Source organism: Nostoc sp. (assembly GCF_036916985.1).
Lineage (GTDB): Bacteria > Cyanobacteriota > Cyanobacteriia > Cyanobacteriales > Nostocaceae > Nostoc.
Genome location: NZ_JBALFD010000076.1, coordinates 1 through 101,399, shown reverse-complemented (window position 1 = coordinate 101,399; position 101,399 = coordinate 1). Strand labels below are relative to the sequence as shown.

Below are 101,399 nucleotides of genomic sequence, written 5' to 3'. Positions count from 1 at the left end.
GCGCGTTGTCGATGCCTCCGTGATGCCAACCATTTTATCTGGAAATACGAACGCAGCCACCATCATGATTGGTGAAAAGGCAGCCGACTTAATTAGAGCCGCAGGCTACACATTTCAAAGCAAGAGTACCAAGGTGAATTAACGCTTTTGCAAGCCTTTTTACCATACTCAGTACTGAGTGCTGAGTGCTGAGTGCTGAGTAAAAATACTAGTTCCCAGTTCCCAGTCCCCAGTTCCCAGTCCCCAGTCATTCTTTCATTCAAGGCTGTGAAACTTGTTTGATCAGGACTGCCTTCTGCCTTCTTCAACTAAGTTTCCTGATTCCCCCAAAAAGAATTAACCAAACTACTACAACAACCCAGTGAATTAAAACTATTACAAACAAAGATCCTGTGAGGATATATGCAGCAGTACATATAATTCCCAAAAATGCAGCTAAAACCAGAAAAGCAGGATCATAAAATGTGGGAATTCCAGCTTTAAAGAAGATTTTAGCATTCAATGGATGATATAAAATAAATAATAATAAACTCACTATTACCCACAAACCCCATCGGAACCAATTGGTGATTTCGCTAGGATGAGGAAGCAAAAAAACGCGAAAAAAGAGTTCTTCAAGAATCGCAGGTAAAAATAAACAACGCAATATTAACAAGCATTTATCAATCCAACTTGCAGACCAAATTTGTATATTTAAAAATCCAAATTTCCAACCATAGGGTAGGGCAATAATACTGTAAATTATCAGCATCACAACTATAACTAACCAATCTTGTATTGTCGGAACTGCCAAGGACGCTAAAACGCGATTTAAAATAATTGAAAGTGGTGAAATATCGGTAAAAGGAATCTTAAGTTGTCCCAAAAGTATTGTTGGTGCAATGGGTGTAATATTAGGTTGCCAACCACCTACTTGATTGGTTCGCAGTACTTGCATAATCGCACCATGTTTTAAAAATATTGTGGCGAGATCGTCGTGTGCTTGTTTTGGCATGATTGTTCGCCATGTTGTCAAACCAGCCCAAATACTACGATCTTCAAATGGTTGCGTCGTTTTTCCTATGCCTGTACCTGCGAGTATACCTGCTTGACTGCGCCAATCAGCGCGAACTATACCCAAGGGTGCTAATTGTTGTTCTAAAGATTTACCTAATTCAACTAGCTGCTGAAAGCGTAATGTTTGTGGGTGATTGGGGTTAGCGCGTACCCAAGTTTGAATTTGAGGAGTTGTAGCAACTTGGTTTTTAATTGCCAGTATTGCCGCATAAAGTGCTTGGCTTGCGTCTTGGACACATGAGGTAGCAGGTGATACCATTGCGCCACCAGTTCCATCACCAACCCGATAACGTGCCATTGTTACCTGTAATTGTTGCTGAAATTCTTCTAAAGGCGAAAGTTTAATCCCATCAAAATCATAATCTTGCGTTACCGGGTCGAATTTGATGAGAATATCTGATACTGGACGTGTTGCCAGCCAACCACGTTGTAAATTACCCATATAATCAGCCCATGTATGCGTTCCGGCAATAATTCCATCAGGGTTATGGGCATAAATTTGGTGGTATTTAGTCTCGAAGCGTAATTCGTTAGTAAACTCGTCACGGATAACTTCTGCAATTCCAAAAGCAAAATGTCCGGTGATAGTATAAGGGACTTCCACTGGTTCAGCTTTACGTCCGCCAATTCCACCAAATAAGTGTAGGACAATAGCTTTATTGCCTTCTTGCCATTTTGATACAGATTGATTATGTGAATTTTGTGTTTCTACAGATTTTAATAATACAGTATTGAATTTACCTTTATTTTTCTCGGTATTTCGCCAATTTACTTCTTGGATGTAATTTAGCCCTAATTTCTCACCAGTAATAATTTGAAGGGGTTGAATTTGAAATAGAGAACGAGGTGCAAGGGCGCTGACTGTAAATACTCCCTTTGCATCAGCAGCGCCATAAATATACCATCCAGCCTCGCCCGCAGGTGATTGTTCGATTTGCTGCGAACTTGAAGGAGCAAAATTCCGCTTATCTATTACTTGTTGGGGAATACGAATAGTTTCTTCAAGACCATCAAACTTATTTGAATTCAGGTTATAATGCTTTACCAAAAAATAATTGCCATACTGCTTTTCTTTAGGAAATAAAATAGTTTTGGAGCTAGATTGTATCGGTTTAATTATTTTTACCAGCCCATAAAATCTACCAGTTGCTAAAATAGGTTCGCGTTCAATTTGCAAAATATATTTTTCTTGACTTGCATCAATGATTGTACCTGCATCTAAAGCAACGATTGTTTCATCAACAGGATTTGCACCAGCCAAAGAGCGTAAAATCCCTACCTGACGAACTCTATTTAGTCGAGAAGGATGAATGTTCCCTTGCTTTTGACTTTTAATCACTTCTGAAGTGAAATTTATATCTCGTGTTACCGCTCGATCCAAAGCAAGCAAAGTTTTATTCTTTTTCCACTCCAAACGTACAATTTTACCTACCAAATTTTGTGCTGTAGGTGGTGCATATTGCACTTCTATCCATACCCAATCTAAACTATCTTGTAATTGCTGTGTAGTTGGTAAAATTAACCTTCCTACCCAATCGCCAATAGGTTTATAAAGGTTTGCAGATGGAGTTTTGGTAATGGGATAAAAACCAGATTGATTAAAATTTTGTTGAATATGAATCGCGTAATTGCTTTCTTGCTGTACTAACTGGGGTTGTCTTGAGGAAAGTTGCCATATCACAATTACTGCGATGAACGCTAGCGGTAAGAATATCGTAAATAGTAGCTTTGCTTTTCGACTCAATCCACGAAAAATCATATATTATCAACAAGTTTTAGTTGCTGATAATCTTACTCTAAATATATTGTTTTGAGTCTATGCTGTAAAGGACTGACAAATAAAAAAGACTCAACTAATTCTTGTGGGGTGGGCGATACGAGAACCCAGTAACCAAACGTGAGTTCGACTGGTCATATCATGTCCACCCAAAAGACCTCTAAGAAGGTTTTACTACGCAAAACCTGTCCCTCTCCGAGTCGGAGAGGGACAGCCTTGAACTTTAGTTCAAGGCAGGGAGAGGTCTGTCGAACTCACGTTAACCAAAGGCACTCGTGTTGCCCACCCTACAAGATTGAATAATTTATTTCTTGGAAGTCTCTAATCCAGGACTATTTCATCCTAAATGTAGGCGATATATCAATACGCTTGGGTTTTCGAGACGCGATAAATCGCCGTCTCTACAAGTGTATTGGGCGATATGTGACAATACGCTTTAAGGGTTATTGGTGTAGAGAATTGGTCTTTGAAGACGCGATTTATCGCGTCTCTACATTCTTTTTCACCAAATGAATGACAAACAGAAAGTTCTGAGCGTCGGAAATCGGCGCTCAGAACTTTGGAGACAAACTTGGCGTGTGAACATGCAGTGTTTATTTGCCTAACAGCTTAAAAGCGATAGTTGCGATCGCGCACCCACATACTAACTGGTACTGCCTTACCTTGTGGATCGACTTTCGCCTTCACCACAATGGGCGGTACTTGTCCTCTGCGGACGCGTTGGGCTTGCAAGTCGTTCCGAATCTGCTGCCGTTGGTTTTCTGGGATGTAATATGTTTCCAAGCCGTAGTTAACAGAGCCATCCTGATAAACACCTTTTAAGGCTGCCTGGTTGGCTCTAAGAGTTGTGGGGCGATCGCTACTGACTCGTAACGGTCTCCAAGCTCTCGGAACACCACGACCAGTGGATAGTTGCTCTTGCAAAGTCACGTAGATGTTGGTTCCTTCAGGCAATCTTCTGCCACTTCCACGACCTTTGCTGACTAGTGTTTGCCAGCCAGGTAGTCTACTTAAAGTTGATGTCCGGGATATGTTGTAATCTAAGGCTAAGGTGTTACCTTCTAGCACATTGTTAGGGTCTACAGGTACGGTTTGCAAAATCACCGTTTTACCTGTCACATCTGTATAAACCGCTTGGGCTGGTACTGCCATAATTAACCCTGTTTGCAGCGCCAGGGGAGCTAGTAACCGCCAAAAAGGTAAGGGCTTATTCGATTTTTGTTCAGTTGCAATCAAGTAATCCCGAAAAGTCACCTTACTAGAAAATTCGGCTTCAGGAGACAAGGGTTTATTCTTAGATTCAGAAGAGGTATTAGTCATGAGCGTAGTCCTAAAAAGCAGAGGTCTTGAGGAGTTCAAAAGTAACGAGCTTAGGACTGACGCAGAGAAACTTTAAAAATTTTGACGCACAGAGATTTCAGAATTTTGGATTTTAGATTTTAGATTTTAGATTTTTATTCAATCCAAAATTTAAAATTCAAAATCTAAAATTTGCCCTACTTTTTACTTGTAGAGCTACCACCAGGTAGGCGGCGTTCAAACCAGAGTCCAGCGCTAATTAAAGCAGAACCGCACAGGACATAGACTAGCGACTTAAAAAGTAAGTCGGTGTCGTACTCCTGGACGCGACTGATAATTTGCAGTGTTACTAACAGCATACCGCCCCAAAAGGAACTTCTGTTGCTTAATTTCAATCCTTCTTGAATTAGTCCCCAGGCTAATGTTGCAAGAAGTACATTGAAAATAAAAATGCCAAGTTCATCAATCCGGCTGATAGTTTGATGCCAAAAAGGCACGATTGCAATAAAGACAAGAAATGTACTAATGACAGCAGTCGTGAAAATCACTTCGCGGCGCGGAGGGTTATTTCTTTGGCGCAGTAGAAACAACCATTGCAATACCGCCAAGCCGCTGAGAATCCCCAAATCGATAATCGGCAGAGACTCAAATAAGTTTGTCAAATTCGTTGGCTGATTATAACTATAATCAGGAGATTCCCAGACCCAACGAAAAGACAGAACGTAAAAGACGATGCCGAAGCTTACCAACGCTAAATTACGGGCTAGAGATTGAAACAATCTATAATTTATGGTTGGAAACAGTAAATCATCATAACTCCAGAATAATGCAGATGGGAGTGCAAAAGCAAAAGATGCCACCCAAGGGGCTATATCAGCATAATTTAGCAGTGGCAGAGGATTAAGGTTAGCTTGTAAGGAACTAGCAAAGACAAGGGCTGCTAGACCAAAAATCCAACGCGATCGACAGAAGTAGGCTAAGGGTACAAATACTAGCCATGCCAACAAAGGTAGATGCTGTACTACTAGCCGCGACCAAGTTAACTCACCAGAAGCGTACCATAAGTCTTCTAGTCCAGTCCAGTAGCCAATTTCTACGAGGACAATTGACAGAATTCCTAAAGAATTTAAGGACAGACTGAAGGCCATAACCACAACACCGAACCCCCAGGCGAGAAACAGTTGGGAAGCTGAACCAATGATGTTGAACATCTGGGCCATCAGCAGTAAATTTGCACCGAAGATGAAGGCGCTTAAAATTAGCAATCCCTCTCCCAGTAGGCGTTTACTTCGCTCTGGTTTCTTGCCTTCAGGTGGTCTCCAACTGTAAAATCCAGTAATTGCGATCGCAAAGAACAAACTCATCATCAAAATAAATTTGACTTCTCGCGATCCTCCCTGCCAGTTTCCTGATACAAAGGTAATTATGCCTAAGCATAATAGTATGCTGCCGATAGCAATTGCGATCGCTTTGTTGCGATCGCGTGCAGCAGCTTCCAGGTTTTTAAATTGATAACGTTCTGCTATCTGTTCATACTGCGAAGAACTAATTAATCCTTCATCCCTCCATAGTTGTGCTTGTTTGCGTAATTTTTCCTGAAAACTATCTAAGAACATGACCTTCTCCGGTGCAGTGGGTAGCTTGGCCATTGCGATCCCAATGGCGGTCATTATATTTTGAGTATGAAGCCAAAAGCCTTAATTACATTGTTCTTGTGTAACAGTTTGATTTTGATTCAGATACAACGTACTAATTCGTAATTCGTAATTCGTAATTTACATGGAAAAACCTTCTAATTTATTACTTAAAGTCTCGCGGCGTTTGTTCGCTAATCTCGATGAGCAAGAAAAATTTATCGAGGCTTTAATGAATCCTCAGCCTTTTTCACCTAGTATTCTTTGGTGTCAAGAAAAGCCAGATATTTCGCCTTTGGTAGTAGAAACACCAACCTCCTGGCAACCACAATTTATAGACCGCTTATCTCTGGGAGAAAAACCTGGTCAACATCCTCTCCATGAAAAAGGATATTTCTATTGTTTAGATTTTTCTTCGGTGTTTGCAGCTACTACTTTGTTAGCTATTTCTCAGTCAGTGTATGTAGTTTTTGATATGTGTGCCGCACCAGGAGGTAAAAGTATCTTTGCTTGGAGAGCTTTACAACCTGAATTACTCATCAGTAATGAAGTTATTGGCAAACGTCTGGGAATGCTAATTTCTAATTTGAAGCGTTGCCAAATTAATCCTAGTGCAGTGGTTAATAGAGATTCGAGTATATTTGCCCAAATGTTTCCCGGCTCTAGCAATTTAGTAATTGTAGATGCCCCTTGTACCGGACAATCTTTACTTGCTAAAGGCGAAAAAGCACCTGGGTGTTTTCACCCAACTGCTATTAACAAGAGTGCAAATCGACAAAAGCGGATTATAGCTAACTCTGCTAAACTGGTTTCACCACAAGGCTATCTTGCGTATATGACTTGTACATATTCTCCCGAAGAAAATGAGCAAGTTTGTGAATGGTTTTTAGAACGCTTCCCCAATTTTCAAGCGATAGAAATTAGCCTTTTAGATCAATATCAATCGCATTTAACTACGATGCCTTGTTATCGGATGTTTCCTCAAGATAGGTTAGGTGCTGGTGCATTTACAGTCTTGTTTAAAAATACTAATGAGAATGGGGACGAGCCGCAAAAAGCAGATTTAAATACAATATCTTCGCTGTATATTTACCAAAACATAAAGAAATAAAGTTATACCAATTTAATGTGAAGTTGCAGATATCTTGATCCCCCTAAATCCCCCTTAAAAAGGGGGACTTTGATAGACGTTTTTCTGGTTCCCCCCTTTTTAAGGGGGGCTAGGGGGAATCGAATTCTATGCAGCTTCATAAAGAATTGGTATTAGCTACAAAAATACGTGTCCCTCAACGCGCTCAGATACACACTCAAAATCTGCTACACTATCTTTCAGTTGGCGCTGTCGCAAAATCTCAACTCCCGCGACTGTCGCCACTCCAAAAATTCTCTTGATAAACCCAATAGCTAAAGTTGCGATCGCCTTTTCAACTTGATCATTCAACCCCAGAACCCAGTTAAGAGGCTGATAACTCTAAATTTTGTCGAAAAGAGACGATCGCTTCATTCAATGCAGCCATATCAATTAAAAATGCATCATGCCCGTGGGTTGACTTCAGCCACGCCAGTTGAGCATTAGGGATTAAATTTGCCAATTCTTCTTGTTCCACTGGAGGATAGAGGATGTCAGAATCAATGGCGACAACTAAAGTCGGTTGCTGGATGCTTTGCAGAACAGATTCATAATTTGATAAATTAGCAACTGTGCGATCGCGTGCGATATCGTGGCGATCCATTATGTTGGTGAGGGTAATGTAAGTATTGGCATCAAATCGTTCTGTGAGCTTTTGACCTTGATGCTGTAAATAACTGGCTATAGCAAACTGCTTAGATGCATCATACTCCCGTCCAAAGCGGCTTGTAAAACTATCCCAAGAACGGTAAGTAGACATCGCCATCATCCGCGCCACTGCTAATCCCTGATTTGGGGGCGCATCCAGGGTATAGTTCCCTCCTTGCCAGTTTGGATCGGCATAAATTGCCTGTCTTTGGGCTTCACTTAATCCAATACACCAAGCTGAATGCCTGCCAGAAACAGCAATAGGTGCGATCGCTTTCACCTTTTGGGGATATAATAATGCCCACTCTAATGCTTGCATTCCACCGAGAGAACCGCCAATTACAAACCGCAGAGATTGAACACCCAAGTATTCTAGTAGTACAGCTTGCAGGTGAACTATATCTCGGATTGTAATCTCAGGGAAGGATACACCATAAGGGTTTCCGGTTATGGGGTTGATAGTAGTTGGCCCAGTTGTACCGTAACAGCTTCCCAAGATATTGCTGCACACAATAAAGTCGCGTTCTGGATTAAAAGCTTTCCCTGAACCAAACAAAGATTCCCACCAATCATCAGCGTCAGCCGAACCAGTTAAAGCATGACAAATCAGTACTCCATTATCACCTTGAGCATTTAACTGTCCCCAAGTGCGATAAGCAACCTGAACCCCAGTTAATGTTTCGCCCCCTTCTAGTTGAAATGGCTCCGTCAACTGGTAAAACTGGGTTTGCGGTGAGATGAAGTCTGAGTAGATCATATCTATCGATGAGTGGGGAGAAATCAATTCAAAATTCAAAATTGAATAAAAAGACTGGGGGAGATGGGGGAGACAAGGGGGAAATAACCAATGCCCCATGCCCCATGCCCAATGCCCCATGTCCAATTTATTGAGAACTAAATCCTAACTTGTTGGAATGCCTGCTGAAAATCCTCTTTGATATCGTCGATATGTTCAATTCCTACTGATACTCGCACTAAATCGGGTGTCACTCCTGCTGAAAGCTGTTCGTCATCACTTAGCTGTTGATGGGTTGTTGAAGCAGGATGAATAACGAGAGTTTTCGCATCACCAACATTTGCTAAATGACTCGCCAGTTTTACATGATTAATAAAAGTTTTACCTGCCTCCAGTCCACCTTTGATGCCAAAATTTAAAACTCCCCCAAAGCCATGTCGGAGATATTTTTTCGCTCGTTCATGATACGGATGATTAGGAAGTCCGGGATAATTAACCCAAGAGACTTGCTCTTGTTGCTCTAACCACTGAGCCAATTCTAAAGCATTACTCACATGACGATCTACACGTAGGGAGAGAGTCTCTAATCCTTGCAGTAACAGAAAGGCGTTAAATGGACTCAAGGATGGGCCAAAATCTCGTAACCCTTCAACTCTGGCGCGAATAATAAAGGCAATGTTGCCAAATGTTCCATTAGGGCCAAACACTTCTTGGAAATTTAGCCCGTGATAGCCGGGTGCTGGCTCAGTAAATAGAGGGAATTTGCCGTTACCCCAGTCAAATTTACCCGAATCAACAATTACGCCACCAATGGAAGTACCATGCCCACCAATCCATTTAGTTGCAGATTCCACTACAATGTCTGCACCATATTCAATTGGTCGAGCTAAATACCCACCAGCACCAAAGGTATTATCCACAATTAAAGGTATGCCGTTTTCGTGGGCAATGTGAGCTAAAGCTGCAAAGTCGGGAATGTTGAATTGAGGATTGCCAATGGTTTCAACATATAACGCTTTCGTGCGATCGTCGATCGCCTGACGGAAGCTTTCTGGCTCATCTCCCTCAACAAACTTGACATTAATACCTAAACGTGGTAGAGCTACTTTAAACTGGTTATATGTTCCCCCATACAAGAAACTAGTGGAAACAATATTATCCCCAGCCTGGGCGATGGTAGTGATTGCCAAGAATTGTGCCGCCTGACCACTAGCGGTTGCTAATGCTGCTACACCCCCTTCTAAGGCAGCAATCCGCTTTTCAAATACATCCGTCGTCGGGTTCATGATTCGGGTGTAAATGTTACCAAATTCCTGGAGAGCAAATAACCGCGCTCCGTGGTTGGCGTCATTAAAAACGTAGGAAGTCGTTTGGTAAATCGGTACAGCACGAGCATTCGTTCCAGGAGCCGGCTCTTGTCCAGCATGAACTTGCAGAGTTTCAAAACGATATTGTTCAGACATAAGCAGTTATTTGAGTTTCCAATTATACAAACTAGTAATAATACTAATTGAGTGTTGTGTTGGATTAATCAACGGTAATTTACAAGGCTTACCGTATTTTAACTGGTCGCGTTTAGAATTTCCCATCTTTAACATAACAAGTTAGGGAATGGGAATTAAACTGGGCGCTCATGTTGCCCACCCCACAAGATTGGATAATTTATTTCTTGGAGTTCTCTAACTTCTCTAACTTGTCTATAAAATCTCAGTACACGTGACCGTAAAAAAGGTTCGGAAATATCGAGGGTTTATCATGGGTTTCACTATGTTCCACCCAACCTACGAATCATTAAATTCCATACTCTTTTTGTGGTGGGCTGTACTCAGTGGCTTTAGCCTTGAGAGTACAACTATTGACGTTGTCTTTGGATCTAAAACTTTTTGTTAAGGAGCAAATCTGGGCGATAACTTTATCTGGAAACAGAAAATATTGATCTCTGCTTCAGACGACATTTTCAGCTTTCAGCTAAGATTGATGGTTAGTTTTTCACTCTTACTATCTATGCCTCGAAACCACAACAGCAATTCCCGAAGATTGCCCAAAATTAAAACCACGCTTGTCTACATCTTTGGTATCATTACTGTTTTAGTCCTAGCCTTTCCTTGGCTGTACGAAATTAAAACCAAGGCTGGGATTGACATATCACCTGGACGCCACGCTGGAACCTTTTTTGAAAAACACACTTACGGACTTTTCAAGTGTGAGTGGCTTTATCCTTATCATTGCGATCGCCCCAAAGGTTAACTAAGGGAATTCAACTTTGCATACCAAGCAAGAGTATTAATTAATACTTCATAAGCATTATCTTAGCTTTCATTGATGTTTTGCTTCCGCAAGACTAGCCAAACCGAGAGGAGAGCGATCACTACACCAGCGCTAATAAAACAATAAATGTAGCCGAAGTTATCTACAATTCTACCGAATACTGCTGCACCGATTCCTTGTCCGACAAACAGGTTGAAGGCGAACAATGAAACAGCAGTACCTCGTGCTTCGGGGGCTAGCTCAGTGGCTTGGGTTTGGAGGGTGCTGTGCATCATATAAAAGCCCAATCCCATTAAAATACTCAAGGGGATAAAAAGTATCCAGTTCTGGAATAATGCGATCGCTAAGAAGCTGATACACATCAAACCTCCGCCCACGCCCATTAAACCAATTTCACCCAGTCGCCTGACTAACCATTTGACTGAGCGACTGTAAATTAGTCCACCTAATCCAAAACTACTGAGCATAAACCCGATCGTTACATAACTTAGAGTATAGCGATCGCGCAGAAATGCCCCAACGTAAGCAAATGCTCCAAATAAGCAAAAGCCTTCCACAAACACCCCCACAATCACAGTCTGGGCGATCGGTTGGGTCAATAGTTGGTAATAAGGTCTAAATGTTATCCTACCCTGACCTTGGGAACGTTGGCTATCAGCCAGATGGCGCGTCTCACGCCATAGAAGTCCAGCAATGACAAGGGAGACGATCCCAAATAGGAGAAAGATATCACGCCAGCCGATATATTCTCCAAAGATGCCGCCCAAACTACCACCAAGAATTTGACCTAGTACTAAGGCACTTAAATACTTGCCGATCGCAGCTTGACGTTCTTCATAAGGAAAATTGTCACCAATATAAGCTAGGGTGACGGGGATTACCCCAGCAGCAGCCATCCCTGTGAGAAACCGCAGCAAGGTAAGTAAGACGATATTTGACACAAAAGCACAAACAGCCGTACCTACAGCAAATGCCGCCAATGCGACTGTAATTACCTGAAGTTTGCCGATGCGATCGCCTAGTGGCCCATAAACTAATTGAAATAGCCCGTAGGGAATCGTATATGCCGAGATAATCACCGCAGCAACGCCAACACCGACTTTAAAATCGTCAGCAATGATGTGCAACAGGGGGTCAATTACCCGTGCATCGGCAATCACCATAAAGGCAGCAGCGCCCAACAATCCTAATGAGACAGGTGTTTTTCCTGCTATATCCTTTGCTGATCTGTCCACTTTCTATAAAAACTTTGTTTTAGGGATTCATTGTATGTCATTTGTGGTTGAAGACAAAATAAGATACAGCGATCGTTGTGACACAGCACACATACGGTTTTTATCCTTTTGATAATCATGTTCTATTTTCCAACCATAGAACTGTTATAGTACCTATTCCATAAGCGATGATATCTTTCCAATCAAATACACTTCCTAAGGCAACAGCCAAAATCTTATATTTTTGCAATCCTAAAGTATTTACAAAATTAAAATATTGAAGAATTTCTATAGTACAAGAAAATGTAAAAACTGATAAAGCAACGATGGATGAGTGTATATTTGAAAAGGTTCTGACAAAGCAATAAATTAGGATAACTACTAAAACATCACCAATAAAAGGACGGATAAAACTCTCATTTACAAAAACCGCAATACATACCTCTATCAAAAATAGTATAGCTGTGAAGTAGAAATATTTTTTATTGAAGATCAACATAGCAATCAATAGCTCTCAAAAAATACCTATTTGACTATAGCAATCCGATAGCGAAGCGGTAGCGAGTCAGACGCTCCTGCGTCGCTAACGCTGCGCTATCGAGATTGTGATCGTTAGAGAATGAGAATAACAAAAAAATAACGCCTACCTATAATTAGGGGGGCGCTATTTTTTAATTTAATTCACAGTTAAAAATAGTTAAATGAATTTGCTAAATCTTTGTTGCTGATTGTCCGCAATTTTATTTTTATACAGCACTGCGGTTGGTTAACAAGTTCCACAAGAAAACTGCGACAATTGCACCGAGAACTGCTACTGCGACACCTGGAATGCTAAAAGTAGGTGCTGCTAGAGCTAAGGTTCCCGTACTGAAGAATATCCCTAAACTACCACCAACAAAAGCACCAATGATTCCTAACAATATGGTTCCGAGAATTCCGCCGCCTTGATGACCAGGGTAGATAGCCTTTGCGATCGCACCAGCAATTAGACCTAAAACAATCCAAGCAAGAATATTCATTGTTATTAGTTGGGTAAACGTTTTTGACTTACAAACATATATTAACTATTTTCATTTTTTGCTCAATCTATCATCAGAATTAATTATGAATATCCATAAGGAATAGTTTAATTGCTATTGAGCTTTTTGATACATAACCCCATTGAGGTAGTCAATTAAAAAAAGCTCCTAGTAGGTCTTTAACTAGGGGCTTATCAAACTATTGCTTGGTAATTGCAGTATATGCATTTTTAATTAGCTCTCTCCTCTACTAGAAGAATTAAGCTGAGTTTTTAGAGACTGTCTCTAAAGTAATGTAAAGGAAGTGGGATAGGCGATCGAGACGAGGGGCAAGTTCATGTCTCGCTCTTAATTTTGATTGCTTATGCCATTATTACTACCAATGACTCGATAGCTGGCAAATGGCAACAGTCTGCGGTAAGACCAATGCATACTTAGAAAAATCAGACTTACCAAGGTTAGCAGTATGACGCCCAGAATCGTTGTATATGCCTTAGTGTGCCACCAAAATCTATTTGCACTTAGTTGCACAAGCTTCCACAGACTGGCTATATCAATGCTTTCGGTATCGTGAATGGTGATTGGTAAGGATGCTGCTGTGCTTTCTTGTGCAATTGTCATTTTAATTACTCCTTTAGACCCAAACGCTGAGATATTTAACTTTAAATACGGCAAGCCGATAGATTTACTGTTCTTTGTATCTAATATCTCATAGCTTGATGCAAGAAGCAAGTTTTAAGGGGATTGGGAATGGGGCATTGGGCATTGGGCATTAGTATTGAAAATTAGGTATTTACTAAAGTTACAACTATTCTCTAGTCCTTAATCCCCAATCCCTAATCCCCAATCCCCAATCCCCAATCCCTAATCCCCAATCCCCAGTCCCCAATCAAAATGCCTAATCAAATTTGGTTATCACAGTTGCAAAAACACCGAGCGATCGCAGTCATCCGCGCCCCTAAAATCGAAGTGGGAGAGCAAATGGCAATGGCTGTAGCATCTGGGGGAATGCAGCTAATTGAAATTACCTGGAATAGCGATCGCGCTGGGGAATTAATCAGTCAACTACGTTCGGAATTACCAACCTGTATCATTGGCACTGGTACACTATTCAATGTGCAGCAGCTACAAGATGCGATCGCATCTGGGGCGCAATTCCTTTTCACACCCCACGTTGATCCAGCAATGATTCAAGCAGCACAAGAAAAAAATGTGCCTATTATACCAGGAGCGTTAACACCTACAGAAATTTTTACCGCCTGGAGTCAGGGGGCTAGTTGTGTAAAAGTGTTTCCCGTGCAAGCAGTAGGAGGTGCTGACTATATCAAAAGTTTGCAAGGGCCACTAGGTCAGATTCCCTTAATTCCAACTGGCGGCGTGACTCTCGAAAATGCCAAAGAATTTTTGCAAGCTGGAGCGATCGCTGTTGGTTTGAGCGGTGAATTATTTCCCAAAAAGCTTGTCACAGAAGGAAATTGGCAAGCGATCGTAACTCAGGCAAAAAACCTCATGCAACAGTTAGGTTAACTTAGAATCAAATCATCAAAAATTCACGTCTATTAAAGTGATAGATATGGAAATAAACGTGAAACCTGATAAGTTTCTCAAGACCCCATAATTTGAGTGTGAGTGTATCTAAAATGAAAAGACTAATTTATCCTGACTGGGTGCGTCGCTTACAAATACTCCTAACTGGTACAGCACTGTCTTTAAGTGTTTTTACTACTACTGGGACGAGTGAAGTTTGGGCGAATACCAAAGATCAAGTGATTGCACAAACAATCCAGACATTACAACAATCAGATAAGCGCTGGATTCAAATTGATCTTTCAAAGCAACGATTAATAGCTTGGGAAGGTGACAGAGTAGTTTATGGAAGTGCTATTTCCTCTGGTAAAAAAGCTACTCCCACTCTTGTTGGCACTTTTAAGATTCAATCTAAGTTCAAAACTACGCGAATGCAGGGAGAAAACTATGATGTTCCCAACGTTCCTTATGCGATGTTTTACGAAGGTAATTATGCTATTCACGGAGCTTATTGGCATAAGAGATTTGGCACTCCAGTAAGCCACGGCTGTGTGAATATCGCACCCAAACATGCAAAATGGCTATTTCAGTGGGCATCAGTAGGGACACCGATAGTCATCCAGAAATAGTAGGTGAAGCAGTTAGAAGGCAATTTAGGTAAAATCATAAATAACAAAAAATCAACACAATTAAGTGATTCCCAGCAAGATTTTATGCTGGGAATCTTCGGAGTCGGAATTACTGAATTTGAAATAAAATACAGAAGAGGGTATTCAACGACTTACCCAAAAAAATAAGTGTAAATCCTGACAATTTCTCTGCGGAATTAAAAATGCAAATATGAATTAGGGAAAACTTTGCATTTAGGAATTTAAATGACAAATAAGAGATGAATTGCGTAAATCCTCCACAGAAAGCGAGTAATCACTCTGGAAATTTGTCATGTTCCAGAAAATTACTTCACTTCATGATTTTTGCGTAGTTTAGAAGATGAGACATAATGCAAACTTGGATTCGCAGTGCTGGGATTCGTTCTTCTGGAACTTTTTTTACAGGCGTGGCGCTGATAGTGGTGACTTTATTTTCTTGGTCATCACCGTTAACAGGTACACCAAACTCGACTACAGCAACAGCCACGTCAGTCGATCAAAACAGCACTAATAATATTAACCGCTGGATTGAAATTGACTTGTCAGAGCAACTTTTACGTGCATGGGAAGGTAATAAACTTGTTCATTCATACCGCATTTCTGGAGGTAAGCGATCGACTCCTACACCCATAGGTAGATTTCGGATTAATTCTAAGTATCGTACTCACCGGATGCGAGGCAGGGACTATAATATTCCTGATGTTCCTTACACAATGTATTTCTACAGAGGGTATGCCATCCACGGCGCTTACTGGCATAAGCGTTTTGGAACTCCAGTCAGCCACGGTTGCGTAAATTTACCTGTTAAGCAAGCTCGCGATCTTTACAACTGGGCTTCAACGGGAACTTTAGTAGTGGTGCGGAAATAATTCGTAATTCGTAATTCGTAATTAAGAATTTCAATTACGAATTATCGTGATGATGAATTGTTCGTTACTACAATAGACATCTCCGGAAAAGATTTAGAGACCACAAATTTGCACGCAGACTAACCCCCCTTCCCCCCTTCCCTACAAGGGAAGTGGGGTTTTAAAGCCTCTCTCCGTTTCGGGGAGAGGTTTGGAGAGGGGTCTTTTTTCTTTTCTGGAGATGTCTAATTTTTACCTGGATGTATGGACAGGTGCGTTTACCAAGTGTAACGCACCCTAAGATTGCTGTTCTGCGTGCGTCATATCTAGCTCAACTGTGCCACGAGTTGATTCTCCAAAAGAGTGTCATTCGTTAACAAGTCTTCAACGGTGATTCGCAAAAAGCGTTGTTCATCAACTTGAAAGAGAATTTTGATGCGATCGCTTCCAGGATATCCGGCTGGTGTGAGTTGGGCAATTGTCCTCGCACCTTCTTGATCGTTGAGGGGTTTGACGCTGGTTTCACTATTGTCCATACGGCGAGTAATTAAGCGATCGCCATCAAAATAAACTTCGGTATTACCTGTATCTGCTCCCAATTCTCCCATAATTAACTCAATGCTGGGCTGATTTTCCACAGAAGCGCCTAAGACTAATTCCACAGGCTGACTCATAGGATATGCCTGTCCAGCTTTAATTAAAGAATGCCATTTGTGACGCTGATTGCGGCGATCCCAGTAGCGGATACCATAACTATGATACAGAAAGTCTTTGATTTGTATCCCTTGAGCTAACTGTAATGCACCTTGAGCGATCGCTTCAAAGGGACGTTCGCAACGGATTTTTTCTGGCTCAAAATACTGTTTGATCCATGTCTGCACTGCTGGCAATTGCACTGTTCCGCCAACTAACAAAACGGCATTAATATCTGCAAGTTCTATCCCTTGGCGTTTTGCTTGCTGCAACAGTGTTGTCATCGACTCATCCAATAACTCAAAAAATCCGTGTTCTTTGAGGATATCTTCAAAAGTATCGCGGTTTAATTCCAGTTCATAGCTTTCAAATGTCTCATCATCAAAATAAACTTCACTCGCTTGGTTTTGGGTTGATAGCTGAATTTTTACCCGTTCTGCCAATCGTGTTGTCAAAGGACTTACCGCCAGTTCTTGAGTTTTGGCAAAGTAATCTACTAACCAGTTATCAATATCAGTACCACCCAGATTTTGCCCAGCTTTCGCCAAGACACGGGCAGTTTTAACTTTTTGTTTTGAATCTTCAGCCAGAGACTTATTACCCCACTTGAGGATAAATCCTAGCGGTTTGGTGGTTGCTTGGACACCTTGATCTAACCGCACAAGGGACAAATCTAACGTACCGCCACCAAAGTCAATCACCAAAAGAATTTCTTGATCTGCCAAGCCATAACCTAAGGCGGCGGCTGTGGGTTCATCCAGCATTCGCACTTGTTCGACGGGGAGAGCTTGACAAACTTTTCCCAACCAGTGACGATAAGCTTCAAAACTGTCTACGGGTACGGTTAACACGAGAGAATCTAACCCACCTTCCAGGGGTGCTAGTTGTTCAATTACTTTGGTGAGAAACCATTGCCCTACTTGTTCAAAGGTGACAATTTGCCCATCTAGTTCGGGTAAGAAACCTTGAATATTTGCACCAATACCGCGTTTGAAGCTGCGGAAAAATCGCGTTTCGCCTTTGAGATCAAGACCGCGATCGCGTACTTGTTGCCCGACTAAAACTTGATTTTGGGCTGCGTCTTCAACATAAACCAAGCTGGGAATCAGTGGCGGATTGAGACTTTGTTTAATTGATAAGCCTGGTAGAGTTAGGGTTTCTGGCTGTTGGGTTACGGGGTTCCAACGAGCAATGACTGTGTTGCTAGTACCAAAATCGATTGCGATCGCCATATTTTATATTTATTCTCTCGCACGAAGAGGCCAAAGCTGCTTTCTTTGTGATTATTCTCCATAACCCACCAAAAATGCAAATGCGCCCAGACCCTTGCTTCTTTGCATCCCAACCCAGATATCGATTCAGTCCGTTGCAGCAAAGTGTTAGCACAGTTAGACAATTGGCTTGTCAGAAAGCATGGAAATCATTGGCTGTAAATGTATAAAAGGAGCAATAAACTCAACAGCAGGCTTTATCATAGTTCCAGTCTTTTTCTTATTGGTATGAGGTGCTTAAAACTCACTTCACACGCAGATGCTGAAATGTCATAAATCGCCCCAATAAAAAGAGATCGCACCTCCGTTGGTGCAAGGTATTCTCTAGACCTGTAATGCTTGTTGGGTAGACGAGTTGGGGGTGGCAACCTCATTTATTCTTGCTGGTAGTGTCCGGTGTACGCGTCTTATTATGGACAGTCTACCGCGCTACGATCCCTATTCTCTCGTTAAAAGACAAGCCACTCAAGATTTATTGCAAATATTTCTCAATTGATAAATACGTCCATCTTGACTCAATGCCAAATAGTCAGTCTGCCATCGCGCTCTTTACGGGTTAATCTGGGGCTTGCGTTTGTTTCACATTTACCGACATTTTTATCAGATGTATGCATTTTGATACGCAAGCGTGATAGAGAACTAGGTTTTGGGAATACTACACCTAGCCCTTCTTTAGGATGGTGTACTTCATCATGAATATCCAGGATATACTCGGCGCATTCAACCCGCTTAACCAACTACTGCCGGAACAAGCAGAAAAAATCAAATCTTTTATTTCTGAAAAGTTTAATTATGAGCCAAAAATTGGCATTCTCGGTAAGACAGGTGTAGGGAAGTCAAGCCTTTGTAATGCTCTTTTTGGGAAAGATGTTGCACCTATCAGTCACACTGAGAGTTGTACACGAGAAGCTGATGAATATTCATTACGTTTAAGTTCAGGAAATATCAAACTAGTTGATTTACCTGGTGTAGGAGAAGGTAGAGAGCGAGATATACAATATAAGGCTTTATATTCTGAACAATTACCAGAATTAGACGTAGTTTTGTGGGTTATAAAAGCTGACGACAGAGCTTTTAGTTCTGATGAAGAGTTTTATTGCAATGTTCTTAAGCCTCACTTGGAACAAGGTAAGCCTTTTATTATTGTCCTTAACCAGGTTGATAAAGTTGACCCCTTAAGGGAATGGGATACGAAAAACTGTATTCCTGGGCATCAACAACAAGAAAATATTGATGCCAAGGTGAAGTTGGTTGCTCAAAACTTTGGTATTAACAGCAAAGCCGTTATTCCTGTATCTAGTGCTGAGAAATATAACTTAATAACACTTGTAGAAATAATTACCTATGCAATTCCCAAAGAGAAAAAGGTAAGCTTTGTGAATGCTGTAAAAGACGAAAATCGCTCAGAGAAATCAAAGGAGGAAGCAAAAAGAGGTTTTTTTGAAGCTTGGGGAGAAGGAATCGGAGAATTTTTGTTTGGAGAGGTAGGTAAAAATGGTGGAAGATTGGCAGGTTCTTTGTACGATGAAACTATTGTTGGTAAGGTAGTCAACTTTATTGCCAAAAAATATTTTCCCTGGTGGTGATGTATCACTGCTCATTTCACCCCATGATCTCTCGTCAATAAAACAACGGAAGTGACCAAAAAGCTGATTATTTCCTTCACCAATCCAGGCGATTAACCCAGACTTATGAATAAGACACATAGCAAACCTACTTGCATAGATTATATTGTTAAACTTCCTGAGCGATCGCTGGAGGAGTTTTGTCGCTGGGTGTATCGCTTCATGGGCAATGCTAAGTTCATCTACCCTCAACATTTAGCTGAACAACACCAGAAATTTGCTCGTGCATTAATAGATCGGTATTCTTCCAAAGCCACATAAATCAGAATGATTGACCGCGTACAGAAACTAATCTAACCCGAAACTCCAGGTTAGTGAATTCATACTCAATCTTCATTCCGTAACTGCCATACTGCACCGAAAGCAGCCCCAGCCCCAGCTAACAATCCAGTACTCATCCCTTGGATAGTTTTTTGGAATGGATCTTGGGTTAGGCACTCACTTGTAACCTTACTGTCTTCCAAGCAGAGACTACTTTCTGCCCAACCAGCAGTACCTCCTAAAATTACACCAGTGATACTACAAGAAACAATTAGCAGTAAAAGGCGTTGTGTTTTTCTAGCCATAGATGGATGTTTAACTCAATTTTGTATTTTAGACTTTAAATTGATCCAATATGTGAATACACTTAATCTAGATAAGGAATTTTAGATTTTTCCATACTTGAGCAACTGCTTAACCGGACTACTTCAGCAAAATTCCAAATCTGAAATTTGGTCAAAGGTTAGAAATAGTAGTTCACTGTCAACTACTTTACACATCTGGGCAGCAAATGTCAGCTGGTTTATGCCGCCTAATTGGATAAACCAAGGTTATTCAGGAGTGCTGAGTACCTCGGCTTAGAGTAACCCTATAGATAAATCTAGGGGATTGAAGTAAGGACGCATTAAATATGCGCTACGCATCTCGAAATAAATATGCATTTTTTTTTCCATACCGCATACTGGGGCTAGCCTTCGGGTTCCGCTTTGCGTTACAGATTTTTTTGCTGAGTGCGATTATTACTTTTTTTACTCAGTACTCATTACTCAGCACTCAGCACTGTTTCGGTGAGATAGTAAGCACTAGTACATAAATATTGCTGCTCTTTGAACTCTAGATGACTAAAGCTTATTTTCACAGGTAGATTCCGACCATCTTGAGTTCGGTGAATAGATTCAAAACTAGAAGACTCTTGGTATTTAAGTTCCTGCCATTGTGAGTGCCAAGTCTGCGCGGGAAAATTTGGATCGATATCGTGAACAGTCATACTCAGCAATTGTTCGCGAGAATAGCCTAAAATACAACAAGCGGCTTCATTTACATAAACAAACTGGGCATTTGAGTTAACAAAAAAAATTGAATCTTTAAACCTGTCTAAATAAAATTGGCTTAACCGCAATGCCGATTCTGCTTTTTTGCGATCGCAAATTTCTTGCTGCAAAAGTATATTTTGCTCAATGAGTTGTTTTTGTAGCCTGCGGATAGTCAAGTTATTTTCTACGCGAGCAAAAACCTCTTCTTCACTAAAGGGTTTGGTAATGTAATCTACCCCACCGACTGCAAAAGCTTTAACTTTGTCAAATACTTCATCCAAAGCACTGATAAAAATCACCGGAATGTCGCGGGTTCTCTCCGAAGCTTTCAAATGTTGACAGACTTCATAGCCATTCATTTCGGGCATCATGATATCAAGTAAAATTAAATCTGGCGGTGCAGCTTGTGCTGTTTTTAAAGCTGTTGAACCATTAATTACTCTCCGAATTTCATACCCCAACTGGGTTAGCATAGCGGATAGTAGTCGCAGGTTGTCGGGTATATCATCAACAACAAGAATATTTGCTTTTGGTAGCCGAACTTGATGGTTATCCATATTTATTTATAACTAATTTATAAAAGTAAATATTAGAAAATTATGGTTAACACAGCGAAACATTTCAGTACATGGCTGAAACCTTGTTTTTTCGTTGCATTCGATCCAAATCAGATTAAAATTAACTCAATAAAAACTTTTTACCGTTGTGTTAAATCAATAACCTTATCAATCCGAAAGTTATTAACCCAATCAGACAAAGTGTTTGCCAAAAGAGCAGATTCTTCAGGAATTTGCTCAAGCAGCCTAAAAATAAGCTTTTCATCGGTACACAGTGCCGCTTGGTGTAGCTGTTTCACCCACTCAGTAGGCATCTGATCCAAAATCTTTTCTAATGAGAAAAGTTTCAGGTCTGAATTGTCTGCAAATTGGTCTTTTTGAATGGGTTCTTGTTCATATACATAACGCACTCCCAAATATTTAGACATCATATTCAAGATTACTTCCTCTCGGAACGGCTTACGCACAAAATCGTTACAGCCTGACGATAAAACCACAAGCCGTTCCTCGTCAAAAGCACTAGCAGTTAGAGCAATAATGACAGTAGCCTGCCCCTTTAAATGCGCTTTAATCTGCTTAGTCGCTTCATATCCATCCATCACAGGCATCCGCATATCCATCCAAATCAGGTGTGGTTCCCAGGTTTCCCAAAGGGTTATTCCTTCTTGACCATTTGCAGCCTGATGTACCTCGAAGCCAAGGGATATTAGCATCTTGACTAGGAGTTGGCGATTTTCCCATTTATCTTCAACTACTAAAATTCGGTATTTTGGTTGATTAGGCTCTAGACCAATTACTCGTCTTTTTAACTGTCGAATCGGAGCTTCACCTACTTCTGCTAGGCTAACCTGAAGATCAAAAGAAAAAATCGTTCCTTGATCCAAAATACTGTTAACAGTAATACTTCCACCCATTAGATGCACAAATTGTTGACTAATGCTTAGACCCAAACCTGTTCCTTGCTGAGATTTCCGACCTGTTTCTGTTTGCACAAAGGGCTTAAATAACTGTTCAATTTCAGCAGATGCAATCCCTAATCCAGTATCTTCGACTTCAAAATTAAGCCAGAAAAATGAGGGATGAGAGATTTTTCTTGTTTCTTCCTCTTCTTGTTGCTGTAGTTTACTTTCTTCTTTTATCCTCACTCGCAAACTAACGCCGCCTTCTTGAGTAAATTTGACAGCATTACCAACGAGATTAATCAATATTTGACGCAATTTACTTTCATCGATATGCACATATTTAGGAACTTCTGGTCTCCGCTCAAATATCAGATGTAAACCTTTAGATTTTGCTTTGAGTTTAAACATCTCTTCAATTGAGTCTAGTAGTGTATACAAGTCAAAGCTATTGTTATTAAGTGTCGTTAAACCAGATTCAATTTTTGACATTGACAACACATTATTAATCAAGGTTAGTAAATGTTCTCCACTGCGATTAATAATTTCTAAATGTTCCAACTGAGAAGAATTGATAAAAGAATCACGAATCATTAACTGAGTAAAACCAAGGATGCTATTAAGAGGAGTACGAAGTTCGTGACTAATGTTTGCAAGAAATTCACTTTTGGCACGGTTGGCAGTTTCAGCTTCTTTGGCTTTTATCTCCAATCTCTGGCTATAATTCTCTAACTGTTCGCCAGAGATTTTTAACTGCCGCATTAGCCAAGACACTCCAATCAGTAGAAATCCCATTGATAAGAATCCCACTAACATAATCGTCCCTGCTAATCGGCGAGCCGGTGCAAAGGCTTCTTCCTGGCTCATTTCTACCATCAAGGCAAGGTCTTGGTCATTAAGCCAGCGATATACCCCAATTACTAGCACTCCGCTATAGTTTGCATAAAGTCCTTGGTCACTAATGCCACTCATTGCTGCATCAATACCTTGGCTTCTAACTCCTTTAGAAAATTCCAGTGTTTTATCTTTATTTTTAGAAATAAAAGCATTTTTGGTTACTAGAGAACCAACCAAATAAGTTTCGCCACTATTACCTAAGCCTGTACGTTCTCGCACAATCTGATCTATGCGGTCTAAATTTAAATCAGCTAAGAGAACACCTTGGCGTACCATCGTGGTATCACGTAGAGGTGTTGCAAAAGTAACTGATGGTTTGCGAGTGATCGATGAAACATAGAAAATGGGTGCAAAAGAATTTCCTGGTTGAATCTGTTCAATATAGGTGATATTAGCTAAAATTTCATATTGACCTTCACGCTGCTTATTAGTAGATAAAATAATCCGATTGCTACGGTCAATAAGAGAAATTTCTCCCAGACTTGGCTTGATTTTAGCCATATTTTTGAGATAATTCGAGAGAACTTTATAAGCATTCTGATGATCTTTGTCGGAGGCTTTAGAATTTAAAAGGATTTGAAAATTATTTTGTACATTTGGAAACTGAGTAACTAGGAGAAAGTCTCGTTGTTGGTCTTCAAACCAACGGCTAATTTCTTCTTCTTTAAGAGTGGCAGCAGCATTAAGTTTTTCAAAAGCAGCTTCCTTCAATGCATCCCTTGCATTGATGAAAGCAAATCCTCCCACTACGCCTACAGTTACTAAAGATAGGAATAAGAAGGAACTGGCAACTTTAGTAGTTAAGTGCTGATTCCAAAATTTCATATATTTCTAACTTTAAAGATATTTATAAGAAGAATTCAGAACTCAGGAGTCAGAATGAATTCTGTACGAATTGATGCAGACAGCTTACTCCTTTAGTTAATATAAATAATTATTGATTACCATTGAGCAAAAATTTGTTTTATCTGCTTAATTGCCTCATTAGTTGCTTGCTCTGGAGAAATTTTATCTACAATTATTCGATTAAGAGCTTTCCCCCAAATATTCTCCTCTAAAACTACACTGTATGCTGGGTTTTGCACATAAGAAAACAGCCGCGTTGAACCTTCTGTTAAAGTCTTAACCGCAGTTGAAACGTGTGGATCGGTTGGATCTTGCCAAAATGGGTCTTGCCAAAGTGTCTTTATGATTGGTAAATTACAGCCTCCAGCAGCTTTCAGATACTTACCTATCACCTGTGATTGCATAAGATATGCAAGAAAATTCAAAGCTTGTTTCTGTTGCTGAGAATCGGCGAACAAAATTGCCTGCCTAAGTGTCACTATATAACGCATTGGCTTGCCGTTGGGCTTGTTGGGAAATTTTAATATACCAAGCTTATGACGATAAGTGTCGGGATCTTGGCGGACAGTACAAGGAATTGAGAGTGTGTTGTTAGGGGTCATTACTACTAGACGATTAAGCAAACTGCGATTATTATCTGGATTTAACCAATTGATTGCATCTGGTGGCACATAACCTTGTTGGTAAAATTTTGCATACCAATCTAATGCCTGGATAATTTTTTGTCTGACCTTTTGTTCATCGAGTAGGAGTTTACCTTTGAAATCGAGAATTTGCACATCGTATGCCTCTAAAATATGCTCAAAAAAGATGTAGGTATCTGAGGCTTCAGTAGAGAAAGTAAAACCTAATCCATAAATATCCTGTTTTTGCAGTTTTGTTCGCAAGTCATACTGCACCTGTTTCCAAAACTCCCAAAAACCATCCCAATCTTTGGGGATATCACTTTCACTACGACCTATTTTCTCTAGTAAGTCTCGCCAATAAAAAATGTTAACCGTTGCCTGGTTAATTGGAACTGCATAGTAACTGCGCTTTTTTACAACATTATTATAATAATTAACAGCTTGTAGGGCATACTTAGGATAAAGATTCTTGATCGGCTCAATTACATCCGTTACATCTGCCAGTTTGCCTTCCCAGGCCAAATGCGGATTCAAGACTCTCTCTGCGCCGTAACTCATCATGATATCGGGTGTATTACCCGCCTGAATGGCCCTACGCGCTTTCTGCGGTAACTCATCGCCGATATAGAAGGAAAGCTTGACTTTATTACCAGTTTGTTTTTCCCAGTTGCTCACCAACTGCTGGATTGCTTCATCTTCATCAAGAGTAAATCCTTTATCCCACCAAATTTTTAAAACTGGGTTGTCAGTAGCGGTATAGGTGGCTGAAGATTGTTTTAATTTAGAGGTGTTAGTGCAGGCAATAATTATCAAACTGAGTGTCAATACGATGAACACATATTTGCAATAATAGTGACATTGTGGCTGATTTTGAAAGCCTTTAGCAATTTGACTAGCTTTTTTTTGAAATGTCATATTTGTAAAAGCTCACTGCCATTGGTCAAAAATTTGCTTAATCCGTGCGATCGCCTCATCAGTTGCTTGCTCTGGATAAATTTGCTCTACAATAATCTGATTGAGAGCTTTACCCCAGACATTATCTTTCAAAACTAGGCTATAGGCTGGGTTTTGCACAAAATAAAATGGGCGTGTTGAAACTTCGATTAATTCGAGATCAAGCCATACCTGGGTTAGGCTACGCATACGCATAACCATATCTTGTATTTAAGCCAAAATCCAAACGCAGACATGATCTGGTATTGAAAAATCAAATGCAAGGTGCTTACAAAAGCACCTTGCAAACCATATCTAGAGAGATAGAAGAAGGTTAATCACGATTAAACGACCACAAAATTGTTTTTGGTTAGTGACAATCCAGCTGATAGTTGTGCAAATTTTATTTGAGCAAATCCACCTGCACTACCATCCTGGTCAAAGAACAATGCACCTGTAATATTGTCATAGATAAATCGTTGATTGCTTGTTGTTGCAGATGTTCCCAGTGTAAATTGACTTGCCTGAAGTGAACCTATTGATAACCCACCACCAAAACCAGTAGCAGATACCTGAATCAATTCATTACTGGCTTTGAAGTCATAAATACGATCCAAACCTTCATGGTAACTATTAAAGACAAAGGTATCAATTCCATCTCCTCCATAGAGAGTGTCATTACCGTTGCCACCTGTGAGGATATCATTGCCAACACCACCATAAAGTGTGTTATTGCCTAATGCGCTATATGCGGAGAGAGTATCATTGCCATCTCCCCCAAAGAGCAGATTATTACCTGTTGAATAATCAACAATTAATTTATCGTTACCAGCGCCACCGTTGAGGGTATTATTGCCTGACGTTCTGCGATAGATTCCTTCGCCGTCGTTGCCGTTGTTGTCGTACTGGTAGCCAGAGGCGGATAGATAATCATTGCCATTATCTCCAGATAGCACATTAGCGCCTGATGAAAAGTCAACATTCAAGTTATCGTCACCATTGCCACCGTTTAGGGTGTTATTGCCAGTGGTGTTATAAAAAGATCCTCCAAAGCCGTAGCCATAGCTAGAACCAGAGAGAGAATCATTGCCATCGCCCCCAAAAAGCAGATTAGCGCCTCGTGAATAGTCAACATTCAAGCGATCGCTACCAGCACCACCGTTGAGGGTGTTATTGCCTGAGGTGTTATCAAACCTGTAGCCCTCGAAATCAGAGGCAAAGAGAGAATCATTGCCATCGCCACCATCTAGTAGGTTATTACCTGTTGAAATGTTAGCACTCAAGTAATCGTCACCAGCGCCACCCTTGAGGGTGTTATTACCACTGGCAAGATTGATGGAGAGATGATCGTTGTTATCGCCACCATCTAGTAAGTTATCACCTGTTGAAAAGAAAGCACTCAAGCTATCGTTACCAGCGCCACCGTAGAGGGTGTTATTACCAGACACCACAGGGTCGTAGTAGCCACCAGAGACGGAGAGAGAATCATTACCATTGCCACCATCCAGTAGGTTATCGCCTGCTGAACCGTCAGCAATCAAGCGATCGTCACCAGCACCACCCTTGAGGGTGTTATTACCAGACACTATATTGCCATCGTAGTCACCTAAAGCAGAGAGAGTATCATTGCCATCGCCACCATCCAGTAGGTTATTGCCTGATGAGGAATCAACATTCAAATAATCGTTACCAATACCACCATTGAGGGTATTGTCCCCCGCATCACCCCGCAACGAGTCATTACCAGCACCACCGTCGAGGAAGTCATTGCCTATATCACCAACAAGTGTATCATTAAGAACACCACCAATCAGGGTATCATTACCAATACCACCATTAAGTAAGTTATTGCCTGTTGAACCGCTGGCATTCAAGTAATCATTACCAGCACCACCGTTGAGGGTGTTCTTCCCTGACGAGCGAGAGTCGTATGTGATGGAGAGGTCACGGAGTTCGTGCGGATCGTTATCGGGAGTGTAGCTGTAGTATCCAGAGATGTCGAGAGTATCATTGCCATCGCCACCATTAAGCAGGTTATTGCCTGATGAACCGCTAGCACTCAATTTATCGTCACCAGCGCCGCCGTTGAGGGTGTTATTGCCTGACGAGCGAGAGTCATCATTAAAGTAAGCATTTCCTTGGTAGTAGCCAGAGATGGAGAGAGTATCATTACCGTCGTCCCCATTGAGCAGGTTATTGCCTGTTGAACCGCTAGCACTCAAGTAATCATTACCAGCGCCCCCATTGAGAGTGTTCTTACCTGAAGAGCGGAGATCGTCGCCATCTGGGTAGCTAAGGTATTGGTGACCAGAGACGGAAAGAGTATCATTGCCATCGCCCCCAATGAGCAGGTTATTGCCTGTTGAACTGTCAGCACTCAAGTTATCGTCACCAGTTCCACCATTGAGAGTATTATTGCCTGCACCACCAATGAGAGTATCATTTCCCGCACCACCTCTCAAAAGATCGTTGCCACTCTTGCCATCGATTTTGTCATTTCCCCCCTGACCATTGATTACATCATCTGAATTGTCTAAACCTACAATGTTATTGTTGAGGTCATTGAAGAAAGTCACCGTATTCTTAGTGCCCAAACTAGTATTAGTGGAGTTAGCATCAAGGACATCAAAGCTGTCGGTGATACTAGTTTGCCCATCAAACAAGATATTGCCAATAGCTGATGTTGTACCAGAAGCTTTCAGATTCTCTAAGTTTTCTAGTTTGAAGTTTTTTAGGATAACTTTGGCACCAGCCACCCCTTCAAAGGTAATTTCTAGATTGCTGCCATTCTGGGTAAGCAGCAGATTTCGGGCATTCAAGCCAGCACCAATGAATTTGAGGGTATCGACTTCAGCGATGATTGCTGCTGTCGGGTTTACTCCTTTACCTATGCCACCAAAATCAGTGATGGTATCAGTACCGTCGCCCAAGTTGTAAACAAATTGATCCCTCCCACCACCACCAGTCAGGATGTCATCACCTTTTTTAGCTGTGATGATATCGTTGCCTGCTTGACCTGTAATTGTGTCTGTGCTGTTGGTTCCATTGATATTTACCATAACTTTATATCTCCTCAACTAAATCAATTTTTTCAGTAATTTTTAAGTTCTCAGCACTGACTCAGTGCTATTTTAAAGCACAAGAATCCGCCGAGAATTGATGCTTTCGGAATACTTTTATGTCACCCTTTAGGGACAATACTTTTTCTCGAAAATCCACTTCGTTGACCAGCTTACAAGCAGCAATTTTCTCAGTATCAAATCCTACTCACTGTACAAATTCATGACCGTATGCATGAACAGAAAAGAAATAGGTAGTTTCAGGTTTTTTATAACCATTCTTGATAGAACAGCGTAGCCCGAACCAAGAATTGCAGAAAAAGCGTCGCCAAATCAAGCTGAAATCCACGAAACTCTACAACACCTTAAAAAGGCACTATTCTTAGAGGTTGTTTGAAAAGTCTAATTTATTACTAGCCCTGGCGATTAGAAATCGCGGCTACACAGGCAAAACCCACCTCCGTGGGTTTAAAACCCTCAATTTTGGGTTAGTCCGCGCAGGCGGACTTAGTTTGTGTAGTAGCGAATTATATTCGCCCAAAACTTTTCAAACATGCTCTTAGTGTCTTGAAAATAGGGAACAATTAACTCTTGACAGGGAAAGCGATTTTATACCTTAGTTGTAAGCTATTGCCCGTGGGTGTGTGACTTAAAAATAGGGAACATCTAAATAACCTGATACTAACTAAATACTGAATATTTATTTAGATGTCTATAGCTAAAGAACTATCTTTGTATACTCTTTACATTATATACCGAGAAATGTATTTGCTAATAGCGTGTTCTTCACATTTTTAGAGTTTATAGTCGAGAATTTGCAGACAGCAGCCACAAATAAATTTGAGAGGAGACTTTCAAGGCAGCAAACTTCGGGAATACTCAAACTTTTCTTTTTCAATGCTGCGATGCCTGGGTTGGGCTACAATTGGATCAAGGGGCTACGCCTACGTATGGTGATGCATTATGCCTCAACAGGAATGACTATATATTACCAAAAATCCGAACGCAGACATGATCTGACTTACCCAAAAAAACTTGCAACCCATCCGCACTATGCCGAAAATGAAGGAAGTAGACTCAATAGACATCTCCAGAAATTAAATATGCGTTACCCAGAACCCTTGTAAAGACGTAGCACTGCTACGTCTTTACATTCTTTTTCGGAGATGTCTATTGAACAATCCAATGGGAGGTATTATTTTAAGTACCCCTCCTATTCCATACCTAGAGTTACGGAACGCTAATTACGATTAAACAACCACAAAATTGTTTTCGGTTAGTGACAATCCAGCAGATAACTGTGCAAATTTTACTTGGGCAAAGCCAGACGCACTGCCATCTTGGTCAAAGAACAGTCCACCTGTAGTGTTGTTATAGATAAATCGTTGATTGCTTGTTGTTGCAGATGTTCCGATGATAAACTGACTAGCTAAGACTGAACCTGGTGATAAACCGCCACCAAAACTGGCAGCCGATACCTGAATCAGTTCATTACTGGCGTTGAAGTCATAAAGACTATCTACACCTCCATTGTAATTATTGAAAACAAAAGTATCAGTACCAGTTCCTCCATAGAGGCTATCATTTCCGTTGCCACCTATGAGTATATCGTTGCCATCGCCTCCATATAGGAGATTAGCACCTGTTGAACCGCTAGCATTCAAGCGATCGCTACCTGCACCACCTTCTAGGGTATTTTTGCCAGACGAACGAGAGTCGTAGAAGGAACCGTATAAGTTGTAGTAGCTGCCAGAAATGTCAAGAGAATCATTGCCATCGCCCCCAGAGAGTAGGTTATCACCTTTTGAACCGCCAGCACTCATGGTATCGTTACCTGCACCACCTTCTAGGGTATTTTTGCCTGTTGAACGAGAGTCGGTGGTGGAGTAGGAATTACCAGAGATGTCAAGAAAATCATTGCCATTACCTCCAGAGAGCAGGTTATCACCTGTTGAACCGCCAGCATTCAAGCGATCGTCGCCTGCACCTCCATTGAGGGTATTATTGCCTAAAGAGCGAAAGTCGCGGTTGTCACCAGGATATGAGTCGTAGTTGCCAGAGATGTCAAGAGAGTCATTGCCATCGCCCCCAGAGAGCAGGTTATCACCTTTTGAACCGCCAGCACTCAAGGTATCGTTACCTGCACCTCCGTTGAGAGTGTTATTGCCTGATGAGCGAAAGTCAAAGTTCTGGTCGTAACTATTTCTGTAGCCGCCAGAGATATCAAGAAAATCATCGCCATCGCCCCCAGAAAGCAGATTATCGCCTTTTGAACCGCTAGCACTTAAGGTGTCGTTACCTACACCTCCTTCTAGGGTGTTATTGCCTAATGAGCGAGAGTCAGAAGAGTAGCCGTAACTATTGCTGTAGCCACCAGAGATATCAAGAGAATCATTACCATCGCCCCCAAAGAGCAGGTTATCGCCTGTTGAACTACCAGTATTCAAACTATCGTTACCAGATCCTCCATTGAGGGTATTATTGCCTGTTGAGCCGCTAGCATTCAAGTTATCGTCACCAGTGCCACCATCAAGGGTATTATTTCCCACACCACCATCAAGGGTATCATTTCCCTCACCACCATCAAGGGTATCATTTCCCGCACCACCTCTGAGTATGTCATTACCACTTTTGCCGTCGATGATGTCGTCGCCCCCTTGACCATTGATAACATCATTGGAGTTGTCAAAACCCGTAATATTGTTGTCGAGGTCATTGAGGAAGGTAACAGTGTTCCTCTTGAATAGGCTAGTTTGAGTGGAATTAGCATCAAACACATCAAAACTGTCGGTGATGCTGGTTTGTCCATCAAACAGGATATTGCCAATAGCTGGCCGTGAAGAATTTGCTGAGAGATTATCCAGGTTTTCTAATTTGAAATTTTGGAGAATGACTTTGGTATCACCAGGGACACCTTCAAAAGTAATTTCTAAGTTATTACCATTTTGAGTTAATTGCAGATTTTGAGCAGTGAAGCGACTACCTATAAATTGCAAAGTGTCTAAGGAAGCAATCACGGTTGCTGAGGGATTTGAGCCTTTACCCACACCAACGAAATCAGTGATAATATCAGTACTGCCAAAGTTGTTGTTGCTGAAGTTGTAAACAAATTTATCATTGCCGACACCACCCGTTAGGCTGTCGTTACCATCTCCACCTGTCAGTATATCATTCCCGCCACCGCCAATAATTGTATCATTGCCGTTGTCCCCAGAGAGCGTATCGTTACCACTGTTTCCCACAATGAAGTCATTGTAGATTGTACCTGAGATATCTAATCGTTCAATATTCTTGTAGCTAACCCGATTTGTGCGCGCCGTAATTTCTCCATTGTTTGTAGTGGTATTAAATGTGGTTCTAATTCCCCCAACAGTATTGCTGTAACTGTAATCGGCGAACAATATATCATCACCCTCACCCCCGTCGATTGTATCATTGCCACTAGTGCCTCCAGAGAGCGTGTCGTCCCCACTGTTCCCCACAATTAAGTCATCGGCATCTGTACCTGAGATATTTAATCTTTCGATGTTCTTGTAGCTAATCCGATTTGTGCCTACCGTAATTTCTCCATTGTTTGTAGTGGGATTAAATGTGGTTCTAATTGCCCCAGCCGCATTATCGACGGACAATATATCATCACCCTCACCCCCATCGATCGTATCATTGCCACCATAGCCCGTAGAGAGTGTATCGTTGCCATTGCTCCCCACAATATTGTCGTCGTAGGCTGTACCTGAGATATTTAATCCTTCGATATCCTTGTAGCTAACCCGATAAGTACCTGCTGTAACTTCTCCAATGTTAGTAGTAGCATTGAATATCGTTACAATCCTTTCTGTAGCATTGCTGTAATCGACAGATAACAAATCGTCACCCATGCCCCCATCTACCGTTTGAGTCACTAAATCAGTGGAAGTAGTCTCTGGGTACGTGGAGTTTAGATAGAAGGAATCATTGCCATCCCCCCCAGAGAAAAAGTTATTGCCTATTGAATACTCAGCACGCAATGTATCGTCACCAGCGCCACCATTGAGGGTATTATCGCCTGAGGAGGTTAAAAAATCGCCGAAGGGAGTGATATAGCCAGAGATGTCAAGAGAATCATTGCCATCTCCCCCAGAGAGTAAGTTATTGCCTATTGAATACTCAGCACGCAATGTATCGTTACCAGCGCCACCATCGAGGGTATTATTGCCCGATGAGCTAAAATTAGGCTCCGATCTATAAGTATAAATGCCGGAGGTGGAGAGATAATCATTGCCATCTCCCCCAGAGAGTAAGTTATTGCCTGATGGAGAGTTAGCATTCAAGGTATCGTCACCAGCGCCACCGTTGAGGGTGTTATTACTTGATGAGGGGTAATAGATGTATTCGCTGACGCTGCTATAAACGTTAGAGGCGTTAAGATAATCATTGCCATCGCCCCCAGAGAGTAAGTTATTGCCGGATGTTGCCCCAGCATCCAAAACATCGTCACCAACGCCACCATTGAGGGTATTATTGCCTGTTGAAAATTCAACATTCAAGTAATCGTTACCCGCACCACCAACGAGAGAGTCATTACCTGTGGGAAAGTCATTCCCCGTACCACCAACAAGAGTATCATTCCCTTCACCACCAAGAAGGGAATCATTGCCTGCACCACCTCTCAAAAGGTCGTTGCCACTCTTGCCGTCAATGATGTCATCGCCTGCCTGACCATTAATGACATCATCTGAATCGTTAAATCCGCTAACATTATTGTTTAGGTCGTTAAGAAAAGTGACTGTGTTCTTTTTAAAGACGGTGTTCTGGGTGGAGTTGGCATTGAAGACATCAAAGCTGTCGGTAATACTAGTTTGCCCATTAAACAGAATATTACCCAAGTCTACAGTGGCTCCTGTAGATTTGCTGAGGTTATCCAAATTTTCCAGGGCAAAGTTTTGCAGGATGACTTTGGGGCCAAAAAATCTCGTTTCATAAGCATCCCCTTCAAAGCTGATTTCCAGATTGTTACCATTCTGAGTCAGCAGTAGATTTTGGGCACTTAAGCCATCGCCTACAAATGTTAGGGTATCCACTTCGGCAATGACTTCTGTTGTCGGGTTTGTCCCTTTACCTACGCCACCAAAATCCGTGATAATGTCAGTATTATTATTTGAGCCGTAGTAGCCAGCGTAAATAAATTTATCCTTACCGCCTCCACCAGTCAAAGTGTCGTTGCCACCGTTACTAGATATGACATCATTGCCTAATTTACCGTTAATCGTATCCGCGTCAGTGCTACCCTGTAGGGTATCATTACCGTTGGTTCCAATGATATTTGCCATAACTTTTACCTACCTGAATCGATTTTTTCAGTAACTTCAGTTTTCAACAAGCTGCTTGTGCTGCTTTCGAGCAAAAATAACTCACCAAAATTTGACGTGTTCGGCATACTTTCTATGTCAACCCGACCAGCAAATTTCTCAAAAATTCACCTTATCAAAAGGCTTGTATCTATTACTTACCTAACTATCTTCAAACTATCTAAGTCTTAAGCACTGTACAAATTTATGAGTGTGTGCATTCACGATAATCGTTGATCTCAGGATTTTTTAAGCATCACTTGTTAAGTAGACATTACTGAAAAATTATCGAAAAACTTAGCTTGAATGCTCAGAAACTCACCATTCGCGTTTGATTTTATTTGCCAGCGCCTAAGTCCTACTAGAAGAGAAAATAGTCAATAGTTTATTCTTAATCGGGAAAGAGATTTTTATATCCTCCTTATGGGCTATTCTCTGTGGGGTCTAGCTGGAAAATAGAGAACATCTTAATAGCCTCAAAATAACTACATAGTCAACATCTTACTTAGATGTCTATACTGAAATAACTGTCTTTGCATACTCTTCACATTATTTGCCGATAAATGTATACATAAATACTAGGCTTTATCTATTCTTTATATTTTTCTATAGCAATCCTAAATCATTTGTAAACAATGAGATGCCCGATTTATTAGAGAAGTTTTGAAGGCTGCGATCGCTGGGTAGGGTTACATCTAAACTATGATTAAGAGCGATCGCAATGCTTCGATCTGAGCAAGAATCGCTCAAGATTGCAAAGTTACCAATGCAGACATGATCCGACTAAGCCAAGAACACTTGCAAATCATCCGCACCCATGCCGACAGCACTTACCCAGATGAGTGCTGTGGTATAATTTTAGGCTATCTGGCTAATGAGGGCAAAACTGTGGTAGAAGTCATACCAACAGAAAATGCTTGGAATACAGAAGCGGCATCTGAGTTTCCAGGGGAACGGACAACAGAAAGTAAAAGACGGCAATATGCGATCGCACCCGAAGTTATGCTAAAAACACAAAAGCAAGCACGCGATCGATCACTGAACATTATCGGCATTTTTCATTCTCACCCAGATCATCCTGCTATCCCTTCAGAATGCGATCGCCTATACGCTTGGCAGGGATACTCGTATATAATAGTATCCGTCCGAAACGGTCAAGCTGGAGAACTTAAAAGCTGGAGCCTTGACGATCATCATCAGTTTCAAGCAGAGGAAATTAAAAATATAATTTAACGGCTTAGTTTAAAGACAATCACTTGTAGCAGTTTTCGCCGCTACCATTGATAAAAATTCGTCTTCCATACTCCCTATCTCTATATAAGATACAGTTTTTCGATAGGATTAATATTCCGCTCTCCCACATCATAACTGCTATGCTAAATCCCAATCTGGACGAAATCCAGTTGACCAAAGACGATTACGAACGCTACTCCCGCCACATAATTTTACCGGAAGTAGGACTAGAAGGACAGAAACGCCTAAAAGCTGCCAGTGTACTGTGTATCGGTACAGGTGGACTCGGTTCACCACTACTTTTATATTTGGCGGCGGCGGGTGTTGGACGCATCGGGATTGTCGATTTTGATGTTGTCGATACTTCTAATCTGCAACGCCAAGTAATTCACGGTACATCCTGGGTGGGTAAACCTAAGATTGAATCGGCAAAAAACCGCATTCACGAGATTAACCCCTATTGTCAAGTTGATTTATACGAGACTCGTCTGACTTCCGAAAATGCCCTGGAGCTTATTCAACCTTACGATATCGTAGTGGATGGTACTGATAACTTCCCCACCAGATATCTAGTTAACGACGCTTGCGTATTGCTGAATAAGCCCAACGTCTATGGTTCAATTTTACGATTTGAAGGGCAAGCTACTGTATTTAACTACGAAGGTGGGCCAAATTATCGCGACCTTTTCCCAGAACCACCACCACCAGGAATGGTTCCCTCTTGTGCAGAAGGCGGCGTATTGGGAATTTTGCCCGGAATTATTGGTTTAATTCAGGCAACGGAAACTGTTAAAATCATTCTGGCACAAGGTAACACTCTCAGTGGACGATTGCTGCTATACAACGCCTTAGATATGAAATTCCGGGAGTTGAAACTGCGTCCTAACCCGATTCGCCCAGTGATTGAAAAGCTGATAGACTACGAAGAATTCTGCGGGATTCCACAAGCTAAAGCAGAGGAGGCAAAACAGCAGTTGGAAAGTCAAGAAATAACCGTCAAGGATTTGAAGGAATTGCTGGATAGCGGCGCGAAAGATTTTGTACTGCTGGATGTCCGCAACCCCAATGAGTACGACATTGCCAAAATTCCGGGTTCAGTGTTAGTGCCTTTACCAGACATTGAAAATGGGAATGGCGTTGCGAAAGTGAAGGAAATATTGAATGGTCATCGCTTAATTGCTCATTGTAAGATGGGCGGGCGATCGGCAAAAGCCCTCGCAATACTTAAGGAAGCTGGGATTGCTGGGACGAATGTCAAAGGCGGAATTACCGCTTGGAGTCGAGAAGTCGATCCTTCTGTTCCAGAGTATTAAAAACGCAAAGGAACGCAGAGGAAAGCGCAGAGGTACGCAAAGTTTTTCTCTGCGTACCTCTGCGTTTAAAACTTGACTTTCTTAATTACAAATGAGTTACAGGTTTCACTTGACTCAACAAACTGTGCAGTTTTTCGCCTTCAATGACCTCTGTTTCTAAGAGTTGAGTAGCGATCGCTTCTAGCAAGTCTCGATTCTGTCTGAGAATCTCTAGGGCTTGCTGGTGGGCTGTTTCTACAATTTCCTTGACTTCGCTATCGATGGCTTTCGACGTTTCTTCACTTACTGCCCGTCGGGGATTAGCACCACCATTACCCAGGAATGCTGCTTGTTGTCCTTGTTGATAAGCTAATGGCCCTAAAACTTTACTCATACCATAAGCTGTTACCATCCGTTCTGCCAAATCAGTTGCTCGTTGCAAATCGTTGGAAGCACCTGTGGTAATACTGTTAAACACAATCTCTTCAGCGGAACGTCCACCTAACAGAGTTGCAATCTGACCCCGCAATTCTGTTTCATTCATCAAAAAGCGGTCTTCAGTTGGTAATTGTAGAGTGTAGCCCAAAGCTGCCATCCCACGGGGAATAATCGAAATCTTTTCTACCCGACCGTTTCCAGTTGTGAGTGCCCCAACCATTGCATGACCAACTTCATGGTATGCAACAATCTTTTTCTCAGTCTCGTTCATTACCCGACTCTTCTTCTCTAAACCAGCGACTACCCGCTCAATTGCTTCGGCAAAGTCTTCTTGAGCAACCCTTTCACGCAGATTGCGCGCTGCCAATAATGCGGCTTCGTTCACCAAATTTGCCAAATCTGCGCCAGCAAAACCAGGGGTACGAGTAGCGATCGCTTTTAAATTGACATCATCTCCTAATTTTACCTTTTGAGCGTGAATCTTGAGAATTGCTTCTCGATCTGATAAATCAGGACGGTCTACCAACACTTGGCGGTCAAAGCGGCCTGGACGCAGCAATGCTGGGTCTAGTATTTCGGGACGGTTGGTCGCTGCTAGGACGATTACTGTTGCATCGCCAGCTGCAAACCCGTCCATCTCAGTTAGTAATTGGTTGAGGGTTTGTTCTCGCTCATCGTTACCACCGTAAAAGCCATTACTACTACGAGACTTACCGATCGCATCCAACTCATCAATGAATATAATACAGGGAGCCTGTTTCTTAGCCTGCTCAAACAAATCCCGGACTCTGGAAGAACCCACACCAACAAACAGTTCCACAAACTCGGAACCAGAAATGCTGAAAAATGGAACTCCTGCTTCTCCTGCTACAGCTTTTGCTAAAAGTGTCTTACCAGTACCAGGAGGACCAACCAACAGCACACCCTTGGGAATTCTAGCGCCAATTTGCGTAAAGCGCCCTGGAGTCTTGAGGAAATCTACAATTTCTACTAACTCAGTTTTCGCTTCTTCGACCCCAGCCACATCTGCAAAGGTGATTTTCGCGGATTCGCCTTCAACGTAAACCTTAGCTTTGCTCTTACCAATAGAAAGAGCGCCTTGGGGACCACCGCCACCACTACGGGCGAGAAAGAACTGCCAAATGCCAATAAAAATCAGTGGTGGAATCACCCAACTCAAGAGGGTTGTAAACCAGGTATTTTTCGGTGGAGGTGTAGCAGCGAACTCAACTCCCTTTTGTTCTAGCAGTTTGGGTAACTCTAAATCAAAGATTGGTGTAGTGGCAAACACCTGAGCAGGCTCGGCATTTTCTGTTTTTAGTTGGTAAATAATCTCGTTTTGACCAACGGAAACGCGGCTGACTTCCCCTTCCTGTACTTGATGAATAAATAGGCTATAGGGAACACCAGTAGGGCCAGAAGTAAATAAACCAGGCAAAAATAAATTTAAGAGCAGAAATAGCCCTGATATTCCTAGTAATATATTCGCAATGAGCCGAAACCGAGGTGACTTAGGTTGTTCTTTAATTCCCATAGATGTTACCAATCCTTAAAATGAAAACTAAATGGAGAATGAGAAATGAGAAATAGAGAATAGACGTTGGTTATTCTCCCTCTACTTACTCATCTTCTTTAACGCTTTGAGAAAATTAATTAAAGACTGGTCAAAAATGCTGCTATATTTGCCCAATCTAAGCAATTTCTATAACTCTACAATGGACTGTGAGGCTGTGTGTAGCTTACTTCCCCGAAAGGGTGCGCTATTAATGACGCAAAGTTGTTCATTTTGCCTTGATTGTCAAAAATACTACCGCTTCTCATAATTTCTCCTGTTCAGCAACGTTTGCAGCATTTATTTATTTATGTAACTAAACTTAACAATTAAATTAATCTTTGGGAACTAATGAGTAAATACGGTTTACCGTACTTAAAGAGTTAACACCACTCGAATTAGTGAGGAGAAGGCTGTGACAGAAGATACAGAGATTAGGAGACGCAAAGATGAATCACCGTATTTTTGCCATATACAAAACTGTTACCTGCGATCAATCTAACCTGGATTGATGCTCAGGTATGTTCAGAAGCGATCGCAAATAACTAAGAATTATTGTTGGCATCAGGCAGGGAGTAGGAAAAAAAGGGTTTGAGGCTTGTTTACTTTTCTCAACACAGTTTGGTTTTATTGTGCCAACTTACTTAAGTATATAAATTTTATGTAAAGCTTGCTTGTTATTGAGCGCAAAAGATTTCTGAATAATATATAAGTTTATTTTATATAGATTGAAATTGATTTCTTTAATATAAAAGTATTTTTTTTAATTAAAAATAATCATTTTTAACAAAAAAATCTTTTTCTTGAAACCTAATTGAATGACAATATCCCGTTAAGATAAAAAACTGGCAGCGTTAACCCAAAAAATCAATAAATTTAAAAAATATATCTAATTAAATGTTACACCTGTATATCAATGTATTATGAATCGTATTTCTTAAAATTTTGAAGATTTGGTAAATGAGTTTGTGTAACCTTGTACTTCATGGTAATTAAATAGTTACAGACAGATTGGTTCAAAAGATTTGGAATAAAAAACCAGAAAATTTGACCTAATTACTTAGATTAATTGGTCATTTGCGTAATCATTTCAATGATTTTCAAACAATAGATTATCTAATTTTGGAGAGTAGGCATCTTGCTCGTCCACAACCGAAAGCTGGCTTTTCGGTCAGCCTACATACAATCAGTAGTTGGATATTTTTTGTTTAGAAATTATATCATGCCCGGCTGATTAGTTGTCATTGCGTACTCTTTTAGAGAACCCATTGGCGCAGCCTCTCGTAGAGACACTCTGCGAACTTTCGACTTGCAATGACATATTGTAAGCGATCGGATGGACATGATATTACTCGCAAAATCAAAATATAGATTACGCAAATGGCAAGTAATCTGCATTGAACTGATGAATAGTTCTTTGATTGAGGCTTAACTTACTTATTAGTGAGAAATTCAGGAGAGATAACATGGCAATTACTTTCGGCACCACAGGTAATGATACGAAAAATGGGACTTCGGGAAATGACACAATAGTTGGTTGGGCTAGTAATGGTAGTGCTACTAGCATCTCCGGTAACGATATCTTAAATGGTTTAGCTGGTAACGATTCTCTTCTGGGTGGGACGGGGAACGACAGTTTAAGTGGTGGAGATGGGAATGACACACTTGATGGTGGCACAGAAAACGACACACTCAGAGGTGGTGCAGGCAATGATATCTTCAAAGGCAGTCAGGGTAACGACAGCCTTGATGGTGGAGATGGTGTTGATACCGCAGACTACAGTCAACTAAATCAAAGCATTACCTTGTCAGGTGTCGGAACCATTACAAAAGCCGGAGGATTGGGGCAAGACCTACTCTTTAAAGTCGAAAAGATTATTGCTAATGCTAATGTTGCCAACAACACCATAGATGCATCACAATCTTTGCCTGGGGTCTTTATCACCGTTAACCTGCAAACTCAAAGTTTAGCTGCCAATAACGTTCCTGGTTTGGGAACATTGCCATTTACTGTAGTCAACTTTGATAATGTGATTGGTACAAACGGGAATGATAGCATTATTGGCGACAGCCAAAACAACAAATTATCCGGCAATAATGGCAACGACACAATTGATGGGGGTTCGGGTATTGACAGCTTAAATGGGGGAGCAGGTGACGACACTTACATCGTAGACACTACTCTTGATACTATTATAGAGGCTGCAAGTTCAGGTACAGATACCGTCCGGTCTTCTGTCACTTACACATTAGGCGCGAATCTAGAGAACCTGAGGTTGACGGGAAATAGTAACATCATCGGAACAGGTAATAGTCTTAATAACTTCCTTTTCGGTAATAGTTTCAACAACACTCTGAATGCAAGAGCAGGCGATGACACCCTAGATGGCAATTTGGGCAATGATATCCTCAATGGTGAGGACGGCAATGATAGCCTACAAGGCGGGCCCGGCAATGACGTACTCAATGGTGGATCTGGAAACGATATCCTCATCGGTACTTTTCCCGGTAGTCTGCTTCCACCTGGATTAGGGGAAACTGATACCTTAACTGGCGGGGCTGGGATAGATAGATTTATCCTGGGGGACGCTATAAATATTTTCTACGACGATAACAACAGTGCGAATTCTGGTTTTGCAGACTTTGCTACTATTACTGATTTCGACTCTAGCCAAGATCGAATTGAACTCAAAGGAGCTCCACTAGACTACCGCCTGCAAGTTGTTGGCAGCAATACACGAATATTCGTAGATAAACCGGGATTAGAACCAGATGAGCTCATAGGTATTTTGCAGGGAAGAAACAATCTCAGACTTGATAGTGATGACTTCCTTTTCTATGAGCAAGAAAATCCTGGGGAAGGTACAAACAATACACTGGCTACTGCTGAAGGATTAGGTTCTTTGTCATCTGGCTCAAACGTAAATCTTTCAGCCCAACTGGCAGCAGTTCAACCAAGCGGAAATTCCGATTTCGACTTTTTTACATTTTCTTTAGCAAATGCCGGAACTGTCACTATCAGGACAGTGACATCGGGAGATACAGTTCTCGGACTTTTTGACGATTTCGGGACTTTACTGCGATCTGACGACGATAGTGGCGGTGGCAATTCGTCATTAATCACCGCTTCATTAGGTGCAGGTACATACTCCATTTCAGTCAGTAAATATGCCTTCTTCCCTCAAGATGGCGGAACTTTCTCTGGTAACACCTTGAATAATGATTTTGCTTATACACTAGGGGTCAGCGTTGTATAATAACGTTGTAAATTTACAGTTTTTTTAAGTATTTAGACCCAAAGGTTTGTTTAGTCTCATTCCCAGTCTTAAGACTGGGAATGTATTTTAATAGGCGGATAATTTGTGGAGCTATCATAAATTATGAACTAAACGGTTTAGTTCATAAAAGTAAATAATAAATTTTTGACTTGCTAATGACTAATAATTTCTTGAGAAGTTAGCATGAAATTACAATCGAACTTCATTTGAGATATTTCCTGATGAGATAAGTATAAAAAATCAAACAGCAAAACTTCTTCCGTCAAATTTACCAATTTATAGTAAATTTCAATTACCAATCCCATGTCAAATCGTCGTTATCCTCCCGCCTACTTACGCTATCTCAGAGCCAGGTTATGGAATCTAGGGCGACCTGGTTTTTGGGTAACTGCAATTGTTTTATCTGTAGTTGGGCTAGTAACCTGGGAATACTTGTCAAATCCAGATATTTTCGTTTATAAGCAAAAAAACGAAGTCACTTCCCAAGCACCTGTTGATTCCTCCCTGTCAGAGGAAAATAAAGCGATCGCAGCAGATATTGATAACCTACCAGTTTTGTTTAACGATTTTGAAGAAGCAGCTCTCTCATTAACGGCAAATACGCCTAAAGAAAAGGCTAAAGACAAAAACAGCAAAGGCTTCTTAGAGGATGTAATTAAAAAACAAAATTCTCCTGGTGATACCAAAGTAAATCCTGCTTTAGGCGTTAATGGCGATACCTCCCCAGCTGTGAAAAATCCCTTTGTTGTACAAACAGAAAATTTATTACGTACTGGGACGGCTGATAGTGGTAATCAGTTTCTCGGTATTAAAACCTTAAATGGCGCGTCTGAACCAACAGAGGGAGAACAAACATCCTCTAGCCTGGATGTTGGATTGACTAATCAAACTAACAAGAATCAAAATTCTCTCTCAATCAATCCTCTGCAAGCAGCACTCAACCAATCGACAAACCAGAAATTGTCTAGTTTCAATGGTACTACTCCAACTCAGACAAATGCCTTGAACGGAGTCTCTGACCCAGCAACAACGCTAATGCCACCCATCAACAGCTTACCGAATCAGAATTCTCTACCAAGTACTGGCTTAAGCCCTGGGACAAACTACACGTCAACCGGTACAAACTTACCGCAAAGTCCCTACAATAATTTAAATAACGCTCAAGTAGTGCCTAATAATGGGTTAACTACGGGTACGAACTTACCGCAAAATCCCTACAGTAATTTAAATAACGCTCAAGTAGTGCCTAATCTAGCACCAGTTACACCTCCAGTCACCTCGATCGCACCAAGTTATATTGCACCTTACTCTAGCCAGAGTCCGAGTCAAAGTGTTGTCACACCCACAAACCCTTTAGGATACGGTAATAATGGATTGCAACAACCGATGCAAACACCACAATCTAATTACGGCAATTATGTGCAACAGCAACCAACACAGTCTAATTCCTTGTATCTTCGCCAACTGCGAGACAAGTATAGAAGTCCTGGTCAAAACTGATTTTAAGTACGTCGGCTAGAAAAAGTCTAGTTAGTACAACACCGCGTAAATAAACCACCTATTTAAAATCAATGAAACGCTTACGCTGTATGAATTTTGAATTTTGTTAGCGCAGCGTAAAGCCTTCTCTTCGAGAGGCTTTGCCAACGGCATGGCTTCTCTACGAGACGCTGCGCGAACGCTTAGAGCGAGTCTGCGTACCCCTGCGGGGAAGCAAGCTACGCGTAGCGTCTCGTAGAGAGCGTCATTTTGAATTTTGAATTCCGCCTTGCGGTACTAGGGTGATTGTGGGCTATTTGGAATCACCGGAACCTCTGGTGTTTCGGGTTGTCGCTGTTGTCGTTGCAAATATTTACTCAATACATAAGCCATATCCCCACGAGTCACAGGTTTTAATGGGGAAATATTGCCTTGAGCATCTGTGCTTAGAAATCCCTCAGTCGCTACAGTAGCGATCGCTTTTCTAGCCCAAACTGGGATAGACTTTTCATCTGGATGTGAAGCCAGAATTTCATTCACAGCCTCGTCGGGAAACTGAAATACACCATAAGCCTGGGCGAAAATAGCCAGAGCTTCTGCCCTTGTTACCTTTTGGTTAGGGAAGAACTCATTGCCTCGATAGCCTTTCATGATGTCAGTTTTTAAGACTGTCTGTATATCATTAAATGCCCAATAAGAACGAGGAACATCTGGAATCACTAAATTTTCTTTGTTAACAACTTCTCTTTTATCTAGCCGAAACGCTTTCACCATAATTGAGGCTAATTCTGCTCTACTTAGTAACCTTTCTGGATAAAATTTGCCATCGGGAAAGTTTGTCATCCATTTGACAGCAGTTACCTGTTGAATAGAATCAAATGAGATTCCAGAACTAGATTCTGGTGTTTGAGCAATTGCAGGCAAGTTTTGTAGTAGTGCTAATAAAGATAGAGTAATTGAAAGCTGACGCATTATGATAACCACTTTTAGCTGCTAACGTGAATTTCAAAAACTACGTTACTGAGGTTAACGCAAAATTTAGTCTCAGTGAATGACGAATTTAGGCGGGGCAATGTTGCGTAGGTACGTAGGCTGTTAATTGATTTTCATAATCAAGAGAGTAGAAATCAGCAAAAACTTGTTTTTACCTTTCATCTTTTGGCGTTATTGGCCCACTACTATGGACTATAGTCAGTTTTTCAGGAATTTTGGGAATGACAACAACAGATCCCGTAACGTTGATGAAGCAAGAAGTTGGCAAAGCCGCCGCCGCCCTGGTAAAATCGGGTTCCATTGTGGGGTTAGGTACGGGGTCAACTACAGCATATACGATTCAGTTTTTGGGCGATCGCCTCAAGTCTGGTGAACTCAAAGATATCATTGGTATACCTACCTCGTTTCAGTCAGAAGTGCTGGCAAAGCAGTACGGCATCCCTCTCGCCACCTTAGATGCTGTTGATCATATAGATATTGCCATTGATGGGGCAGATGAAGTCGATCCGCAGAAGAATTTGATTAAAGGCGGTGGTGCAGCACATACCCGCGAAAAAGTCGTAGACTACCTAGCTGAACAGTTCATTGTTGTGGTAGATAGTGGTAAGTTAGTAGACCGCTTAGGTTCTAGTTTTGCTGTGCCTGTGGAAGTGATTCCAATGGCAATTACTCCTGTCACCAACGCCATCAAAAAACTCGGTGGCAAACCAGAACTCCGTATGGGTGTAAAAAAAGCTGGCCCAGTGATTACAGATCAAGGGAACTTTGTCTTAGATGTCAAATTTGACTCTATTGAAGATCCAGCCGGACTAGAAAAGACATTGAATAACATTCCCGGCGTTCTGGAAAATGGTATCTTCGTTAACTGTGTCGATTTAGTTTTAGTTGGCGAAGTCAAAGATGGTCAGCCATTAGTGCGGCAACTGTAGAATTTTGGATTTTGGATTTTGGATTTTAGATACTTCTAAAATCCAAAATTTATAACAATTTTGGATTTTAGATTTTAGATTAAAGCTAGCAATCAAATCACTGGCTCTGTGAATTATCTAGCTTCCCTCTCCAATAAATATATCGGCTACGGTGTACACAGAAGTCAATGCGTAGGGGCAATTCATGAATTGCCCCTGCACCTTACGATATAATTTTATACCGCATCTCGGTGGGAACCGCTATATGTCAGTGCGAACCTACACGTATGCTTTCTTCGTCGAGATTTTCTGGTAGAAATCCACCTGCCTGCATTTTCCATAATCTGTAGTAAGCGCCGCCGAGTGCCAGCAGTTTGGCGTGGGAACCATCCTCGATAATTCGACCTTTGTCGAACACCAAAATCCGATCTAGATGGACGATGGTAGATAGCCGATGAGCCACTACAATGACCGTTTTCCCATTCATTGCTAAGTCGAGGGTATCTTGGATCGCTTTTTCGGTGATTGAATCGAGGCTAGAGGTGGCTTCATCTAAAATCAGGATCGGCGCATCTTTGAGAATTACCCGCGCAATCACAATCCGCTGTCTCTGTCCTCCAGACAACTTAACACCACGTTCGCCTACCAGAGAATTGTAACCATCCTTACTTTGAGCGATGAAATCGTGAGCATGAGCCTTGCGCGAAGCCTCGATCACTTCCTCATCGGTTGCATCCAAGCGTCCGTAACGAATATTTTCTAGCAAAGTGCGATGGAACAGAGATGGATCTTGGGGAATCAAGCTGATCTGAGCGTGTAGCGCATCCTGAGTCATATCTCGAATATCGACCCCATCAATAATAATTTGTCCAGATTGTGGGTCGAATAAACGCAGAATCAGATTGACAAAAGTGGATTTTCCAGAGCCGGACAAGCCTACCAGTCCGATCCGTTCTCCCGGTTGGATAGTGACAGAAAGGTTGTTGAAAACTTTCTTCTCTTCTGTGTAGTTAAAATTCACCCGCCGAAACTCAATCTTACCTTGGGTAATTGAGTGGGCGATCGCCTTCTCGCGATCGACCAACTCGTGGGGTTGAATAATAGTGAAAACACCATTGGCGACATTACCAACGTGTTCAAAAAATTCCAGAAAGCGGCGGCTCAAATTACGCGCTTCACTAATAATCAATAGCGACAGGCTGGTTGCTACAACAAAGTCAGCAGTAGCGATCTTTCCTTGACTCCAGAGGGAGAGCGAGTAATACAGGGTGCTAATTTTCAGAATGGCTGCTGAGATGAATTGAAACCAGCGAATGCGCTCTGAGTACCAGTTGGATTCTCTCACGTGTTTGATTTCGCGCTTTAATTGGTCATTCAAATAGCGTCGTTCAAAACCAAAGCGAGCAAATAGTCGGCTACTAGTGAGATTTGTGACTGCATCTACGATCATGCCAGTTGTCTCACTTCTGGCGGCTGCGGCTTTCCGGGAGTAAAATCGGCAGCGAGTTGCCAGCCAGAACGAAATACTGATGAAGAGAACTGCCCAGATTCCCACGAGTGCAGCCAGGGGAGGGTAGGCGTGATACAGTATCGACGTGGCGACGCTATACACAACGATTACTGGCATAAATTCAGTAATCATCATTTGCATCGTCTGGGTAACACCCAGAGAAGTTTCACTAATCCGATGTGCCAATGCTCCAGAAAAACTACTGCTTAAGTAGCGATGCGAATGGTGTTGCAAGTAGGCATATAGTGATCGCACAATATGCTGTCGATGGATTGGATGCAGGACTGTTTGCAAGAGTCCAGCCGAGCGCCCGAATATCACTTCACCCACACTCAAGCCGATGAACAGCATCAGGGGTTGCTTCATGGCATCAAAAATGGGCTGGCTGTGTCCCGCCGATCCCGTTACGCCCCGGATGATCTGGCCAATAGCATAAGGCAGCATAATGCCACAGGTTGCGTGTATAATCTCCAGGATCACCATTAACACATACCACCAGCGAAACTGGTTCACAAAATAGCAAATGAACCTGAATGGAGTTGATGGCAAATCTGGTGCATCAGGAGCGCGTTGAAAGGATTTGGATTGTCTAGCGTTTTTCGTCATGAAAGTCGATCTCTTAGCATCATTTTAGCTTTTCTACAAGATAAAAATGGACGACTGGATGAGCCGTCCGATGGCATTAGAGACTTTTAGAAGTACTCCACTAGACCATAATTTCTGATGGTGTAATTGCAGCGTAAACATCAGGCGGTAGTAAGGCTTCCTGAATGTTGATTTTCTTTGGTATTACACCCTCTTCAAAGAACAAATCTGCTACACGCTGTTGTTCTTGAATTAATGCAGGGCTTAGGCCTCTGCGTCCTACAAAAGTGCGGCGAGACATTACCTTTTCTACCACATCCGCGTCGAGCTTTTGTTCAGTGATCATCAATTTGGCAACTTCACCTCGATTCGCCTCTGCCCACTTGTCAAGTTTATTAAGCTCCTCAATGATAATTTTTAGTAAGCCAAGATTCTCTTGGGCAAATTTTCTGTCAGCAATATAATAGCCACCAGGAGAATCTAGCCCAACAGAATCTTTGAGGACTCGAATTCGATTCATCTTTTGAGCGATCGCATAGTGGGGATCTCCTGTCATCCAAACGGGAATTTTACCTTCAAGAAAAGCAGCCCGCGCCTCGATAGTCGGCAGACTTCTGATTTTAATATCTTTGAGGGTCAAGCCGATAGACTGCAACGCTCTGATAATAAAGTAGTGCGATGCCGAGCCTTTTTGAAAGTAAACTTCTTGACCCTTGATATCCTCAAACTTCTGAAGTTTAGACTCCGGCGGAACGGCAATAACACTACTTGTTCCTGTTCTTTGGTTCCTTTGTGTACCGACTACATAAACAAGTTGTGATCCAGCCACTTGTGCAAAAATTGGTGGTGTTTCTCCCACTGATCCCACATCAACTTTTCCCGCAGCCATCCCCTCCATTAGTTGGGGCCCTTGGACAAATTGCGCCCATTCTACCTTAATCCCCAACGGCTCCAAACGTTTCTCTAAAACTTTTCGATTTCTGAAAAGATCCCCCGCACTTTGATATCCCATGCGTAGAACTTTAGTTTTTATCCCAAGGGAACCTTCATTCGGATTAGTACTGTTTATCAAAGAAGATTTTTGGCTTTGTTCGCTACAACTTCCTAACAGATATGCCATAGAAAAGCCACATAGTCCGGAAGTAGCAACATGGAGAAAACGACGGCGTTTAATCCTAGCTATTTTATCCATAAGATATTTCTGATTTAAGTCATTTGTCATTTGTCATTGGTCATTAGTCATTTGTTAGGGAACTCCAAAAAATAAATTATCCAATTTTTGGAATCACAACGACTTTTCCTCCCCCTGCTCCCTGCTCCCCTGCCCTAAAAGCGATGGGATATTTTTTTCTTTGGAAGTCCCTTATTTGCTGCGTCCCTAGTTTCTAACGAAGAGAATCTCCTCTTCGGTATTCGGCGGTTATGTCGTCTAATTTTTGTTTCAAACTGTCGTCAAGTTTTAGTTCTGCCGCCTTGAGATTGTCAGTAAGTTGTTCTGGGCGGCTAGCGCCAATGATGGGGGCAGTAATAATGGGATTAGATAAAACCCAAGCTACCGCTAGGGTGGTGAGGGACAATCCGGCGAGATCCGCGACTGTGCGTAAATCTTCGACAGTATTGAACTCGCGATCGTGCCAGTAGCGTTCTTGATAACGTTCTGCGGCAGCACCTAGCGTAAAACGAGTGTCTGAAGTGGGGCCTTGAGCAAGAATGTGTTTGCCAGTCAGCAGACCACCCGCCAAAGGATTGTAGGAAATTACACCCAGTCCTTCTTCTTTTGCTAGGGGCAATAGTTCTCGCTCAATTTCGCGGAATAACAGGTTATAACGGGGCTGAATTGAGATGAACTTGGTTAAATTACGTGTCTCGGCGCGACCCAAGGCGCGGGCGAGTCGGTAGGCTAAGAAGTTGGAAACCCCGATGTAGCGCACCTTGCCAGCACGAACTACTGCATCCAGCGCTTCCAGAGTCTCATCAAGAGGGGTTGACGTATCGTCGGAGTGCAACTGATACAAATCGATATAATCGGTTCCTAGCCGCCGTAGAGAAGCATCGATCGCATCCAAAATATGTTTCCGCGAAGCCCCCTGATCCCAAGGTGCAGGACCAACTCGACCGACGCACTTGGTAGCTAAGATAAAATGTTCGCGTTTGCCTTTCAGCCAGCGTCCAACGATTTCTTCAGTACGTCCAGCAGTAGCAAGCCCACCACCGAGGGGATAAACGTCGGCTGTATCCAAAAAGTTGATTCCGCCATCAGCAGCAGTGTCGAGGATTTGCCTGGAAGTTTCTTCGTCGGTCTGTAAACCAAAGGTCATAGTGCCGAGACAGAGGCGCGAAACAGTCAATCCAGTTTTACCGAGGTTGGTAGTTGGTAAGGTCATAGATATGTTGTTGATTGAGGTTGATTGAGAAAGTTTTAAAATTTTTAAATAGAATGCGACGTGCGGTCTGCGTTAGCGAAGCGGGGCGGAACTAAAACGTTATGCAATAAATGCATTTTTTAAGGCGTGAACCAATTTAACCAACCTTCCCAGCTTTGGACGATCGCGGCAAATTCTGCATAACCATTAGCTTTTGGGTGAGCGCCATCATTAGCTTTTGCTTCTGCTAGCCAGATTGGTGACTTTACCAGACTGGAAAACACATCGAGATAGGGAACATCTAGTTCATTACAAACCAATGCGAATTCTTGTGACAGATTTGCAAGAATTTGATTTCTTTTTTCTTGAGCGACATCACCGCAGGGTGGCGGACTAACCATCAAAATCGGATAGAGTTGCTTTGCTTGGCTTAAGATATTGTGAGCATTAGCGATCGACTCTGAAAGTTCGATTCCTTGCTGTTTACCCGCCCATCCTGAATCGTTTGCCCCAAAGGAAAACACTACTCGACCATCGGATTCTTTTGGGAGACGATAGGAGACTTCTGAGTACCAACGTTGTTTGAGATACCGACTTGTCTCTGCCCGCACCCCCAAGTTGTAATGGGTGATAGCGTATCCTCTTAATTCAGCATTGCGGCAGATTCTACCTGTCCAACCCAGAAACTCTGGATCGCCTGTGCCATTGACAAAGGATTCACCAATAAAACAAATTCTGATTTCTTTGCGAGAATCTGACATAAGTCAACTGAATTTTGGCAAAAAAGTTCGGTTTTGACTTGAGAAGAAGCATTATGTTCATGATTCTATTCTCCATATCACGAAGATATTAATATATTGACTGGTTTCCAGCCTGGAGGCGGAACTTCCAGACGCTTTACCAGAGGCCGCAGCCCTCTCGTAATACATTCCCATTCTTAAGACTGGGAACGAGGCGATTAGTCAGGCTGTATTGCCTTACCCCACCAAACTCTTTTAAACGGCTTGCCTGTTTGCTCATCCAATATTTCGTAATGTTTTAGCTCTACATCTTTCCAGTCAGATAAAAGGTCTAGCAAATATTCTTTGGAGAAAAAATGCATAGTTTGTCCATCATGTTCTAGAAAGTAATTTGGCTCGATTTCGCGTATGGGTGGGTGGCGTTCTGCCCTAACTAAAGCGTCTTCTGTAGAATTAACGTGGAAAACAAATAATCCGTTGGGGCGTACTATTCGTTGAATTTCTTTAAACAACTGGCGTGTAATCTGATCTGAAAACATGTGGATGGCAACATTGGACATGACAGCATCCAATGTTGCACTATCAAAAGGCAAAGGTTTTGCCATATCCGCAACTACAAACTGTGCGCTTAGTCCTAGCTTTTTTGCTTTCTCGCGTCCTTGTTGCACTGCTTCATCTGAAAAATCCACACCAATTACTGTGAAACCTTGCCTTACAAGACGTAACACGTCGTTCCCTGTCCCGCAACCAAGGTCAAGCACAGTTTTAACGTTGGCGGACTTGAGGAATGGAAGGTGAACTTTCGTCCATTGGGTTCCCCAATCGAGATCGGTGTTAGCATCCTTCCATTTAGCGAAGACTTGATTCCAGTGATCAGATGGTGCGTAAGACATAATGCATTAGACAACTACAGAAATTTCACGACGCTTCTGGGAAATTAGCCACTGTTGCAACTTGGGATCGCCGTATACCTCATCTGCAATAAAATGATCGCCATCGGGCAGTATTGTCAAATCAACTTTCCCCCCGACTTTGCGTAAGCGCTCAACAAATTGCTCTGTATCCTCAATCGGCAGATTTTTGTCCTGTCCACCTTGGAATATTTGAACGGGAATATCTTTGAGTGCTGCTAGTTCGCTTTCTTCTAATGTTTTGGGTACTCGTCCAGATACAGGTACTAAACCTGCGAAGCGATCGCTCTGCAAAGCCGCAATATGCCAGATACCCGCCGAACCTAAGCTGAACCCAGCTAATATCACCCGCGCTGGATCGACAGGTTGGGAAGCGATCAGTTCATCAAGTAAAGCAAGCACATCATCGGCTCGATCTGCCCAAGTTTGTTCAGCCGGAATCTGGGGTGCGGCAAATACATAAGGTAAGGAGTTGGATGAATCCACGAAACGAGGTAGTCCCCATTTCAATAGCACATTCAAATCTGTGCCGCGATCGCGTCCTCCATGCAAAAACAATACCAGGGTTGCAGGCTTGTTAGCATTGTCAGAAACAGGCGAAAAAAGATAAGGCAAGGAACCATTGTTGGTGTCGTAAGAGCGTTGTTCAACAGGCATAGTTTTGACTCCTAATTTGATTTGGGGATTGGAAATTGGGGATTGGGGATTGGGGATTGGGGATTGGGAGGAGACAAGAAAGAAAATTGTTCAATAATTCTTCCTTGCTGCTTCCTTTATCCCTTGCTTCTTCATACCCTAGTCCCCAGTCCCCAGTCCCCAGTCCCCTGTTAAGCCTTGACAGGCTGTTTCCACACTGCGGCGGCGTATAGTGAGGCATCGAAGTCTGGTGCGATGTTGTCGCTTGTGATTCGTGTCTCGTGCAGTGCCCAATCTGTAAAGAACAAGTCATGAGTGATACGTGACACTATTGCCGGTACATCACGTCGGATGCTGGGCACGTCGCCTATGGGCAGACCGAAGCTCACAAAACCGGCTGGGTTGAAGACGTGGATATCCTTGAGGTAAGGTGCGCTACCAGGTACTTTTTCCTGGTATTCATGGGCACTGCCAAGGTAGGGGTGTGTGCCCAAATCGTCGGCGCGTTGGTCGGCTGGTGGTTGATAGCGATCGCGCCAAAGTGCAATATGCTGTGCAAAATCAGCCAGTTCTGGCCGCTTTGTCGGGTCAACAAAGTAACCCGTGCCTGCGATCGCAAAATCGAACTCGAATACATCGTCGTTCACCTGGGCAACGATGCGGCCATCTTGCTCGTTTGCCGATCTCCAGTTTGCAGACAGGTGTAGGTGGAAGTTGGGAAATGCGATCGCCCGTTCAATTGCGTCGGCTGGTGGTGTAGAACCAATTTGACGAAAACGCCAAGCCTGGAACCAGCGGGCTGCATCGGGCAGTTCTGGATAGTTGTAGTAAGCGCCAGGATACCCGCGCACGCGATTTATTGGTAGCGATGCGATCGCTGGTCGCCGCGCGAACAAATGCACCGCCTTTGCTCCCGATTCCAGCGCCACCCCTGCGGCGTCGAAAGCTGAGGCCGCAGCACCCAGTACTGCTACAGTTTTGCCGCGCAATGCGGCGAAGTCGATGGTATCGACGGTATGGGCATACAGGCTGCGTGGTAGACTATCTAACACTGGTGGCACGTATGGGCCGCCGGTACCAGCTACGCCGTTAGCAAAGATAATCTTGCGCGTCGTCTCTAGCTGTGGGACACCGTTCACCTCAAGGTGCAGGCGAAAAAAATCTCCGGCCGGCTCAATCCGCACTAGCCGTGTCTGATACCGAACTGTGATGCCCAAGAATTGCCGATACCAGCTAAGGTACTCAGCCCATAGCAATCTGGGGATACGGTCGATCGCTGCGTAGGCATCAGCACCGTGTCGCGCCTCATACCATGCCTGGAACGACAGCGCCGAGATACCAAGTTCAGGGCCGGGCAAGTTCTTTGGTGTGCGTAGTTTATTCATCCGCGCTCGGTTGAGCCACACACCAGCATGGGCTTCGTCGTCCGCCGCGTCGATCACCGTCACGCGACCGATGCCGGCGCGCCGCAGTGCAAATGCAAAGACACTGCCGCTACCGCTGCCACCCACAACCGTGACGTTGTGATCGATGCCTTGGCGATCGGGTATCCAGTTATCGGGATCGGGGCCAATTAGACGTAGCGCCTCGCGGGCCCCAATATCAGGATCAGTCGTTATTGTCATGTCGATCTCCCAAGGTGAAACACTATGAAGATCAGGGGGATGAGGAAGAATAATCTCCCCCAACTCCCCCATCTCGCCTTTTACCATACTCAGTACCTCGGCTTAGAGTGCTGAGTTTTGAAGTTGATTACTCAGTACTTTCGCACTTAGGTTCTTGCCCCGCCCGAAGTCAAGCGGAATCTTTTTGTATGGAGTTGGTTGATACCCCGCCTCTTGTGGCGCGATCTAACACTCAGCACTCAGCACTCTTCATGCTACTACTAGGCTCTTATCCACTTGTTGAAATTCGGTGTTACTCACCTTAGATTCGATCGCTGTACCCTTGAAGAAATCGGGGTTAGCTTGGGTGTAAAACTTGTAGGGATTAGCGAATACATAGGATTTGAAGTCGGCTTCGGAAATAACGCCTTCTTGTACGAGATCCCAGCTTTCAGCCAAGGGGGAAGTCAAATCTGGTACATCCCAGTGACCAACATCGGAGGAATAGATGGCGTTGATCTTGACTCCCAAGGGATTGGCTTTGTCATTGAATGCCGTAGCGATGGTGCGATCGTCGGACTCGGAACCAAAGAAGAAACTGTTCACCCAGCGATCGCGGATGTCTTCAATTGTTTCAATGCCAGCTGCGGCAAAGTCGTTCAATTCGCTACCGATGGGCGCGCGGCTATGACGGCTGAATGAAGCTCCCAGTACAGTTTTGGTCAATTCATCCTTATCGAGGGAATGCCCTTGAGTAACTTCTGCACCGTAGCGCTCAAATATCTCAAATAGCTCATCGGCATTGGTCAAGGCTGGATTGTAGTTTTGCAGTGCCTTGATGTTGCGCTTCAAGAACCGATCTACCAAATGGATGTAGACACGGGCACCCCAATCTGCACCACCTTCTAGCATTGCTACGCGCAACTGTGGAAAACGCTTGGTAACACCACCAAAGAACAACGCCTTGGCAAATGCTTCCGAACCATCGGCGAAGTGACCGATATGGTTGTTCATGTAGTTACTGATGGAAGAGCGGCCAGTCCATCCCTGACTGCCGTAATGGGTGGTGACGGGTACACCCAGTTCCACGACTTTCGCCCAGAAGGGATCGTAGTCGTATTCACTATCTAGTCCGTAGAAGTCGATATAAGAAGCATACTTGGCGATTTCGGGATATTTATCAGCTGGATATTTATCAGCGATCGCTTTAATTGGCCGCTTTACACCTCCAGTGATATTAATCACTTTTAAACCAAGTGTTTTCACGGCAAACTCTAACTCCTCAATGCCTTCTTCGGGAGTAGTTAAGGGGATACCAGCTACGGGCGTTAGGCGATCGCTATATTTCCGGTAGATATCAGCATGATAGTGATTGACTGCACGTTGCAGCGCTTGACGATTCTCGGCGCTGGCTCCAGCTGGTGCTAAAACATTGTTGGGAAACAGCACCGAATAATCCGATCCTTGCTCTGCCTGACGCTCATAGAGCAATCCGGGGAGGGTGTAAGTAGCGAGATCCAGTGTATTTTTGGTAACTCTAGCCCACCAAGGCGATCGGATTGTCCGGTTGTATTGACGTTCTTCAGGGGTTTGTTGATACCAGTCTTTACCGTTGCTCTTAGAGTTGAGACGGGAAGCTTCAGTCTTGCGTAACTCATCTACGAGTTTTGCACCGCCGTACTTAGCAATGTAATCTTCAAAAGCTGGCGTGAAATCATTGGTATGAACATCGGTGTCGATTACTGGATAATCAAGGGTGGCTCTGATTGCAGCAGAGCGTGAGGTCTTCAATCGGCTATATTCAGTCATATTTTTTTCCTTCAAAAAATTACAGGTTTTTCCAAACATCCAATGCTGCTGCGGCCGTCCTTTGTCATTTGTAAATACAAATGACCAATGACCAAGGACTAATGACAACTATTTTCAAGTTCTGTAGGGCGGCGATCTACAGAAGGTGCAATTTAAAAGGTTCTGTGAAAAATTCATTTACGCCACCACTAGATTCTTGTCTAATTGTTTAGCGGCAAGACCATTACCCGGCCGACGCAATCCCAGGTTTTCACGCAAGGTAGTGCCCTCGTATTCGGTACGGAAAAGTCCGCGTTTCTGCAAGATGGGGACAACTAGATTAACAAAGTCATCTAATCCTGTGGGGAGAATTGGCGGCATGATATTAAAGCCGTCTGCTGCACCATTGCTGAACCATTCTTCAAGCTGATCGGCAATACTTTCGGGACTACCGATAATCGTGCGATGACCCCGCGCCGTCGCAACAGAGAGATACAGCTGGCGCAGCGTTAGATTGCCACGATTTACGAGATCCGTCAGCAACTTCAGGCGACTTTTACCACCATTGGTATCACTGGGCAATGGTGGTGCGAGATCGTCGAGTGAATACCCAGATAAATCGATGCCCTTATAACGCGTTTTCAGTAAGCCCCATGCCACCGATGGATGAATTAGCGATTGCAGGAATTCGTATTTTTCTTGAGCTTCTTCTTCAGTGCGACCAATCACCGGAAATACACCCGGCATGATTTTCAGATCGTCCAGTTGGCGGCCATATTTAGCCAACCGACCTTTCACATCAGCATAAAATTCCTGCCCGTCTTCCAGTGTTTGGTTGGCAGTAAAAATAACTTCAGCAGTCTTTGCCGCCAGTTCACGCCCAACTTCCGAAGCACCAGCCTGGACAATCACCGGATAACCTTGAGGCGGACGACCAACATTTAAAGGGCCTTTTACAGAAAAATGTTTGCCTTTGTAGTTGAGTGTATGCAGCTTATTCGGGTCGAAATAGACACCAGATTCTTTGTCTCGGATGAAGGCATCATCTTCCCAGCTATCCCAAAGACCTTTCACCACTTCTACAAACTCTTCGGCGCGTTCATAGCGCTGGCTATGCTCTAGGTGTTCGTCATGGCCGAAATTACCTGCGGCATTCTCATTACCTGTGGTGACTACATTCCAAGCTGCTCGACCGTTACTCAGATAGTCTAGTGAAGCAAACTTACGGGCAAGGGTGTAGGGTTCTTCATAAGTGGTCGAAGCGGTAGCAACAAAGCCAATGTGTTTAGTTAGTGGGGCCAGTGCGGAAAATAGCGTCACTGGCTCGAACTTAGCTAATTTGCCGTTGCGCTTCAGCACCTCTGGTTCACCACTATCTTGTAGACTGGGGCTATCGGCCAGGAAAACTGCATCGAACAAGCCCCGTTCGGCGGTTTGGGTAATTTCTTTGTAATGCTCGAAATTTAGCCCAGCATCAGCTTGTGAATCGGGGTGTCGCCAAGCGGCGATGTGGTGGCCAGTGGCTTGAATAAATGCACCTAAACGAAGCTTGCGTGTTGTACTCATCTGCTTTTTTCTACAATGTCTGAGCGATCGCGGAGTGTCTCATAGAGAAGATTACAGTCAGTATCGAATGGCACTAAGAAAAACTCGAAACCTTGTGTATCCTCGTTCCCAGCCTCCAGGCTGGGAATACATTCCCAGAGGCTCTGCCTCTGCTCAAGAAAGAGGAGGCGGCAGCCCTTCCAGAATGGTTTCCCAGCCTGGAGGCTGGGAACCAGTTAGGGCAAGGGCTGTGTTTTAACTTAGTGCCATTCTGGTGGGTATCACTGATTTGCATATAGCTAATCGCTTTTCATATCTTGAGACAGGGAGTAGTGTAGTTCAATTACTTGAAAAGCCTTATTAGCACAGTGCAGAGATGAAAAGTTATTTATGCTAAAACCAATCTTTCATTTACTTGTTTGACGGCAAAACTATTGCCAGGACGACGCAATCCCAGGTTTTCCCGCAAGGTGCTTCCTTCATATTCGGTACGGAACAGTCCCCGTTTCTGAAGAACAGGAACGACTAGATTAACGAAGTCATCTAATCCAGTGGGTAGAATTGGCGGCATGATATTAAAGCCATCTGCTGCACCGTTGTTGAACCATTCTTCTAGCTGGTCAGCAATGGTTTCGGGAGTACCAAGTATGGTGCGATGACCTCGCGCGGTAGCAAGAGAGAGATACAACTGACGCAGTGTGAGAGTGCCACGAGTAGCCAAATCTTTGACTAGTTTGAGACGACTTTTGTTAGCGTTGGTGTCGCTGGGTAGTTCGGGAGCCACATCATCTAAAGAATATTGGGACAAATCCACACCTTTGTAATAGTTCTTTAAAATGCCCCAGGCGACATCGGGATGGATTAACGATTGCAGAAATTCATACTTCTCTTGAGCTTCTGCTTCGGTACGGCCAATGATTGGGAAAGCTCCAGGCATAATTTTTAGATCGTCTGGCGATCGCCCATATTGTGCTAGCCTACCTTTGATATCAGCATAAAATTCTTGGGCATCAGCTAGGGTTTGATTGGCGGTGAAAATCGCCTCGGCAGTACGCGCAGCTAAGTCCCGTCCCGATTCCGAGGCTCCAGCTTGAACAATCACCGGGTAGCCTTGAGGCGGACGACCGACGTTTAGCGGGCCTTTGACCGAGAAATATTTGCCCTTGTGGTTCAATGTATGCAGTTTGTCTGGGTCAAAATAGATTCCAGATTCTTTGTCACGGATAAAAGCATCATCTTCCCAACTATCCCATAGACCTTTCACCACTTCCACAAACTCTTCAGCACGTTCATAACGCTCACTGTGTTCTGGGTGATGCTCAAGTCCGAAATTAAGTGCAGCATTCTCATTGCCTGTAGTAACTACATTCCACCCCGCCCGGCCTTTGCTCAAGTGGTCTAGGGAAGCAAACTTACGTGCCAGGGTGTAGGGTTCTTCATAAGTGGTCGAGGCGGTAGAAATGAAGCCGATGTTTTGGGTTACAGAGGACAAGGCCGAGAACAGGGTGACTGGCTCGAAATGGGCGATTTTACCGTTACGATGCTGAGTTTCTGGAGCGCCGCCCCAAACTCCTGGACTATCCGCCAAGAAAACTGCATCAAATAAACCGCGTTCAGCAGTCTGGGTAATTTCTTTGTAATGCTCGAAATTCAGTCCTGCATCTGCTTGTGAATCGGGATGCCGCCAAGCAGAGACATGGTGTCCGGTGGCTTGAATGAATGCACCTAAACGAAATTTGCGTGTTGTACTCATATACTTGTTTCTTTTCTTAATATTGCGTTAAGGGACTTTCAAATCAAAAACATCCCGAATTTTTCTTGTGGGATGGGTGTTTTCACCCGTCCCATATTCAGCAGACTTAGGCATAAGCGCTCAGTCGAACGCTGCTCGCCCCACAAGATGGATAATTTATTTCTTGTTAGTCCCTAAGTCCGAAAAATGCTCGAATAGCATATCGATAAAATCTTTTCCCCCCACAAAACTTTGAGGTATTCGTGTCAAGCACTCAGGCATTCACATCTTGCTACACGCTGAATACAATGATGGAATGCTCATCTAGCAACCAAACTTGCCAAAAAATCAAATAACCGAACTGTAAGTAAAGTTAATACCACAGCAGAATTAGGGATGCTGCTGTTTGGCGATCGAATTACCATAAATTTATCTAGTAATTTTACCCAGCAGATAGAGCCTACACGATCAATCCAAAAAAAGATGTACTGGAAATCACAATAACATGAAAAACTAATAATTAGTTTTTCGAACATTAAGTATTGCAAACTATCTGATGTAGTATATGTAAGAATGCTAATACGGTTCGGTTCAGGTTTTTTGATGAAAACTATGAGATCGCGAAGATACGATAAATCGCCATCAAGACGAAAGACTGATTCTTGTAGAGACGGCGATTCATCGCGTCTGATTCTTGTAGAGACGGCGATTCATCGCGTCTCCTGTCTTAACCGAGTTTTTTCACGCCATCAAATACAATTTCCATACAAGAGTTCTCGTACCCTGCGGGAAGTATGTATTTAAAACAAATTCCCAGGGACAATCCTGTAATAAGGAATACACTAAATTAAGTAGAATAAAATATATCCGTAGACTGAAAAGTATTCCAGAAGCCTTAGCAAATTTTCATTTGCAGGAGTCTAAGTAAGTCAGTGCTAATATTTCCAGCTATGTTAAGGAATTTTAATGTAGGGTGTGTTGTCGCCAAGCGCCGCACCGTCAACAATCTCAGGTGCGTTAGCCTACGGCATAACACACCCTACAACTACAGCTAGTTTATATTTATTCATATACATTGAATTTTTCTCACCGACTTACTTAACACAATACTGTTCGGTTAAGGCAAGAGACGCGATGAATCACCGTCTCTACAATAATCAGTCTAATTATCATCATCAATTGGTTGCTCATGATTAATATCGAGACTTTCTGCTGTCCAATTATCATTTGCTCCAGGAGATTCAGAAACTATCACAAACTCAGTCTCTTGTTGGTGATCATTTCCCCATTTATCCAAAACATCTTTAATTAACACTTCTTGCAACCAAATCTTCGCGACAACAGTCAGAGGTAACGCCAGAAATAAACCTAAAAAGCCAAAGAAAGTAACGAAAAATAGTTGGGCAATTAAGGTTATAGCAGGTAGCAATGAGACTTGATGCGCCATCACAACGGGCGTGATGAAATTACTCTCAATCTGTTGAATGATAAAGTAAACAATCAAGACTGCGACGGCTTTCCAAGGTTCATCCAAGAAGGCGATCGCCATTGCTGGGATGACGCTCATGGTTGGGCCAAGGTTGGGAATCAAATTGAAAAATCCGGCTAAAACTGCTAAAGCTACTGCTGCTTTTATACGCAAAATTAATAAGCCAACAAAACTCATCACCCCTACGACACAAATGGCAATAAAAGCGCCTGTAATCCATCCTTCTAAAGAGACTTCACATTTATCTAAAATTCCATCTACCCGCCGCCGATAAAATGAGGGGAAAAGCTGCACAAATACTTTGCGATAAGCTAGGGGATCGGCTAATATCATTCCTGTTAAAACCAAGACTAGCAAAATCTTGAGGACAACTTCCAAAGAACCAGATACAAAAGCGAAGGAGTTTCCTAGCACCCGATTGACGAAGGGCTGTGCTTGTTGAATGAGGCTATTGATATCTGGAATGTAAGTAACTAATTGGCTAGGAATCCGAGTTCTCAGGGCATCAAGCCAATCATTAAAGCGCTCAAACCCTTTAGGAACCTGATTGGTTAATTCTTGAAATTGCTGTGCAAATGGTGGCACAATTAGCCAGAAAAAACCCACTATACCTGCAAAAAAGATAGCCACCGCTAAGAGTACAGCGAATCCACGTTTTATCCCAAAGCTTTGGAAGCGTTTCGCTAGCCGATTTAAAGTAGTGGCTAACACAACAGCAGCAAACATTAGCAAAAGCACTTCCCGAATTTGCCACAGGATGTATAAAGAAAGAACTATGGCGATTAAGCCGATCCATTGACCAAGTTTCACAGGCTGACTCCCAAGGGTTGGCAAAATGCAATTTTCTGGTAATTCAGCTAGGTTAACTGATTTTAGTAGCTTGTAGTCGATGGTTTGAGCTAATTTTCTTTCTGTGCTTGGAATCGCCATAGTAGCGCGATCGCTATTATTACAATCGGTAACAATACTATAATTAGCGCGTTGGTTGCTGTCGCCGGAATTGATAGACTTGGCCCTGCATACTTAATTAATATCGATAATAAAGCTGAGAGTAAAAGCAGTTTCAGAACAAATCCTAGTTGATTTTCCATAAAAGCACAGCAATACAAATTTTTATGGTACATACAAATTGGCGCTGTACCGTCCAGTTTCTACAATAAATCTACAGATACAATCCTTTCCAATCTGCCAGATGGAGTTTTAGGAATTCTATCCCAACGAAACACAGATACATCAGGGACGATAGAAGCACCACCGAAGGTGCAACGCAGTTCTGAAATAGCTACAGCAATTTTCTGATTTCTCGCTGCGCTGTTAATCACTTCACACAGAATTGCTTGAATCAAACCATGTTCACCTTGAGGCATCGGTTTTTGAATGATTTCCCTGTTAATAAAATCTGATGCTGGCTTAGTTTCTGGCAGTTTGAGGAAGTCGTCTAAAGTTAGTTGGGGTTGACTAAAAATAGTCATAAGTGACGCAATTTTGGATTTTAAGTAAGTCGGTGCTAATATTTCCAGCTATGTTAAGGAATTTTAATGTAGTGTGTGTTGTCGCCAAGCGCCGCACCATCAACAATCTCAGGTGCGTTAGCCTACGGCATAACACACCCTACAGCTTTAATTTTGAATTTTGAATTGTTAATGGCTCTGTCAATTAATTTTAGATTTTAGCTTATTTCTTCCAAGGCAATTTAGTCCCCATTTCAGTTAATGCTGAGAAGATAAGATAGAGAATCAGGAACCCAGCGCCCGCAAAAAAAGCCAGTAAATCGTTATCCATAAGTGCTGTTAGTTCAAACTTTGCTAATCATAGCGGAATCACCTAATATGAAGCATTTTTCTGATTCTACAATCTTTGGTCTTCTGGGTGCAAACTGTACCAGCCATACCAGTGACGAACTGCCAGCCAAACGGCCGAAAGCAAACCCGCTAAACTAAGGGTTAGTCCGCTAAACGGTACTAATAATCCAAAAATAGGTAATACTGCTCCAGCAATAGTGGCGACGATCGCAGCGAGAGAAGCTCTGCGGCTAGCTCCCAATCCCCATGTTAAAATTAGCAAAATAATGGAAATTAAAGTCCAAGCTAACTGAGGATTGATAACGCGGGCTAGATAGGTCAAAGTCAATAGACAAGCAAAGAAAATACTAGCAGCGATCGTAATATTTCTGAAACTCATTGGCAGTGATAAATATAACAACAATATCCACCACAAAAATATTGCCGGTGCTAGCAATAGAAGACGCGGAATTACCCCCGTATGACGAATGGGTTCGGTGTTTGTAAAGACTCCAAATGGATTTTTGACTGAAACATTATCGTCAAATTTCCAAGTAAATTGCGTACTGCGTCCGTTAACTTTAATCTCATTCGGTACAACACCACTAGCAAAATCAGCAGGAACAAAGTTAGCAATTGCTGTGAGGCTAAAATTAGAAAGTAACTGTCCTGCGGCACTATAAACCCAGCGCGGCCCTCCTTGAGCTTGATAGGTGACTCGAAAGGTGGTTTCTTCTCCTGGTTGTAGTCGGAAGGGAAAGCCATAGTCTCCCGGATTGGTTTGTTGTAACCTAGTACCGTCACGCTCAACTTTGTAGCTAGCAAGCAGTGTATAGCCGTTGGGTGGCGGTGCTTCAAAGAAAAAATTATTAATATCCTTGAGTTGGTTAATTACTTTATAATCAGCAGTGTAGTTTGCCTGATAAATTGAACTGCGACCTGGAACATCTACACTTTGGTCAAGCTTGACTTGAATTTGCGAACCCGCCAGCGTTAAGAAGCGATTGATCTCTCGTGTCTCATTCACCTTGACAATTTTGCCATTGACTTGGGTGTTATAAGAGTATGGCTCTTGAATAGAGTAGCGAACTTGAGGCGCAAATTGTTCGAGTTTTTCACCTGCGACACTTTCAGCCACTTGAGCCACCCTTGCTTGTTCCCAGTAGTGGTAACGATTGCTCAAAGTTGAACAGAGAAAAAATCCTGGTACTAATAAAACTAATATTAGAGTTAAATGCTGTAATCCCTGTAAAAGTTGGGAATAACGAATCGCCCATTCGCCGATGAATATTACTTGTTCTGGTTGGCTGCGACGCAGAGAAAAACTGATCAGTGCGATCGCAATTCCTAAGGCTACAATCAAAAATACTAATAAAAGTGAAGCTTTGAGCGCTTGGGTTCCAAATTGGACAAGCTCAATTGGATGCGTCAAATCAGGTAATCCGGGAATACCTTGAGCAGAAGATGACATTGGTTAATTTTTGCATAATTTGAAGAATCAGACCAATAAAATCTCTTAAAAGTTTCTGAAAAGAGGTATAAATTATTCCCCAATCCTCAATTCAACTTTGTTTTTTCAGAATTTCCTTTAATTTCTTCTCATAGAAAAATTCCTTTTCTCCCATAGCTGGAACTAAATCAGTTAACCAGGTTGCTTTGTCGTCATAACGTGCAAAAAAAGGACGTTTACACCAATCGGGATCGCGTCCTTGTAAAAAAGAAAGTACAAACACTTTCTCGCCATAAATCTCAGTTACGCCATCCACTGCAATTTTACCTGGTAGTGCTGACATGACTGGCCCGCGAGCGGTGCGAGCTAATCCAGACACTTTTTGTATTGCTGTTTGATAAATTTCCCAAGCGCGAATAATTGGCAATTCAAAATAATGTTTTGCTCCAGTATCTCGTTCCATAAACATATAGTAGGGAATGCAACCAAGGCGAACTTGTTCTTGCCACATTTTTATCCATACTTGTGGACAATCATTAATTCCCCGCATGAGTGGCCCTTGGGTACGAATTTGTGCGCCTGTACTACGAATGCGTTGGATCGCTGTTTGAGCAATTTCAGTTTTGATTTCTGTTGGATGATCGTAGTGTGCCATAATTGATAGATGTTTGCCTGAGCTAATCACTTTCTCAAACAAACGTAAGACATCATCAGCATCTTCATCTGTAACAAAGCGATAAGGCCAGTAAGCTACCGATTTAGTCCCAATCCGAATTGTTTGGATATGTTCAAAACCCGAATTGAGCAGTGGTTCAATATATAAAGCCAGATGTTTCGCTTTCATTGTCATTGGATCTCCGCCAGTAATTAAAACATCTGTGACTTCTTGATGTTGGCGGAGATAATCTTGAAAAAGTCCTGATTCACGAGTAGCAAATTTCATTCCGTCCATCTTTACAAACTGGGGCCAACGGAAACAAAATGTGCAATATGCGTGACAAGTTTGGCCTGCTGTCGGAAAAATCAAGACTGTTTCGGGATATTTATGTTGAATTCCTGGTACTGGTTTTCCATCTAAAGTGGGAATATTATGTGCCTGTCCGCCTGGATGGGGGTTAAGTTGCGATCGCGTCGTATTTACTACTTGACGCAGTTCTTCTGGTGTAGAATTTTGCAGATGCCAAATAATCTTGTCTAGAGATTCAGGAGCCAACATTTCTTTTTGAGGAAAGGTGAGGCGAAAGATGGGATCATCGGGAATTTTATCCCAGTCAATCAGTTCTTCTACTACGTAATTATTGACACGGAACGGCAATACTTGGGCAACTGCTTTCATTGCCAAGCGGTCTGCTATTGAAATTTTTTGCAGTTGAGGCAGCCGATCTATATCTTTAATTTCATATAATTCAATTTTTTTAGGGTTAAGTTGCGACATTTAATTAATATTATTTTTTTATCTATATATATTTTTTTTAACGTAGACGCGGAGCGGCTTGCCGGAGGCTACCGCAAAGGACGCAAAGGAAGAGAAGGAAGAAATGCTTAATTTAACTATATTGAAATATAGTGACGCTTTCGCAATAGTAGGAACAAGTTTATTTTGAGAAATCATCCGACGGATGTAATTTGGCATAATGGCAATCGTCACAAAAAAATAATGAGACTCAACAATAAGAAACTAATACACATTTGAAAGAGTGCAATTAAAGAGTATAGTTGTTATTTTTCATTAACGAATTAATCTTCAATAGCACCCAATTCTTTAAGTGTATTTGTTTGTTCTTCCCCTAGACCAGAAACACCTTTGATATTCATTCCTTCATAAGGTCTTTTTGGCATAAGGGTTTTAATACACTCTCCAGTTGTGACATTCCACTGCTTAATAGCCCCATCCTGGGAACCACTATACAAAGTTCCATCGGGACTGAAGGTAACAGAACGAACCCAATTATTATGTCCTTCTAAAATTATTAAAGGTTGACCTGTTTCAACATCCCAAATTTCTACAGTGTGATTAACGCAAGCACAGCCAATAATCTTACCATCAGGACTAAAAGCAACAGAACGTATCCAATCATTATTGACTAAAATTTTGCAACATTCCCCAGTCTGAACATCCCACAGCCGTACTGTTTTGTCATCACCGCCACTAGCTAATAACCCTCCAAGTTGCCCTTGTGAAGAGAGGATGGGGCTAAAAGCAACAGACCAGATTCGCATAGTATGTCCTTCTAAAACCCGAATACATTTCCCGTCATGAACATTCCATAGCCGCAGTGTTTGATCATCACTTCCACTAGCAAGGATTTTATCATCAGGACTAAAACTGACAGACTGCACCCAATTTGTATGTCCCTGTAATGTTTCAAAGCATTGACCAGTGCGAACATTACATAGCTTGATGTTGCAGTCAATACTGCTACTAGCTAGAATTTGACCATCATAACTAAAAGCAATAGAGCGGATGCGATCGCTATTTTGCAAAATTTTCACGCACTGTCCACTCAGAGTATCCCAAATACGGATGGTTTGGTCATCACCGCCGCTAGCTAATAGCCCCCCAGCTAGCGGACTAAAAGCAACAGACCAAAGGCGGCCTGCGTGTCCTTCCAAAGTACTGATACATTCTTCAGTTTGAACATCCCACAGCCTAACGGTTTTATCATCATTGCTACTAGCAATTATCTTCCCATCTGGACTCAGGGCTAGATCGTGTACCCAATTGGTATATCCCTGCAAGATTTGGATACATTGATAATTTTCGATCTCCCAAAACCGAACGGTTTTGTCATAGCCACCACTAGCAAGTATTTTTCCGTCGGGACTAAATGCAACAGACAGAATAGAATTACTATGTCCTTCTAAAGTTTTTAATAATTTCCCCGTTTGAATATCCCAGAGTTTCACTGTTTTGTCGTCACTACAACTGGCGATGATCTCTCCTCCTTGTGAAGAGGGGATCGGACTCAAGGCTATAGAATGGATTAAATTAGTGTGTCCTTCTAAAGTTTTTAATAACTTCCCTGTTAGAACATCCCAGAGTTTTACAGTTTTGTCATCGCTACAACTGGCGATGATCTCTCCATCAGAACTAAAAACTACGGACTGGACTAATTTTGTATGTCCTTCTAGAGTTTTTAGACATTTACCTGTTTTTACATCCCATAACTTCACAGTTTGGTCAGCACTACCACTTGCGAGGATTTTTCCATCAGGACTAAAGGCAACAGAACGAACAAAGTTGCTATGCCCCTTGAAAATTTTCCAACATTTTTGGGTATCCAGATCCCAGAGTCTAATAGTTTTATCACTACTAGCACTAGCGACAATTTTGGCATCAGGACTAAAGACAACAGACCTGACCCAGCTAGTATGTTCTTCAAAAGTTATGAGGAGTTTTTGGCTAGCAACATCCCAAAGTTTTACAGTATGGTCATCACTACAACTAACTAAAGTTTTACCATCGGGACTAAAGGCAACAGTTCTTACCCAATTAGCATGTGCTTTCCAATGAAATAGTTGCTCACCATAAGTAGCTTGCCAAAAGCTAATCCGACCATCAGCGTCACCTGTAGCAACAATTTCTCCATTTACAGGATTAAACGCCACTGATAAAATACTATCGAAGATTCCTGTAAATACAGATTTAGATAAGTCGGAGTTCGCAAAGTTTACATTATGTAGGTTCACATTGATTAGGTATGCTTGCCATATCTTTAAAGTAGAAAAATCACATCCACTTAAATCAATTCCCAGATGACAAAGAAGGTTAATAATATTCCCCCCAGCATAAGCAGATGTCAAAGGAGTGTTTATTTGCAGCAATTTTATAATTTTTAAGAGATGTTCTTTAATCCGGTCTTTATTGCCAAATTTATTAATTAGCTTTTCAATAACTGGTCCTAATATTACACGAATTTGAGCATTTCTAATTTTTCCTTCTGTTTGCGCTTTGAGTAAGGCATGACTTTTTAACAAGGAAATATTTTCTAGAGTAACCTCGGAAACAATTTCTTCACAAACCTGATTAACAAATTTGCTAATGATATATTCCATGACTACAGCTTGGAGCATGAATTTTGCCAAACCCTTCTCGTTAAAGATTAGCGATCGCCGCCGCAGTGACTCTAAAGCTTCAATTAATTCTGGTTGTGATGTCGTTGAAATAATATCTGCTTGTAATTCGACAAATGAAGTAGGTTTGCAATTAGTTCCTAACCAGTATAAAATCTCTTTTTCTAAGTTTGATAGCCGATTAAACTGCTGTTCTAATAAATTGCGGATATCTCCAAATAGCACAGATATATCACAACTAATGAACTCTGATATATTGCTACCGAAAACTTCTTGAATCGTATTACAAACGATTTTTAAGGCTAAAGGATTACCCGCATACTGATTAATTAACTTGTTCCAGTCTTTCTCTGAACCTAAAAAATCACCTTTGCCCACAAATATACTTTTTGCGGCGATGTTTTCTAGCCCACTTAGCTGCAAGGATTTAACTTTAAGATTGTTTCCTTCTAAGGTGATAATTTCTTTAGGACTTTCACGACTGGTTAAGACTAAACAGCTTTGATGAGGCACTTCCCCAACTTGTCGAAAGAATTCTCCATATTCTTCATATCCTTCTCGATATTGACCGACATAATCACCTCCAAGTAAAACTGACTCGACATTATCCAGTACTAATAAACAGCGATGTTTCCGCAAATAGGCAATCAATTGCGAAATTCCTACTTCTTTAGGCTCATTCTTTTTGGAGAAAAACTCAATCAGGTCTGCAAAAATCTCCTTGACAGAGGGTGCATGACGTAGCGATCGCCAGATAACATATTCAAACTGTTCCTGAATTTTCTGTGCCAGCTTGATAGATAAGGCTGTTTTGCCAATTCCCCCCATCCCAAATATTCCCACCAGTCGGGAACGATCTTTATTTACCCATTGCTCTAAAACATCTAACTCCGACTCACGCCCAAAGAAAACGGGGACATCAGGCGCTTCGCCAAAATCATAACAGGATGAGGTATTAACTACTGTTGATAACTGATATCTTTCCTGGAAGATACTCCTAATCACTTCTAATTTCCCAGGAGTACTCCCAGCAACGTCAAACTTTTGGTAAACCGAACCAAGCCGCTTTCGTACTGCTGCGGCACTAATTTCGAGAGTGGTGGCAATAGATTCTGCCGTTTGGCCAGCTAAAGCTAGAAGTAAGGCACTTACCTCAGCCTCAGATACATTGTGTTCGGCTGTAACCGCTCTCAAGAAACTTTCAGGAATTTCCGTCATGAAATAAATTTCTCCAGCCAAAACTATTTATCGATATGTGAGGTAGATGTGAGATATATTTTTACTGCTTTATACCCAAATCTTCTCTTTTTATTCTTATTCCCCAACACTAGTAGGGAAGCGGGTCGGGAGTTAGGTCTGTATTGGACTTAACCACAAACCCGATAAATTTATGGGGTTTCCCAGTCTCTAGTCCTGCGCGTTGGCGTAGCCGTCGCGGACATCGCCTAGCATCTTACAGAAAAGTGAATTGACAAGATATTTACTAAACTATACTCTAAATTATCAAGTTGTCAATTTCTACCTATCAACTTATTGACAAGATTAATAAAGTAAATGTAGAATCGATAACAAATTAGGTGTGAATCGCGAGGATAGCTGAAGTAACTAGCACTGAGGTACCCCACACTATGCCAACACCTGACGTTTCAAATTCTGCTCAGGAATTATTTGATTTACTTGAGAAAGATATTCTTGCTTGTCACACTTGCAAGGATGGAATGATTGAAGTGAGTATCCGCAAGATCGGAACCGATGAGTTTGAAGTGCGTGTCATCTCTTTTCGAGGTTCTTTTCGTTGCGTTCATGCGGATCTAAATAGGTATTTAGAGGAGTTACCGACAGATACGCAAAGTCAGGTATCTATCTATCGCGATCGCTTTCGAGTGGGATTGAGGGGATTGTTAAAGAATGGGTTTGGACTACTCAGCCTAGACTTTTCTAAATGTAAGAGGGGAAATACCGCGCCGATATTTGGCTGGATGGTATCTGAATTGTTGGATATTGACTAAGTTTGGTTGTTTTTTTGTTGATTCTTCTAAGTAATTACTAAAAGCCACTGATTTCACCTCAAGCTTTAGAGAAACAGTAGAAAATTGTTTTCGTTATTGAGGTTAACAAGTGAATAGTTTTCCAGCCCAAGAGAGTCTAGAAAAAGACTACAGCAGGGTTGATATGGTGCTAAAAAGTGCCACGTCAACCCTGTTATTTTTTATCAATTTATCAGGAGGAAAATATGGATACAAATCGTCACAGCTTTTTATTTCGTTTGACTTCGCAGGTTCTTAAATATTTTGCATTGGGATTATTTGGTCTAGTGATCGCTTACCTGATGTCAGCGATTTTTGGAAGTTCACATATTGCAATGAGTCTACTACCCTTGGTTTTATATTGGGTTATTTTCCGGTGTGGGCTGATTCTTCTTTGCTTAATATTGACGACAGTAATCTTTGAATCTGTTCGTTAACATCTCACAACTAATATTCGACTTTCACATCTTGTATCATTCTCAACTAATATCCTCGCTCACTCTCAATGAATAATATTGCTACCAGTGTGAAAGTCTGAATTCCTTTGCAAAGCTTTTTAGAGCCGTAAAAATTTCGTCTCTAATTATCCCTAGCAGTCTTGAGAATGTGCTAGAAGATTTTACCAAGCTAATACATGATTTTTGTGCAAACAATCAGCCAATAAATTATAAGTGGGAGGCGGAAGTAAGGATGACAAAAAAATACAACAATTTTTCTGGCCAAGAACAATTTCATCCTATATTAGTGATTTTAGTAGCAGGTTCACTCTCCTTGGCAATTGTTGATCAGAGTAATCGCCCTGCATACTTTGATATTGTAAAAATTGCAGTTGTTTATTTTTTTGGCACAACTAAGTCCCAAGAAAATATTAATAAGTCTAAGAATTTAGATGATTCAGAAATCCCAGACAGCCTAGATAGTGCAAAATGTAATGATAGTCAAGACAAACCTAAATGAACGTGAGTTCGATGAACCTCTCCCTCCCTTTCCGAAACGGAAAGGGAGGAGCAACGAAAAATTAAGCTTTTTGCTCCCCTCTCCGTGTCGGAGAGGGGCTGGGGGAGAGGTCAAATAAGACTTGTCGAACTCACGTTAAATGAATATCTGAACTAGTTAACAAAACTTAAAATAGAAGCAAAATCAAAACCCGGTCATAAAGACCGGGTTTTGGGCGGAAACAATGGGGTTATATTCCCCGAAGGTTTGTTATAGAAGTTCAGTATAATATCGATGCTCTGATATGTACTACCACCCAGTTGCGATCGATTCCGGAAAATTAGCTAAGAATTTTTGACTACCCTTGTTTTATCTCCCAAAATACAGCAACCAACTGGTCGCATCAGCATGTAGGATTGAAAAATATTAATTTTCCGGCTTTTGCTGATGAACAATGCATTTAGTGCCTGGCAAGAATGGCTAACAGTATTCGCTTATCTAGGTTTCACCGTCTTCATTATCTGGCGTGTGTTTACCGCCGAGAAGAATTAAAGAAGCTACATATCATCTCACCAGGGCTTTTTTGCTCAAAGGACAAAACAGTTCCATCCTGTTGAACCTTGAATCGCTCACGGCAATTGTAAACCTCGGTAAGTCTTTTTACTCCATCTACACTAATGGTTGCTCTATATTCCCAATAATTTTTTGCACTTCGGCTGATACTGAGAATGCAAATCTGGTGATGTAGCTTTAGCCCATCGTAGACATCGTAATTGCGGCATACATCTGCAAAAGCCGGATGTACCACTGAGAAAGGCAGTATTAATAACGCAAAAAATATTATGTATCTAATCCTGTCCATAAAAAATTATTTAATTACAGCTATTTTCAGGTAAATAGACCACGCGGTAAGGGCACAGCATTGCTCATTGGTGTCAACTTAAGCTGAAACTCCTTTAAAACCTCGTTTCCAGCCTCAGGCTGGAAATGCTGATTCTGGCGGCAGAGCCTCAACGACGGGCATTCCCAGTCGGAGACTGGGAACGAGGCAATCTAAAAGCTGGTTCTAGGCTTGCTTTCACATTAAGTTGACACTCATAAGCAATGACTGTGCGCTTACGACTTTTCCTAGTTTGACAGACCAGAGATTGCATGTTCCCTAGCACAAAAAATATGGCAAGCACTAGCAAAAAGGCTGATACTACCATAAGTGCTATTTTTCGCTCAAGTTTACTAAGCTAAATTGAACCATGCTCAAACACCTCCTCTACTTTGAGGGTAGACATCTAGTGCATCTGTTCATGTACCATACCCTAATACCAATTCGTAATATCCTTCTCCTACAGGAGACGCTACGCGAACGGGAAGCCACATTTTGTGCATCTACGTAATTGAGAAAGTCAGATTACACTTAGCTGGGTTTCCGCCGTTTATATCTGTAGTCTTATTTTGGAGAGTTTAAATAACAGAATGTGCAAAAAAAGTCAGTCGTAAGGACTATAAAATTGCAACCAAAAAGAAATTTTGAGCAATCTTGGATTACACGCTGTTTTGCAGCAATACTGCTCTTTGGTCAGGTATGGCTACATTTACTCCAAGGAAAAACATACTATCGTAAGATTCTGCAACATCTCGTGACTGCTGGGCCAGGTTCTATCTCTCCAGTTCTTCTTGTCAGTGGTTTTGCCGGAATGATTTTTACTATTCAGACGGCGAGGGAATTAGTCAGATTTGGGGCTGTCGATGCAGTGGGAGGTGCTTTTGCCTTAGCTTTCTGTAGAGAATTGGCTCCCATTTTGACCGCTAGTATTATGGCAGGACAAGTAGGTTCTGCTTTTGCAGCAGAAATAGGTGCAATGCGAGTCACCGAGCAAATTGATGCACTTTATATGCTCAAAACTGATCCAATTGATTATCTAGTACTTCCTAGAGTAATTGCTTGTTGTTTGATGGTGCCTTTGATGACGATTTTAGCTTTAGTTACAGGCATTATCGGCGGAATTTTTGCCGCCTCACAGTTTTACCAAATTATTCCTGAAACATTTTTAGAATCAGTCAGAAATTTTTTACAGCCATCAGATTTGTTTATTATTTTACTAAAAGGGTTTATTTTTGGAGTGCTGGTTGCTGTCATTGGCTGTAGTTGGGGTTTAACTACTAGAGGGGGAGCAAAAGAAGTAGGAGAATCGGCGACAAAAGCAGTTGTTACTAGTTGGGTGTCAATTTTTATTATGGATTTTTTCCTCTCTCTACTGCTGTTTGAACAGCCTGCATTTTGAACCTAAGTATTGAACTGGGGATTGGGAATCGGAGTCTCTTAGAGGTTGTTTGAAAAGTCTAAATTAATACTAAGCACGGCGATTAGAAATCGCAGCTATACAGACGAAACCCACCTCCGTGGGTTTGAAAGACCTAGTTTTTGGTTAGTCCACGCAGAGGGACAATGCCAGTGTAGTAGCGAATTATATTCGCCAAAAACTTTTCAAACATTCTCTTAAGATAAGTACGTGGATTTAGACCCCAACCAAAATATTGAACCTCACGCGACTTTGAGTCATGTGAGGTTGGTTCAAAAGTAATGCTGATTCTGAATCGTTGGCACAGCCCGCAGCAGGTATCGCTAGCTTTTTTGGGTAGACTTTATGACATTAGCGAAATGTGGGAATATATTAACTTATAAATTAGCCCACCCAAAGCTAAACCTCCCAATGAAAAGATAGACGCAGTGGAAAAGGCTAACCCTTCCCTAAGACCCGCTCTTTGAAAGTCTATCCTGACTAATATAGTCGCTGAAATGATGAGTAAGGTATCAAGAAATACCCGAAACCAGGCAATCATGATAAAAAATAAAAAAGCTGCTAAGACGGCAACACCAAAAGTCCTGGTATTTGATTTAAGTAAAATACTGTAGTAGTATGTCATCTTCGGCCAAGGAGCGGTCAACGTTACGATTAAAAGCAAGATAGCAACTACAGTTACCACCCACACAAAGAGAGGGGCACGAGTTTCAGATATTACCCAACCCAAAGTACTATAACTAAGCAGTACTAGCGCCAGGGAGACCCAAGGAACTCTTTTCAAAATTGACATGGGTTAATATTCCTAGTACAGAGTCAAGATTTTATTCGATAACTAACAATAACTAAGTGTAGTAACTCAAGACTTGATTTTGCTTGAGAGCTTGCTCAGTTTATGATGGCTGTCCTTGCTCAAGGATATCCCAGTATAAAAGGAGTTTTTTAGGATGTGGGTATCAATGAGACAAGAAACCAGAAGTTTTTGCAGATGAAATTATGTAGATTTTGGTTATATGGCTTAAACTGGTAAGTCTATCATCATATTTTCTTATAGCTTCAATCAATAGGCTGTTATGCTCTTCCCAAGAAAGCCAAACAAGTTTGTCGATAATTGCGGTACAAAGTAGTTAAATATGTTGTTAAAGATTTGTAAACTGTTAGCAGCCGAGTAGCCGCGTGTCACATCTTGTTAAGGAATTATCATGAGACAACTTGTTATTGCTGAACGCGTATGCCTCATTGGTCATATCGTGTCAAAAGCCTTTGGACTAGTAGGGATGCTACTGGTCGTACCTAATGCCGAAATAATTTTAAGCTCGTCGCAGGTTGGAGAAACTGCCATAGAGTTAAGTATGGCTGGCGGTGGTGTAGTTGATATCATCTTGGGGACAATAGCTGTCTCTATTTATGCTTACCGGACGTTGGGATTAGGAACTTGGCTAGCATTTATGTTGCCGGCTGTGTTTATCTCCTTGGGGAGTGAACTACTGGGAACTAGTACAGGATTTCCATTTGGTGATTATAGTTACTTGAGTGGTTTGGGTTATAAAATTGGGGGGCTAGTTCCTTTCACAATTCCCTTATCTTGGTTCTATGTTGGGCTGTCGTCTTACTTAATTGCTAGAACTGGTTTGAAAGTGGCTCAAAAACCCAGTTGGGGACGCCATATTGCTGCTATAGCTGTTGGTGCTTTACTCTTCACTTGCTGGGACTTTGCCCTTGAGCCAGCTATGAGTCAATCTTCTTTGCCCTTCTGGTATTGGGAACAACCAGGAGCTTTTTTTGGAACACCTTACCAGAACTATGCAGGTTGGTTTGGTACTAGTGCCCTGTTTATGAGTGTGGCAGGATTATTGTGGAGAAATACCTCGATTAAATTAGAGCGATCGCAACTTAATCTACCTTTAGTAGTTTATTTAACTAACTTTGCCTTCGCCGCCGGTCTTAGCTTGGCAGCTGGGTTCTCTATCCCTGTGTTACTCGGTTTATTACTAGGTGTAACTCCTGCCCTAGCGCTGTGGTTCAGGAGTTCAACCACACTTACTGAAGTTACTTTTGAACCAGTAACCAAAGAAGTATCAGTAGCCAAGGTTGAAGTTGCCTTGAAATAAGTCTATTGGGGACTGGGGACTGGGGACTGGGGATTGGGGACTGGGAACTGGGGAGACTAGGAGAATACCCACCTAATGCCCCATGCCCCATGCCCTTCAGGAGTGCTGAGTACTGAGTGCTGTTAGCGGTAGCGGGGCGTTTAGCCCGTGCTGAGTAAAGAAGTGAGATTCCCCACTCAGCACTCGGAACTCGGAACTGTTTTGCCCAATGCCCCACGACCAATGCCCAATGAATAATGAATAATAACAACGCTTTGATAGTAGAAAGCGCCATTTGCCTTTTTTTGCTACTTATCCAATTACCAGCAACGGCGATTTTGTTTTCGCGCCTATTAAAGGGGCCAAGACGCCATCCTCCAATAGAACCCCAACAGCCAACACCTGAGCTTTTGGGTAAGGTTAGCGTAGTTGTTCCTACACTCAACGAGGCGCTTCGCATTAGCCCTCTGTTGGCTGGTTTAAGTCAGCAAAGCTATGAAGTTCGGGAAATTATGGTTGTAGACAGTAAGTCAAGTGATGGTACTCCCGACTTGGTAAAAGCCTCACAGCAGAAAGATCCGCGCTTTCGCTTGATGACAGATGATCCCTTACCCTCTGGTTGGGTGGGGCGGCCTTGGGCGTTGCATAATGGTTTTCTATATAGCTCAGAAGCTAGTCAGTGGTTTCTGGGGCTGGATGCTGATATCCAACCACATCCTGGTTTAGTTGCTGGTTTGGTGAAGATGGCCGAAGCACAAGGCTATGACCTTGTTTCCCTTTCACCCCAATTCATCCTCAAATATCCTGGGGAGTGCTGGCTACAACCTGCTTTGTTGATGACTTTACTTTACCGATTTGACCCGGCGGGGATCAATACAGAGCGGCCAGAACGAGTAATGGCAAATGGGCAGTGTTTTTTGTGTCGTCGCTCCGTTTTAGCGGCTGTAGGTGGTTATAGCAGTGCGAAGAGTTCTTTTTGTGATGATGTTACCTTGGCACGAAATATTGCTGCTCAAGGGTATAAGGTAGGCTTTTTAGATGGTGCAAAGGTGGTAAAGGTAAGGATGTATGAAGGGGCAATAGAGACGTGGAAGGAATGGGGGCGGAGTCTCGATCTTAAGGATGCAACTTCTCGTTCTCAGTTGTGGGGAGATTTATGGCTACTCACATCTGTTCAAGGTCTACCCCTTTTAATCGTCCTTACTTTTTTGTTGATTTCTCCCCCACTCTCACATTTGCCCATTCCCCCACTCTTGCTACTGGGACTGAATTTATTCCTGGTAGTAATTCGCTTTGCGATGCTGATAGCGATCGCACCTTCCTATGATCGCACAAGCGCTAAAGGCAGCTGGTTGTTCTGGCTTTCCCCTTTTGCCGATCCCTTAGCTGTACTGCGAATCTTCTTATCTGCATTCAACACGCCGCGCGAGTGGCGAGGACGCAAGTATAGTGCTGAGTTGTGAGTGCTGTTAGCGGTAGCGGGGCGTTTAGCCCGTGCTGAGTAGGGAGTTTAGAGTGAGGAGTTAAAAATTCAAAACTCAGGACTCGGCACTCAGCACTCAGCACTCCTTAGTCCTCTTCACCTCCTACTTTATCCCCGCGTTCCAATTCCCAAAGAATTTGATTTCCTTCACGGCGTACCCGTGACACTATCCAGTTTCGCCAGCGCCATTGATCTCCACGACTGGTGACGGCGCTGGCATGGACATCCATCAAGTCTGCTAACTCAGAACTGGTGATTAAGTAGCCTTTTTCAGAAATTTCGTCAGCTATACGCAGAGTTTCGACCAAGCTGCGGAGTTGCGAAACCCTCATTTCTGGCGGTTTTTCATCGGTTACGGCCGCAGTTGGCCCAGTTGATGGTTCCATAACGGTTATTTCTGGTGCAGAAGTACTGATTTCTTGCGGACTTTGGTTAATTATTCTAGAGTTTTTTTCATAATCAGCTACTTTTGCTACATTTAGTTCATTTGTGGAAGGTAAAGTTTTATAAAAATCTGTGGAAGATAATTGTTGTAGGGAAGGGGTTTTGCCACTTGCATAAGTGCGAGCGATCGCATCACAACGTTCGTTACCTATGTTACCAGAATGTCCCCGGACGTGTTGCCATTTTACCTGTTGGGTATTGAGTTCATCTAAGATTTCTAAAAGGTCTTGGTTTTGGACGGGTTTACCATCTGCTTTTTTCCAGCCTTTCTTTTTCCAGCCTTTCACCCACTTGGTAACGCAGTTAATCAGGTATTCGCTATCGGTATGAAGGGTGATAGGTTCTGCTTGTTTAGACGTTTGTAGAAATTGCAGAGCGGCGATCGCAGCCTGCATCTCCATTTTATTATTAGTGGTATGAGGGGATGCATCACCTATTTCGTGGATTGAGCCATCGCTGAAGTAGACAACTACACCCCAACCGCCAGGGCCAGGATTACCGGTGCAAGCACCATCGGTGTATATGCTTTGAATTGTGGGTTGGGTGGACATGCTTAAAGTATCGAAGCGCGAAGGCAAGAGTTATTAGCGGCAATTTTTTAACAATATCCAGGCTATTATACTGATAAATTTTTCCTTTAGTTCTAGAATCGCTTGCACAAATAGCAATCTCTAAGACTGGCATTCAATTGCCTTTTTTGTAGTGCCTTGTTACCTTCACTCAGAACGATAAGCAACACGGAGACTTTGGATTAAAATCACCAGAGATGCGATCGCCATTAACCCGCCCCAAAACCAGTAAGGTAAAAACAAATATCGCTGCATTTGCGCTGTATCAGAAATTCCAAGGGGACCAGCAGAACTACTAAATAGATAATCAAGTTGATGGTATGTGCTTACACAAGCTTGCACACCCAGAAATTGAATAGCAAAACCTTGCGCCCAACGAGGTGCTTTCAGGGCGATACCTAAGATTATTAAACCCAGCAAGGGAATTGCCACCAATCCGAACCAGGAACGCACCCAAATTAATGTCGAAAATAGCAGAAAACTCCCTAATATTTTTAAACAGAGGGTTGCTGCTGTAAAACTGCGGGAAGCCAGAATCAAGGCTGCACCGGCAATAGGCGGCCCCATTGGCCCGGCGGCGGCGATTATTGCCGGGACAATTGGCCCCAATAATGACCGGATGCCATAAGTTGCGACACCGGAACCATTGCTAAAAATCTCTAATTTTTGGAACTGTCCCCCTAATAGCAGTGCCATTAAGCCGTGACCCATTTCATGAAACCAAGTTGCCAGAATTGTAAATGGGTATAAGATATAATCCCCTCCTGGTACTTGCCACAATAAAGCAGTTGCGATCGCTGCGGCAACTAGCCAGTTAAGTCCCATACGTTCAACAACTGGTGGGGCTTCTTTGGTAAGTAAGGTTTCAAAATTTTTACTTGATTTACTCATAGGACACTTGATTTTAGATTTTAGATTTTAGATTTTAGATTATTCCCCCGATTAATTCGTGGGGCATTCAATTTTGGATTTTAGATTTTAGATTTTAGATTATTTCTTCAATCTAAAATCCAAAATTCAAAATCTCAAATTCGGAAGACTGATATCACAATTGAGCGAAAATCAGTTAAGCAAGTTGAAAGAGGAATGTCATCAAGTCTCCTTTACCTAAGCTGATGCGATCGCCTGGTCGCAAGCGATGACGGTTGCCTGGTAAAAGTGGCAAATTATTAATATAAGTGCCATTAGAACTTCCCACATCCTCTACATAGTGAGCATCTCCCTCGACGCGAATATCTGCATGAATCCGCGAGACAATTTCTGAATTAGTAAATCCTGAAACATCTATATCAGGGGGAATCCGGTCATTGGGTTTACCGATATGAACCACAGAGAGATTTTGCGGCAATTCAATTAAGCGATCGCTTTGAACGTGGATTAACCGCGCTGTAACCTGCTGCAATTGCGTTCTAGCAGCAGTTGTAGTTGTTGCTGGTGGCGGCGATACTTCGGCTTCAGAGATCGGTTCTGGTTCCAAAGGTGGTGGAGTAGGAATACTTTGTACAGAAACTACAGGTTGAATTGCGATGGTTGGCGCTGGTTCTGGCGGGCTAGTTGGTGTAACAGGTATCTGTGGCGCTGGTTCTGGGGGAACTGCTACCTCTGTTGGTGGTAAAGATGATTCGGAGGGACGGGAGTTAGTAGATTCGCCGATTCCCAAAGCATTTGGTTGTAAAAGTTCTAGCAGTGGATCGGGTGGTACTAACGGCGGTACTTCCACAGAAATATCTGGAGTCACTGTTGTAGCTACTGCGGTATGAACGTGTGGAACTCCTGCTGAGTGAAGGTTATAGCCACACTGACCGCAAAATGCAGCATCTGCCTGCACACTTGCCCCACAACTGGGACAATTAGTAGTCGCGGGTAACGGTGTATAACAAGCTTCACATTGGACAGCACCATCAGGGTTGGGATGATTGCAATTAGGGCAGACGATCATCGATATTTAGCCTTTGTTCAAGATCATCATAAATATAGGTAGGACTGGCAAGCAGAGGGCGGCCCTAACTTTAGATTCTAGCAATTACTGCTAATGGAACAATGAATTAGACACTCTTACGCAGGGGGAAGGGGGCAGAGGGGGAGGGGGCAGGGGAAGAAAAACTATTGATTATTGCCTGATTATTGCCCAGTTCCCAATACCCAGTCCCCAGTCCCCAATACCCAATTATTGTTGGATTTCCAAACCTGCTGCTGCATCCAGCAGCCACCAAAGTTCTCCTTGGGGCCGAATTAAGCGGGATGGGTAAGTGAAATCATCGGCCACAGGTGCAAAGATTTGCGCTAAAGCTGGTCGTTTATTAGCACCAGCAACCAGAAAAATTACGCTGCGAGCAGAGTTGATGAAGGGGTATGTGAAAGTGATCCTGGGGTTTCCGTCTTTGTTACCCACAGTAACTAGGCGATCGCGTACTTTGAGAGCTTCTGTGTGGGGAAACAAAGATGCGGTATGTGCATCATCACCTATTCCTAGTAATACTACATCCAATGCAGGAAACTCAACCCCAGAAGAATTGAAAAATTCTTTGAGATGTTGTTCATACTTCGCAGCAGATAGCTCTGGATTGGCTTCTAAAGTCGATACGGGGTGAATGTTAGCTGCTGGGATATCAACACGATCTAGCCATGCACGACGCGTCATCAGTTCATTGCTATCGGGGTGATCTGGTGGTACGTAGCGCTCATCCCCCCAGAATATATGAATTTTATCCCAAGGTAGTTTTTGAGTAGCGATCGCTTCGTATAACGGTTTAGGTGTACTGCCACCAGATAAGGCGATGGTAAACCGCCCACGCTGCTCAATGGCAATTTCTAACTTAGACAGAATTAATTCTAGCGCTCGTGCAACCAGCGCCGGCTGATCCGGTAGAACTTCAACGGTTTTGTTCATGGCTTCATCATCATATTGCTGGCTTCCAGCAATACCATACCGAACTTATTACAATCCCCCTTTTTAACTTTTGAAATATTTAACATAGTCGATATAAGTAGACTGGAAAAACGTAGACCCTCTTTATCACCTTCAACGGTAAATTGTCAGTAGTTAGTCCCACTAACTACTGATCAATGTCATGATTATTTTTATTTACATCCAGTTACTTGATACTTGGTTGATTAACGCCACAAAGGATACATTTATTAATTCTTATTAAAAATTAATAAACCTAATTAATTACAAACAAACTTTCCCAGTCTGCGATCGCTTCACGTTGGGCAATTAACAATTCTTGAATTCCTTTTTGAGCCACATCTAATAGTTGATCCAACTGAGTGCGGCTAAAGCTGCCTTCTTCGGCTGTTCCTTGGACTTCAATGATTCCCAGGTGTTGATTCATTACCACGTTAAAATCTACTGTTGCAGACACATCTTCTATGTAATTAAGATCCAAAAATGGCTCTCCCTCCAGTAATCCTACGGAAACTGCTGCAACTTGACCAGATAAAGGCGATCGCTCCAACACGCCCTCTTGCAACAATTTAGAAACTGCATGAGCCAACGCCACAAACGAGCCTGTAATAGCTGTTGTCCGAGTTCCGGCATCCGCTTGCAACACATCAGCATCAACAGTCAGCGTGCGTTCTCCCAGTGCCTCAAAATCCACTGCTGCGCGTAAGCTACGTCCAATTAGACGTTGAATTTCTTGCGTCCGTCCAGATAATTTCAATAATTCCCTTTCTTGCCGTTTTTGAGTAGCAGATGGTAGCATCCGGTACTCAGCAGTTAACCAGCCTTTACCAGTTCCTTCAAGAAACTTTGGAACTCCCTTATTAACGCTAACAGTACAAAGTACCTGAGTATCACCGCATCTTGCGAGAACAGAACCAGGGGCAAAGCGGGTGAAGTTGGGGTAAAAACTGATCGGACGTAGTTCGTAGGGAAAACGACCATCAGGACGCTGCCAAGCCATTGGAGTTGCCTCAAGTTTTACAGTACTGCCTTATAGATTACCTTAGTGTTATTGGGTATTGGGCATTGGGGACCGGGGACTGGGGACTGGGGATTGGGGACTGGGGACTGGGGATTGGGGACTGGGGATTGGGGACTGGGGATTGGGGACTGGGCAATAATAGTTTTTCTTCCCCTGCCTCCCCTGCCTCCTCTGCTCCCTGCTCCCTTGCTTCTTCCCAACTCCTAACTCCCTCAGCACTCAGCACTCAGCACTCTTCAAGGAACTGAAAGCAGAGTCAAAATATTTTGCTGCACCATTTCTGGTGACTGATCGCCGTTGATGGTCAATAAGCAGCGACGGCGATCGTAGTATTCTAAGATGGGAATGGTGCGATCGTAGAATAATTCTACACGGCGCTGCACGATTTCTGGTTGGTCATCTGGTAGCGATCGCCCCAAGGATCGACTAACCATTACCGCTTCTGGAACTTGGAGATAAATTGCCCAATCTAGCTTTTGCCCTAAATCATCCAATAAAAAATCTAATTCTTCAGCTTGGAAGGCAGTACGGGGATAACCTTCTAACACCCAATCGCAGTTAATATCTGGTTGTCTGAGACGTATTCTGATCAATTCAACGATCATTTCGTCGGGAACTAACTCACCTTTCTGTATGTAGGGCTGTGCGTGGTAGCCTAGTTCACTCAAACTAGCGTAAACCGAAAGAGAAGTCCGGGGATCGCCTTCCAACCATCGAAATTCCGGTAGGCGCTGATCCCCAGATATTGCTTCCCGCAAAATCTCACCTGTAGAAATCAGAGGAATATCAAAGTATCTGCAAAGCCTTTGTGCTTGAGTGCTTTTCCCCGATCCTGAACCTCCCAGAATCACCAATCTCACAACAATTTACTCCTCATCCTGTCAAATTCGCTACTAACTAAGTCTGTTTTGCCCAAATAAACGGCAAATCTAACATTTAGCGATTTTCAGATGTTCTACCCAACTTGTTTAAATAATTGGAACTGTACCTATTATGTTTTCATTTTTACAACTTATTTCGGAGATCAAGACAAAAAAATTTAAATTAAAATAACTCTTGACTTCAACACAAACGTAATGTTTGACTAAGAATGCAATTTGCCAAATCCATCACATCTGTGAAAAACAGATTGATTATACACGCAAATTGACAAAAAAAATTGTTAGTATAAACTCTTGATTTATTGTACTTTTTAATACCTAACACTATGGTTGCCCAGCTAGAAACTCAAAGTATCAATTCAACCCTTACCCTACCATATCCAGTTGAAGGGCTAGTACAAGTTTTCACTAGCCCCCATCGCAATTTTTTTACGAGCGTCATGGCTCAATCACTGAGAATAGCTGGACAAGGAACAACAGTATTAATAGTCCAGTTCCTCAAAGGAGGCATTCGTCAAGGACAGGATCGACCTGTACAACTAGGACAAAATTTAGATTGGATTCGCTGTGATTTGCCTCGTTGTATTGATACACCACATCTAGATGATACGGAAAACCAAGCTTTACAAAAACTGTGGCAGTATACACAACAAGTAGTATGTGAGAGCAAGTATTCTCTCGTAGTGTTAGATGAGTTAAGTTTAGCGATTAACTTTGGTTTAATTCCTGAAACGGAAGTTTTAGCATTTTTGGCAAAACGCCCTCCCCACGTCGATATCATTCTTACAGGGCCAGAGATGCCTAAGTCTCTCTTGGATGTAGCAGATCAAATTACAGAAATCCGCCGGAGTTATCGACCTTAAACAAAATACTCAATTCAGGATATCCTAGTAATTCGGTTTGAATTAGCTGTGAAGTTGTGATTAAAAACGATATCTGGATTACTGAAATGTCTCAACAGGGTCTAATTTCGCCCTTTGAGCCAAGTTTAATCCGAAAAGTGCAAAAAGATGAGTCTGTAGCGGTTCAACCTGTAATTAGCTATGGTTTATCTTCTTATGGCTACGATATACGCCTTTCTTCGGCTGAGTTCCGCATTTTCCGCCACATTCCCGGAACTGTAGTTGATCCCAAAAACTTTAATCCGCAGAATCTAGAGCCAACAGCACTGCATACAGATGCCAATGGTAGTTATTTTATTTTACCTGCCCATTCCTATGGTCTGGGGGTTGCTCTAGAAAAACTGGAGGTTCCTGAGAATATTACCGTGATTTGCATAGGTAAATCTACGTATGCGAGATGTGGAATAATTGCAAATTTAACACCTGCTGAAGCTGCATGGCGGGGTCATTTAACTTTAGAGTTTTCTAATTCTTCTAGTGCTGACTGTCGCATTTACGCTAATGAAGGCGTGGTGCAATTACTATTTTTAGAAGGCGAACCCTGCGCTATTAGTTATGAAACTCGTCAGGGAAAATATCAGGATCAGCTAGAAATAGTGACGTTGGCAAAAGTATAAATTGTGACTTTAGCTATGAAATTACAGCAGTAAGATGGATTGTTAAGCCTCGATCGCAGGGTTATAATCATCTGGATTATCAAAGCCTGCAATCCAGGCGGCTGCCTGATGACAACTTTGCGTATAAGGTGGAACGCGCAGGATATGAATATGTCCTGTAGAGGGACAAGTGACTTTCAAGACCATAAGCGGCTCGTCATCCTCAAAAGGAATGTAGACTAGCTGGCGTTCTCCACCAACATCTCGATCGCGATCGCGGATCAATCCTCCCACCTGCTGCAAAAATGTTTCGTATCCCAAACGTTCAATCAGTACGCGGCGCAACTCAACATTCTCTATATTGAGAATATCCTGCCCGGTGATTGACTGGGATTCAAAGGCAATGCGTAGGCGCAGCCCGCCGTAGGCATCGTTTACCTGCACGCCTCGCCAGCGTAAGACAAAACCATGCCCCGCAGATAGACTGGTGATTCCACTTCCCGCCAACTCGATCCAATAAGTAACATGCAGTCCTTTGGGAAGTGTAGTGAGGTTTACACAATCGCTGATATCAATACTTTCACAGGTTAGATTTTCAGGTAGATTGTAAAGATCCAACGCATTGCTTAAATCTAGATGACCCAAAACACGCATACCATCCCAGGCGCGATGCTCAAGGATAAGTTTTCGAGCAACTTCAGCTGATATAGGCTCGTGACTTTCCTTGGGGCGCTGCTTAATTGGTCTATTTGGCACGCGTCCATTTGACATCATCTTGAGCATTAGTCCATCACCTCTACATAAGTATCAGGGCGATATTCACGTTGTTTCCAGACGCGGTAAAGCCCTTGGGGTAATTCAATCGCCCGATGTTCTTCATGAACTAAAGTAGCACTTGCTTCTTTAACCTCAAGAAAAAGGTCACTACCATACGCCCACAACTGAACAGCATTGGATTGCTGAATGCGATGGCTATGTCCTGTGATTTCACCATGAGCGAGAGTAGCACCTATGCGCTTTTGAGCAGCGACAGGTAAGGTAACAATACGTTTGACCAGAACGTCGCCATGTCTGTAAAGAACACTACTTTGATTAGCTTGGGAGTTATTGCTGTTGTTAAACATTTTTCTATGATAACAATACCTTTCTCATGATATTAGGAGTAACCCTCAATACTGTTCAGTTAAGACAAGAGACGCGATGAATCGCCGTCTTTACAATAATTAGGGACTTCCAAATAAAAAAATATCCAATTAACTCTTTAATCAGTGGAGGATTCAGACTCATTACTGATTCAAGACTACTTTAGAGAACATTTGCCTTTGAGGGAAAATTTTTCGATTTACTGAAATGATGTAGAAATTGGAGTTCAGATGCAGTGAGGTCGCGCCATTGACCCAATTGTAGGTCATCTAATTTTAGGTGAGCTATGCTGACCCTGACCAGTCGCAAAGTCGGAAACCCAACAGCCGCAGTCATCCGCCGTACTTGGCGGTTTTTTCCCTCTGTCAAAGTCATTTCTAGCCAAGCTGTCGGTATATTTTTGCGAAATCTAATTGGCGGTGTGCGTTCAGTTAACTGTGGTTCTTCGGGTAAAAGCCTAACTTCTGCTGGTTGAGTGCGGTAATCTTGAATTTCCACACCTGTTTGCAACCTTTGGATAGCAGAAACATCTGGAATTCGCTCTACCTGTACCCAATAAGTACGTTTATGACCAAAACGCGGATGGGCGAGGCGATGTTGCAATTGTCCATCGTTTGTTAACAGTAGCAATCCTTCACTATCCCAGTCTAAACGTCCTACAGGATAGACATCAGGCACATCAATATAATCTTTGAGGGTGCTGTGGGTGGGAGTATCTTTTGTAAATTGGCTAAGAACGCCATAAGGTTTGTAAAAAATAATATATCGGTAATGATTAGTCATTGGGTATTGGGTATTGGGGACTGGGGACTGGATATTAAGGACTGGGCAATAATCAATAGTTTTTCTTTCCCTGCCTCCCCTACTCCCTTTCTCCACTCTCCATAACATGAGTGTTTGTTGGGCAAAATTCTCCAAGGATTTGGGCATCCTAATAAAAACGATATAGTGAAGGGTTGATTATGCCAAGTTCTAAAATGTCCCGGCGGTCTTTTTTGTTTTTAGGAGGTGCTGTCTTGGCACAAGGATTAACATTGGCACTCCCCGCAACCGCTCAAACTGTCCAAGTGAAGAGGGGTAAGGTAAATGGTTTCTCTTTTTATCAAACTATTATTGACCTTACTGACCCCAAAACTTTCATTACTATTGGTTTAGCGAATAATGCAACTTTGGCTAATACTAATCAAAAAACTAGTGGTGATGAAGAATTTAACAACCTAGTAGCTCGTCATCGCGCTGCTGTCGTTGCTAATGGCACTTTTTTTGCCAAGAATTCTCAGAAAACAGTGATGGGTAATATGGTAGCGGCAGGGAGATTCCTCAAATACAGCCAGTGGGAAAATTTTGGCACTACTTTGGGGTTACGAGTTGGCAATAAACCGGAAATGGTGACAGCACGGGTTGATGGTAAACCGCAATGGAATCAACATTGGTTGTCTATCACCTGCGGGCCTCGGCTATTGAGACAGGGACAAATTTGGCTGAAGCCGGATGTTGAGGGATTTAAAGATCCTCATGTTTTAGGTACTGGCGAACGAACTGCGATCGGGTTTCCTGCTGATGGTACAAAGCTATTTTTGATAAATTTTGATAGTGGTTTAACTTTACAGCAAGAAGCGCAAGTGATGAAAGCGATCGGCTGTCACGAAGCGATGAACTTAGATGGTGGTGCGTCAAAAGCCTTTGCTGCTAGTGGTAAAATTCTAGTCCCCGCTGGACGCCCACTAACTAATGTGATTGTTGTTTATGATAGCAAGAATCCTGCTCCTGCTGATTTACAACAGTCATGGGTAAGGTTTCAAAAAGGCGATCGCCCCATAATACCTGGTGCTTAAAAACGCGAACGTGGGCGGTCTTTTAACTCAGCACTCTTCATAGAGTCCCTTGTCATTAAGCTGTGATGATGTTGGATGCTTCGGCAATAGGCTCAACTTGTATTGGTGGTGCTTTCTCCTCAAAGGTAGCTAAATCAAACCAAAAGGTAGTACCAACGCCGACTTCACTCACTAGATGAACTTTACTATGATGTCTGTCAATGATATTTCTGACAATCGATAAACCTAAACCGGTGCCTTCTAGGGTGTGAACTCGGTTTTCGACGCGAAAGAAGCGTTCAAAAATTGAGTGTTGATCTTCTGTGGCGATGCCAATTCCAGTATCGGAAATTTCAATCCGCACTGGAGCAGATTGGGTGTGACTGGGCTTGAAATCTAGTTGGTAGGCACGGATTACTACTTTACCACTGGCTTTTGTGAATTTAAGGGCATTGCCAATCAGATTGCCAAACACTTGTACTAACAGATCGTAATTACCTAAAACTAGCGGCAAATTAGGGGCAACTTCCTGAAGCAGTTCAACACCTTTATCTTTTGCATTGAGTTGGTAAGTACGTAGGGTTTGCTCGATCGCTTGGGCTAAATCTACGCCGTCGAAGCTGTAGCTGCGACCAGATTCGAGTTTTGACAAATCCAAAACATCGTTAACTAGGCGGGTGAGGCGATCGGTTTCATGGTTCACGGTTTGCAAAAACTCTTGCCGTTCTTGTAAAGCTAAGTCTTCGCCGTAGTCATGCAGGGTTTCAATATAAGTTTTGATGTTAAATAGAGGCGTTCGCAGTTCGTGAGAAACGTTGCTGATAAATTGACTTTTTGCATCGTTTAGTTCGACCTCACGGGTTATATCTTGAATAGTAATGGCAATGCCTTTGATGCTTTCCCTTTGCAGGTTGAGTACTGTAGTCAAGAGAATGCGGATTGTTCGGGGGATGGGTTGGTTGATAAAAATTCGGAATTCGGCGCTTTCGCATTCGCCTGCTGCCATTTCGTACAAGGGACGGGTGATTTCCATTTGTACAGACGAGGGTAAGTGATGTAAGACATTGTTGCCTACCACATCAGCGGCTTCCCAGCCAAAAATCCGTTGTGCTGTGGGGTTGACTAAAATCACCTGCATGTTGTTATCAATCAACACAGCACCATCTGCGATTGTTGAAACTAGGGTTTCTAGCTTGGCTTTTTCTGCGGTCAGTTCCTCAATATTCTGTTCTTCATAGCGCTCTAATCGCTCTCCCATTTCATTAAAGCTTAAAATTAATTCCCCCAGTTCGCCCCCTAAAGGTAAATCAATGCGCTGCTTAAAATTCCCGGTGGCAATTTGCTTTACCCCTACCAGCAGTTCTTTAATGGGCTTAGTGATGGTTAAGGCGTTAATCACTCCTGCCAAAATCACCATTACCCAAATCGTGATAAAAACGGCAATGGTGACATCGCGGGTAAAATTGGTGGAGATCACAGCAGTCTGATTGGGATTGATACCGATCGCTAATACACCTAAGTATTTCTGATTGACAATCAGAGGAATAAATACATCGGTAACTATCCCATCTGGGGTCGTGTGTTGCCGCACCATTGGTTTTTCGTCATTACCAGGGTAATCTTCTGGCAGTTGTATCCGCCGTTTAATGGTGAGGGAATTTTCTACCTCGGCTTCCCAAAAAGGAATGCCAAAAAAGATTTCTCCAGTTTCATCAGCGTAAAGCATATAACGCACACTTGAGGTGCTGCTATAGAAACGTTGGGAAAATTGGGCAACCTCAGTGAGATTATTGTCAGCGACCAAGGGGGCAACGTTGGCAGCAAGCAGCAGTCCTAAATCACGACCGAAGCGGGTGTCATTCATCCGCGCATCCTGCTGAATTGTATTCACAGCCCAGAAAGTCAAACCACTCATCACCAAGGAAACTACCATTGTGGCCACAGCCAGCAGTTTAGTCTGGAGGGTGAACTCAGACCACCAACTAGCGATCGCATCTCGAATTGTTTTTAACAGACTTAGCATCTTAAATAAAGTTGTTAGTAATCTTTGTTATAAAGCCCAACAACTAAAAAATTAACAGTTAATTTGACAAATATGTTAGGAATTGGGCATTGGGCATGGGTAATAGCTATAAACTCCTAACTCCTAACTCCTAACTCCTAACTCTATGACCGATATCTCTCCGGTAATATATCCCCTCAAACTGAATATATTTGATACCTGCGTAGGCTTGGGCGATCGCTTGCTCAAAATTTTCTCCGATTCCAGTCACATTTAATACTCGACCCCCATCTGTGACTATTTCTTGTTGCTGGTTTAATTTTGTACCTGCATGAAATACAGTTGCTCCTGTTGCCTCTGCCTCGCCAATGCCAGCAATGACCCGTCCCTTCTCATATTCTCCAGGATAACCACCGGAAGCGGCAACGACTGTGGCAGATGCTCCCCCTTTCCAAGCAATAGGCGGCAATTCACTTAATCGCTGTTGTACACAGGCTAGAATCAACTCTTCTAGGGGTGTTTCTAGCAGTGGCAAAATTACCTGGGTTTCTGGATCGCCGAAGCGACAGTTAAATTCCAAAACTTTCAAGTCGCCATCGGGTGCAATCATTAATCCAGCATACAGCACGCCTCGGTAATCAATGCCTTTAGCTCGTAAGGTGGCGATCGCTCTTTCTAACACCTCTGTTTGAATGCGTGCCATCAACTCTGTTGTCGCGATGGGTGCTGGGCTGTATGCTCCCATCCCGCCAGTATTTTCTCCTGTATCGCCGTCACCAATCCGCTTATGGTCTTGTGCTGGCAGCAAGGGTCTAATTGTCAACCCATCTGTTAACGCTAAAACTGACACCTCTTGCCCAATCAAACATTCTTCAATGACGACAAATTCACCAGCACTACCAAATTGTCCCTGAAAAATCGCATCAATTGCACTTTCTGCCTCTGCAACGGTTTCAGCCACCGTTACACCCTTACCAGCAGCCAAACCATCAGCTTTTACAACAATTGGCGCTCCCTGTGATTTAACGTAAGATTTGGCTGCCGCAGCCTCCGTGAATACCGCAGCCCGTGCCGTCGGAATCCCTGCTTCTTGCATCAGGGCTTTTGCCCAAGCTTTACTCGCTTCAATTTGCGCTCCTGCTCTCACTGGACCAAATACCATCAATCCTTTGTCTTGGAGGTAATCTGTGATTCCCTTAGAAAGGGGGACTTCTGGCCCAACGATTACCAGAGTTATGCCATTTAAGAGAGCATATTGGCTTATGCCCTCGAAATCATCTACTGTTAGAGGCAAGTTCTGGCAACGTTCCATACTTGCTGTACCCCCATTCCCTGGTACGCAGATAACTTGCTCAATTTGCTTAGATTGCAACAGTTTCCATGCCAGAGCATGTTCGCGCCCCCCATTACCAACAACTAAAACTTTCACAGATTTCCTCGTGCGTTCCTTGCGAAACGAGAATGCCTTGGCGGCTCTCGCGGATCAATTTTTTCATCAATTCTCCCACTTGTGCAAGCCCCTCATGAATAAAAAGGCTGAGGAGCAAGATGGAATTAAAAGGGACTGGGGATTAGGGATTGGGTGCCAAACCACAACTGATGCTGGGGGCTTTTATCCACTACCAAATTTTAAAAAACTTTTTCCCAGTCCCCAGTACCGGAGCAACTGCTTTTCCTCACCAAATTTTATGTATGGTGAGGTGGGGAACTCCGATGCTCGATGACTCACTCTAAGTGTTCGCGCAGCGTCTCGGATACTGTTGGCGAATTCCCAAAAAAACTAAAGTAACGTGAGTTAGATGAACCTCTCCCTCTCCGAAATGGAAAGAAAGGAGCAACGAAAAATTAAGCTTTTTGCTCCCCTCTCCGACACGGAGAGGGGCTGGGGGAGAGGTCAAATAAGACTTGTCGAACTCACGTTAACTTGGAATTAGCGCTCCAAAAAGATGAAATAAATTTATCTGGATTAAATTTTTGAGTTTGCCCATGAATAACTGAAGGAAAACCAGATGCTAGAAGGTCTGTATCTTGAGGGGATACAAAATCCCCTGAAATCCCTACAGGTTAAAGAATGTGGCAATTTATGGTAAAACAAAAAGAGCTTTTATTCGCAATAAGTTTTATTTAATGACAAAGTTACCTGACTTTTACGAAAAACATTTGAAACGGGAACTTGGACTTGCCGAGTATTTAATACTAAAAATTCTGATTAATTTATTACAATCAATAAAAACTGTAAGCCTTCAAGCATTGGCGACTGGTTTACCCATACCTATACTATTTGAAAGTAGAAGAAAGAAAAATCTTTTCACACCTCTATTAAATGAAGTTGAGGAAATGCAAAGTATATTAGTTGCAAGCTTAAACAAACTTAAAGCTTGAATTTACTACTTATTCCTTTCTTTCTTCTGCCTTCTGACTTGAAAGTGCTGAGTGCTGAGTGCTGAGTAAAAATACTAGTTCCCAGTCCCCAGTCCCCAGTCATTCTTTCATTCAAGGCTGTGAAACTTGTTTGATCAGGACTGCCCTCTGCCCTCTGCCTTCCCCCAACCGAGATCACCAAAAGTTGCCAAGAAACCATAAGCTTGCCGCCCTTTATTGGAAGCATAACTTTGCCGCTACTGGAACCATAACTTTGCCGTCAACAACACTATAACCCTCATTCTAGCGTCAGCTAATTTTGGATGAAATTGACAGTTTGGAATCATAACTTTGCCGCCAGTCCAAATTGGAAGGATAAGCTTGCCGTGAGTCCAATCAAGCATAGAAAGCAGAAAAGCACCGAATTTTTTTAGAATGGAGCAGAAGCGGTTTATAGTTGTATGGGATAGAGACTTTGGGCTATCCATCTGTTCTGAGTAACTACTGGAGTATTAGAAGATCCTCCTAACCACTGAGAACATTAAGAAAATTGTGAACAATAGCCTAAACTGGATTGCCGGCCTAACCAAAGTAGTTGGCGATGACAATGAGGACAATTTTGCACAAGAAGATGTTGATGTATTAAACAAGCTCTGACATCTTTAAATTTTTCTCAAAATTTCCATCTATGACAGCTATATTAATTCAAAGTGAGGAATATGTAGACTTAACGTTTAAGCTAAGAGGCGCACCGATTCCTCTTGACAACGGTCATCTTACCTACGCTGCCTTATCCCGTATTTGTCCCCCACTACATGAACTAAACAATATTGGGATTCATCCGATTGCTGGAATACCGACCAGAAACAATTGGCTTGAACTCACTGCTCAATCTCGTCTAAAAATTCGGATTTTTCATCAACAAATTCCTTTAATTTATCCTTATTTAGCGGGTCAATCCTTTCATATAGGTCAAAATTTTTATCAACTAGATATTCCTGACTACAAACCGTTAGTTTCTTCAGAAAGTGTCTATTCCAGATTAGTGGTAATTAAAGGGTTTCAAGACTCTACTAACTTTATTGAAGCTGTGCAACGGCAAATAGATAATTTAGGAATACAAGGAAAAATTGAACTTCTCACTCGACAACATGGAACACCTCAACGAAGACAATTAACCATCAATAAAGAAGGGAAACAGTTTAAAGTTAGAGGATTTGGCGTAAAAATCAGTGAACTCAATCCTGAAGATTCCTTAACCTTGCAAGAACAGGGGATTGGCGGGAAACGAAAAATGATGTGTGGAATATTTGTCCCAGCGACTCGCAGCAAGGAAGAAGAGGAAACCTGATCATGGTTGCTACCCAACCCAAAATTTCCCTATCTCTCGATGCTGCGGATACGACAATAATGCATCGCGCCGGAATGACCGGACTTTACATGACGTTAAAGCGATTAGAAAAGCAATATCCCTCATCTCGTCAACGGGGAGGACATATATCATGGGTTCTGACTGCTGATACTATTGAATTATTTTGGGAAGGAAGTGATTTCGTTGCCCTATCTTGGCTAATTAATGAGTCTTTTAAATTAGATGATACAGGTTTAATTCATTTAGCAGGATTAGACAATGATGCAATAGATTTAAGGCAGAAAATTCATATTCATGAGGGAATATGTGCTGTTTTTCTGCGTCTTAATAAGTTTTATCAAGCGGGAGAGCTAGTTAACACTGAACTAGAGGTTGAAGAAAAAAAAGTCGAGTATCAATACAAATCCCTAACTTGGTACGCACATCAAACCTTTGCAGAGAAGTTATGCGAGGCAGATACCCAACAACTCAGACATGATTATATTCAAATAACCAGTTGGTTGTATTTAGGGGGAATTGTTCGCCATGCTCGGACGCAGAATACTACAAAACTAGAAGAGAAACCTGAATACGCCTTAGCATTATTATTTGTACCAGTAGTTTGTCATTATTGCTTACTTCATATACCATCAGAAGACTTAAAAGAAAGGAAACCCCATCGCTACTTGGTGGTGATTCCAGAAATAAAGGATTTTGAAGACGCTTCTCAAAGGAGATGGCGACTACAGCAATTAGGAACAAAACAGCTTCATGTTAGTACCCTTGGTGAAGCGGGATTACTTTATTACAGCTTAGACGATATTCAGCCTGAAGGCGACTACTATCAAGCTTGTCAAGTTTGGTTATATGAAAAAATAAATCGAGCTTCTCGTCAAAGAACATTGATGAGTATAGAGGAAATTGAAATTGATAAGAATACTTTAATCACTTATCAACAGGTTCAAAAATACTTTCAACCCAATTATCAGAAGGTTAGTGGTGGTAGTGGTAAACAAGTAGTGACTTTTGGGGTAGCTCTCCTTATACAAATTGGGTTACACAGACTTGGAACACTACTTTTATGGCACTACCATCAAAAGATTAAACCTAAGCAAATTTTTATTAAGGTGAATCCGATTCGCTCTCTGATTGCTGATAATTTAGTCAAAGGAATCCATTGGTGGTCTAATTTTTGGGAAAAATTGGTAATAGAGGATTCAAAAGAATATTTATTTAACCAGTTATTTTTCAATCGAAAAGGATTCATAACAATGGTAAATAATAGTGAAGAAGACAAGCAGTATCTTATTTTCATTAAGGTGTTTCAGCAATCCATGAAGGGCAATTTTGCTAAAGTGTCTGCCAAAGCAGAGGAAGAAAAAAGTTCTCTAATTAAAAAGAAAATTGAACGATTAAGGGCGGAGATCAACTATTGTTATGATGAATTGTCATTTAAAGAATATGTGTCCGACTTTTTAGTAAGAGGGGGATTGAATAAGCATTTTTATGAACATCAATAAGAAATTTTACTACTAATCAAAAAAACACCTTGGCAAGAGCTAAGAATTTGGTTATTGTTAGCGATCGCTAGTTATAAACCCAAAGATAAACCCACCAATAGAGATGATAATTCATTCCTAAACAATCAAAACCTAGAAGAAGTGAATGATGAGTCAGAAGAAGAATGACAATAATATCCCAAATTATTATCTTTACGGAACAGTCCTCACTCGTTATGGTTTAGCGTCCTTAAATCATGACATTGGACGAGGAAATAAGACTATTTTACAAAAAGGCTATTTGAATGGTAAAATTCATTCTTTTGTAGGTTCAAGTGCAATTCGTTGGGCGTTACGTTTTTATCTTCAAAAGCAAGGTTACTTAGTTAATCGAGTTTGGAATGAGGACGAACATATTAATCGATTAACAAGTGAAGATTTCGATCCAGAACAATTTTATGATGATGATATTTTTGGGTTTGCTTTATTAGAGTCTGCTGAAACAGAGGAGGAGACTCCAACAACAAAGAAAGAAAAAAAAGAAACAAACAAAAGTCAGTACTCCTAATCAGCGAATGGGTGCTTTAGGGATGAATATGGCTGTTTCGCTAACGCCTTATGATGGTGCAGTCAAGTTAGGGGCAAAAAGTGGCAGAGAAAAGGATAGCACATCTCTCCATTTTACAGAATATCATGCAACTAGATATCAATATTATTTTGGAATTGATGCCACTCATCTCAAAGATTGTTCCCGGATTTTACCTCTGATAGATGGGATTATGAATCTGCCCAAGGTAGGAGGGAGTAGTAATGTTTTTAATTATCCTTTCTGTCCCGATAGTTTGGTATTTCAATGGACAAATCATTTTGCTTCATATATTTCCTATTGCTTTGAATATTGCGATCCTAAGAGCAAGGAAGCAAAACTTACAAAAGAGTTTATAGATGAAGTTGAATGCGGACAGATTGACCCTAGTAAGTTATGGATTGGGGGAACAATTGTTAAGGAGTTACAGCAATTGGATAATTTTGATAATTCCCCTTTTAAGAAGGCGCATATTTATCGTAATCGCAATGAACTGATTGAAGCTTTGAAAACAGTCATTAAAAGAGATTTGGGCTTAGAAGAATCAAAATGATTGCACCATTAATTCTCTATTTGGATGTTCCATTTACGACTTTTCGGGAGTCTCATGCAAGGGAAATGGGAAAAACCTATCCTGCCCCTCCTCCAGCGACAGTGTATGGGATGTTGTTGTCTTTGGTAGGGGAAACGAATGTCTATCGCCACTGTGGGGTAGAATTGGCGATCGCGATGTTATCTAGCCCCAAAAAGTCGCGAATTTTGCGTCAAATGAGACGGTTTAAGAATGCTAATTTTAGCCATCGAGAGAATGTTATTCCCTGTTATCAAGAAATTTTGTCTAATCTGAAGTGCTTGATTTGGGTTCGTTCTGACGAGGAAAAGATACAACCAAGTTTAAGGGAGAGGATACAGTTAGCATTTGACCATCCTGAGCTAGTAAGACGGTTTGGTTGTTTATTTTTGGGAGAAAGTGACCAGTTGATTAAAACGATCAAACTTGTCTCGGAAGATTATCTAGAGGGAGTGAGACAGTGGGCGATTAGAGATAATCGAGGCAGGTTAACCTTACCCTATTGGATTGACCATGTGGGGTCAAAAAATACCCGATTTTTGAGGTATCGGATTGAGGAAATGCCAAGCTCACCACCTCCTGATTTGGCGTGGACGATGATTCAATCTCCAATTTGACAAGTATCTCTTATGGAAAAGGGAATTTAGGATCAAAGAATGGCGGGAAGGTTTACACGGTAAGAGATATGGTAATTGAGACAAGAAAAAAGGTGCTTGCCATTTTTGGGAAAGTTTATCGGCACTGGGTTTGAGGGGCTGAAAGTAAGGGAAACTTTGGTAAGTTGTATGCTTTTGGTTTCTCGATCTGGAAAGTACTTGTAAGATTGTAAATGAACCTTCCTCAGTTAAGGGTTTTCACCTTTGCTGTGATTCGTGGCTTTATGCCGTTAGGCGTTGCTCAATATCGCCTCGGCGCACCATTGACTCTAATCGGTGAGTGGATTCGTGGCTTTATGCCGTTAGGCGTTGCTCAAATATTGAGGTCAAATTACTGAGTGCGATCGCATAAGCCCTTCTGAGAAACTTTTCTCGAGGGCTTTAGTTGCAGTTCTGTTTAGTTTTGCAGACAAGAAATCACCTAATCGCCTATGGTCTTCCTGACTAAAATCGCTACCAGCAAGGGAGCCATCAAATAACCAGTGATAACCTCAATGGTTGTAAAAAATTTACCAGCAGTAGACAATGCATGAATTTCACTACCAAACGAGGTGAATGCCATAATCGAGAAGTAGAGACTATTCCAAAAACCAAGCTTACTCAAAGAACCAGCAGAAAGCCAATATATCAGACTAAACGAAACAACCACTACTAAACAGCAAAAAATAAACCTGCTGAATGAGCGCCCGTAATCGCAAGTTACATACAGAATTTTTGCCAGTATAGGATGCTTACTTTTTAGGCTTTCGATTCTTTGCTGATTGGTTGCATACTCTTGTAATAGGGCAGATAAATTAAAGTCTATACTTCTAAGGCTAACCCCAGTAAAACTAGTTTTATTACTAAACTCTACATGATCAATCAGCACATCCTTCATCTTGGCATAGTCAAAGCAAGCACCTTTGATATTGGTTTCAGATAGCCAGGAATCTGTTAGATCCGCATTTTTAAAATTACTGTTTTCTAGATTTGCGCCATAGAAATCAACCTTACTCAAATTTGCCCTAGTAGTCTGCCAAGCCAACTTTGCTAGGTTAAATTTGGATATAAACGCTCCATTTTTCGGCGAGCATCTTTGGTTTGAAAACCCCAATAGACACTAGCTTTTTGCTGATTACGTTGTTTCTCCCAAGCGGCAATCTCAGAAGTTAATGTTTCTGCATTAGGAATACGCCGTTCTAAACATTGGCGAGATAAAACAGATAATTCAATTTCTACTTGATTCAGCCAAGAAGCGTGTTTAGGAGTATAGTGAAACTCTAACTTTTGAATAATTCGACGTGCTTCTTCTGGTGGAAAAACTTCATATAATGCACTGGGTGTATGAATATTCAAGTTATCAACTACTAAACGAATAACATCGGCATCTCGGTAGGAAACATCTACTAAATTTTTCATTTGTTTAGCAAAATCGGCTTTAGTTCGACGTTCTGTAACTTCGATATGCCGCCATCCAGCCAAGGGTTGAAAACATGCGAATAAATTTACTGTCCCGTTACGTTTATACTCAAAATCATAACGTTCAGGTTGCTCTGGCTCTGGTGGCAAAGGAAGTCTTACTTCTTCTACTAATTGGTAGGGACGTACCCTTCGGGAAGCTTCGCAACATCAAAGCAGACTACAGGGCGTTTAGGATCATAAGGCTCATTGTATAAATCCAGTACATCTTCCATTCGGAAAACATATTCTGCATTAACTTCGGGAATGCACCACTGTTCTTTTAACCACGGTTTGATTTCATTTTTTTTAAAGTTTGACGTACTGTTTCGTCCGAAATTGAATCTATAACACCAACGTTCACTAAATGATCTGCTAATAATTGCATTGTCCAACGTACTCTTCCAACTGGTGGATTAGAACAAGCAGTGGCAATTAAAAATGCTTCTTGCTTTTCATCTAATTTTTTAGGTTTTGGTGGATGAACTTCATCCTTTAAAGCAAAATCTAACCCACCAATGACAAATTTTTCCCGTATCCGTTGTACTGTCGCAACATGCGCTCTAACTCTATCAGCGATAGCTGAGTCTGTTTCATCTTCAGCAGCCATCAAAAGAATGTTTGCACGGGTTATAGTTCTTGCCTTGTGCTTACCTTTCTTTATTATTGATTGTAGTTGAGCAACTTCATCTTCACTCAAGTCAACGATGTACTTCTTTACCATATTATTCCCTGTTTTTGGCTAGTTTACCAATCACGGGTATTACTTAGCAAACTTTGCTTGGCAGACTACTAGTCAAATCCTCCTTAATCAAGGGTATTCCTCGAATATCCGTGTGTTCGTAGTACTTGCCAACCATTCGATCTAACACGTCTCGCTTGAAACCATTTGTTTTCCAGCGTATAAGAATATTTTGCCCTGCTGGAGTAAACCATCTATCCCTGAGTTGTTGCTTGCTAAGATTTACCATAGTTAGCAAATCTTCTTGATTTCCTCCTGTATCTAAGTTCACTCCTGCATTTATAAAGAATTCTGGGGTAATTTCTTGAGTCTGATTATGAGATTGCATGGATAAACTGGACTACTGCGATCGTCTTATGTTCCAACGGTGCTAGGTTATCAAAACCCGTTACCAAATTTCATCCTTCTGAGAGCAAACTTAACGCAAGCGTAGTTTACCGCCGTAGGTCTTACCCTAAGCCGGTCGTTGGGCATCGCTCTTACCTTCCTGTGTTCGTTTGCGCTGTGGAAAATGTTTCACAGAAGCTGCCGATAAAGGCGATCGTGTGCTAAAATGCTCAAAAATCCCAGTTTTACTCACTCTCTGCTTCAATACCGTAATCTGCAAAAGGTATCAACTTTGAAGAATTAGTTGTTGTCGAACTGCGAAATTGGTCAAAGTTGAGTGGAGTAGAGGTGGAGCATATTGGTCGTGATGGGGATACTGGCGATATTCTCCTAAAGTTCACCAGTAAATCGTTAGCTGTAATTGAACTGTCAATAGTGATTGAAGCTAGAAAACGACCTTCAAAACCTTTTGGTCGCCAAGCAATCACTCAACATTTACAGTCAGCAATGGTGCGGCGTTCAGCAAATTCGGCAATTTTTTTAAGTTATTCGCGTGAGGGATTAGCGCAGGAAATCGGTGATTGGGCAGAGGGAGTTTCTGAGTCGGGTTATTGGATCGCTACAACCCATCCATTTTTAATCATTGCTATCCGCTTTTTGGTGATCCAGCAAAGGTTAAATAAATTGCGTACCTTTGAATCAGAACTGGATGTGACTGCTGTTGAACAACAGATTCAGCAAATCCGCACAGCTTTGGGAAGAATCAGAACTATAAAAAAATCCCTGACAGAAGTTGGTAAGGGTGTGGCTGTGATTAAAGCTGAAGCAGATGCACTGAGTACAGATATTCAATCAGCGCTGAAATCAATTGAACAAACACTGAGTTTCGTTCCAACTGAAAGCTAGCATATTGTGTGTTAATCTTACGTTGCTTAGATACCACTTCTTGGCGGTGCTAGCGATCGCCCAGTACGAGAGATAAATGACCAACGGACAAAACGGACAAAAGAAAAAATTAGAAACTCAGCTTTGGAATATTGCCGATTCGCTACGGGGCAAGATGAACGCTGATGAGTTTCGGGATTATTGCTTAGGGTTTATTTTCTATAAGTACCTATCCGAGCGTCAGTATCTTTACGCTAATGAGATTTTGGCTGAGGATAGGATTGATTTTCTAGAGCTTGATGAGTCGTCGGATGAGGGGCAGGAATATTTAGAGGCAATTAGAGAGGAATCTATTGCCGAGTTGGGTTATTTTTTGAAGCCATCTGAGTTGTTTAGTTCTCTGGCTAAACGGGCATTAGGCAATCAGGCGGATAAGGATGAGATCGGAATTTTGATCTGAGGCAAGAGGATACGCCGGAGCATCCGCAGCATGAGGATATGCGGTTTGAGGCAGTAGTGGCAAATCCGCCGTTTTCGGCGCAGTGGAGTGCGAATAAGTTATTTGAGTCAGATGATCGCTTTAGTCAGTATGGAAAGTTAGCCCCAGCTTCTAAGGCTGATTTTGCGTTTGTGCAGCACATGCTGCATCACCTGGATGAGAACGGCATTATGGCGGTGGTGTTGCCCCACGGGGTTTTGTTTCGAGGAGGTGCGGAGGGGCATATTCGCCAGTATCTAATCAAGGAGCGGAATTGGTTGGATGCGGTGATTGGGTTGCCTGCGAATATTTTTTATGGGACGAGTATCCCGACTTGTATTTTGGTGTTGAAAAAGTGCCGGGAATCTCCTGAAGATGTTTTGTTTATTGATGCCAGTGCCTATTTTGAGAAGGCGAAGAATCAGAACTATTTGCGGGATGAGGATGTTGACAAAATTATTGCCACCTATCGCCAAAGGGTAGAGGAGGACAAGTATAGCTATCGCGCACCGTTAGCGGAGATTGCCGAGAATGATTTTAATTTAAATATTCCCCGTTATGTGGATACGTTTGAGGAAGAGGAGGACATTGATCTGGCGGCTTTAGCGGCAGAGTTGAGGCAGTGCGATCGGGATATGGTTGAGACGGATCGGCTGATTCGTGGGTTTTGTGAAGAGTTGGGGATTGATGCGCCGTTATGAGTAAAAAGATAAAGAAAAAAGTTCCTAAGCTTAGATTTTCTGAGTTTTCAGAAGACCTAGAATTTAAATATCTTGGGGAAATATTGGACTTTAAAAATGGAATCAATGCGGATAAATCCCAATATGGTCAAGGAATCAAGTTCATCAATGTTTTAGATATTATCAATCAAGATCCAATTTATTATGATTCTATAATTGGCTGTGTTGATATTAACGATCAAGAATTTCAAAAAAACAATGTTCAGTATGGTGATGTTTTATTTCAAAGAAGTTCTGAAATAAGAGAGGAAGCAGGACAATCTAATATTTATTTGGATAAGAATCGAGATGCTACATTTGGCGGATTTGTAATTAGAGGAAGACCCAAAACTAAATTTAATCCAATATATTTTAATTATTTGCTAAAAACTAGCTTTGTAAGGAAAGAAATTACTGATCGTAGTGGTGGAAGCACAAGATTTAATGTTGGGCAAGATTCTCTGAGCCAGATTCCTATTTTAATCTGTAATTCTTTAGCCGAACAAGAAAAGATTGCTAGTTTTTTTGGGGCTGTCGATCGCCGTCTAACCCAACTCCGCCGCAAGCAGGAACTCTTGCAGACCTACAAACGCGGTGTAATGCAAAAAATCTTCTCCCAACAAATCCGCTTCAAACAAGACGACGGTACCTTCTTCCCCGACTGGCAAAAGAAAAAGTTAGGAGAATTAGGTACTTTTCTCGGAGGAGGCACCCCTAGCACATCTCAAAAAAATTATTGGACTGGTGGAAAAATTCCTTGGATTTCAAGCTCTGATCTTGAAGAAGATTCAATATATAAAATTTCTATCACAAGATTTATTAATGAAACAGCTATTAAAGAATCTGCAACCAAAAGAGTTCCACCCAATAGCATCTTAATTATTTCAAGAGTGGGAGTTGGGAAAATAGCTGTATCTAAGCAAGAAGTTTGCACAAGCCAAGATTTTTCTAATTTCACTCCCAATCAAGGAAATGTATATTTTCTCGCTTATTTATTGATTTCTCAAAAAAATAAATTACTTTCCATAAGTCAAGGGACATCAATAAAAGGATTTACAAATTATGATTTGAGCCTTTTAAAGATTGATTTTCCATGTATTGAAGAACAAGAAAAAATCGTTATTTTTTTTAACAGCAATTGATCAAAAAATCGAAGCAGTATCTTTACAAATCCAGAAAACAGAACAATTTAAAAAAGGGCTGCTACAAAAAATGTTTGTATAGTAGAGTGTTATGGAGAGTTTAGAAGTTTTAGTGAAGAGACATCTCAAAGAATTCCCCGACTTTCAATACTATGGTGCATTTGCCGAATTTATTAGCGGAATTGAAAGCTATCACCAGGATTTACACACAGGTGTGAGTTTAGCGCAAATTTCTCACAAACAATAAAAAATCAATTCACATCGCTTGATATAAGACATTTTTTGATACATCATCAATTGAAATTTATGATGGAAAAC

Annotated in this window: 85 protein-coding genes and 4 pseudogenes; 36 read left to right on the top strand and 53 right to left on the bottom strand. The window is 42.1% G+C overall.

The window, feature by feature from the left end; translation table 11 throughout:
• Window positions 1-142, top strand: a 142-nt coding sequence (locus V7L07_RS24920; protein WP_335061503.1) for a GMC oxidoreductase, incomplete at its 5' end; no start/stop codon positions are given.
• 162 nt (window positions 143-304) lie between these two features.
• On the opposite strand, the gene V7L07_RS24915 is transcribed toward V7L07_RS24920, so the two are convergent.
• From V7L07_RS24915 to V7L07_RS24905, 3 genes are all read right to left on the bottom strand, one after another.
• The gene (locus V7L07_RS24915) at window positions 305-2,815 is read right to left on the bottom strand and encodes a CPBP family glutamic-type intramembrane protease (protein WP_335061499.1); all 2,511 of its coding nucleotides are present in this window, start codon (window positions 2,813-2,815) and stop codon (window positions 305-307) included.
• A gap of 627 nt (window positions 2,816-3,442) precedes the next feature.
• Complete coding sequence (locus V7L07_RS24910; protein WP_335061498.1) at window positions 3,443-4,153, bottom strand: GDYXXLXY domain-containing protein; 711 nt, start codon at window positions 4,151-4,153, stop codon at window positions 3,443-3,445.
• Between the two features lie 176 nt (window positions 4,154-4,329).
• Entirely contained in the window at window positions 4,330-5,748 is a 1,419-nt protein-coding gene (locus V7L07_RS24905; RefSeq protein ID WP_335061502.1) for a DUF2157 domain-containing protein, read from the bottom strand.
• 163 nt (window positions 5,749-5,911) lie between these two features.
• On the opposite strand from V7L07_RS24905, the gene V7L07_RS24900 reads away from it, so the two are divergent.
• A complete protein-coding gene (locus tag V7L07_RS24900) occupies window positions 5,912-6,877 on the top strand; it encodes an RsmB/NOP family class I SAM-dependent RNA methyltransferase (RefSeq protein ID WP_335061497.1) in 966 nt (321 codons plus the stop codon).
• A gap of 156 nt (window positions 6,878-7,033) precedes the next feature.
• On the opposite strand, the gene V7L07_RS24895 is transcribed toward V7L07_RS24900, so the two are convergent.
• The 3 genes from V7L07_RS24895 to V7L07_RS24885 form a co-directional block, all read right to left on the bottom strand.
• Window positions 7,034-7,207 carry a hypothetical protein gene (locus V7L07_RS24895; protein WP_335061496.1) on the bottom strand — a complete coding sequence of 58 codons (174 nt, stop codon included), beginning with the start codon at window positions 7,205-7,207 and terminating at the stop codon, window positions 7,034-7,036.
• A gap of 13 nt (window positions 7,208-7,220) precedes the next feature.
• Window positions 7,221-8,300, bottom strand: coding sequence for a homoserine O-acetyltransferase MetX (metX, locus tag V7L07_RS24890; protein WP_335061495.1), 1,080 nt, complete (start codon window positions 8,298-8,300; stop codon window positions 7,221-7,223).
• Between the two features lie 137 nt (window positions 8,301-8,437).
• Window positions 8,438-9,742 (bottom strand): O-acetylhomoserine aminocarboxypropyltransferase/cysteine synthase family protein, encoded by a 1,305-nt coding sequence (locus V7L07_RS24885; RefSeq protein ID WP_335061494.1) that lies wholly within the window; start codon window positions 9,740-9,742, stop codon window positions 8,438-8,440.
• Window positions 9,743-10,283: 541 nt separating this feature from the next.
• Between V7L07_RS24885 and V7L07_RS24880 the strand changes: the two genes are divergently transcribed.
• Window positions 10,284-10,526, top strand: a complete 243-nt coding sequence (locus V7L07_RS24880; protein ID WP_334764496.1) for a hypothetical protein — start codon at window positions 10,284-10,286, stop codon at window positions 10,524-10,526.
• Between the two features lie 62 nt (window positions 10,527-10,588).
• Here the strand turns inward: V7L07_RS24880 and V7L07_RS24875 are convergent, their stop codons facing one another.
• The 4 genes from V7L07_RS24875 to V7L07_RS24860 form a co-directional block, all read right to left on the bottom strand.
• Window positions 10,589-11,782: an MFS transporter gene (locus V7L07_RS24875; RefSeq protein WP_335061493.1), complete on the bottom strand. Its 1,194-nt coding sequence runs from the start codon at window positions 11,780-11,782 to the stop codon at window positions 10,589-10,591.
• A gap of 115 nt (window positions 11,783-11,897) precedes the next feature.
• Window positions 11,898-12,260: a ribosomal maturation YjgA family protein gene (locus V7L07_RS24870; RefSeq protein ID WP_335061492.1), complete on the bottom strand. Its 363-nt coding sequence runs from the start codon at window positions 12,258-12,260 to the stop codon at window positions 11,898-11,900.
• Between the two features lie 247 nt (window positions 12,261-12,507).
• Window positions 12,508-12,780, bottom strand: a complete 273-nt coding sequence (locus V7L07_RS24865; RefSeq protein WP_179068783.1) for a GlsB/YeaQ/YmgE family stress response membrane protein — start codon at window positions 12,778-12,780, stop codon at window positions 12,508-12,510.
• Window positions 12,781-13,128: 348 nt separating this feature from the next.
• A complete protein-coding gene (locus tag V7L07_RS24860; RefSeq protein WP_335061491.1) occupies window positions 13,129-13,401 on the bottom strand; it encodes a hypothetical protein in 273 nt (90 codons plus the stop codon).
• Window positions 13,402-13,674: 273 nt separating this feature from the next.
• Here V7L07_RS24860 and V7L07_RS24855 point away from each other — a divergent pair, with 273 nt between their 5' ends.
• The 3 genes from V7L07_RS24855 to V7L07_RS24845 all read left to right on the top strand — a co-directional run bounded on the left by V7L07_RS24855 (window position 13,675) and on the right by V7L07_RS24845 (window position 15,826).
• On the top strand, window positions 13,675-14,307 hold the full coding sequence (locus tag V7L07_RS24855) for a bifunctional 4-hydroxy-2-oxoglutarate aldolase/2-dehydro-3-deoxy-phosphogluconate aldolase (protein WP_335061490.1): 633 nt from the start codon (window positions 13,675-13,677) through the stop codon (window positions 14,305-14,307).
• A gap of 113 nt (window positions 14,308-14,420) precedes the next feature.
• Window positions 14,421-14,936 (top strand): L,D-transpeptidase, encoded by a 516-nt coding sequence (locus V7L07_RS24850; protein WP_335061488.1) that lies wholly within the window; start codon window positions 14,421-14,423, stop codon window positions 14,934-14,936.
• Between the two features lie 371 nt (window positions 14,937-15,307).
• On the top strand, window positions 15,308-15,826 hold the full coding sequence (locus V7L07_RS24845) for a L,D-transpeptidase (RefSeq protein WP_335061487.1): 519 nt from the start codon (window positions 15,308-15,310) through the stop codon (window positions 15,824-15,826).
• Window positions 15,827-16,131: 305 nt separating this feature from the next.
• Here the strand turns inward: V7L07_RS24845 and V7L07_RS24840 are convergent, their stop codons facing one another.
• Window positions 16,132-17,730 (bottom strand): Hsp70 family protein, encoded by a 1,599-nt coding sequence (locus tag V7L07_RS24840; RefSeq protein WP_335061486.1) that lies wholly within the window; start codon window positions 17,728-17,730, stop codon window positions 16,132-16,134.
• A gap of 731 nt (window positions 17,731-18,461) precedes the next feature.
• On the opposite strand from V7L07_RS24840, the gene V7L07_RS24835 reads away from it, so the two are divergent.
• Window positions 18,462-19,355, top strand: coding sequence for a GTPase family protein (locus tag V7L07_RS24835; RefSeq protein WP_335061485.1), 894 nt, complete (start codon window positions 18,462-18,464; stop codon window positions 19,353-19,355).
• 105 nt (window positions 19,356-19,460) lie between these two features.
• Window positions 19,461-19,655: a hypothetical protein gene (locus V7L07_RS24830; protein ID WP_335061484.1), complete on the top strand. Its 195-nt coding sequence runs from the start codon at window positions 19,461-19,463 to the stop codon at window positions 19,653-19,655.
• 65 nt (window positions 19,656-19,720) lie between these two features.
• On the opposite strand, the gene V7L07_RS24825 is transcribed toward V7L07_RS24830, so the two are convergent.
• The 6 genes and pseudogenes from V7L07_RS24825 to V7L07_RS24800 form a co-directional block, all read right to left on the bottom strand.
• The gene (locus V7L07_RS24825) at window positions 19,721-19,960 is read right to left on the bottom strand and encodes a hypothetical protein (protein WP_104909601.1); all 240 of its coding nucleotides are present in this window, start codon (window positions 19,958-19,960) and stop codon (window positions 19,721-19,723) included.
• A gap of 458 nt (window positions 19,961-20,418) precedes the next feature.
• Entirely contained in the window at window positions 20,419-21,246 is an 828-nt protein-coding gene (locus V7L07_RS24820; RefSeq protein ID WP_335061483.1) for a response regulator, read from the bottom strand.
• A 140-nt stretch (window positions 21,247-21,386) separates the two neighbouring features.
• Entirely contained in the window at window positions 21,387-23,867 is a 2,481-nt protein-coding gene (locus tag V7L07_RS24815; protein WP_335061482.1) for a hybrid sensor histidine kinase/response regulator, read from the bottom strand.
• 116 nt (window positions 23,868-23,983) lie between these two features.
• On the bottom strand, window positions 23,984-25,429 hold the full coding sequence (locus V7L07_RS24810) for a sugar ABC transporter substrate-binding protein (RefSeq protein WP_335061481.1): 1,446 nt from the start codon (window positions 25,427-25,429) through the stop codon (window positions 23,984-23,986).
• A gap of 12 nt (window positions 25,430-25,441) precedes the next feature.
• Window positions 25,442-25,663 carry a hypothetical protein gene (locus V7L07_RS24805; protein WP_335061480.1) on the bottom strand — a complete coding sequence of 74 codons (222 nt, stop codon included), beginning with the start codon at window positions 25,661-25,663 and terminating at the stop codon, window positions 25,442-25,444.
• A 128-nt stretch (window positions 25,664-25,791) separates the two neighbouring features.
• Window positions 25,792-28,506: pseudogene (locus V7L07_RS24800) on the bottom strand (beta strand repeat-containing protein); the annotation flags it as partial.
• Between the two features lie 779 nt (window positions 28,507-29,285).
• Between V7L07_RS24800 and V7L07_RS24795 the strand changes: the two are divergent.
• Window positions 29,286-29,633, top strand: a complete 348-nt coding sequence (locus tag V7L07_RS24795) for a hypothetical protein (protein WP_335061478.1) — start codon at window positions 29,286-29,288, stop codon at window positions 29,631-29,633.
• A gap of 123 nt (window positions 29,634-29,756) precedes the next feature.
• On the opposite strand, the gene V7L07_RS24790 is transcribed toward V7L07_RS24795, so the two are convergent.
• Window positions 29,757-33,815 (bottom strand): beta strand repeat-containing protein, encoded by a 4,059-nt coding sequence (locus V7L07_RS24790; protein ID WP_335061477.1) that lies wholly within the window; start codon window positions 33,813-33,815, stop codon window positions 29,757-29,759.
• A 624-nt stretch (window positions 33,816-34,439) separates the two neighbouring features.
• Window positions 34,440-34,583, bottom strand: a complete 144-nt coding sequence (locus tag V7L07_RS24785; protein WP_335061476.1) for a hypothetical protein — start codon at window positions 34,581-34,583, stop codon at window positions 34,440-34,442.
• A gap of 24 nt (window positions 34,584-34,607) precedes the next feature.
• Between V7L07_RS24785 and V7L07_RS24780 the strand changes: the two genes are divergently transcribed.
• Together V7L07_RS24780 and moeB are read left to right on the top strand one after the other, a co-directional pair.
• Window positions 34,608-35,066 carry a M67 family metallopeptidase gene (locus V7L07_RS24780; protein ID WP_335061475.1) on the top strand — a complete coding sequence of 153 codons (459 nt, stop codon included), beginning with the start codon at window positions 34,608-34,610 and terminating at the stop codon, window positions 35,064-35,066.
• Between the two features lie 140 nt (window positions 35,067-35,206).
• Window positions 35,207-36,379, top strand: coding sequence for a molybdopterin-synthase adenylyltransferase MoeB (gene moeB / locus V7L07_RS24775; protein WP_335061474.1), 1,173 nt, complete (start codon window positions 35,207-35,209; stop codon window positions 36,377-36,379).
• Between the two features lie 85 nt (window positions 36,380-36,464).
• Here the strand turns inward: moeB and ftsH4 are convergent, their stop codons facing one another.
• On the bottom strand, window positions 36,465-38,330 hold the full coding sequence (gene ftsH4 / locus V7L07_RS24770; protein WP_335061473.1) for an ATP-dependent zinc metalloprotease FtsH4: 1,866 nt from the start codon (window positions 38,328-38,330) through the stop codon (window positions 36,465-36,467).
• A 1,484-nt stretch (window positions 38,331-39,814) separates the two neighbouring features.
• Between ftsH4 and V7L07_RS24765 the strand changes: the two genes are divergently transcribed.
• Both V7L07_RS24765 and V7L07_RS24760 read left to right on the top strand, forming a co-directional pair.
• Window positions 39,815-41,605: a hypothetical protein gene (locus V7L07_RS24765; RefSeq protein WP_335061472.1), complete on the top strand. Its 1,791-nt coding sequence runs from the start codon at window positions 39,815-39,817 to the stop codon at window positions 41,603-41,605.
• A gap of 324 nt (window positions 41,606-41,929) precedes the next feature.
• The gene (locus V7L07_RS24760) at window positions 41,930-43,126 is read left to right on the top strand and encodes a hypothetical protein (protein WP_335061471.1); all 1,197 of its coding nucleotides are present in this window, start codon (window positions 41,930-41,932) and stop codon (window positions 43,124-43,126) included.
• Window positions 43,127-43,402: 276 nt separating this feature from the next.
• On the opposite strand, the gene V7L07_RS24755 is transcribed toward V7L07_RS24760, so the two are convergent.
• Window positions 43,403-44,077 carry an S-layer homology domain-containing protein gene (locus tag V7L07_RS24755; protein WP_335061470.1) on the bottom strand — a complete coding sequence of 225 codons (675 nt, stop codon included), beginning with the start codon at window positions 44,075-44,077 and terminating at the stop codon, window positions 43,403-43,405.
• Window positions 44,078-44,319: 242 nt separating this feature from the next.
• Between V7L07_RS24755 and rpiA the strand changes: the two genes are divergently transcribed.
• Complete coding sequence (gene rpiA / locus V7L07_RS24750; protein WP_334775381.1) at window positions 44,320-45,027, top strand: ribose-5-phosphate isomerase RpiA; 708 nt, start codon at window positions 44,320-44,322, stop codon at window positions 45,025-45,027.
• A 247-nt stretch (window positions 45,028-45,274) separates the two neighbouring features.
• Here rpiA and V7L07_RS24745 read toward each other — a convergent pair whose 3' ends face one another.
• From V7L07_RS24745 to V7L07_RS24705, 9 genes are all read right to left on the bottom strand, one after another.
• Window positions 45,275-47,122, bottom strand: a complete 1,848-nt coding sequence (locus tag V7L07_RS24745) for an ABC transporter ATP-binding protein (RefSeq protein WP_335061469.1) — start codon at window positions 47,120-47,122, stop codon at window positions 45,275-45,277.
• 100 nt (window positions 47,123-47,222) lie between these two features.
• On the bottom strand, window positions 47,223-48,323 hold the full coding sequence (locus V7L07_RS24740) for an aliphatic sulfonate ABC transporter substrate-binding protein (protein ID WP_335061468.1): 1,101 nt from the start codon (window positions 48,321-48,323) through the stop codon (window positions 47,223-47,225).
• Between the two features lie 163 nt (window positions 48,324-48,486).
• Window positions 48,487-49,485, bottom strand: coding sequence for an aldo/keto reductase (locus V7L07_RS24735; RefSeq protein ID WP_335061467.1), 999 nt, complete (start codon window positions 49,483-49,485; stop codon window positions 48,487-48,489).
• A gap of 119 nt (window positions 49,486-49,604) precedes the next feature.
• Window positions 49,605-50,225: a GDSL-type esterase/lipase family protein gene (locus V7L07_RS24730; protein ID WP_335061466.1), complete on the bottom strand. Its 621-nt coding sequence runs from the start codon at window positions 50,223-50,225 to the stop codon at window positions 49,605-49,607.
• Window positions 50,226-50,422: 197 nt separating this feature from the next.
• Window positions 50,423-51,097, bottom strand: coding sequence for a class I SAM-dependent methyltransferase (locus V7L07_RS24725; RefSeq protein WP_335061465.1), 675 nt, complete (start codon window positions 51,095-51,097; stop codon window positions 50,423-50,425).
• A 6-nt stretch (window positions 51,098-51,103) separates the two neighbouring features.
• Window positions 51,104-51,772 carry a dienelactone hydrolase family protein gene (locus tag V7L07_RS24720; protein ID WP_335061464.1) on the bottom strand — a complete coding sequence of 223 codons (669 nt, stop codon included), beginning with the start codon at window positions 51,770-51,772 and terminating at the stop codon, window positions 51,104-51,106.
• A gap of 170 nt (window positions 51,773-51,942) precedes the next feature.
• Window positions 51,943-53,376, bottom strand: coding sequence for an FAD-dependent oxidoreductase (locus tag V7L07_RS24715; protein ID WP_335061501.1), 1,434 nt, complete (start codon window positions 53,374-53,376; stop codon window positions 51,943-51,945).
• 249 nt (window positions 53,377-53,625) lie between these two features.
• Window positions 53,626-55,164 (bottom strand): amidohydrolase family protein, encoded by a 1,539-nt coding sequence (locus tag V7L07_RS24710; RefSeq protein ID WP_335061463.1) that lies wholly within the window; start codon window positions 55,162-55,164, stop codon window positions 53,626-53,628.
• A gap of 177 nt (window positions 55,165-55,341) precedes the next feature.
• The gene (locus V7L07_RS24705; RefSeq protein WP_335061462.1) at window positions 55,342-56,709 is read right to left on the bottom strand and encodes an LLM class flavin-dependent oxidoreductase; all 1,368 of its coding nucleotides are present in this window, start codon (window positions 56,707-56,709) and stop codon (window positions 55,342-55,344) included.
• Window positions 56,710-56,743: 34 nt separating this feature from the next.
• Between V7L07_RS24705 and V7L07_RS24700 the strand changes: the two genes are divergently transcribed.
• Window positions 56,744-56,947, top strand: a complete 204-nt coding sequence (locus tag V7L07_RS24700) for a hypothetical protein (protein WP_335061461.1) — start codon at window positions 56,744-56,746, stop codon at window positions 56,945-56,947.
• 129 nt (window positions 56,948-57,076) lie between these two features.
• Here the strand turns inward: V7L07_RS24700 and V7L07_RS24695 are convergent, their stop codons facing one another.
• From V7L07_RS24695 to V7L07_RS24665, 7 genes are all read right to left on the bottom strand, one after another.
• Window positions 57,077-58,441 carry an LLM class flavin-dependent oxidoreductase gene (locus tag V7L07_RS24695; RefSeq protein ID WP_335061460.1) on the bottom strand — a complete coding sequence of 455 codons (1,365 nt, stop codon included), beginning with the start codon at window positions 58,439-58,441 and terminating at the stop codon, window positions 57,077-57,079.
• A 1,141-nt stretch (window positions 58,442-59,582) separates the two neighbouring features.
• Window positions 59,583-60,719 carry an AI-2E family transporter gene (locus V7L07_RS24690; protein WP_335061500.1) on the bottom strand — a complete coding sequence of 379 codons (1,137 nt, stop codon included), beginning with the start codon at window positions 60,717-60,719 and terminating at the stop codon, window positions 59,583-59,585.
• A gap of 89 nt (window positions 60,720-60,808) precedes the next feature.
• The gene (locus tag V7L07_RS24685; RefSeq protein WP_335061459.1) at window positions 60,809-61,000 is read right to left on the bottom strand and encodes a hypothetical protein; all 192 of its coding nucleotides are present in this window, start codon (window positions 60,998-61,000) and stop codon (window positions 60,809-60,811) included.
• 60 nt (window positions 61,001-61,060) lie between these two features.
• Complete coding sequence (locus tag V7L07_RS24680; RefSeq protein ID WP_442936085.1) at window positions 61,061-61,381, bottom strand: Uma2 family endonuclease; 321 nt, start codon at window positions 61,379-61,381, stop codon at window positions 61,061-61,063.
• A 376-nt stretch (window positions 61,382-61,757) separates the two neighbouring features.
• Window positions 61,758-63,161 (bottom strand): hypothetical protein, encoded by a 1,404-nt coding sequence (locus V7L07_RS24675; protein ID WP_335061458.1) that lies wholly within the window; start codon window positions 63,159-63,161, stop codon window positions 61,758-61,760.
• Window positions 63,162-63,252: 91 nt separating this feature from the next.
• Window positions 63,253-64,575, bottom strand: a complete 1,323-nt coding sequence (locus V7L07_RS24670) for a KamA family radical SAM protein (protein WP_335061457.1) — start codon at window positions 64,573-64,575, stop codon at window positions 63,253-63,255.
• A 302-nt stretch (window positions 64,576-64,877) separates the two neighbouring features.
• Window positions 64,878-68,432, bottom strand: coding sequence for an NB-ARC domain-containing protein (locus V7L07_RS24665; protein ID WP_335061456.1), 3,555 nt, complete (start codon window positions 68,430-68,432; stop codon window positions 64,878-64,880).
• A 410-nt stretch (window positions 68,433-68,842) separates the two neighbouring features.
• Between V7L07_RS24665 and V7L07_RS24660 the strand changes: the two genes are divergently transcribed.
• The 3 genes from V7L07_RS24660 to V7L07_RS24650 all read left to right on the top strand — a co-directional run bounded on the left by V7L07_RS24660 (window position 68,843) and on the right by V7L07_RS24650 (window position 72,456).
• Entirely contained in the window at window positions 68,843-69,223 is a 381-nt protein-coding gene (locus V7L07_RS24660; RefSeq protein ID WP_335061455.1) for a hypothetical protein, read from the top strand.
• A 708-nt stretch (window positions 69,224-69,931) separates the two neighbouring features.
• Complete coding sequence (locus tag V7L07_RS24655) at window positions 69,932-70,198, top strand: hypothetical protein (RefSeq protein ID WP_094348752.1); 267 nt, start codon at window positions 69,932-69,934, stop codon at window positions 70,196-70,198.
• A 1,484-nt stretch (window positions 70,199-71,682) separates the two neighbouring features.
• The gene (locus tag V7L07_RS24650; protein ID WP_334764006.1) at window positions 71,683-72,456 is read left to right on the top strand and encodes an MlaE family ABC transporter permease; all 774 of its coding nucleotides are present in this window, start codon (window positions 71,683-71,685) and stop codon (window positions 72,454-72,456) included.
• A gap of 361 nt (window positions 72,457-72,817) precedes the next feature.
• Here the strand turns inward: V7L07_RS24650 and V7L07_RS24645 are convergent, their stop codons facing one another.
• On the bottom strand, window positions 72,818-73,267 hold the full coding sequence (locus V7L07_RS24645) for a hypothetical protein (protein ID WP_335061454.1): 450 nt from the start codon (window positions 73,265-73,267) through the stop codon (window positions 72,818-72,820).
• Between the two features lie 409 nt (window positions 73,268-73,676).
• Here V7L07_RS24645 and cruF point away from each other — a divergent pair, with 409 nt between their 5' ends.
• Together cruF and cruG are read left to right on the top strand one after the other, a co-directional pair.
• Complete coding sequence (gene cruF, locus V7L07_RS24640) at window positions 73,677-74,585, top strand: gamma-carotene 1'-hydroxylase CruF (RefSeq protein WP_335061453.1); 909 nt, start codon at window positions 73,677-73,679, stop codon at window positions 74,583-74,585.
• 236 nt (window positions 74,586-74,821) lie between these two features.
• On the top strand, window positions 74,822-76,027 hold the full coding sequence (gene cruG, locus V7L07_RS24635) for a 2'-O-glycosyltransferase CruG (RefSeq protein ID WP_335061452.1): 1,206 nt from the start codon (window positions 74,822-74,824) through the stop codon (window positions 76,025-76,027).
• Between the two features lie 106 nt (window positions 76,028-76,133).
• On the opposite strand, the gene rnhA is transcribed toward cruG, so the two are convergent.
• The 6 genes from rnhA to V7L07_RS24605 all read right to left on the bottom strand — a co-directional run bounded on the left by rnhA (window position 76,134) and on the right by V7L07_RS24605 (window position 81,849).
• Window positions 76,134-77,042 (bottom strand): ribonuclease HI, encoded by a 909-nt coding sequence (gene rnhA, locus V7L07_RS24630; protein ID WP_335061451.1) that lies wholly within the window; start codon window positions 77,040-77,042, stop codon window positions 76,134-76,136.
• A 165-nt stretch (window positions 77,043-77,207) separates the two neighbouring features.
• Complete coding sequence (locus V7L07_RS24625; protein ID WP_335061450.1) at window positions 77,208-77,951, bottom strand: M50 family metallopeptidase; 744 nt, start codon at window positions 77,949-77,951, stop codon at window positions 77,208-77,210.
• A gap of 175 nt (window positions 77,952-78,126) precedes the next feature.
• Window positions 78,127-78,999: an FHA domain-containing protein gene (locus V7L07_RS24620; RefSeq protein WP_335061449.1), complete on the bottom strand. Its 873-nt coding sequence runs from the start codon at window positions 78,997-78,999 to the stop codon at window positions 78,127-78,129.
• A 228-nt stretch (window positions 79,000-79,227) separates the two neighbouring features.
• Window positions 79,228-79,950, bottom strand: a complete 723-nt coding sequence (pgl, locus tag V7L07_RS24615; RefSeq protein WP_335061448.1) for a 6-phosphogluconolactonase — start codon at window positions 79,948-79,950, stop codon at window positions 79,228-79,230.
• Between the two features lie 274 nt (window positions 79,951-80,224).
• Window positions 80,225-80,968 (bottom strand): ribonuclease PH, encoded by a 744-nt coding sequence (rph, locus tag V7L07_RS24610; protein ID WP_335061447.1) that lies wholly within the window; start codon window positions 80,966-80,968, stop codon window positions 80,225-80,227.
• 257 nt (window positions 80,969-81,225) lie between these two features.
• Entirely contained in the window at window positions 81,226-81,849 is a 624-nt protein-coding gene (locus tag V7L07_RS24605; RefSeq protein WP_334697816.1) for an adenylate kinase family protein, read from the bottom strand.
• 347 nt (window positions 81,850-82,196) lie between these two features.
• On the opposite strand from V7L07_RS24605, the gene V7L07_RS24600 reads away from it, so the two are divergent.
• Both V7L07_RS24600 and dcd read left to right on the top strand, forming a co-directional pair.
• Window positions 82,197-82,733, top strand: a complete 537-nt coding sequence (locus tag V7L07_RS24600; RefSeq protein WP_335061446.1) for a P-loop NTPase family protein — start codon at window positions 82,197-82,199, stop codon at window positions 82,731-82,733.
• An 86-nt stretch (window positions 82,734-82,819) separates the two neighbouring features.
• Window positions 82,820-83,389, top strand: coding sequence for a dCTP deaminase (dcd, locus tag V7L07_RS24595; protein WP_334697832.1), 570 nt, complete (start codon window positions 82,820-82,822; stop codon window positions 83,387-83,389).
• A gap of 42 nt (window positions 83,390-83,431) precedes the next feature.
• Here dcd and V7L07_RS24590 read toward each other — a convergent pair whose 3' ends face one another.
• The 3 genes from V7L07_RS24590 to V7L07_RS24580 form a co-directional block, all read right to left on the bottom strand.
• Window positions 83,432-84,151, bottom strand: coding sequence for a DUF6745 domain-containing protein (locus tag V7L07_RS24590; protein ID WP_335061445.1), 720 nt, complete (start codon window positions 84,149-84,151; stop codon window positions 83,432-83,434).
• A complete protein-coding gene (locus tag V7L07_RS24585; RefSeq protein ID WP_335061444.1) occupies window positions 84,151-84,492 on the bottom strand; it encodes a hypothetical protein in 342 nt (113 codons plus the stop codon). Before V7L07_RS24585 ends, V7L07_RS24590 begins: the two co-directional genes overlap by 1 nt.
• Before the next feature lie 181 nt (window positions 84,493-84,673).
• Complete coding sequence (locus tag V7L07_RS24580) at window positions 84,674-85,294, bottom strand: rRNA large subunit pseudouridine synthase E (RefSeq protein WP_335061443.1); 621 nt, start codon at window positions 85,292-85,294, stop codon at window positions 84,674-84,676.
• 179 nt (window positions 85,295-85,473) lie between these two features.
• Between V7L07_RS24580 and V7L07_RS24575 the strand changes: the two genes are divergently transcribed.
• Window positions 85,474-86,346 carry a phosphodiester glycosidase family protein gene (locus tag V7L07_RS24575; RefSeq protein WP_335061442.1) on the top strand — a complete coding sequence of 291 codons (873 nt, stop codon included), beginning with the start codon at window positions 85,474-85,476 and terminating at the stop codon, window positions 86,344-86,346.
• A gap of 55 nt (window positions 86,347-86,401) precedes the next feature.
• On the opposite strand, the gene nblS is transcribed toward V7L07_RS24575, so the two are convergent.
• Together nblS and purD are read right to left on the bottom strand one after the other, a co-directional pair.
• On the bottom strand, window positions 86,402-88,348 hold the full coding sequence (gene nblS, locus V7L07_RS24570) for a two-component system sensor histidine kinase NblS (RefSeq protein WP_335061441.1): 1,947 nt from the start codon (window positions 88,346-88,348) through the stop codon (window positions 86,402-86,404).
• Between the two features lie 130 nt (window positions 88,349-88,478).
• Entirely contained in the window at window positions 88,479-89,756 is a 1,278-nt protein-coding gene (gene purD / locus V7L07_RS24565) for a phosphoribosylamine--glycine ligase (RefSeq protein WP_335061440.1), read from the bottom strand.
• A gap of 698 nt (window positions 89,757-90,454) precedes the next feature.
• Here purD and V7L07_RS24560 point away from each other — a divergent pair.
• The 8 genes and pseudogenes from V7L07_RS24560 to V7L07_RS24525 form a co-directional block, all read left to right on the top strand.
• Window positions 90,455-90,628, top strand: a pseudogene (locus V7L07_RS24560) (IS4 family transposase); the annotation flags it as partial.
• Window positions 90,623-90,709, top strand: a pseudogene (locus V7L07_RS24555) (four helix bundle protein); the annotation flags it as partial. The pseudogenes V7L07_RS24560 and V7L07_RS24555, both read left to right, overlap by 6 nt.
• A 667-nt stretch (window positions 90,710-91,376) precedes the next feature.
• Complete coding sequence (gene cas6 / locus V7L07_RS24550) at window positions 91,377-92,039, top strand: type I-MYXAN CRISPR-associated protein Cas6/Cmx6 (protein WP_335061439.1); 663 nt, start codon at window positions 91,377-91,379, stop codon at window positions 92,037-92,039.
• Between the two features lie 2 nt (window positions 92,040-92,041).
• On the top strand, window positions 92,042-93,559 hold the full coding sequence (gene cas8a1 / locus V7L07_RS24545) for a type I-MYXAN CRISPR-associated Cas8a1/Cmx1 (RefSeq protein ID WP_335061438.1): 1,518 nt from the start codon (window positions 92,042-92,044) through the stop codon (window positions 93,557-93,559).
• A 145-nt stretch (window positions 93,560-93,704) separates the two neighbouring features.
• Window positions 93,705-94,106, top strand: a complete 402-nt coding sequence (locus V7L07_RS24540) for a hypothetical protein (protein ID WP_335061437.1) — start codon at window positions 93,705-93,707, stop codon at window positions 94,104-94,106.
• Between the two features lie 28 nt (window positions 94,107-94,134).
• Window positions 94,135-94,677 (top strand): hypothetical protein, encoded by a 543-nt coding sequence (locus tag V7L07_RS24535; RefSeq protein ID WP_335061436.1) that lies wholly within the window; start codon window positions 94,135-94,137, stop codon window positions 94,675-94,677.
• Window positions 94,674-95,312 (top strand): type I-MYXAN CRISPR-associated protein Cas5/Cmx5/DevS, encoded by a 639-nt coding sequence (cas5, locus tag V7L07_RS24530; protein WP_335061435.1) that lies wholly within the window; start codon window positions 94,674-94,676, stop codon window positions 95,310-95,312. Before V7L07_RS24535 ends, cas5 begins: the two co-directional genes overlap by 4 nt.
• A gap of 212 nt (window positions 95,313-95,524) precedes the next feature.
• Window positions 95,525-95,689 (top strand): hypothetical protein, encoded by a 165-nt coding sequence (locus V7L07_RS24525; RefSeq protein ID WP_335061434.1) that lies wholly within the window; start codon window positions 95,525-95,527, stop codon window positions 95,687-95,689.
• A gap of 83 nt (window positions 95,690-95,772) precedes the next feature.
• On the opposite strand, the gene V7L07_RS24520 is transcribed toward V7L07_RS24525, so the two are convergent.
• From V7L07_RS24520 to V7L07_RS24505, 4 genes and pseudogenes are all read right to left on the bottom strand, one after another.
• The gene (locus tag V7L07_RS24520) at window positions 95,773-96,348 is read right to left on the bottom strand and encodes a pentapeptide repeat-containing protein (RefSeq protein WP_335061433.1); all 576 of its coding nucleotides are present in this window, start codon (window positions 96,346-96,348) and stop codon (window positions 95,773-95,775) included.
• A gap of 32 nt (window positions 96,349-96,380) precedes the next feature.
• Window positions 96,381-97,512, bottom strand: a pseudogene (locus V7L07_RS24515) (IS630 family transposase).
• Window positions 97,513-97,555: 43 nt separating this feature from the next.
• Window positions 97,556-97,858 carry a hypothetical protein gene (locus tag V7L07_RS24510; protein WP_335061432.1) on the bottom strand — a complete coding sequence of 101 codons (303 nt, stop codon included), beginning with the start codon at window positions 97,856-97,858 and terminating at the stop codon, window positions 97,556-97,558.
• Window positions 97,859-97,984: 126 nt separating this feature from the next.
• Entirely contained in the window at window positions 97,985-98,110 is a 126-nt protein-coding gene (locus tag V7L07_RS24505; RefSeq protein ID WP_335061431.1) for a hypothetical protein, read from the bottom strand.
• Window positions 98,111-98,190: 80 nt separating this feature from the next.
• On the opposite strand from V7L07_RS24505, the gene V7L07_RS24500 reads away from it, so the two are divergent.
• From V7L07_RS24500 to V7L07_RS24480, 5 genes are all read left to right on the top strand, one after another.
• Window positions 98,191-98,763 carry a hypothetical protein gene (locus V7L07_RS24500; RefSeq protein ID WP_335061430.1) on the top strand — a complete coding sequence of 191 codons (573 nt, stop codon included), beginning with the start codon at window positions 98,191-98,193 and terminating at the stop codon, window positions 98,761-98,763.
• 76 nt (window positions 98,764-98,839) lie between these two features.
• Window positions 98,840-99,202 carry a type I restriction-modification system subunit M N-terminal domain-containing protein gene (locus V7L07_RS24495; RefSeq protein ID WP_335061429.1) on the top strand — a complete coding sequence of 121 codons (363 nt, stop codon included), beginning with the start codon at window positions 98,840-98,842 and terminating at the stop codon, window positions 99,200-99,202.
• Between the two features lie 38 nt (window positions 99,203-99,240).
• Window positions 99,241-99,921, top strand: a complete 681-nt coding sequence (locus V7L07_RS24490; RefSeq protein WP_335061428.1) for an N-6 DNA methylase — start codon at window positions 99,241-99,243, stop codon at window positions 99,919-99,921.
• Window positions 99,918-101,081, top strand: a complete 1,164-nt coding sequence (locus tag V7L07_RS24485) for a restriction endonuclease subunit S (protein WP_335061427.1) — start codon at window positions 99,918-99,920, stop codon at window positions 101,079-101,081. Before V7L07_RS24490 ends, V7L07_RS24485 begins: the two co-directional genes overlap by 4 nt.
• Window positions 101,082-101,172: 91 nt before the next feature.
• On the top strand, window positions 101,173-101,328 hold the full coding sequence (locus tag V7L07_RS24480; protein WP_335061426.1) for a hypothetical protein: 156 nt from the start codon (window positions 101,173-101,175) through the stop codon (window positions 101,326-101,328).
• Window positions 101,329-101,399 lie beyond the last annotated feature (71 nt).

Bases quoted from the DNA above. Each gene is read 5' to 3' on its own strand.
- V7L07_RS24915 (WP_335061499.1), bottom strand. From the start codon at position 2,815: ATGATTTTTCGTGGATTGAGTCGAAAAGCAAAGCTACTATTTACGATA.
- V7L07_RS24910 (WP_335061498.1), bottom strand. From the start codon at position 4,153: ATGACTAATACCTCTTCTGAATCTAAGAATAAACCCTTGTCTCCTGAA.
- V7L07_RS24905 (WP_335061502.1), bottom strand. From the start codon at position 5,748: ATGTTCTTAGATAGTTTTCAGGAAAAATTACGCAAACAAGCACAACTA.
- V7L07_RS24900 (WP_335061497.1), top strand. From the start codon at position 5,912: ATGGAAAAACCTTCTAATTTATTACTTAAAGTCTCGCGGCGTTTGTTC.
- metX (WP_335061495.1), bottom strand. From the start codon at position 8,300: ATGATCTACTCAGACTTCATCTCACCGCAAACCCAGTTTTACCAGTTG.
- V7L07_RS24885 (WP_335061494.1), bottom strand. From the start codon at position 9,742: ATGTCTGAACAATATCGTTTTGAAACTCTGCAAGTTCATGCTGGACAA.
- V7L07_RS24880 (WP_334764496.1), top strand. From the start codon at position 10,284: ATGCCTCGAAACCACAACAGCAATTCCCGAAGATTGCCCAAAATTAAA.
- V7L07_RS24870 (WP_335061492.1), bottom strand. From the start codon at position 12,260: ATGTTGATCTTCAATAAAAAATATTTCTACTTCACAGCTATACTATTT.
- V7L07_RS24865 (WP_179068783.1), bottom strand. From the start codon at position 12,780: ATGAATATTCTTGCTTGGATTGTTTTAGGTCTAATTGCTGGTGCGATC.
- V7L07_RS24860 (WP_335061491.1), bottom strand. From the start codon at position 13,401: ATGACAATTGCACAAGAAAGCACAGCAGCATCCTTACCAATCACCATT.
- V7L07_RS24855 (WP_335061490.1), top strand. From the start codon at position 13,675: ATGCCTAATCAAATTTGGTTATCACAGTTGCAAAAACACCGAGCGATC.
- V7L07_RS24850 (WP_335061488.1), top strand. From the start codon at position 14,421: ATGAAAAGACTAATTTATCCTGACTGGGTGCGTCGCTTACAAATACTC.
- V7L07_RS24845 (WP_335061487.1), top strand. From the start codon at position 15,308: ATGCAAACTTGGATTCGCAGTGCTGGGATTCGTTCTTCTGGAACTTTT.
- V7L07_RS24840 (WP_335061486.1), bottom strand. From the start codon at position 17,730: ATGGCGATCGCAATCGATTTTGGTACTAGCAACACAGTCATTGCTCGT.
- V7L07_RS24835 (WP_335061485.1), top strand. From the start codon at position 18,462: ATGAATATCCAGGATATACTCGGCGCATTCAACCCGCTTAACCAACTA.
- V7L07_RS24830 (WP_335061484.1), top strand. From the start codon at position 19,461: ATGAATAAGACACATAGCAAACCTACTTGCATAGATTATATTGTTAAA.
- V7L07_RS24825 (WP_104909601.1), bottom strand. From the start codon at position 19,960: ATGGCTAGAAAAACACAACGCCTTTTACTGCTAATTGTTTCTTGTAGT.
- V7L07_RS24820 (WP_335061483.1), bottom strand. From the start codon at position 21,246: ATGGATAACCATCAAGTTCGGCTACCAAAAGCAAATATTCTTGTTGTT.
- V7L07_RS24815 (WP_335061482.1), bottom strand. From the start codon at position 23,867: ATGAAATTTTGGAATCAGCACTTAACTACTAAAGTTGCCAGTTCCTTC.
- V7L07_RS24810 (WP_335061481.1), bottom strand. From the start codon at position 25,429: ATGACATTTCAAAAAAAAGCTAGTCAAATTGCTAAAGGCTTTCAAAAT.
- V7L07_RS24805 (WP_335061480.1), bottom strand. From the start codon at position 25,663: ATGCGTATGCGTAGCCTAACCCAGGTATGGCTTGATCTCGAATTAATC.
- V7L07_RS24790 (WP_335061477.1), bottom strand. From the start codon at position 33,815: ATGGCAAATATCATTGGAACCAACGGTAATGATACCCTACAGGGTAGC.
- V7L07_RS24780 (WP_335061475.1), top strand. From the start codon at position 34,608: ATGATCCGACTAAGCCAAGAACACTTGCAAATCATCCGCACCCATGCC.
- moeB (WP_335061474.1), top strand. From the start codon at position 35,207: ATGCTAAATCCCAATCTGGACGAAATCCAGTTGACCAAAGACGATTAC.
- ftsH4 (WP_335061473.1), bottom strand. From the start codon at position 38,330: ATGGGAATTAAAGAACAACCTAAGTCACCTCGGTTTCGGCTCATTGCG.
- V7L07_RS24765 (WP_335061472.1), top strand. From the start codon at position 39,815: ATGGCAATTACTTTCGGCACCACAGGTAATGATACGAAAAATGGGACT.
- V7L07_RS24760 (WP_335061471.1), top strand. From the start codon at position 41,930: ATGTCAAATCGTCGTTATCCTCCCGCCTACTTACGCTATCTCAGAGCC.
- V7L07_RS24755 (WP_335061470.1), bottom strand. From the start codon at position 44,077: ATGCGTCAGCTTTCAATTACTCTATCTTTATTAGCACTACTACAAAAC.
- rpiA (WP_334775381.1), top strand. From the start codon at position 44,320: ATGACAACAACAGATCCCGTAACGTTGATGAAGCAAGAAGTTGGCAAA.
- V7L07_RS24745 (WP_335061469.1), bottom strand. From the start codon at position 47,122: ATGACGAAAAACGCTAGACAATCCAAATCCTTTCAACGCGCTCCTGAT.
- V7L07_RS24740 (WP_335061468.1), bottom strand. From the start codon at position 48,323: ATGACAAATGACTTAAATCAGAAATATCTTATGGATAAAATAGCTAGG.
- V7L07_RS24735 (WP_335061467.1), bottom strand. From the start codon at position 49,485: ATGACCTTACCAACTACCAACCTCGGTAAAACTGGATTGACTGTTTCG.
- V7L07_RS24730 (WP_335061466.1), bottom strand. From the start codon at position 50,225: ATGTCAGATTCTCGCAAAGAAATCAGAATTTGTTTTATTGGTGAATCC.
- V7L07_RS24725 (WP_335061465.1), bottom strand. From the start codon at position 51,097: ATGTCTTACGCACCATCTGATCACTGGAATCAAGTCTTCGCTAAATGG.
- V7L07_RS24720 (WP_335061464.1), bottom strand. From the start codon at position 51,772: ATGCCTGTTGAACAACGCTCTTACGACACCAACAATGGTTCCTTGCCT.
- V7L07_RS24715 (WP_335061501.1), bottom strand. From the start codon at position 53,376: ATGACAATAACGACTGATCCTGATATTGGGGCCCGCGAGGCGCTACGT.
- V7L07_RS24710 (WP_335061463.1), bottom strand. From the start codon at position 55,164: ATGACTGAATATAGCCGATTGAAGACCTCACGCTCTGCTGCAATCAGA.
- V7L07_RS24705 (WP_335061462.1), bottom strand. From the start codon at position 56,709: ATGAGTACAACACGCAAGCTTCGTTTAGGTGCATTTATTCAAGCCACT.
- V7L07_RS24695 (WP_335061460.1), bottom strand. From the start codon at position 58,441: ATGAGTACAACACGCAAATTTCGTTTAGGTGCATTCATTCAAGCCACC.
- V7L07_RS24685 (WP_335061459.1), bottom strand. From the start codon at position 61,000: ATGGAAAATCAACTAGGATTTGTTCTGAAACTGCTTTTACTCTCAGCT.
- V7L07_RS24680 (WP_442936085.1), bottom strand. From the start codon at position 61,381: ATGACTATTTTTAGTCAACCCCAACTAACTTTAGACGACTTCCTCAAA.
- V7L07_RS24675 (WP_335061458.1), bottom strand. From the start codon at position 63,161: ATGTCATCTTCTGCTCAAGGTATTCCCGGATTACCTGATTTGACGCAT.
- V7L07_RS24670 (WP_335061457.1), bottom strand. From the start codon at position 64,575: ATGTCGCAACTTAACCCTAAAAAAATTGAATTATATGAAATTAAAGAT.
- V7L07_RS24665 (WP_335061456.1), bottom strand. From the start codon at position 68,432: ATGACGGAAATTCCTGAAAGTTTCTTGAGAGCGGTTACAGCCGAACAC.
- V7L07_RS24660 (WP_335061455.1), top strand. From the start codon at position 68,843: ATGCCAACACCTGACGTTTCAAATTCTGCTCAGGAATTATTTGATTTA.
- V7L07_RS24655 (WP_094348752.1), top strand. From the start codon at position 69,932: ATGACAAAAAAATACAACAATTTTTCTGGCCAAGAACAATTTCATCCT.
- V7L07_RS24645 (WP_335061454.1), bottom strand. From the start codon at position 73,267: ATGTCAATTTTGAAAAGAGTTCCTTGGGTCTCCCTGGCGCTAGTACTG.
- cruF (WP_335061453.1), top strand. From the start codon at position 73,677: ATGAGACAACTTGTTATTGCTGAACGCGTATGCCTCATTGGTCATATC.
- cruG (WP_335061452.1), top strand. From the start codon at position 74,822: ATGAATAATAACAACGCTTTGATAGTAGAAAGCGCCATTTGCCTTTTT.
- rnhA (WP_335061451.1), bottom strand. From the start codon at position 77,042: ATGTCCACCCAACCCACAATTCAAAGCATATACACCGATGGTGCTTGC.
- V7L07_RS24625 (WP_335061450.1), bottom strand. From the start codon at position 77,951: ATGAGTAAATCAAGTAAAAATTTTGAAACCTTACTTACCAAAGAAGCC.
- V7L07_RS24620 (WP_335061449.1), bottom strand. From the start codon at position 78,999: ATGATCGTCTGCCCTAATTGCAATCATCCCAACCCTGATGGTGCTGTC.
- pgl (WP_335061448.1), bottom strand. From the start codon at position 79,950: ATGAACAAAACCGTTGAAGTTCTACCGGATCAGCCGGCGCTGGTTGCA.
- rph (WP_335061447.1), bottom strand. From the start codon at position 80,968: ATGGCTTGGCAGCGTCCTGATGGTCGTTTTCCCTACGAACTACGTCCG.
- V7L07_RS24600 (WP_335061446.1), top strand. From the start codon at position 82,197: ATGGTTGCCCAGCTAGAAACTCAAAGTATCAATTCAACCCTTACCCTA.
- dcd (WP_334697832.1), top strand. From the start codon at position 82,820: ATGTCTCAACAGGGTCTAATTTCGCCCTTTGAGCCAAGTTTAATCCGA.
- V7L07_RS24590 (WP_335061445.1), bottom strand. From the start codon at position 84,151: ATGCTCAAGATGATGTCAAATGGACGCGTGCCAAATAGACCAATTAAG.
- V7L07_RS24585 (WP_335061444.1), bottom strand. From the start codon at position 84,492: ATGTTTAACAACAGCAATAACTCCCAAGCTAATCAAAGTAGTGTTCTT.
- V7L07_RS24580 (WP_335061443.1), bottom strand. From the start codon at position 85,294: ATGACTAATCATTACCGATATATTATTTTTTACAAACCTTATGGCGTT.
- V7L07_RS24575 (WP_335061442.1), top strand. From the start codon at position 85,474: ATGCCAAGTTCTAAAATGTCCCGGCGGTCTTTTTTGTTTTTAGGAGGT.
- nblS (WP_335061441.1), bottom strand. From the start codon at position 88,348: ATGCTAAGTCTGTTAAAAACAATTCGAGATGCGATCGCTAGTTGGTGG.
- cas6 (WP_335061439.1), top strand. From the start codon at position 91,377: ATGACAGCTATATTAATTCAAAGTGAGGAATATGTAGACTTAACGTTT.
- cas8a1 (WP_335061438.1), top strand. From the start codon at position 92,042: ATGGTTGCTACCCAACCCAAAATTTCCCTATCTCTCGATGCTGCGGAT.
- V7L07_RS24540 (WP_335061437.1), top strand. From the start codon at position 93,705: ATGATGAGTCAGAAGAAGAATGACAATAATATCCCAAATTATTATCTT.
- V7L07_RS24535 (WP_335061436.1), top strand. From the start codon at position 94,135: ATGGCTGTTTCGCTAACGCCTTATGATGGTGCAGTCAAGTTAGGGGCA.
- cas5 (WP_335061435.1), top strand. From the start codon at position 94,674: ATGATTGCACCATTAATTCTCTATTTGGATGTTCCATTTACGACTTTT.
- V7L07_RS24525 (WP_335061434.1), top strand. From the start codon at position 95,525: ATGAACCTTCCTCAGTTAAGGGTTTTCACCTTTGCTGTGATTCGTGGC.
- V7L07_RS24510 (WP_335061432.1), bottom strand. From the start codon at position 97,858: ATGCAATCTCATAATCAGACTCAAGAAATTACCCCAGAATTCTTTATA.
- V7L07_RS24495 (WP_335061429.1), top strand. From the start codon at position 98,840: ATGACCAACGGACAAAACGGACAAAAGAAAAAATTAGAAACTCAGCTT.
- V7L07_RS24490 (WP_335061428.1), top strand. From the start codon at position 99,241: ATGCGGTTTGAGGCAGTAGTGGCAAATCCGCCGTTTTCGGCGCAGTGG.
- V7L07_RS24485 (WP_335061427.1), top strand. From the start codon at position 99,918: ATGAGTAAAAAGATAAAGAAAAAAGTTCCTAAGCTTAGATTTTCTGAG.
- V7L07_RS24480 (WP_335061426.1), top strand. From the start codon at position 101,173: ATGGAGAGTTTAGAAGTTTTAGTGAAGAGACATCTCAAAGAATTCCCC.